Below are 115343 nucleotides of genomic sequence, written 5' to 3'. Positions count from 1 at the left end.
CCGCGTCTCGCGCCCGCCGCCGTCGTGGGGCTTCCGGTCGCCGTCGAGAACCCCGTGCGGTTCCCCGCGCCGCCCGCCGCCCCGCCCGTCGCGCAGGCCGACCTCTCCGTACCCGCGCGGGGGCTCCTCGTGGGCGATCCGCGCCGCGAGCGGGCGCCGCCCGGCGGCGTCCACCGGCCGCGCGCGTCGCGCGGTCCGCCCTCCACCCGGCACAGCTGACGTCCTCCCGCGTCGCCGTCCGGGCCCTCGGCATGCCCACGGGCCGGTCCTCGACGCGCTTCCGACCGTACGTCCCGCACGGACGCCGGGCGCCCCTCCCGACAGGCGGCGCCCGGCCGCGCCGTGCGCCCGCCCGTGGAGACCCCATGTCCTCTCGTGCCTCGTTCCGGCGCGCGCTCCTCGCGCTCGCCGTCGTCGCGCTCTCCCTCTGGATCACCCTGACCACCCCGCCCCGCCTCGGGCTCGACCTCCGCGGCGGGACCCGCATCGTCCTGCAGACCGAGGACGGACCCACCACCCGCGCCGACGCCGCCGCCACCGACCGCGCCCTGGAGGTGCTCCGCAAGCGCGTGGACGGCCTCGGCGTCGCGGAACCCTCCCTCGCCCGCTCCGGCGAGCGCCGCATCGTCGTCGAACTGCCCGGCCTGCGCGACCCGCGCCAGGCGGCCGAGACCATCGGCCGTACGGCGCAGCTCACCTTCCACGCCGTCACCGGCTCGGCCCGGGGACCGGCCGGACCGGCCGCGGCCGACGGCACGCGCGTCCTGGCCGACCCCGACGCCCCCGGCGGCTTCCTCGCCCTCGCCGCACCCGCCCTCACCGGCGACGGCGTCAAGGGCGCCGAGGCCGTCCTCGACACCGCGACCGGCCGGGGCTGGACCGTCGACCTCTCCTTCCGCGACCGCGCCGCGGACGGCTGGGCCCGGCTGACCGGCGCCGCCGCCTGCGCCGCCCCGGCGGACCCGGCCCGCCGCGTCGCGATCGTCCTCGACGACCGGATCGTCTCCGCCCCCGGCATGCAGGCGGGCGTGCCCTGCGGGCCGGGCATCGGCGGCGGCTCCGCGCAGATCACCGGCGGCTTCTCCGCGCAGGAGGCCCGCGACCTCGCGGCGCTCGTCGAGGGCGGCGCGCTCCCCGTGCCGGTGACGACGGTCGAGCAGAGCACCGTGGGCCCGACGCTCGGCGCGGAGGCGATCCGGGCCGGCGCCCTGGCCGCCGTCATCGGCCTCGCCTGCACGGGACTCTTCGTGATCGTCGTCTACCGACTCCTCGGCGTCCTCGCCACGATCGCCCTCCTGCTGTACGGACTCGTCTCGTACGCCGCCGTCGTCGCCCTGGGAGCCACCCTCACCCTGCCCGGTCTCGCCGGCTTCGTCCTCGCCATCGGCATCGCCGTCGACGCGAACGTCCTGGTCTTCGAACGGGCCAGGGAGGAGTACGCGTCGCTCGGCCGGGCCGCGGGGCGGGATCTGCGACGGCCGGTCGCGACGGCGTTCGGCAAGGTGTGGAGTGCGGTCGCGGACTCGCACATCACCACCCTGCTCGCGGCCGGCCTGCTGTTCGTCTTCGCCACGGGACCCGTCAAGGGCTTCGGCGTGACGCTCGCCGTCGGCGTCCTCACCTCGCTGATCACCGCGATGGTGATCACCCGGCTGTTCGCCGACCTGGCCCTCGGCCTGCCCGCCGTCCGCCGGCGGCCGACCGTGACCGGCATGGCCGGGCTCGGCAGGCTGCGGACCCGGCTGACCCGCCGCGTGCCCCGCCTGATGGCGCACCGGCGCCGCTGGCTGACCGGCTGCGCCGGACTGCTGCTCGTGGCCCTCGCCGGAATCGGTGTGCGGGGTCTGGAGTTCGGCGTCGAGTTCACGGGCGGCCGGGTCGTCCAGTACACCGCCGAACGCCCGGTGGACGCCGACACGGCCCGTACCGCCGTCGCACGCGCCGGCTTCCCCGACGCCGTCGTGCAGACCACCGGCGACACCGACGTCTCGGTACGCGTCCGGGAGACCGGGGACGACGAGCAGCGGGAGATCAGGGAGGCGCTCACCCGGGTCGCCGGCCCGGTGGAGGTGGAGCGCGACGACCTGATCGGCCCGAGCCTGGGCGGAGAGCTCCGCACCCACGCCCTCCTCGCGCTCGGCCTCGCCGTGGCGGCACAACTCCTGTACCTGACGGTGAGGTTCCGCTGGACGTACGCGACGGCGGCCGTGGCGGCGATGGCGCAGGACGTGCTGCTCGTGGTCGGACTCTTCGCGTGGCTGGGCAAGCCGGTGGACAGCGTCTTCCTGGCCGCACTGCTGACCGTCGTCGGCTACTCGGTCAACGACTCGGTCGTCGTCCTCGACCGGCTGCGGGAGCTCCGGCGCCGGGGCGGGGGAGTCCCGCTCGCCGACCTGGCCGACCGGGCCGTCGCCCAGACCCTGCCCCGTACGGTCAACACGGGGATGGGGGCGCTCTTCGTCCTGGTGGCGCTCGCGGCGCTCGGCGGGGACTCGCTCACGGACTTCTCCGTCGCGCTGCTCGCGGGCGTCGTCCTGGGCATGGCGTCCACGGTGTTCACGGCGATGCCGCTGGCCGTGGCCCTTGAGGCCCGCCACCCGCGCCCGGCACCGGTCGCCCCCGCGCCGCGCCGGCGCTCGGGAGCCGTGGTCTGACGGAGACGGCCCCGCCACCCCTTCGTGCAAGGAGGGGGTGGCGGGGCCGTCGCCCCAGGTCAGGGCGTGTCGTACCAGGAGAGGGCCGCGATCCGCCAGCCGTCCGGCGTCCGGACGAACTGCATCGTCTTGGTGCCCCCGCCCTCGTAGGGCTCGCCTTCGAGGACCCCGGACTTGCGGTAGCCGCCGATCCGGGAGGCGATGTCGCCCACGATCCACGTCTCCTCGGTGGTCTCCCACTCGGAGAACTCGACGAGCCGCCCGTCGGACAGCAGCCGCTCGCGCGGCTCGATGAACTCCTCGACGGTGTACGCGGTGAACGTGGGCGCGGTGCAGACGATGACGCCCTGGGGCAGCACGAGCCGCCGGATCCGGTCCACGTCGGCGGTCTTGCCGTCCCGGTTGTCGAACGCGCCGTAGAACTCGGCGGTCACCTGGTCAATCTCGGTCTTGGACATGACACGGACCCTACGCCTCGGCCCGGGGCCCCGCGCCGGCCCGGACGAGCTCCTCCTCGATCAGGCCGGCGGCGCGGAGCGTGCCGCCCTCGCGGGCCATCGACTCCCGGATCTCCCGTGCACGGCACGCCACTTCGGGGTCGTCGACGAGCGCGAGCACGGCCTCCCGGAGCCGCTCGGGGGTGACCTCCTCCATGGGCACATGGCGTGCCACACCGAGGGACTGGAGCATGTCGGCGTTCCCGAACTGGTCCACCGCCTGCGGCACGGCCACCATGGGCGTGCCGGTGGCGAGCCCCTCCTGGCTGCCGCCCGCGCCCGCGTGGGTGATGAAGACGTCGGCCTGACGGAGGATCGCCAACTGGGGGACCCAGGAGTGCACTTCCACGTTCAGCGGCAGCTCGCCGAGCTCGGTGGGGTCGACGAACCTGCCGATCTGCAGGACGACGTGCCAGCCCGGGAGACCGGCGAGCGCCTCGGCGCAGTCCCGGTAGAAGCCGGGCTGCTTGGTGAACGAGGAGCCGAGCGACACCAGGGCCACCTTCTCCGCCCCGTCCGGCCGCCGCCACTCGCCCTGTTCGGCGCGGGTGCCCTGACAGGCGCCGACGAAGGTGTAGACGGACTCGTCGACCCGGTCGGCGTGCGGCTGGAGGGCCCGGGGGATGAGGACGAGCGCGCGCCGGGGGCGGGCGACGAACCGGTCGGGGTGGGTGTCGACCCCGTGCCCCCGGAGCCACTCCTCGAAGCGCGCGTAGTACGCCTTGCCGCGCGCCGAGGCCTTGAGCTCGGCGAACATCGGCTCGGCGACCTCCTCCTCGTACCCCTCCCACGGCACCAGGTTCGGCCACAGCGAGACGGCGGGCACGCCCCACGTGTGGGCGAGGACGGGGGCCGGGTAGGCGGTGATGTCGTGGAGCACGAGGTCCGGCCGGTCCTCGTCGAAGGCCTCGGCGAGCTGTGGCAGCACCTGCATCGCGTCGGCGAGGAACGGTTCGAGGTTGTCGATCAGCTCGGTGCCCCAGGCGTCCGGGTCTTCGTCCGTCGGCAGCGTGGAGGCGTAGACGACGGGCGTCGCGCCGGTCTCCGCGACCTTCTCGGCGAAGGACGCGGGGACGGCGTAGCTGACGCGGTGGCCCCGGGCGACGAGCTCGCGGATGACCTCCAGGCTCGGGTTCACGTGGCCGTGGGCGGCGATGGAGAACATGGCGATGTGCGCGGGAGAGCTGGTCATGACGAACACCGTAGGCGAGACGATACGTATCGTCTAATCATTTTCGGGGTTCAGGTCCGGCGGCGTCCAGTCGGCGTGCCGCAGGACGGCGCGCAGCGTCGCGCGGTCCGGCGCCACCCGCAGGGCCGCGTTGCGCACGGCGACGGCGAGGGGGTGGGAGAGCTGCTGGCCCATCCGGCCGGCCTGGCGGGCGGCGCGGGCGACGGACTGGCTGCGCGGGCGCCGCTCGGCGTCGTACCGGGCCAGTGCCGTGTCGAGGCCGGGTGCGGTGGCGAGCGCGGCGGCCAGTGACACCGCGTCCTCCAGCGCCTGGCAGGCGCCCTGGCCGAGGTTCGGGGTCATGGCGTGGGCCGCGTCGCCGAGCAGGGCGACCCGGCCCGCGACGAACGTCGGCAGGGGAGTGGCCAGTTCGTGGATGTCGTGGTGCAGCACGGCCTCGGGTCGGGTCGCCGCGAGGAGGGCCGGGATCGGGTCGTGCCAGTCCCGGAAGCGGCGGCGCAGGACGCCCAGCGGGTCCGGATGGCGCACGCCTGCCGGGGAGTTGAGTACGGCGTGCCACTCGGCCCGGCCGTCGGCGAAGGCGATGTGCCCGAACTCGGCACCCCGTCCCCACGTCAGCTCGAAGTCGGTCGCGAGCGGTACGGGATGCTCGGTGATCGCGCGCAGGACGGTGGAGCCGCTGTACGCCGGCCCCGGGTGGCCGGGGAAGAGCAGGGTGCGGAGGGCGCTGTTCACGCCGTCGGCGGCCACCACCAGATCCGCCTCCCGTACCCCCGCGCCGGTGACCACGCCCACGCGGTCCGGGGCGGCCGGATCCAGGGAGGTCACCTCCGCCCCGACGACCAGGCACCCGGCGGGCAGTGCCGCGCGCAGCAGCCGGTGCAGGGTGGCGCGAGGGATCCCGACGATCGGGGTGCCGAGCGCCCGCTCCAGGGCGGCCCCGTCCATCCGGGCCAGCCGGCCGCCGCCAGGGACGCGGGTGCCGCCCGTGTACTGGGGCCGGGCGGCCTCGCGTACCGCCGCGCCGACGCCCAGCGCGTCCAGGGCGCGGATGCCGTTGGCGTGGAGGGAGATGCCCGCGCCGGCGTCACCGAGGGCCGCGGCGCGTTCGAGGACGGTCACCTCCCAGCCGGCCCGCCGAAGTCCGATCGCCGCCGCGAGGCCCCCGACCCCGCCCCCGACCACCACCGCGTTCCCGCCGTCCATGCCGGACACCCCTCCGTACTGTTCTTCTACAGCTGTAGAAGAACAGTACTCCTTCCCTCTACAGGTGTAGAAAGGAGGGATGTCCGCCCACGCCTCCGCCGCCGCCCGGCGCGCCCTCCTCGCCGACACCGCCATCGAGGTCCTCGCCGACCACGGCATGCGCGGGCTCACCCATCGCGCGGTCGACCGGGCCGCCGGCCTGCCGCCCGGCACGACGTCCGCGTACCACCGCACCCGGCAGTCACTCCTGACCGCGCTCGTGCGCCGCCTCGTCGAGCGCGACCAGGCCGAGATCCAAGAGGCGGGGCGGCGGGCGGGCGCGCCGCGCGACGCCGGGGAACTCGTCGCCGGGCTCACGGCGTTCGCCGGGCTGCGGCTCACGGGGGAGGGGCGTCGGCGTTCCCTCGCGCGCTACGCCTGCGCGCTGGAGAGCGTGCACCAGCCCGAGCTGCGGGAGATCCTCGTGCCGCGCGACAACGCGGCCCGGCAGTCCGTCGAGGACTTCCTCGCCGCCCAGGGCCTCGCGGACGCCCGCGCGCGCACGGTCACCCTGCTCACCTGCGTGGACGGCCTGGTGTTCGACCGCCTGGTCAACGGCGGCGCGGTCGCCGCCGAGGAGGTCCGCCGGCTGGTCGCGGCCGCGCTGCGGTAGGCGTGGGGCTGGGGGTGGCCGTGCGCGGTAAGTACCGGCCGGGGGTGGCTGTGCTGTGGTGAGCGCCGGCCCGGGTGCGGCTGTGCCGCGGTGGGTGGCCAACCGGAGATGGCCGGCGGATGAAGCCTTGTCCGGTGGGCCGGGCACCCTCGCGTACGTGGAGTGTGCATGCCAAGATGCGCTCGGCCCATGCCCACCGACCCAGGGGGACGCAGTGAAGACACCCGCGTACGCCGCCAGGGGCACCCTCGCCCTCGCCGGCGCCCTCGCGCTGATCATCGCCCTGCCGAGCAGCGCGCTCGCCGCACCGCCCACCGCCCTGCCCGCCAACGCCGACGGCCTGGAACAGACCTTCCAGCCCGCCTACGACTACGACACGGACGGCTGCTACCCCACCCCCGCCATCGGCCCCGACGGGACGCTCAACGGCGGCCTCAACCCGTCCGGCGCCCTCAACGGCCAGTGCCATGACGCCTCGGACCTCACCAACACCAACGGATACGCGCGCGAGAAGTGCAACAACGGCTGGTGCGCGATCATCTACGGCCTCTACTTCGAGAAGGACCAGGCGGTGATCGGCAGCAGCCTCGGCGGACACCGCCACGACTGGGAGCACGTGGTCGTCTGGGTGCAGAACGACCAGGCCCAGTACGTCTCCACCTCCGCGCACGGCAACTTCAACGTCTACGGCCGCGACAAGATCCGCTGGGACGGCACCCACCCGAAGGTCGTCTACCACAAGGACGGCATCGGCACCCACTGCTTCCGCCCGGCGAACTCCAACGACGAACCGCCCGAGAACCACCAGCACACCTGGCAGTTCCCCAGCCTGGTCGGCTGGAACGGCTACCCCGCGGGCATCCGCGACAAGCTCGCCCAGGCCGACTTCGGCAGCGCGGTCTTCGGCCTCAAGGACGGGAACTTCGCCGCGCACCTCGCCAAGGCCAAGCCGGCCGGGATCCCCTTCGATCCGTACGCCTGATCACGAAGGGATGAATATGCCCCGATGCCGCCCCGCCGTCGCCGGCGGGGCGGCACCCTTCTGACGTGCGAAAAGAAGACAAAAAGGTCGTACCCGGGCAGCGGGTCGCCGCACAGGGATCCGGCCCCGGCCGGACCGAGGACACCCCGGCCGGGACTGACGGGCCCCCGTACCGGAACCGGCCCGCCGACAGGACCCGGTCCTCCGACCGGACCTGGTCCCCCGTCAGAACCCGGTCCTCCGACGCGAATCCGTCCGCCCGCCGGGCCCACTCCGCCGAAGACCGTTTCCGCTACTGGTTCGACACCACCCTCACCCGGGGCATCGCCGCACTCTGCGGCTGGCTGGCGCTCGCCTGTCTGGCGCTCGTCGTCCCCGTCAGCACCGTCCTCGCCTGGACCGACCAGCGCACCCCCGCCTCCCTCGGTGCCAGGATCGCCGCGGTGTGGCGCAACACCGGACAGACCATGCGCCTGGGCGGCGAGGTCGGCCCCCCGCTGCGCGTCGCCCTGTCCGTACTCCTCGCCCTCATCGCGCTCTTCTACGTCTCCACCCTCGTCAGTCTCATCACCACCGGCCTCACCGACCGCATCATCGCCCTCAACCGAGGTCACGCCCGCATCCTGGAGAGCGGTCACACCGTCGTCCTCGGCTGGTCCGAGCAGCTCCCCACCGTCGTCTCCGAACTCGTCGCCGCCCGCACCGACCGGAGCCGCCGGGTCATCGCGGTCCTCGCCGACCGCGACAAACCCGCCATGGAGGAGGACCTCCGCGCCACCGCCGGCGCGACGGGCCGCACCAGGATCGTCTGCCGCACCGGCCGGCCCACCGAGCCCGCCGCACTCGCGCGCGTGAGTCCGGCGACCGCGGACAGCGTCCTCGTCCTGCCCGGCGACGACCCCCGCGACGACACCGAGGTCGTCAAGTCCCTGCTGTCCCTCTCCGCGGCCGTGGGGGAGGCGAATCCCGTGCGCGTCGTGGCCGCCGTACGGGACGACCGTTTCCTCCACGCCGCCCGCCTGGCCGGAGGGCCCCGGGCCACCGTCCTCGACATGGACGACATCGCGGCCAGGCTCCTCGTCGACTGCGCACGACAGCCCGGACTCTCCCTCGTCCACCAGGAACTCCTCGACTTCGCCGGACACGAGTTCCACACCCTCCGGGACCCGGGGTTACCGGGGCGCACCTTCGACGAGGCCGCCCGCGCCTGCCCGGTGTCCACCGCCGTCGGCATCGTCCACGCCGACGGCACCGTCGCGCTCAACCCGCCCCGCTCCACCCCCCTCCTCGACGACGACACCCTCCTCGTCATCGCCGAGGACGAGCGGTCGACCCACCTGTCGGTCACCCCCGCGCCCTACGACCCGACAGCGCTCGCCCAGGCACCGCCCGCGACCCCCGCACGACCCGAACGGATCCTCCTCCTCGGATGGAACCGCCGGGCACCCCGGATCGCCGCCCAGCTGGCGCGCCGTACACCGCCCGGCTCGGTCCTCGACGTCGTGGCCGAGCCGCGCACCGCCACCCTCACCGGCATCCGCTCCGTCACCGCGACCGTCGGCGGGCGTCTCTCGGTGCTCCACCGGTCCGGCGATCCCACGCTGCGCGAGACCACGGACGCGCTCGACCTCGCCCGGTACGACACCGTGATCGTCCTCGGTCCCGACCACCGGCCCGGCGGCACCGACCCGGACGACCGCACGCTCGTCACCCTCCTCCATCTGCGGGCCGGGCAGCAGGCGAGCGGCCTGCGCGTCCCCGTCGTCACCGAGTTCACCGACGACCGCAACCGGCTCCTCGCCCCACCGGCCCCGGGCTCCGACTTCGTCGTCGGCGGCAGGCTCATCGGGCTCCTGATGACCCAGATCTCCCAGAACCCCCACCTCACCGCCGTGTTCGAGGAGCTCCTCGCCCCCGACGGCAACACCCTGCGCCTCCGCCCGGCGGCCCACTACGTCACGACCGGACGCACCACGTCCTTCGCCACCGTCGCCGAATCGGCCGCCCGCCAGGGCGCCGTCGCCATCGGCTACCGCGCCACGGTCTCCGACGGAGACGGCCTGTGCGTCAACCCGCCCAAGACGCACGTCCGGCGCTGGCATCCCGAGGACCAGGTCGTGGTCATCGTCCGGGCGACACCTCCGACGCCGTGAGCGAGCCCCCGGACCCGTCGGCCCGGGCGCCCTCGCCGTGCGTGCCACGGTGCCTTCGGTACCGGCCGGGCGCGGTGCCGAAGGCACGCTTGAAGGCGTTGGCGAAGGCGAACGGCGAGGTGTAGCCGACCCGGGCGGCCACCTGGCTCAGCGGAGCGTCGGACGCGCGCAGCAGCCGTGCCGCGGTCGTCAGCCGCCACCAGGTCAGGTACGCCGACGGGGGCCGGCCGACGGTGTCGGAGAAACGCTTGGAGAAGGCCGCGCGGGACAGCCCCGCCCGCGCGGCCAGGGCCGCGACGGTCCAGGGGTGGGCGACCTCGCCGCCGTCGCCGTACGCGCGCTCACCGACGACGGTCATGCCGGGGCGAGCCACCGGCTCACCGGTCCCGAGGCCCTGACCCAGGCGGAGCAGGTGCGCATCATCGGCGAGGTGATCGACCGGCCGGTGGTGTGGACCGAGACGCCGGAGGAGACCGCACGCCAGGAGACGCTCGCGCAGGGCTGGCCGCCCGCCGTCGTGGACGGGGTCCTGCGCGCCCAGGCCGAACTGGTCACCACGCCCGGACCGCTCACCTCCACAGTGGGGAGCGTCACCGGTGCGCCCGCCCGCACCTTCCGCGCATGGGCCAGGGACCACGAACGGAACTTCCTCACGAGCGGGCCGAACTGACGGGGCGCACGACGCCAGGGCCGCGCGTCCGGGGCGTGCGATCGCCCCGGCAGCCCTACACGGCCGGTACGGAGGGCTTCCGCGCCTCGATCAGGGTCCGTGCGGAGTACGCCACGAACGGCCCCTCCGCGCGGATCAGCGCGTCGAGCTCGCGCAACCGGGGCAGCCGGTCCTCGACCGTGAACCCCGGCACGATCCAGATGACCTTCCGCAGGAACCAGACCACGGCGCCGATGTCGTGGAACTCCATGCGCAGCCGCTCGGCGCGCACGTCCACGACGTCGAGCCCGGCGGCCCGCGCCGCGGCGGCCTCGTCGTCGGGATGACGGCCCCGGGCCGCCTCGGGCTGCGGCCCGAGGAACCACTCGACCAGCTCCCAGACGCTGGCAGGGCCCACGTGCTGCGCGAAGTAGGCGCCGCCCGGCCGCAGGACACGGGCGATCTCGGCCCACCACACGGTGGCCGGGTGCCGGCTGGTGACGAGGTCGAAGGCGGCGTCGCCGAAGGGCAGCGGCGGCTCGTCCGGGTCGGCGACGACGACCACCCCCCGGGGGTGGAGCCGCGCGGTGGCCCGCGCGACGTTCGGCGGCCACGACTCGGTGGCCGCCATCGTCGGCGGGAGCACCGGGACCCCGCCCAGGACCTCCCCGCCACCCGTCTGGACGTCGAGTCCGGCCGCGGCGGTCGCCAGCCGCTCGCCGAGGAGCCGCTGGTAGCCCCAGGAGGGCCGTTCCTCGCTCGCCCGCCCGTCCAGCCAGGAGAAGTCCCAGCCGTCGACCGAGGCCGCGGAAGCTTCCGCGACGAGCTCTTCGAAGGTGCGCGTCATCCCCCGATGATCGCGGAAGCAGACCGGGTACCGCACCCGGGTTCCTCGCCGCCCTCCCCGGCCGGCGACACAACCCGGCGCCGCATTCCCGGCGACCGCTCCATGGTCACGCGCGCGCGTGACGGGCAGGGTGGTGGGGACCACCGCGGGTGCCCCGAGCGTCCCGACGAACGACCGGAAGGAACGACGCCCCCATGCCCCAGCAGTACGGCGACTACCAGAACGAGATCTACCTCAACGGGCTGTTCGGCGTCGCACCCGCGCTGCCCATGACCTTCGCCGAACTGGAGACCAAGGCGCGCGCCGCCCTGCCGCCCTCGCTCTGGTCGTACGTGGCCGGCGGCGCGGGCGACGAGTACACCCAGGAGGCCAACGTCACGGCCTTCCGGCAGTGGGGGCTCGTCCCGCGGATGATGGTCGGCGCCTCCGACCGCGACCTGTCCGTCGACCTCTTCGGCCTGAAGCTGCCGTCCCCGCTGTTCATGGCGCCCGTCGGGGTGATCGGGCTCTGCGCCCAGGACGGGCACGGCGACCTCGCGACGGCCCGCGCCGCCGCCCGCACCGGCGTACCCATGATCGCCTCCACGCTCACCGTCGACCCGATGGAGGAGGTCGCCGCCGCCTACGGGGACACCCCCGGCTTCTTCCAGCTCTACACGCCCACCGACCGCGCCCTCGCGGAGAGCCTGGTGCACCGGGCCGAGGCGGCCGGCTTCCGGGGCATCGTCGTCACCCTCGACACCTGGATCACCAGCTGGCGCCCCCGCGACCTCGCCACCGGCAACTTCCCCCAGCTGCGCGGCCACTGCCTGGCCAACTACACCTCGGACCCGGCCTTCCGGGCGCGCCTCGCCAAGACCCCCGAGGAGGACCCGCGCGCCGCCGTCCTGGAATGGGCGGGGATCTTCGGCAAACCGCTCCGCTGGGAGCACCTCGCCTGGCTGCGCTCCCTGACCGACCTGCCGATCATCCTCAAGGGCATCTGCCACCCGGAGGACGTCCGCCGCGCCAGGGACGGCGGCGTCGACGGCATCTACTGCTCCAACCACGGCGGACGCCAGGCCAACGGCGGCCTGCCCGCCCTGGACGCCCTGCCCGGCGTGGTCGCCGCCGCCGAAGGCCTGCCCGTGCTCTTCGACTCCGGCGTCCGCACCGGCTCCGACGTCGTGAAGGCCCTCGCCCTCGGCGCCACGGCCGTCGGCATCGGCCGCCCGTACGCGTACGGCCTCGCCCTCGGCGGCGAGGACGGCATCGTCCACGTCCTGCGCTCCCTCCTCGCCGAGACCGACCTGATCCTGGCCGTCGACGGCTACCCGACCCTGGACGCCCTCCGGGAGGAGGGCGCCCTGCGGCCCGTCACGGCGTACGGCGTGCCCGGCCCGCGAGGGAGGTGACGCGCCGCCGCCGCTCCGCACGCGCGCGCGTGTGCCGGTCCAGCTCCTCCATCAGCCGGCGGCCGCGGTGGTCCGGATCGAGTTCGTCGAGCACCCGGTCGATCTCGGCGAGCAGCGCACCGTACAGCTGCCAGCGCTCCGGATCGTGCGCCGCCTCCGCCCTGAGGAGCCCGGCGGCGCCGTCCCGGGCGGCGCGGGCAGCTCCGAGCTGCTCGCCCAGACGGTCCTCCGCCGTCTCCGCACCGTCGCTCGAATGCGAGGTGACGAGATCGGCGAAGCTCACGAGGGTGTCTCCGAGGTACCGCAGCGTCTCCCGGAGGGCGAGACCCGCCTCCCGGCGCACCAGACGCGCCCCCTGCCGCTCCTTCGCGAGGTCCGTCAGGGAACGCGCGAGGACGCGCAGCACGACCGCGCTGATCTCCAGGGTGTCGAGGCCCGTGCGCAGCACGATGCGGTGGAGCAGACCCTCCTTCACGCGCGGGTTCAGCCGGAGGCTGTCCTCCGCCTGACGCAGCGCCGCGTCGACGTCCGCGACGTCGTTGTCGAGGCGGCGCGCCTCGTGGAGCCGCGCCTCGGCCCGCTCCACGGGAGCGGACTCCACGGGGGAGGCCGCACCCGGGACGAGGCCCGGGTCCGCCAGCTCCTCGCCGATGTCCAGGAGCAGCCGGCGCATCCGCCGCGCCAGGTCCACGATCGAGTCCCCGGCGGTGTCGACCCAGACCGGCGGGACGAGCACGACGTTGAAGAGCAGGCCCACGACGGCGCCGATCAGGGTCTCCAGGACCCGGTCCCACGCCGTGTTCGCGACCTGCGTCACGCCGAGGACCAGCATCGCGCTGATGGCCACCTCGGGCACGAACTCCCCCACCCGGACGAACCGGCCCACGACCAGTGACGCCAGGATGACCAGGGCGAGACTCCACCAGGTGAGCCCGACGAGCGCGCTGAACGCGATGGCGATGAGGACGCCGACGACGACGGAGTTCACCCGCCGAAGGCTCGTCGTGAGCGTCGAGTACAGCGTCACCTGGACGACGAGCAGCGCGGTGAGCGGGGCGGTCAGCGGCGCCGGCTCCGAACTCAGCCGGAGCGCGACGACGTACGAGATCGTCGCGGCGGCCGTGGAGCGCAGCGTCTGCACCACCACCGGGTCCCGCCCCCAGCGCTGCCACCACTTCCACCGGCGCCACGGGTGCGGCATGGCGTACTCCTCCTCGCGGGTCGGCGACCTGCTGGACGCCTGCCCGCCCGAGGCCCTCGCATGGCGATGCTCCGTGCCCGCCCCCCGACAGCGCGCGTCGGCACGCCGCAGGACCCGGGTGAATCCCGGGTCGTTCCCCGAACAACCCCAGGTCCGTACCCCGGGGTTACACTCCTGCGCCCATGTTCGATCTTGTACTGGAGACCGGGAGCTTTCCGAGATGGCACCAACCCTGCGCGTCCTGATCCACGGCGGAGGCATCGGCGGCCTCACGCTCGCCACCGCCCTGGCCCGGCGCGGCCACACCGTGGAGGTGGCCGAGATCCGCGAGGAACTCGACGCCCTCGGCGTGGGCATCATCCAGCCGTCCAACGCCCTGCACGTCATGCGCGAGCTCGGCGTGCTCGACGAGTGCCTCGCGGCGGGCTTCGCATGGGAGGTTCTGACGATCGCCGACCCCGCGGGGAACACGCTCGCGCGGATACCCCAGCCCCGCATGGACGACCTGCCGGCCGCCAACGGCATCCCGCGGCCCGCCCTCGCCCGGGTCCTCGGCGACGCCGCCCTCGCCGCGGGCGCGAAGATCCGCTTCGGCGTCACCGTCACCGAACTCGACGACGACGGCACGGGAGTCACCGTCGCCCTCTCCGACGGATCCACCGGCCGCTGGGACCTGGTCGTCGGCTTCGACGGCATCGGCTCCCCGCTGCGGACCCGCCTCTACGGCGACCGGTACGCGCCCGCGTACACCGGATTCGCCAACTGGCGCGTCACCGTGCCCCGCCACCCCGACGTGCGGGGCGTCCTCATGGCCACGGCGGGCAAGGAGGCGAAGGCCCTGCTCACCCCGATCACCGACGAACTGATGTACCTCGGCGCCGTGTTCGCCGAGGCCGAGGACCACCGGCCGGACCCGGCACGCGCGCACGAACAGCTCGCCGAGCGGCTCGCGGTGTTCTCCGGGCCCGTCGCCGAGGCGCTCCGAGCGGTCACCGACCCGGCGGCCGTCGTGTACTCCCGCATCTCCCAGGTGACGGTCGAGGAACCGTGGCACGTGGGCCGCGTGGTGCTCGCCGGTGACGCCGCGCACGCCTCCACCCCGCACCTCGCGCAAGGAGCCGCGATGGCCGGCGAGGACGCCCTCGTCCTCGCCGAATCCCTGGACGCCGCCGACTCGGTCCCCGAGGCCCTGGAGGCCTGGGAGGCGCGCCGCCGGCCCCGCGCCCTCTGGGTGCAGGCCCTGTCCGGGGCGGTCCTCAAGCAGGAGATGGGCGCGCCGACGACGCCCGAGGAGGACGCGCTGCTCGAGGTCGGCGTCCCGGGCGCCGCCCACGTCCTGGTGAAGCCCTACTAGGACCCCGGGGGCCGGGCTTCTCCCAGGGCCCGGCCCCGCGCACCAGCTCTCCCGTCCCTGCCGCCGACCGCGTCCTGAGGCGTTGTCAGTGGGCGGGGATACGTTGGGGATGTTCCGCCGCTCCGGCGTGAACATCCCCTTTGACGTGCATGGGAGAAGTGCGTTGTCGGTCTGGGAGAGGTCGAGCGCGGCGCGGGTGGTACCGCCCGCGCGACCGCGGAAACTCGCCAAGGTGCCGTTCGTCGAGCTGGCCGACGGACGCTTGCAGGGAGTGGTGTCCAGCGGGTCCGACATAGGGCGCGTGTACGTGTCCTCGATCGCCGCCGGGACGTACGCGTTCGCGTGCAGCACCAACAACAACCGCCCCTGCGGCGGAGCGCGCGGCTCGTTCTGCAACCACCTCCGCGCCCTCGTCACCGAGGCCGTCCTGCAGTACGGCGCGCGGCGCGTCGCCCGCTATCTGAAGGCCGAGACGACCGAGGGCGAGCCCGACGCGCAGGCGCTCCTCTCGGCGATGACCGCCACGCGGCCCGCTCAGGGAGACACCTCGGCCGCCGCCCCCGTGTTCAGCCGGTTCCTGAGGCACCTCGCCTACCTCGAACTGGAGTCCGCCACCGCGCCGCTGCCCGAGATGCAGTGGTTCCCGCCGACGAGGGCGGTCGCCTGATGCGTACGGACCTGCTCGCCGACCCCGTCGACGGACTCGACGAGGCGCTGGCCGCCGTGGACGCCTTCGACGACGCGCTCGTCGCCGGCCTGCTCCGTCCGCAGCCCGCGCAGACCGACGGCCTCGCCGCACTCGCGGACGCCCTCGGCGGCACACCGCTCGCCTCCCTCGTCGCCGAGGCCGCGGACAAGACCGCGGCCGGCGCCGCCGGCGAGGACCACTTCGTCGCGCTCGCCGCCGCCCGCACCGCGCTCATGGGCTCCGTCCACGACGCCCTGACGGCCCGCGTCGCGGACGTCACCGGCCGTCCGGCCGCAGAGGCGCCCGAGCAGCCCGCCGACGGGGACGAGCCCGCCGCGAACGTGCTCGCCGCCGCCCGCGCCTGGCTGTGCGACCTCGCCCGCGCGGGCTGGCAGGGCCTCGACCACGAACTCGTCGGCGGAGCCGCGCCCGTGGTGTCCGCGATGCTGCCGGACCCCGCGCTCCGCCGGCAGGCGACCCTGCTCGACGGCTTCGCGGCCGAACTGGCCGCCTCCTGCCCCGGGGCCACCCTGGACAGGATCCCGGTGCGCCGCTGGGCCGACCTCTGGTCGCGCGCCCTGCTGCTGACCCTCCCGGGAGCCGCCCGCACCCCCGCCGGTTCCACCGCGACCGGACGCCTGCTGCCGCTCGGTGTCGACGTGCAGGAGCACGCCACCGCCGTACAGGCCCAGGTCCACGCCGTGTTCGAACCGGCCGACGGGGCGCCACCCCGCCTCGTCCGGGCGGCGGCCTCCGCGCCCAAGCCGGACACCGTCGTCGGCGCCGGGCTCTGGCAGCTGCTCCGGCCGCGCATGTCGCTCCTCACCGCGGTGAGCGAGGGCCGCGCGATGGACCTCGACGGCATGCCCGTCACCGCCGAGGGCGACCTCGTCTGGGACGACGAACGCGCCCGCGTGGGGGAGCCCGCCGACCCCTTCGCCACGGCCCGGGTCGCCCTCGCCACCGCGACAGACCCGGTCACCGCCCCGCTCGACCGCCACCCGGTCCGCATCGCCGTCCCCGTCCTCCTGGAGGGGTACGCGGCGGAGCGCGCGGACGACGGGACGGTGACGTTCACGGTCGCGGGCCACCGGCTCGCCGTCGACACCGACCGCGTACCGGACGCCGGTCCGCTCACCCCGGAGGCGATCGCCGCGTCCGGCGCGTGCCTCGGGCTCCTCCGCTGGGACGCCGGAGCCTTCCTCCTCCAGCCGCTCGCCGTCGAGACCACCGTCCGGAAGAAGACCGTCGCCGTCCACGCGGGCGCGTGGGCCGGCGGCACCACCGACAAGGCGGGAGTCCGCGCGGAGAAGGCGGCCACGGACGCGGTCGCCGTCCTGCGCGAGCGAGCGGGAAGGCTGCTGCGCTCATGACCGAAGCGACCCCGCCCGACGCCACCCCGGCGACCGGCCCCGAGCCGACGGCGTCCGTCCTCCCCGACCCGACCCCCGCGGCGGGTCCCGAGCCGTCGACGCCCGCCGGACCCGACCTCACCCCCGCGACGGGCCCCGAGCCGTCGACGCCCGCCGGACCCGACCTCACCCCCGCGACGGGTCCCGAGCCGTCGACGCCCGCCGGACCCGACCCCCACGACAACCGGCGCCAGGTCCTCTACTGGCGGCTGCTCGCCCGGCTCTTCGATCCCGAGGAGCAGGCCGCCCTGGAGGCGGCGAGTCTCGCCGTCGTCGAGGACATCGGTCTGCCGTCCGCGCTGCTCGACCCCGGCGCCTCCGTCGACTCCGTCGTCCAGCGCCACCCGGAGCTCGGCGACGAGCTCGACGGCCTGATGACCCCGGAGCCCGAGCCGGACGGGGCCCGCGACCGCGCCGCCGAGGTGCGGCGCGCCGCGCTCGCGTCCAAGCTGCTGCTCAACGTCTTCGCCACCGGCTCCGGCACCGTCTCCGCCGGACAGCTGGCCCGCTGGCAGTCGGACGCCGGCTGGCTGGAGCGAGCGCTCGGCTGTCCGCCCGGCGGGCTGCGCGGCGGAAAGGCGGCCGGAGCCGCCCTCACCGGCGGCGGCCTCGGACCCGAACTCGGCGCCATCGAGGCCGACCTCGTCCAGCGCATGCACCTGCGCGAAGTCCTGGCCGACCCCGCGCTGGCCGCCCGGCTGACCCCCAGCATGTCCCTGATCGAGCAGCTGCTGCGCGACAAGGGCAACCTCTCCGGAGTGGCGCTCGCCAACGCCAAGGCGCTGATCAGGCGGTACGTCGACGAGGTCGCCGAGGTGCTCCGCACCCAGGTCGAGAAGGCCACCGTCGGCGAGCTCGACCGCTCGGTCCCGCCCAAGCGGGTCTTCCGGAACCTGGACCTCGACCGCACGATCTGGAAGAACCTCACCAACTGGAGCCCGGAGGAGGAGCGGCTCTACGTCGACCGCCTCTACTACCGGCACACCGTCCGCCGGACCGCACCCCAGCGGCTGATCGTCGTCGTCGACCAGTCCGGCTCCATGGTCGACTCGATGGTCAACTGCACCATCCTCGCCTCGATCTTCGCCGGGCTGCCCAAGGTGGACGTCCACCTCATCGCGTACGACACCCGCGCGATCGACCTCACGCCCTGGGTGCGCGACCCGTTCGACGTGCTCCTGCGCACCAACCTCGGCGGCGGCAACGACGGCCCGGTGGCGATGGCCATGGCCCGGCCGAAGATCGCCGAGCCGAAGAACACCGTCATGGTGTGGATCTCCGACTTCTACGAGTTCGACCGCTCGCAGCCGCTGTTCGAGGGCATCGAGGAGGTCCACCGCTCCGGGGTCCGCTTCATCCCCGTGGGCTCGGTGACCAGCTCCGGACGGCAGGAGGTCAACCCCTGGTTCCGGGAGCGGTTCAAGGCGCTCGGCACCCCGGTGATCTCCGGCCACATCGACAAGCTCGTGCACGAACTCAAGACCTTCCTGACCTGAGACCGAAAGGCTCCGCACATGTCCGACCTGCTCCGCGCCCCCGCCGAGATCAAGTACGCCGAGGAACTCGACTGGCTGGAATCGATCGACGACAACCCCAAGCCGTTCTCCTGGCGCCTGTCCCCGAAGATGGTCCGCCTGTTCATCCTCGGCTCCGAGCGCGCCGACGGCCTGGACCGGGAGGTGTCGCAGAAGTGGTTCGGCGACCGCAGCTTCGTCGAGCGTTCCATCGTCACCCTCGCCTCCGACCGGGGCCTGCTCCTCATCGGCGACCCCGGCACCGGAAAGAGCTGGCTCGCCGAACTCCTCTCGGCCGCGATCAGCCGCAACTCCACCCAGGTGGTCCAGGGCACCGCCGGCACCACCGAGGACCACATCAAGTACTCCTGGAACGTGTCGATGGTCATCGCCAAGGGCCAGTCCCGCGAGTCGATGATCCCCTCGCCGATCATGACCGCGATGGAGACCGGAACCATCGGCCGCTTCGAGGAGCTGACCCGCTCCACCAGCGACGTCCAGGACGCGCTGATCTCGATCCTCTCCGAGAAGTACGTCTCCGTCCCCGAGCTCGACGGCGCCGACGGCGAGAACATCGTCTTCGCCAAGCCCGGCTTCTCCGTCATCGCCACCGCCAACAGCCGCGACCGCGGCGTCAACGACCTCTCCTCCGCGCTCAAGCGCCGCTTCAACTTCGTCCGCATCCCCGTCGTGACGAACAAGAAGAGCGAGGCCGAGATCGTCCGCTTCCGCACCGAGGAGCTCCTGCGCCGCCACGCCATCGAACTGGACGTGCCGCCCACCCTCCTCGACGTCCTCCTCCAGAGCTTCGCCGACCTGCGGGCCTCCGCCGCCGCGGCCGGCAGCGACGACGAGAAGCTGGAGTCGGCCCTCTCGACCGCCGAGCAGATCGGCGTCCTGGAGGACTCGATCCTGCACAGCAACTTCTTCGGCGAGCGCACCCTGACCGCCCGTACGCTCGCCGCCTCCCTGGTCGGCACGCTCGCCCGGCGCGAGCCGGAGGACCTGGCCATCCTCAACAAGTACCTGCACGGCGTCGTCGAGCCGCGCGGCAAGGAGGAGGGCGGCTCCTGGCCCGAGTTCCTCGAGGGCGGCCGCGAAGCGATCGCGAAGCTGTCGTGACCGGGACCCCGTTCACCGCGCTGCGTGGTCAACTGCACGAGGCGGCAGCCGAGTTCGCCGGAGGGGCCGACGCCCTGGAGGGCATCCTGCTCGGTCTGGTCGACGACGTCGACCGAGCCGTGGCGGAACCGCTGGAGATCTTCCCCGTCTGCCACCACTCGCCCGCCTCCGCCCTCGCCATGGCCCGCCGGCTGCGCGAGAAGCAGCCCAAGGTCGTGTACCTGGAGCTGTGCGAGGACATGACGCCGCTCCTGACCGAGCTGCGCAACTGCCGGCTGCCCGTGGCGGTGCAGGCGTTCGCGAGCGACATCGACGGCTTCCCGGAGGACTGGGCACCGCTGTCGGTCGTCGCCCCGATCACGGAGGCCTCCGCCGAGTACCAGGCCATCGCGTACGCCCTCGACACCCCCGGCGTGGAACTGGTCCTCGTCGACCGCTCCTCCGACCACGTCTTCCAGTGGGACCGGCGGCACGACCGCGCCGACGACCCGGCCGCCCGCGAGGAGGACGGCACCGAGGCCGCGCTCCACGGCGAGGCCGTCGGCGTCGAGATCGGCGACCTGCGGCCGCGCTTCGCGGAACTGGAGGAGCACCTGCTGCGCCACGGCAAGGTGCGGCACTGGTCGGAGTGGTGGCACCAGTACGTCGAGGTGCCGCTCGGCGACAGCGACCACGACACCTACCGTCAGGTCATGTTCCTCATCGGGAGCCTGTTCCGGCGGCTCGCGCCGGGGGACGGCGACCGCGTCCGCGTCGACGAGGACCGCGAGCGGTACATGTGGACCAGGATGCGCGAGCACCTGGCCGCGACCGGCACCGACCCGGCGGACTGCCTGTACGTGTGCGGAGCCTTCCACGCGGCCAGCCGCGTCGACGAGTTCGGCATCGGCGGCGGCGACACCTTCGCGATCTCGCCGCGTACGGCCACGACCTGGCAGTACGGACTGATCCCCTCCAGCAACGCGACGATCGAGGCCCAGTTCGGCCTCGCCTCCGGCTCCGTGTCGATCGCCGCGACGCAGTGGACGAAGAACCTCAAGCGGACCCGGGTGAAGCCGTACCGCCTGGAGGGACAGGCCGGCACGAAGAAGACGGCGACGAAGGCCGCTTCGCCCGCCGCGCCCCCCGCGGCGGCACCGGCCGAGGACCGTCTCTCCGGCTTCCTCCAGCGGCCGCCCGTCCTCGACACCCTGGACGAGAGCGAACTGCTCGGCTGGTCCGTGGACATCGTCCGCGCCGCCCGCCGCAACGGCTACCCGGCCTCCACCGCCGACGCGATCGCCGTCTTCGAGACGTCGATCCTGCTCGCCGGGATGCGCGACCGGGCCAAGCCCACGCCGTACGACTTCCAGGACGCCGCGGTCACCTGCATCGAGAAGGACAGCGTGCCCGGGCGCCGGGACGTCCGCCGCCTCGTCGAGATCATGATGGGCGGCGACCGGATCGGCCAGGTCGGCTACGAAGCCCTGCCGCCGCTCGCCCGCGACGTCCACGACCGCCTGGCACCCCTGGAGCTGAACCTCCAGCAGCGCGGGGTGCGCCGCGCCCTGCTCGACATGACCTCCCGGCCGGAGCTGCGGGCCTGCTCGGACGTCCTGTGGATGCTGCGCCGCCTGCTGCCGAGCGGCGCCGCACGGCCCGTCATGGGGGAGCGGCGGCTCGGCGAGCGGTCGATCCAGGAGTCCTGGGACCTCGCCCTCGGCACCCACCAACGGGCCCTCATCGAGCTCGGCTACGAGGGCGTGAGCCTCGAACAGGTCCTGGAACAGCGCCTGCGCCGTACCGCCTACGGACCACGGGCCACGACCGCCGAGGTCCTCGCGGCCGTCGAGGACGCCACGCTGTACCTGGGCGGCCGGCGGCTCGCCGACGAGCTCGGCAACCGCGCCCTCGACGTCCTGGCGGGCGAGCGCACGGTCGACGGGGCGCCGGAGGTACTGCGCCGGGTGCGCGGCCTCCTCGCGTACTACCGGACCGGTGAGCCGGTGCTGCCGCCGTGGATCGAGTCCTTCGTCCGCACCGGGTACGCCCACTACTGCACGCTGCTGCCGACGGCCTTCCGCGACGAGGACGCGACGGTGGGGCAGGTGGCGGCGATGCTGGGCTTCCTGTTCAGCATGGAGGGCCTGGCGCTCTCCCTCGGCTGCGACAGGACGCAGCTGGAACTGGCGGTCGCCCAGGCGCACCCGCGGGACCCGGCGAAGACCGCCCTGCTGTGGGCGGCCCAGGTGCAGCTGGGCACGCTCTCGCGGGGCGAGCTGCGGGCCCGCTGCGACGAGCTCCTCGCCAACCCCCTGGTCGTGCCGACCTATCCGCGCTACCTGAGCGGTTTCGTGCACGCCCTGGAGCCGGTGCCGGGCCTCGCGGACGTCGTGGTGGAGGCCGTGTCGAACGCCTTCGGGCGCCTGCCGGACGCCGTCCTGCTGCCATGGCTCCCGGTCCTCATCACGACGCTCCGCTCGAACGCCGCGGAACTGGCCCCGCTGCTCATCCGCGAGGCGGGACGGATCTTCCCGGCCCGGCTCGCGGCCCTGGACGCCTGGGTCCCGCCCTGGCACCGCCGACCGGCCGCCCCACGCCCCCTCCCTGCCGCCACCGGCCCCCGGGGCGCGGCGCTCCTCCCCGCCCATCCGGCGACCGTCGACGCCCTCGCGAAACTCCTGGGCAGCGCGGAGGGCTGGACGGCGACGGACGCATCGGCCCGGGGCGGGCGCGGCGTGGCGCTCCTCACCACCCACCCGGGCACCGTCGACGCACTGGCGCGCGTCCTGACGGACCGATGACCGCGCCGGTCCGGGCGGAGCAGGGAAGGTCACGGCCCACCCACCCGCGTGAGCCGTGACCCGTCCCGGTCAGTTCGTCGCGCAGAACGGCATGGTCCGCACGTACCCGCCGAGGTTCTCGTCGTCGGTGCCGAGGAGGGCGTCGGCGGAGCCGGGCAGGCACTCCACGGCCTCGACCTTGTACCCCGGGAAGGTGCCGAGCACCGTCGGCGAGGCCGCCAGGGTGATCCGTACCCGGCCCGCCGCCGACAGGGTCACCCGGCCCGCGTCGCTCACCGCGGAGTCGAACGGCCCGTCGTCACCCGCGTCCCCCGCCGAACCGACCAGGATCCGGCCGGAGTCGGTCACCGCGATGTCGGAGATGTGCCGCGTGCTGTCGCCCGTCGGGTACGCGGACCGGTAGCTCCGCTGCGAGATGGCGCCGAACAAGGGCTGACCCCACGGCGCGAACGTCAGCGATGCCGCGTACAGGGTGGCGGGCCGTCCCGCGCCGGCACCCCGGTCCGCCCAGAGCGCGGCGAGCCTGCCCTCCCGGGCGACGAGCGCGAAGCTCTCGAAGTCGTCGCCCTCGCCGATCGACGGCAGCGGCGTGTAGTCGACGACCGTCACCGTCGAACCGGCGACCTTCAGGCGGAAGAGGATGCCGCGGCCGGTGAGCGCCAGGTACTCCCCGGGCAACCCCGGGATGGGCTCGACGGCCTCCAGGTCGACGGGCTCCGTGCCCTCCCAGGTGAGCGGGGTGACCACGGCGGAGCCCTCGGTGGAGGTGATCCGGGAGATCCGCGGCTGCCCGGACTTCTTGTTGTCGTGCACGATCAGGGCGTTCACCCCGTCCCCGCCCTCGGTGCCTCCCTCGTACGCGAGGCCGCTGACACCGGTGCGGGAGTCGCCGCCGACCTTCTGCCAGCTGTCGGCCGCTCCGGCCGGGGCGGCGCCGAGTACGGCCAGGAGTGCGGTAGCCGCTGTGAACCGGGTCATGCGCTTCGACATCGGAATCGGAATCCTCACGGGAAGTCGCTGCCTTCTCTGTCCGACAGACGCGAGGTCACGCGCCGGGCGCCACGTTATTGATCATGGCGATCACGGCCCAGTGGCGCTTACGCCGTCTGCCGGAGCGTGAAGTCGTACGGAGGGCGCGCGACCCGGTCGCACACGGCGCAACCGATCCACCTCCGGCGGAAACTCCCTTGTACCGGCCTGACCGGCCCGGATATAAGACGATCATGTTCGCCCCGCGACCGTTCCTCGACTCCGACATGCCCCGCCTCCAGGAGACCGTGGCGGAGTGGATCGCCAGCGCCGGCCGTGACGCCTACGACCACGTGGGCGAGCTGCCGCACCGCGTGTACGACAACCTGCGCGGCCACCCGTCCGTCGGCGACCTCGTGCACGTCTGGGAGCACGAGGGCGACGGCCGGCTCGGGGGCGTCACCATCTGCCTGCGGTTCGGCGCGGCCTTCGACGTCTTCTGCGCGCCGGAACTGCGCGGCACCGACACCGAGCGCTCGATGCTGACCTTCGCCGCCGACACCACCACCCGGCACATGGCGCAGGACGAGGCGTACGTCCTCACCGACCTCTTCGAGACCGACACGACCCGCGCACGGCTGCTGAACGAACTGGGCTTCACCCGCTTCCGGGTCTGGGACGACGTGAACACCCGCGACCTGACCGATCTGCCTCCCGTCGCGGTGCCCGACGGGTTCACCGTCCGCCCGGCCGCCCTCGACGACGCCGAGGCCCTGGCCGAGGCGCGCAACGCCTCCTTCGGCTCCGACTGGACGGGCGCGGCCTACCGGGACGGCATGATGACCAGGCCCGGGTACGACCCGGCGCGCGAGATCGTGGCCGAGGCCCCGGACGGACGCATCGGCGCCTACACCGTCTTCTGGACCGACCGGCTCAACGGTCTGGGGCACTTCGAGCCCGTCGGCACCCATGAGGCCTTCCGCCGCCTGGGCCTGGCCCGGGCCGTCATGACCGAGTCCATGCGGCGGATGGCCGAGCTCGGTCTCCGGCGCGTGACGGTCAACCACGACGCCGAGAACCTCCCGGCCGCGAAGCTGTACGGCTCCCTCGGCTTCGCCGTCGAGTGCCGCACCCTCGGCTACCGCCGGGCGAAGGACCAGGACTCGATGTCGCGATAGCGGATCGGGCCGGGACCGCGGCCGTAGTTGCTGCCGACGAGATGGAGGCGCTCGGTGGCCCACCGGCGGCCGGTGAAGCCGGCCAGCCCGTCGGCCACCTCCAGGACGGAGGCCTGATCGTCGCGGCGGGCCCGGGCGAGCGTCAGATGGGGACGCAGCGGCCGGTCCTCGAAGGGGATCCCGCACTCCTTCACGACCGTCCGCACCTCCGTGGCGAGCCGGTGCAGACCGTCGAGGTCGCCGTCGATGCCGCTCCACAGCACCCGGTCGTCGAAGTGCCCGCCACCGCGCAGCGCCAGTTCCAGCGGGCGGCGCGCCGCCGCGATCTCCGCCAGCGGAGGCCGCAGGAGGGGAACGGTCTCCACCGGGAGCTCCCCGAGGAACGCCAGGGTGATGTGCCAGTCCTCGATCCGGTTCCACCGCAGACGGGGGTACGCCTCGTACGCGGGTCCCAGCTCGCGCGCCAGCTCGTCCTTCGCGTCGTCGGGCGGCGCCAGCGCGACGAACACCCGCACGGTCGCGGCCCGCGCCCTGTCCAGGTCACCGGCATCCGCGGGGGCCGTCGTCGACTCCGTACCCTGCCCGGGCGCCTCAGCCATCGTCCGTTCCCCGCCCACCGTCTGTCCGCCACCAACGTCGCAGGCGAGGGTACGCGGTGGGCCGTCCTCGACGGCCTCCGGGGATCACCCCGGCCCGAGCCCGAACCCCTGCACACCGCATCAGAGGCGCCCCCGGCCGGTGCGCCCCCGCGCGCTCCCCCACGGGGGTGGTTCACCGGGGGCCAGTGGGGCGCAGTGCGGCACGGTCGGCGCGGGCGCGCGGGGGCGCGGCCCGAAGCTGGCGGCTGTTCCCTGTTCACCTGCGAAGACGGAGGTTCGTCCACCCATGACCCACGCACTTCTCAGACCCGCGGCACGGCGCCGCAGACCGGGCGGGAGGGCCGCGGCGCCGGTCGCTCTCGGGCTCGCGCTCGTCCTGGCCCTGCCCGGCACGGCCTTCGCGGCACCCGGCGACCTCGATCCGGCCTTCGGGGACGCGGGCCGGGTCACGACGCCCATCACCGACTCCGCGGAGGGCCACGACGTCGCACGGCAGGCCGACGGCAAGCTGGTCGTGGTGGGCACGAGCCAGGCCGGCTTCGCGCTCGCCCGCTACAACACGAACGGCAGCCTCGACACCACCTTCAGCGGCGGCACGGTGACCAGCGACTTCGGCGGCGGTTCCCACTCGGCCAACGCCGTGGCGATCCAGCCCTCCGACGGCAAGATCGTCGTGGCGGGCACCACCGAGGTGGTCGCGGAGGAGGGCGGAGGCTGCTGCTTCTTCTCCCTGGCCCGCTACAACACCGACGGCAGCCTGGACACGGGCTTCGGCACCGGCGGCCTGGTACGGGTCGACGAGTTCGGCGGCTCGGCGGACGGCTCCGACGTCGCCGTACAGCCCGATGGCAAGATCATCGCCGCGGGCAAGGGCGCCGGCGGCGGCTTCGCCCTCGTACGCGTCGACACCAACGGGAACCTCGACCCCGGCCTCGGCGGCGACGGGGCCGTGGTCGCGGGCTTCACGCCCACCTCCCCGCAGGACGCCGGCGGCATCGCCCGGAGCATGGCGCTCCAGCCGGACGGCAAGATCGTCTCCGTCGGCTACGTGGGCAACACCGCCTTCGACATCGGGGTGGCCCGCTACAACAGCAACGGCACCCTCGACACCACCTTCAGCGGCGACGGCATGGTCACCGCCGACTTCGGAGGCACCGAGTTCGGCAACGCCGCCGCGGTGCAGCCCGACGGCAAGATCCTCGCCGCGGGCTCCGGCGGCGCCGGTTACGCCCTGCTCCGCTACAACGCCAACGGCACCCCCGACACCGGATTCGGCACGGGCGGACGCACCTCGGTCGCCTCCCCGGGCGACGGCGGCCTCGCCTACGCGATGGCGCTCCAGCAGGACGGCAGGATCGTGCTCGCCGGCCGGGCCGACGATCCCAACAGCGCCGAGGCGAACGACTTCGGCCTGGCCCGCTTCCAGACGAACGGCACCGTCGACACGAGCTTCGGCGGCGACGGCTTCGTGGTCACCGGCTTCAACGACTTCGACGAGGCCCGCGGGGTACTCGTCCAGCCCGACGGCAAGATCGTCGCGGCCGGATACGGAGCGGGCTTCCAGTTCGCCCTCGCCCGGTACGAGGGCGGTGGCACGCCCCCGCCCCCGCCGTACGCCGACCTGTCGGTGACCAAGTCCGGTACGACCACCGTGAGCATCGGCGACCGCGCCACGTACACGGTGACCGTCACCAACGCCGCGTCCTCCACCGCCACCGCGACCGGCGTCACGCTGACCGACACGCTCTCCGGCGCCGGCGGGACGCTCATCTCGGCGGTCCCCTCGCAGGGCACCTGCACGACCACCGCCACGACCGCCAACTGCGCCCTCGGCTCCCTCGCCCCCGGCGCGAGCGCGACGGTCACGGTGACGGCCGAACCCCGCGCCACCGGCACCCTCACGGACACGGTCGGCGTCAGCGCCACCCAGCCGGACCCGGTGACCACCGGCAACACGGCCACCGCCACCACCGCGGTCAACAACGCCCGCGGCTGCACCATCATCGGCACCAGCGGAGCCGACACCCTGAACGGCGGCTACGCCAACGACGTCATCTGCGGCCTCGGCGGCAACGACACCATCCGTGCCAGTTACGGCAACGACACCGTCTACGGCGACTTCGGCAACGACAACCTCGACGGCGGCTTCGGCGACGACACCATGAACGGCGGCCCGGGCAACGACACCCTGACCGGGTACTACGGCAACGACCGCCTCACCACCACCGACGGGATCTCCGGCAACGACACCGCCAACGGCGGTCCCGGCACCGACACCTGCACCACCGACCCGGGCGACACCCGCATCAGCTGCCCCTGACCCCTTCCTCCTCCCGACGAGTGCCGTCGGCGCCGTGCGCGCCGGCGGCACTCCCGCGTCCGTACGGCTGCGCTCAGGAGACGGACCTGCCGAAGAACTCCAGCTCGGCGATGGCCACCTGCTTGCGCGGGTCGGCGCGCCAGGCCGTGCGGAGGACCAGCTGGACCGACAGGGCGTCCCGGACGCGCACGTCGACGCGCTGGGTCCCGCCGTCGTCGATGCGGTGGTGCGAGACGTGGAGTTCGCCCGCGGCGTCCTTCACCACGAGATCGAAGGTCTGCGGTGTCGCCTGCCCGTCCGCCTGGGTCGTGTTCTTCGCACTGCCGGGGGTGATGAGCACGCTGAGGAGATCGGTCGGCTCGGCGAAACGCGCCTCCAGGTACTGGCCCGCCGAGTCGCCCGCGTACCCCGTGCCCCACCAGGTGTTCGAGTAGCCGTCGCCCGCCAGCTTCGGGTCCTGCTTCGGCGCGGAGTGCGAGGCCAGCCAGGCGACCGGGTGCACCGGGACGCGGGTGGCGAAGTGGTCCTGCACCGCGCGGGCGGCCGGCGGGCCGCCGAAGACGCCGCCGACCACCACGGCCACGACCGCCGCGGCGATCAGGGCCCGGACGAGCACGCGGCTCCGGTCGTGGGCGAGACCGGGCCGCCGACCGGCGTACGGGCCCTCGGCCGTGGAGAGCCGCTCCGGGACCATGGGGGTCGCGCAGAAACGGCAGAAGTGACGGCCCGGCGTGTTGGCCAGCGAGCAGGCCGGGCACGGGGTGCCGCCCTCGACGGGGGCGGGCGCCGCGGCGGCCCGCACCGCCGGACGCGCCGCCTCCGGACGCGCGGGGAGCACGGGAGCGGCGACGGCCGGCTCCGCGGGCCGGGATTCGGGGACCGGGACGAGGAGGGAGCGTGCGACGGTGTCCGAGGGCCGGCCGGTGGTAGGGGAGGCCGGGGTGGTCGGGGCAGGCGTGGCGGCTGAGGCCGTCCGGGCGTCCGGAGCCGCCACGGCCGCCGGTGCGGTCGGTTCGCCCGGTGCCGTCGGCGCTGCGGGTGCCGTCGGGCGTCCGGGTGCCGGCTCTCGGGGCGTCGGCCTCTCGGTGTCAGGTTCCTCGGACGCGGTCCCCCCTGGCCCCGTGCCCGCCTCCGGTGCGGGAACGGTCGCGGGCGCCACGCCAGCCGAGGTCACGGCGGGCAGCGGGGCGGTGACCTCCTCGGACCCGACGGGGGAGCGGTCCCGGGAGCCGGCGGGCCCCCGGTCTCCGACGCCGGCGGCCGATCGGTCCTCCGGCGCGGCGGTGCCCCCGGCGGCCGTGGCACGCGCCTCCCCGGACGCGTCGGCCGGTCCCGGCACGTGGGCCGGCTCCGAGGTGGACGCGTCGGCCGGTCCGGAGGCCTGCCCCGCCTCCGGGACGGACCGGCCGGCGACCGGCGCAGCTGCCGCCGGGGTGTCCCAGCGCAGGAACGCTCCGCAACTGTCGCAGAACGACTGGTCCGCCGTCCGCACCGGGCTCGCGCAGTCCGGGCAGGGACGGGACTGGGGCGCGTCACTCATGGGGGTCATGCTCCTTCTGCTGTACGGGAAGTGGTCACCGCGACGGTGAACGGCAGGTGCGCCGGGCGGGCCGCGGCCACGACCGCCCGCAGCCGGTGCGGATCGACCGAGGCGGGGTCGGCGACCCGCAGGACGACGTGCAGCCCGGCCACGGGCGCCCCGGGGAACGGGCCGAGCGGGCGGGCGGACCAGCTCGCACCGCCGCTCTCGGTGATCTCCGGGGCGACCCCGAAGGCGAGCCGCACCGCCGCCGCGAGCCCCTGCCGGGTGCCGCGGACCCGGTGCAGCGCCACGGCCGAGGCGACCGCGTGGCGGCGCAGCGGAAGCGGCTCGCTGCCGTCCAGCTCCGCACCGACCCAGGTCGCCAGGTAGTCCACGAAGTCGGCGGGGGCCAGAGAAGGCGTGAAGTACGCCTCCAGCGAGTCGAGGACGTTGAACAGGGGAGCGAGGACGACGTCCAGGCCGGAGACGAACCGCTGCCCGAAGTCGTCCTCCGCGTAGACGGCGGGCAGCGCCGCCCCCAGCGGGTACGGGGTCGCGAGGCCCGGGACCGTACCCCGTGAGGAGCCGGTCACCGCGCCTCGATCACACGGACGCGGTGGTCGAACGGGAACAGCAGCGCGGACGGCGCCAGTTCGATCCGGTCCGTCGCCTCACCCCGCCGGCCGGTCAGCGGATCCGCCGGGTGCAGCAGCACCTCGTCCACCAGCTCCACGCCCGGCACCCGCTGGAGCGCCGCGAAGACCTCCCCGGCGCGCAGCGGGCGCCCGAACGGCCAGCCCTCGCCGTGCGCGCCGCCGGTCAGCGGGTCCAGGTACGCGTACAGCGTGTCCAGCGCCTCGGCGCGCACCCGCTCCGCCTCGGCCGCCCGGAACGAGTGCAGCGTCGCGACCACCGTCACGCCCTGGTAGAACGGCGGGCCGACGGCGAGCCGTGTGCCCAGGGGACGCCGCTCGTCGAGGAAACCCGTGACCCGGGACAGGAGTTCGTCGCCCGGGACGAGCTGCTCGAAGCGCAGCCGCCCGCCCCGGTCCGGCACCGCCTGCGGCACCACGAGGACCCGGACCGCGTTGTCGCCCGCCTCGGCCGCGTCCGCCGCCAGGCAGGAGATCCGCGCGGCCTCGGGTGCGGCCCGTCGGGCCAGCTCCTCGTAGTCGCGGGCGGTGACGGCCCGTTCCTGCGCGCGCAGGGTCACGGGCGCGCGGGACTTGGCCTCCTCGACGGTCTCCCCGTCCACCCCGCCCCGCGCCGCCTCGCGGTTCTCGACGCGCGCGATGTACGGGATGGAGCTGCGCAGCACGGTGATCGTGGAGCGGGCCACGTTCCCCGCCCGGCCGCCGCCGGTGCCGTACCGCACCGCGCGGATCGCCGCGCCCTTCGGCGGTACGGCACCGAACTGCCGCAGCGTGCCGTCCGGTTGGCGTACGGACGGGCCGAAGGCGATCTCGCCGGTCGTCGCGTCCAGGGTGTAGTGCCGGTCGCCGGGGCGCGAGGAGGCGAAGTCGCGGACGGCGGTCCACTCCTGCCAGCCGGCCTCCGGGTCCTCCTCGTCCCCGCCGGCGTCCGCCCGCTCGGCGACCTGGAGGAGCAGCGGCGGCCGGTCCACGACCGGGGCGTGCGCGAGCCGTACCCGCTGGCCCGGGACGCCCTCGGACTCGCCCAGACGCTCGTCCCGCACGGCCTCGGCGTGCGCCGCCCGCACCGTACCGCCGATGGTGAACGCCGCCGCCGCCCGTACGGTCGGCGACTCGCTGTACGACGGCAGGCCCTCGACCGGGTCCACGACCCGGCAGCGCACCCAGCCCGCCTCGTGCCCGCCGAGCCGCGAGACCGCGTGCCCCGACGGCATGTGCAGCACCACCTCGCCCGGCCGGTTGAGCCCGCCCGTGGAGTCCTCGTCGACCTCGCACGCGACCCAGCCCTCCGCCGCCGACCAGGCCTCCCACAGCAGCGGAGGGCGGCGCGGGTCCACGCCGACGCCGTCCACCCGGCTGTCCAGGTCGAGGACGAGCACACAGTCCGGCACGGCCGCCGAGAGCCCGAGCAGCAGCGCGTCGCCGACGCGCGGCAGCGGGGAGAAGGCCGGGACGTCGTCCCCGCCCACGATGTCCTGCGACCGGTCCTCGGGCGTGCCCCCGGCCTCCTGCCGCAGCAGCCGGGTCAACTCGCAGGGGACGACGGTCAGATCGGCCGTCGTCGCGAAGACGACCGCCTCCTCCGTCTCCGTGCGCCCCGTGGACACCTCCGTGCCGGCGGGCAGCAGCACCGGCTCGGGCTGCGGTGCGGAGAGCCGGAAGGTGATGTCGGCGTGGGCGGCGGCGGGCGGGAAGAGCGTCACGCCGAGCAGGTCGAGGAAGGCCAGGTGGTTCTTCTCCGGGACCCGGTTGAGCCGGTAGACGAGCTGGTCCGCCATGTGCGCGACGGCCTCGACCAGGGTGACGCCCGGATCGGACACGTTGTGGTCGGTCCACTCGGGGCACGCCTGCTGGATGTAGCGCTTGGCGTCGTCGACGAACTGCTGGAATCGGCGGTCGTCGAGATGGGGTGCGGGCAGGGCCATGGCGGCTCTTTCAGTCCTCGGAGGGGATGACGTAGAAGGGGAAGACGAGGTTGCGCGGGTTGTTCGCGCCGCGCACCCGGTAGCGGACGTCGATGTACAGGGTGGTCGGCTCCCCGGGCGCGGGGGCGACCGCGACGTCCTCCACCTCGATCCGCGGCTCCCAGCGGTCGAGCGAGGACATCACCTCGTACCGGACCCGGCCCATCGTCGCGTCGTTGACCGGGGCGAACACCAACTCATGGACGGCACAGCCGAATTCGGGCCGCATCGGCCGCTCGCCCGGCGCCGTCGCAAGCACGAGACGCATCGACTCCTCGATCTCGCGGTCGCGCCGGACCAGGGCGATGGAGCCGCTCGGCCCGGTGCGCAGGGGAAAGCCCCAGCCCGCACCGACGAAGTGCTCACTCATGACCGCCTCCTCCTTCTGCTCAGAACGGCAGGTTCGCCGCGACGGGGTTGGGCATCGGGACGGTCGACGTCACGAACGCCGGCGCGTTGACGACGGCCTGGGTCAGCGCCGAGACCTTGAACTTCGCCCCGGCCTTGATGTCCACGCCGAGCCCCGCGTCCAGCCGGATCTTCCCGGCGGCGGAGAGCGTCAGATCCATCCCCGACTCGACCGTGACCCCCCGGGCCCCGCTGATCGTGACCGTGCCGTCGCTGTCGATGGTCAGCGTCGTGCGGGCCTCGTTCAGCTCGACGCTCAGCCCGCCCTTCGACGTCCGCAGCCGGATGCCGTGCGAGGCACGCGTCCGGCCGCCCTCCTCGCGCAGCTCCACGGTGTGCCCGGTGCGCGAGGTCAGCGCACGCCACTGCACCCGGCCGCTCGTCGGATCGACGGGCGCGACCCGGTCCGTGGCCGGAGTGTGCCGGTCGACGCCGTTGTACAACCCCGCCAGGACGTAAGGGTGTTCAAGAGAGCCCCGGTCGAAGGCGCACAGCACCTCGTCGTCCACCTCGGGCAGCACGAGACCCCCGCCGCCGCGCCCACCGAGCTGGGCGACCCGGCACCAGCCGCTCTCGTACGTCGCCGACAGCCACGGGAAGCGCAGCCTGACCCGGCCGAGCGACAGCGGATCCTTGGTGTTGGTGACCAGTGCGACCGCGACGCCCGGCATGGGCGGCGCCGGCTCCCCGCCGCCCGAGGCCGTCCCGTACAGCGACCGGAACTGCCGTCCCGAAACGGTCAGCCACGTGGTGAACTGCCGCCCCGACGCGAAGACGTGACGCACCCCGGTCGCGGTGTAACGCCCCTCGAACGGGAACCCCGCACCCTTCACGGCCACCGGCTGCCCCGGCTTCAACGACGGATTGCCGGTGACGGCGACCTCCACCTCCGCGAACGAACCGGTGACGTCGTCGGCGAGCGCGGCCGCCGCCTGCGCGACCTCCGCCTGCGTCGTGAACGGCGTCCCGGTGGCGGCGAGCTCGGCCGCGCCGAACGGCGCCGACAGCTGCGCCGGAGTGATGTCCGAGACGATGTCCCGGCTCGCCGCGGCGGGCGTCGGCGAGGACAGCGCCTGCTTCGTACGGGGATCCCAGCCCCGCACGTCCACCCTCCCCACCTGCCCGGCGGCCGTCACCGACACCCGGCTGTGCAGCGTGTTCGCGCCGAAGTCCAGGACGTACGGGCTGGCCGCGGCCGGCGTGGTGTCGGCGGGCGCGGAGGAGGCCGGCGGCAGCGCCGCGAAGCCGAGCCGGCCCGCCGCGTCGACGGAGAGCCGGACGTCGTTCTCCCGGGCCAGCCGGGACAGGAAGTCCCAGTCCGTGATGTTGGGCTGGGTGGCCAACTCGTAGACCGTGGGCGTCGCTTCGACCTTCCCGAGCGGGATGCGGTTGAGCGCGGCGAGCTTCCGGACGATGTCGGACGCCGTCATGTTCGGGTAGCCCTCGACCCGCCGGTTGCGCAGCAGCCGGTGCCCCGGGTCGTAGCCCCGCAGGATCAGATAGCGCCCGTGCCCCGGCGCCGCGTCCACCTCCACGGCGGTGACCTCACCGGTCAGCATGGGCTCGCCGAGACGCCCGTCGGTGAACGGGGACAGCACCGCCATCGCCCCCACCTTCAGATAGGGGAACTTCTCGGTGAGCGTCCCGTCCTTGTCGCTGAAGGTCAGCTGGAACGCGGACGGGACGTTGACACTGGCGTCCACCCAGCCCTCCGTCAGCCGGACCGCCAGCGGGTCCGGGAGCGGCGTGCCGTCGAGCTGCACGTGGAGGACGGTGGTGAAGGTCTTCTCGCTCATGAGGCGCCCTCGGTCTCCGGCATGTCGGTGGTGGACGGGAGCAGCAGTTCCGTGCCCGGGCGCAACCGCATCGGATCGTCGATGCCGTTCGCCTCGGCGATGACCCGCCAGCGCGTCGCGTCGCCGTACTCCCGCCAGGCCAGCGAGGCGAGCGAGTCCCCGGCGACCGTGCGGTGCGCCTTGCGGGCCGACAGCGCGCCGGACGTCGGGTTCTGCTTCTTGGTCGCGGTGGCGACCTCGGTGAGCGAGAGGGAACAGGTGGCACGGATCGGGATGCCGCTCGGACTGAAGAGGGTGTACGTCGCGGACACGGACGTCACGTACGCGACGAACCGCACCGTCGAGAACGACCCCCACGAGAACTCCACCCACGGCGGCGACGGCGCCTTCGCACCGATGCTCTGCTGGGTCACCTCGCAGCAGGACAGCAGGAGCTCCACCTGCTGCAGCACGTCGTTCGACGACGGATCGTCCGACCGGTCCAGGAACACCTCCAGCTGGAGCCGGGCGGGCTCGCTGCCGGTGAACTTCGGCGGCGCGCCACGGGTGTACGCGACGGCCGGCTCGGTGTGCCAGTTCGCCGACCGGCTCAGCTCCAACTGGTCCGGGTTGAACTGGAACTTCACCTCGCCGATCCGCCCGCCCATCGAGCCGCCGAGATCCGTCGGCGGCTGATGGACGGCGAGCGAGGCACGCGACAGCCCCCGGGCCGCCAGGGCGCCCATGATCCCGGCCATCTCAGGCGCCCCCCGCGTCGGTGAAACCGTGGTGCGCGATCTCGAGCGTCTCGGTGGCGACGGCCGGACTGGACGGGTCCAGCGTCGGCCCCGTCCACCGCACCGGCAGCACCTCGACGAGCCCCCACTGCGCGACCGTCGAGCCGTCCGCGCGCAGCGCCGCGATCTGCGCCGTCGGTCGCGTGATGCCCGTCGCGAGCGACGATATCCAGGCGGCGACCTTCGCCGTGTCCGGGGTGAGGGGACGGGTGAGGCGGATCGTGGAGAAGGTCACCCGGGTGGGGAGCTGCCACACGAAGCCGTTGTTTCCGCCCTCCCGGCGCTGCTCCACCTCCACCTCGGAGGACAGGCCGTCGCAGCCGTTGAACAGGCCGAGGTCCTGGCCGTCGATCGTGAGCTTGAAGAAGACGGTGGATGCGGGGTCCAGCTGCGTGGGCATGGGCGGGTCTCTCGGTAGGCGGATCGGGGGTGCTTGCTAGTGGCCGTGGTCGCGGAGCCGGCCCACCCGCTCGCGGTCGGCACGGAGCTCGGCGCGCAGGAGACGCGAGAGGGGCGTGACGAGACGCCGGGCCAACTCGTCGAGGTGCGTGGGCGATTCGGGTGCGGGAGCGGCAGTCGTCTCGGTGGTGGGCTGCCGCGCGGGCGGTGAGGCGGTCGCGGTACGGGCGACCGTGGTGGTGCGGGGGGCTGCGTGCGGTGGGGCGGCGGCGGTCGGCTGGATCGGGACGGGGAGTGCCGGAGGAGGAGCGGGCGGCGTGGGAGCGGGCGTGCTCTGGCGCTGCACGACCACCGGCCGGGCGGTCGGCCGCGCCACGGCCGGCGAGGCGAGGGGGACGACAGAACGCTGGACGGCGGTGCCGGCGGGCGGTGAGGCCGGGCGGGAGAGGGGGACGGTCGCCAGGGGAGAGGCCGGGCGGGAGAGCGGGACGGTCGCCGGGGGAGGCGTGCCGGCGGGCGTGCTCGCGGTCCCCGGGATGCTCGGGGCGAGCGGCCGGGTGGTGGCGAGCGGCCGGGCGGAACGCCGCTGGACGGTGGGCGCGGTGGCGCGGGGGAGGTCGGCGAGGGTGACGACGGGGAGGGGCGCGGCCCGTACCGGAGCGGGCGGGGCTACGGGCGGTTCGACCGGGTGGGCTGTTGAGGTGGGGGCCGGGGGCTGGGAGGGCGCCGGGGTGGGGAGAAGGGGTGCCGGCGCCGGAGGGGCGGAGGGAGGAGTGACCGGTGCCCCGATCGGGGACCGGCGTGGTGCGGGCTTGGTCTGAGGCGTGGGCGAGTCGGTGAGGGAGCGCTGGACGGGCGCGCCGAGGCCCGGCCGGACCGGGGGTGTTGCGGGGGCGCGGTGCGGCTCGGTCGCCCGGGGGGTCGGGGCGGCCGGGTTCCCGGGGTGCGCCGGGGGGAGGGACGCGGTGGTGGGTGCGGGGTTCGTTCGGGGTGAGGGGGCGGCAGGAGTGCCCGGGGTGGCCAGGGCGGCGGGAGCGGTCGGAGCGACCTTGGCGGGCGGGGCTGTGGGAGCGCCCGGGTGCGCGGGAGCCGCCTGCAGCGCCGGAGCGACTGGAGCCGCAGGGGTTGCCGGAGCGACTGGGCTTGCAGGTGCTGCCGGGGATGCCGAAGGGGCTGGGGTTACCGCCTTGGCCGGCGCGGCCGGGGTCGACTGGGTCGGCGACGGTGTGGTCGTCACCGTGCTCCAGTCGGCCCCCGGCGCGCGACGCGAACGCCGTACGGGGGGACGGCGCTGCACCGGGGTGTCGGGCGTGCCGACGGGAGTCCCGGGCCCGGTGGGGGAACCAGGGCCCGGGACGTTCTGGGGCCGCCCGGGGCGCGGGGCCTCCGGCGCGGCGTCGTCGGGTGCGACCGTGGGCGTCGCACCGGCAGGGGCGGTGGGACCGGGTGCTCCGGTCGGCTTCGCGGCACCGGCCGGAGCCAGGCGGCGCGGAGGCTGTACGGGCCGGGCGGAGACCAGCGGCGAGCGTCGCGCGGGTGCGGGCCGGACGGGCCCGGAGGGCGCCGCGCCCGCGGCAGGCGTCGCCCCGCGCGGGGTGCCGACGGCCTCGCGCCGGGAGGGCGCGGCGGACCGGACCGGGGCGGTCGCGGCGGCACGCTGAACCGCCTGGGGACGGGACGCGGGCGGGGTGCTGCCGCTCTGCGGCGGGGCGGCCGAGTGGCCGCGAACCGGGGCGGCCGCTTCACCCCGCACCGAAGAGGCAGCCGCGTCGCTCCGTACGGGGGCGGTTGCGTCGGCCCGTGCGGGGGCGGACGCCGCGCGCTGTACCGGGGCCGCAGCCTCACCCCGTGCGGGAGCCGTGCTGCCCTCAGCCGGACCGGCGGCCCTACTGCGTGCCGGGTCGGAGGCACGACCCTGTACCGGGGTCGCAGCCTCATCCCGTGCGGGAGTCGTGCTGCCCTCGGCCGGACCGGCGGCCCTACTGCGTGCCGGGGTGGACGCGCGACCCTGTACCGGGGCCGCAGCCTCACCCCGTGCGGGAGTCGTGTTGCCCTCAGCCGGATCAGCGGCCCTACCCCGTGCCGGGGTGGACGCGCGACCCTGTACCGGGGCCGCTGCCCCGTCCGGTGCCGGAGTCGTACGGCCCTCAGCCGGACCGGCGGCCCCGCCCCGTGCCTGGACGGGCGCCTGGTTCCGTACCGGGGCCGTGCTGCCCTCGGTCTGGTCGGCCGCCCTGCTCCGGGCCGGAGCCGACGGGTTGCCTCGCGCTGGCGTGGAGGCCTTCCGCTGGGCGGGCGCGGTCTCCTGACCCCGTACGGGAATCGCCGTTTCGCCCCGAGCCGGAGAAGCGGTCCCACCGGTCGCGGCGCCGCGTTCCGGAGCCGCCGCCCGACCCCGTACAGGAGCCGGCCCCTCACCCCGTACCCGCGCGGGCCCGGGGGAGGCCGAGACCGCGGCAGCTCCATCAGGCCGGACCCCGGCCGCAGCCGTTTCGTTCCGGCCCCGTCGGGGCGTCTGCCCGCTCCGTCCGGCGTGGGCCTCGGGTGCGCGCTGGATCGGCGACGAGGCGGCCGCGGCCTGTCCCGCCACCGGCAGTCGCAGGCCCGGGAGTTCCGGGGCCGGGGTGCCCGACGGCGGGCGGACGGGGCGTACCGCGTCGAGGAGTACGCCTCCGGGCGCGTCCGGGACCGCGCCGTGGCCGAGGTCGGTCTGGAAGGAGGGGTTCCAGTGGGTGGCGAGCGACGCGGCGAAGCCGTGCGACGCGATGGTGCGGGGAGTCCCGTCGAGGACGCGCTGCACGGGCGGCAGCCCGAGCCACGCGTCCCCCGGCGCCGTCGCGGGCGCGGCGGACTCCGTGACCGGCTCCGTCGCGGACTCCGCTCCGGACGACCTCCGCGCCCGCCACTTCTCGAACATGCCCATCCTCTCCAACCTCCTTTCCCCGTACCGCTCTTATGCCTGCGACCGCTCCACCAGCGAGGCCACCTGTGCCACGTACCTGCGCCGGTCGGCGTGTTCCAGGTCGAGGATGTCGTCCATGCCCCAGTGGAAGTGGAAGGCGAGGTACGCGGTCTCCTCCTCGATCCGGTCGGCCGCGTACGTCACGATTCCCCCAGGCGGCTCCCGGCCAGCTCGACCTCGAAGGACTCCTCGCAGTGCGGGCAGGCGACGGCGGCCCTGGTGTGGCCCTCCGCGTTGATCTGCCGGTAGAAGTCCTGGAGGAACGCCAGGTCGGAGGCGAACATGTTCTCCACCGTCCCGTCGTGGACCGACGGGAGCGTGCCGAGCCGGGTGATGACCCGGCCGAGCAGCACCACGGACAGGTACGCCGGGTTCTCGCGGACCCGGATGTCCCGCAGCGGCAGCAGCTCGTCCCGGGCCGTGGCCAGCCGCATCGCCCCGTGCCGGTGCACGGTGCCCGCCTCGTCGACGAAGCCGCGCGGCAGCTCGAACTCGAACTCGGTGCGCAGCGGCTCCTGTTGGCGGTCCGACTGCGCCGCCCCCGCCGATCCTTCGCGTCGCATCAGCCGAGCGTCAGCTCTTCGAAGGTGATGGTGACCTGCTCGGTCAGGGCGGCCGCGTCACCGGCCTTGGTGGAGCTCAGCTCGACCTTGGTGCACCAGGCGTTGCGGAGGTTGTACCGCTTCACCTCGGTCAGCTGGTAGTCGAGGAAGATGATGGACGCGTCCTTGCGGGCCGAGCCCATGTCGCCGGCGATGGAGGCGGAGATCCACTCGGTGAAGGCGGCGGACTGCGTGGCGCCGCGGGTCACGGTGCACTCGCCGGCCTTCTTCACGCCGGGAAGCTTCTTGATGATCGGCTTGCCGTCCGCCGAGACCTGCTGGAACTCGATGACGTCCTGCTCCATCGTGAGGCCGCTGATCTCCTGCAGGGTCTCGACCATGACGCCGTCGATCTGCAGGCCGAAATTGTGGGTGGTGAGGGCGTCACCGGTGTCGAGGGACATGCGGGTCACTCCTGTTCATGAGGGGTGGGAAGGGGTACGGGCGGGGCCGGGGCCGGGCGGAACGGGGACTACTCCTCCAGCTCGCCGCCGCCGCCCTGGAACTGCGAGAGCCGGAAGACCACGAACTCCGCCGGCTTCACGGGCGCGATGCCGATCTCGCAGACCACCCGGCCGAGGTCCACCGACTCCGGCGGGTTGGTCTCCGCGTCGCACTTCACGTAGAAGGCGTCCTCGGCGCGCTGGCCGAACAGGGCGCCCTGGCGCCACTCGTTGACGAGGAACGCGGAGATGTTGCGGCGGATACGGGCCCACAGCGACTGGTCGTTGGGCTCGAAGACGACCCACTGCGTCCCGACGAGGATCGACTCCTCGAGGTAGTTGAAGTAGCGGCGGACGTTCAGGTACCGCCAGGCCGGGTCGGAGGCCAGCGTCCGGGCGCCCCACACCCGGATGCCGCGGCCCGGGAAGGCGCGGATGCAGTTGACGCCGATCGGGTTGAGCAGGTCCTGCTCGCCGCGGGTGATCTGGAGCTCCAGGTCGACCGCGCCGCGCACGATCTCGTTGGCGGGCGCCTTGTGGACACCGCGCTCGGCGTCGTTGCGGGCCCAGACGCCGGCCATGTGACCCGACGGCGGCACCGTACGGGTCTGGCCGCCGGCCGGGTCGAACGACTTGATCCACGGGTAGTAGAGCGCCGCGTACCGGGAGTCGTAACCGGCCGTCTCCTGACGCCACTTGCGGATGTCCCGGGCGTTCATCCCCGGCGGCGGGTCCAGGATCGCCATCCGGTCGCCCATCAGCTCGCAGTGCGCGATCAGGCCGAGCTGGACGGCCTTGACCTGCTCCAGGTCGATGAGCCCCTGCTGGTAGGCCGCCATCAGGTCCGGCACGGCGACCATGTTGATCTCGTCGAAGGCCTCGAGACCGCCGAAACCGGTGCGGTCGGCGGAGTCGCCGATGAACTGCCCGGACTCCATGGCGGCGGGCGCGTCGGCGCGTACCGCGACCGGGGCGGGGGCCTGCGCCGGCGGGGCGAGGGTGACGGTCTGGGCGTCGGGCCTGGCGAGCTGCCCGCCGGCCACGGCCTCCTCCAGGACGATGGTCTTGGAGCGCTGCTTGACCTGCGCGACGACGTAGTTGCGGGCGCTCTTCTTCGCGGAGGCGTCGAAGCTCTCGACGACCTTCTCGCCGTCCTTGACGACCAGCTTGAACCGCTCGGCCTCACCCTCGACGTCCTGCACCTCGACGGTGAGCGCCCCGCCCGCCTCGGACCCGGCGGCGATGGCCGCGACCCGGAAGGTGCCGAGCGCGACGGCCTCACCGGCGACGAGCTCGCGCGGCGCGGCGGCGGCCGCCCCGACGGGCTCCGTGGCGCCCTGGGCGTCCCCGCCGCCCACCCGCACCACGTACGCGGCGGTGCCGCCGTTGTTGAAGAAGCCGTACACGGAGTGGGCGAGGTAGTACCCGTCCGTGAAGTCACCGAACGACGCGACGTACTGCGACCAGTTGGTGACGAGCACCGGCTCGTTCAGCGGTCCGGTCGGCGACAGTCCGACGAAGGCGGCGACGGAGGTCCCGACGCCCTCGATGGGCCGGGAGCCGCTGGCGACTTCCTCGACGTAGACGCCGGGGGACAGGTAGGTGGGCATGCGGAGACTGCTCCTTCGGAGAGGGTGGGGCGTGCGGGAGGGGTCAGGTGTTCCTGACCGGGTGGACGGTGTCGCCGGACTTGTGCAGCGCGATCAGCGCGCGCACGTGGTCCGTGGGCATCCACGGGGGGAACATCGTGCTGTTCTTCGTCTGCGCGGCCCCCGTGTGCCTCCGGTCGAGTGCGTGCACCTCGCCCGGCCGGCCCTCACGACCGACCTGCTCGACAGCCCGCCCTCCCCGGGAGCGTGGCCGCAGCCCGCGCCGTGGACGGGTGCGTCGCGCTGCGCCGCAGCCGCGAACGCCGCGTTCCCCACGGCCCGTTGCGGCGCGGCCGCCGCTCCCGGGGCCGGGTGTGCCGTCCCGCCGGTCGCGGCGCGCCGCGCGGGGTCCGTCGGCAGGGACTCCCGGGCAGGGCGCGTGACCGGGCGGTCGCTCCGGACCGCTCCGGGCTTGTCGCGGTGCGTCGACTCCATCGTGCTCGCCCTCCCCTTCCCTCGTGGACCTCGGCCGAACGATGACGACTCTCGCCGAACCCCGGCCGACCCGACCAGGGAAGAAGGGGCGCTCACGAGGGCAGCGGGGGATGCCCCAACGGTCACGCTCCCCGGGCCGGACCTTCCCCCGCCGGTGCGGTCGCGGCTCTCGGAGCCGTACCGGCGGCCGGGACACCCAGGCCCCTTGACACCGGGCCCCGGCGTGCGAGGGTAGGGCCGGAGGCGCACCCCGCCCGTGTGCCCGGCCCCCCGTGCCGGACCGCCCCCCCAAGGGCGTCGGGGCAGCTCGCGTTGCCCTCGCACCGGGACTTTCGGGCAGCCTTGGCCCACCCCCACCGCCCTACCCTGCGTCCATGACCATCTGGACCTCTCTGGACCCGGCCGATGTCACCATCGAGCCGGGGGCCCGGACCTCCGCCCGGTTGCGGGTGCGCAACACCGGGGACACCGTCGAGGAGTACCGGCTCTCCCTCGTCGGCAAACCCTCGGGCTGGTCCCGGGTGGAGCCGGACGTCCTCCGCCTGTACCCGGGCAGCGAGGGGACCGCCGAGATCACCTTCGCCCCGCCCCGCTCCTCGGACGTGGAGGCCGGACCCCTCGCGTACGGCGTCCGCGTCGACCCCAGGGAGAACGTCGGCGCCCGTGACGTGCTGGAGGGCCGGCTGACCGTCACGCCCTTCACCGAGACCCGCGCCGAGCTGCTGCCGCCCGCGCTCATCGGCCGATTCCGCGGCCGGGCCCGGATCGCCGTCGACAACCTCGGCAACACCCCCCTGACCGCGTCCCTGATCGCCCGCGACGAGGCCAACCGGCTCACCTTCGACCTGCGGCCGAACGCCGTGCAGATCGCCCCCGGCCGCGCCGCCTTCGGGGAACTCACCGTGCGGCCGCAGGCCGTGCGCTGGACCGGCTCCGAGGAGTCGCACCGCTTCACCGTGGCCGTCCGCCGGGCGGGCGACGACACCGCGCTCGACCTGGAGGCCACCTACGACCAGCGGCCCGTCTTCGGGAACTGGCTCGTCGTGGCCGGCGGACTCCTCGTGACCGCCGCCATCGCCTTCGCCGTGCTCTGGTTCGGCTTCTCCCCGAAGATCGTCAGCGCGGCCAAGGAGATCCAGGCGACCGGCGCGCCCCGGCCCGCGCAGCAGGGCGGCGGGAACGAGCTGCCCGCAGCGCCCCCGCCCGGCGCGAACGGCGGTCCCACGCCCGGTGGGAAGCCGCCCGGCGACCAGCCCCCGCCGCTCGACGGGACCCGCCCGCCGGCCGACGGAGACGGCGGTACGGACGACGGTGCCGGCGGCGGCCCGAGTGGCGGGACGACCGGCGGCGGATCCGGCGGAGGTGCGCCCACCGACCCGGGACCGGGCTCCGGCGACGGCGGGAACCAGCAGCCCCCGCCCCCGCCCGCCCAGACGAAGACCCTTCCCCCCTGGGTCCAGGGCGACCCGAAGGACCTCGTCGTCGAGTACGCGCAGGAGCGCCTCGCCGCCATGAACAACGCCTGCAAGCTCTCCGGGAGTTGGTCGCGAGGTGTGATCGACAGGGCGACCCGCGACTCGATCGCCTGCTACCAGCGCGCCGTCGTCAACGACGCCGTCGAGAACGGCAAGAACTCCGGAGAGATCCTGGACCACGACACGGAGGGCACCCTCGGGCGCTCCACCCTCGTCTCCCTCTGGGCCCAGGGCATCACGCCCGACGAGGTGAAGCCGGGGAGCAGCACCATGGAGAACACCCAGCTGATGGCCGCCTTCTGGAACGCGTACAACCGGAACTTCAGCGACCACGACCTCGACGTGGCGCGCACCAACGCCCGGGCCGGCATCGACAACCTCCGGACGGGCAAGGTGACGGCCACCCGGAACGGCAGCAGCGTCCAGGACCACATCCGCGAGTACCAGGCGGCCGTCGGCCTGACCGCGACGGGCACCGTCGACTGGAACACCCTGCACAAGATGGTCGGCGGCAGCGTGATGTGAGCCGGTGACGCGAACGGGCCGAGGGGGCCACCCGTACGGGTGGCCCCCTCGTTCACGTGATCACGGCGCCCAGGGCGCTCCCGCGTCCGGGACGAGCCGCCCCGCCTTCCGGTACTCGCGCCGCGCCCCGGCCCGTACGTCCTCGCTGGTCACGGCCGCCCCGCGGGCCGCCGCCAGATAGCCGGCCGTCACCGCGGCCGAACGGATCGCACCGCCCGCCAGCTCGAACTCCTGGGAGCACCGGGCGAGTTCCTCGTCCAGTCCCTCCGCCTTCGGCGTGCCCGCCAGGCAGGAACGCCACAGCGACAGGCGCTGCCCGGGGTCCGGGAACGGGAAGTCCACGACCAGGTCGAGACGGCGGGTGAACGCCTCGTCGATGTTGGCCCTGAGGTTCGTCGTGAGCACGGCGATCCCGTCGAACGCCTCCAGGCGCTGGAGCAGATAGGCGCTCTCCAGGTTCGCGTACCGGTCGTGCGAGCTCTTCACCTCCGACCGCTTGCCGAAGACCGCGTCGGCCTCGTCGAAGAGGAGCACGCAGTCCGTGCGGTCCACCTCGGCGAAGATCCGCTCCAGGTTCTTCTCCGTCTCGCCGACGTACTTGTCGACCACCGACGAGAGGTCCACCACGTAGAGATCCAGGCCCAGTTCGCCCGCGACGACCTCCGCGCCCAGCGTCTTGCCGGTGCCCGACTCCCCGGCGAACAGCGCGACGACACCGCGTCCGCGCCCGCCTCCCGTCCGCAGCCCCCACTCGCCGAGCACCCTGTCCCGGTCGCGGGCCCGGCCCGTCAGTTCGCGCAGCAGTCCCAGCGGCTCCTCGGGGAGCACCAGATCGGCGAACCCCACGGCCGGCCGGATCCGCCGCGCATGGCTGTCGAGCAGCGGCGCCGAGACCAGCCGGGCACCGCGCTGGAGCTGCGCCAAGGTCAGCGCCGTGCCCTCGAACGCGGCGAGCGCCCGTGCGGAACGCGCCGCCCGGCGCACCTGGTCTCCGCTGAGACGGTACGGGGCGGTCGCCGCGTCCAGGTCGAAGTCGACTTCCAGTGAGCCGAGTTCACGGTGCCAGAGGTCGCCCGGGCCCTCCGTGCCGCCCGGCGCGTCGAGCGCGATCAGCTCCGCGTGCGGCGCCCACCGGGGATCGGGTGCCTCGGTGCCGGCGAGGACGACCGTCGTCCCGGACGAGGCCAGCACGCGTACCAGCGCCCCGGGCCGCTCGGGCAGCGGCTCGACGACCACGGCGGCGCCACGCAGCCGGGCCTCACGCAGCAGCGCCCGCGCCACCGCCTCGTCCACGCCCTCCGGCCGGTAGCGCAGCACGGGCCGCCCGGCGGCGCGCAGCGCGGCCACCACTCCGTCGGTCGCGGCCCCGGGGACGCGCTCCCGCAGATGGACGGTGACGGGACCGGCGGCGACGACCCGCGCGCCGAGCGGGGAGGGGGCTGTGATTCCGTCGCCGGAGGGATCCAGCAACTCGACCTCGGAGGAGGACAGTTGCGGGTCGAGTCGTCCGTCGTCGCCCAGAAGGTACGCCACCACCCGCTCCGGCACGCGCAGGGCCCGGCCGGGCAGCGGGCGGTCCTCGTCCTCGACCTCCAGGAGACCGCCGGAGCGCAGCGGCGCGGCCGGATGGAAGCGGTCACGGGCGGCCGCGTCGAAGGGACCGGTGCCCGCGAGGTCCAGGGCCAGCGCCACGGTGGCGCGGCGCCGGCCCACGTCGTCGTTGAGGTACCCGTACAACGCCTCGAAACCCCGGTCCACATCGGGCGCGAGCGCCGCGACGAGGATGTGCGCGTCGAGCGCGGTGAGCCCGAAGACCCGGGAGAGGGCGGTGAGGCGGCCGGTGCCGTCCGTGTGGGGAAGCGGGCTCCCGCCGTCCCCCGCCGGGGCGCCCACGCCCGGCAGCGGCACGCCGCCGCCCCCTGCCGGGACACCCGGGTCCGGAACCGGGACGTCGTCCCCCTCCCGGGCGCCTCCGTCCGGAAACGGCACCCCGCCGTCCCGAGACGCCCCCGCCCCCGGCCCCGGCGCCGCCGCGATGCGGCGGGCCGTGTCCTCCGTGACGTACAGGCCGCGCATCGGATCGCCCGCCGTGGGGTCCCCGGCGCTGCGGGCGTCCACCAGGGCCGCGACCCGGCCGCGCAGGGCGGCGAGCAGGCCGAGCACGCCCGCCGGGCCCGTGAGGTCGTTCCCGGTCACGCGCCACCTCCGACACGTCGCCGCATCCGGGGCCTGGAGTCCGCCGGTACGCCGTCGATGCCGCGCACCACGACCTCCGCGCCCTCGGTGACCGGTGGAGCCGCCTCGTACACCGGGGTGACCGGGAACGGAGTGGTGACCACGACGTCCAGCGAGGGCTTGAGCTCGCCGCCGAGCGCGGACCAGATGTCCGCGAGCGAGCGCGACTCCGCGGGCGGCACCGCGACGGAGAGCGGCAGGGACGTGGCGATCGGCCGTACGGACTCCGGCACCGCGTCCCCGGCCAGCACCTCGTGCGGCAGGAGCAGCGCCAGCGCGCCCGACAGGAGACGGTGCTCGTCCTCGGGCCGGGAGGTCCAGGCGGTCACCAGGTACGAGAGCCGGAACCAGCGCGGCGGCTGGCGCCTGCGCGTCACGATCCCGTCGGCGTCCCGCTCGGCCACCGCACCGCGCTCGCGCCGGGCCACGTCCTCGCGGATGTCGTACAGGTAGGCGTTGAGCGTGGGGGTGTTGCGGCGGGCCGCCCAGTCGCGGGTCGGGGCGTCGAAGGCGATCTCGCCCGTGACGGCGGGAGCGAGCAGCCGGCGCAGCGCCTCGTCTATCTCGTGGATCATCAGATGTAGCCTTCGCGGAGCGCGTACGCGACGGCATGCGCCCGGTTGGTGAGCTGGAGACGGGTCATGAGCGAGTGCAGGATGTTCTTGACGGTGCGCTCGGAGTAGGCGAGCTTCTCGCTGATCTGCCGGGTGTCGAGCCCCTCGGCGAGCAGCCGCAGCACGTCCACCTCGCGCGGAGCCATCCCGAACAGCGGCACCGCCCCGCCGGTGCCCGTGCCCGCGGCCGTCGCCCGCTGGAGGCGCCCCACCTGGTTGAGCAGGCGGCTGACCAGGTCGGGCGGCAGTTCGCCCTCGCCGCGGGCCGCACTGTGCACGGCGTTCAACAGCCGCTGCTCGGTGGCCTGGTGGCGCCAGATGATCGCCCGTACGCCGTACTCGACGACCGACAGGAGGTCGGGTTCGCGCAGCTCGCGGGCGACGAGGACGACGCGCTGGTCGCGGCCGCGAAGGAGGCGCCGGAGCTCCGCGGTGGTGGGTTCGTCGATCCGGTCGGCGAGCATCACGGCGACCGCGGGGTCGCCCCGGACCCCGTCGTCGTGCTCGGGCACGAAGTCGATCGTCGGCTGGTGCCGTAGATGGCTGATGAGTCCGGCCCGGCTCAGCGGATCGGACGCGTGGACGGTCACCGTCACCCGTGTGGTGAGCACTCCCGCTACCTGCTCCTTCTCACGCGCCTCTCCCGTCCGGGCGTGGTCGGGCGCCCGGAGGCGGCCGGCGCGGCGGCGGCGGCCTCCCGGCCGGTGACCGCCACGCACGGTGAGGCTCCCCGTGGTCTGCTGGTCCGTGGCCGGTGCACCGGCCACGATGGTCTCGACCAGCTTCCCGCGCGGTGCTCACGTCTCGCTAACGCTCCGCTGCCGCGTTCACGAACCGCACACCGGGGCCGTCCACAACGCTCTTCCCGTGTGGCGCCCGCCACTTGGGAGTCCCGCAGGGCGCCGACGGGCTCAGGTCATGTTGAAGTACGGGAGGGGGCCGGCCGGCTGGTCGGCGGTGATGCGGCGGATCACCGCGATCGCCAGGATCGAGTCCAGGATGCCGATGCCGTGGTCGACCGGGTTGTGGTACTCGGTCTGGTGGAGCACCAGGAGGTGGACGGCGACCGAGAGCGGGCCGTCGCAGAGCCAGACGAACCACCAGGCGTTGATCAGCCAGGTGTCGCGGGGCGGGCCGCCGGCGCGCCGGACGTCCAGGGCGATGCGCCGGGGCAGCCACCACATGGCGAGCGGGATGATCCAGGCGCCGAGCGCGAAGCCCGGAGCGTACTTGTGGGTGCCGGGCGCGAGCACCTCGGCGTTGCAGCGGGCGCGGTGGAACCAGACCAGGAACGAGGCCCAGCAGGCGAGCTGGAGCACGCCGAGAAGGACGCTCCCGTCCTTGAGCCAGGGGGCGTCGGGGCCGGTCGCGATGATGTACGCCTCGGCGAGCGCCGAGGTCGCGATCAGGCACTGGACGACGAGGGCCGGTCCGGCGGGGTTGCGGAAGCGGTAGCGGGGTCCGTTCACGGCCGCCGGCCCCACGGGCACGTTGTACTGGTCCACTGGTCCGCCCCCCCGGAAGTGCCTCCGCGCCTGTGGGTGGCGGCGGTGATCACCGGCATCGTAGGTGCGCGCCCCCGGGGTGTCCACAGAGTTGCGGCCGCGGGAGAGGAGGCCCTCCGCGCGGTGCCGTCACGGCTCGGTGCGGACGCGCGCCTGCTCCCGTACCGCACGCGGCGACAGACCGAACTCCGCCCGGAACACCCGGCTGAAGTGACTCGCCTCGCCGAGGCCCCGGCGCGCCGCGAGGACGTACGCGGGCAGGTGCGCCAGACCGGGATCGACGAGGTCCGTGCGGATCCGCTCCAGACGGCGGCGCCGCACGTGATCGCTCACCGTCACGCCCGACTCCCGGAAGAGCGCGTGCAGATGGCGTACGGAGATGTGGTGCGCCGCCGCGATCGTCCCCGGTGACAGGTCCTCCGCCAGGTGCTCGTCGACGTACGTGAGGATCCGGTCCATGACGCCCGCCGAGCCCGACCCAAGCGCCGGCCCGGCGCCGCCCGTCTCGCGCAGCAGGGTGCGCAGGATCGCCGACACGTGCTCGCCCATGTCCCGGCGGGCCAGCGGGCCGAACCCCTGCGCCCGCTCGGCCAGCTCGCCGACGACCGCCGAGAGCACCCGGCCGCTCGGCGAGCGTGGCAGCTCCGCGTTCGCGGTCACCGCACCCTCCGCCCTCGCCAGCTGCCCGGCCGTACCGGCGTCCAGGGCCAGGACGAAGTACCGGTGGGAGTCGCCGAGTTCGAGCCGGAACGGCCGCGCGCCCGTGTAGAGCACGAAGTCGCCCGGCAGCAGCGCCGCCCGCCGCCCGTCCTGTTCCAGCTCGCCGCGCCCCGCCACGAGGAGGCCGAGGAGATGGCCAGGCCGCGGCGCCGCGGGGGAGGGCCGGGGCATCACCCGTATCTCCTGGTCCCCGCTGATGTCGCAGCCGCTGAGCGCGCCGAACCGACTCGGCCGCATGTCGGCGGCGTACCCCTCGTCGCCCGCCCGGGCCCGGACCAGCACCGTGTCGGAGGCACCCGACGGGTCCGCCGACGCCGTGTCGAGATAGCCGAAGACCAGATTGCCGTCGTCCCGGCGCTCCACCGGCATGTCGTTCCCCCTCACGCACCCGCCCGCACCGGGGACACCCGATCAGGCCCCGCACCGGAGAAAACCGGCCCGGCCCGCACCGGGGACACCCGGTCCGGCCCCCGCACCGCACGCACCCGGTGCGGCCCCGCACCGCACGCCCCGTTCGCGCCGTCCGGTCCGCGCACTGCCGGCACAGAACTCTGCGCTGACGGACCAGTGCCCGGCGCGGGATTGCCAGATGCTCGCAGAGTCCCCGCTGCACCCGGAAGCACAGAGGCGGTAACAGATGGATGTACTTCTGGCCATCCTTGGCCAGTTCGGCCTCTACGGCCTGCTCACGGTCGGCATCGCGGTGATCTTCGCCGCGACCCGGGTGGTCAACCTCGCCCAGGGCGACCTCGCCATGACCGGCGCCTACGTCGCCGCCACCGCGACCGCCGCCCCCTTCGGGCTCCGCACCCTGCTCGCCCTCGCCGCCGGCGCGCCCCTGCTCCTGGTCGTCGAGCGGCTGCTGCTTCGCCGCCCCGGCTCCGACGGCCTCGCCGCCATGCTGGTCACCTGGGGTCTCGGCATGGCGCTGCGGCAGGGCGCCGAGCTCCTCTTCACCGGGACCTCGCGGACCGTCGCCGTGCCCGTGGAGGGCACGCTCGACGTCCTCGGCACCCCCTACCCCACGTACCGGCTGGTCTGCGCGCTGACCGCGACCGCCGTCATCGCCCTGGTCCTGCTCGCGGCCCACCGCACCGACTGGGGCCTGAGGCTGCGGGCCGTCGCCGACAACCCGGCCATGGCGGCACTGCTCGGCACCGATCCACGCCGCATGCGCGCCACGGCCTTCACCCTCGGCGGCCTGCTCGCGGTGCTCGCCGGAGCCCTCTACAGCCCGGTCCTCGCCGTCAACCCCAGCATGGGGTTCGGCCTGCTCGTCCCCGTCTTCTTCGGGCTGCTCCTCAGCCGTCCCGGAGCCCTGGCCACCGCCGCGGGCGCCGCCCTGCTGATCTCCACCCTGTCGGTACTGCTCCGCACCTGGCTCTCCGACACCCTCGCCGAAGCCCTCTTCTACGCCGTCGTCGTCGCGATCGCCGCACTGCGCTCACGCCCCTGGATCGGAAGGTTCTCCGCATGGTTCCGTCGTACCCCCGCGCCCGCGAGCGCCGCATGACGCCCGCGCTCCGCACCACCGCGCCGGCTCTGGCGGCCGCCCTCGCCCTCGTCCTCACCGGCTGCCAGGGCGCGGCGCTCTCCGACGACGACGCCCCCGCCACCGGCGGGCCGGTGAAGATCGGCGTGGTCGTCCCGCTCACCGGCCCCGTCTCCCAGGTCGGAACGGCCCTGCGCAACGGCCTCGAACTGGCGGTCAGGAAGGTGAACGCCGACGGAGGCGTGCACGGCCGCCCCGTGGAGTACGTCGTGGTGGACGACGCCGGAGACCCCGCCAACTCCACCCAACTCGCCCGCCGGCTCGTCCGCCAGGACAAGGTGACGATGCTCTTCGGCACCATCACCGGCGACACCGCCGAGGCGGTCGGCAGGGTCGCCGACGAGGCGCACGTGCCGTTCGGCACCGCCATCCTCGGCGACACCGAACACTGCTTCGCCTACCAGTGGGGCTTCGGCGAGTCCACCCGGCAGATGCTGACCCCGACCGTGCCCGGCCTGGTCCGGAAGCACGGCACCAAGGTCGCGCTCGTCGGTTCCGACTACAACTACCCCCACTTCTACGCCGGTGTCGCCGGGGAACTCGTGAAGAAGGCGGGTGGCACCGTCGTCGCCGAGGAGTACAGCCCCCTCGGCCAGACCGACTGGCAGCCGGTCATCGGCCGCCTGAAGTCGGCCGCCCCCGACACCGTGCTCTCCATGGTCGTCGGCGCGGACGCGGTGACCTTCGCCAAGCAGGCGCAGCAGTTCGGCCTCCTCACCCCGAAGATCGGCTTCGAGGGCGCGTCCCTCGACGCGGACTTCCAGCCCGCGCTCGGACCGCTCGTCACCGGCCGCACGCACACGGTGCGCTGGAGCGACCGCCTCGACGACGCCGAGAGCCTCGCCTTCGTGAAGGACTACCGGGCCGCCCACCAGTGGAAGGCCCCCGTCCCCGAGGTCGCCGGCAACGCCTACTTCGGCGTCAAGTTCCTGCTCGCAGCCGCCGAGAAGGCCGGTTCGAACGACCCCGAGGCCGTGAACAAGTCGATCGGCGGACTGTCCTACGACAGCCCGCTGGGCAAGGGCACGCACTTCGACGCCGCCAACCACGTGCTCCAGGCCGACATGAGGGAGGTCACCATCGGCGGCGACGGCGCGTACACCGTCACCCGGACCCACCCGATGGTCACCGACACGACCCCGAAGAAGGGCTGCTCGTGACCGTCCCCGCAGCATCGAACGCCCCCGTCGCTCCCGCCGTGTCCACCCGCGGCATCCGGCGCACGCTGCGGCTCGCGCTCCCCGGCCTCGCCGGGGCGGCCCTCCTCGCCGCCCCCTTCGGCCTCGACGCCTTCGCCGTCGCCACCCTCACCCTCGGCCTGTGCCACGGCCTGTTCGCCTACGGCCTCGACCTGAGCTGGGGCCGGGCGGGACTCCTGAGCGTCGGACACGCCGCGTTCTTCGGGCTCGGCGCGTACGCCGTCGCCCTCGCCCAGGAGCACCACCTCCCGTGGACGGCGACGGTCGCCGCGGCCGTCGCCGCCGCCGTGCTGATCGCCGTGCCCGTCGTCCGCATCGGCCTGGCCGCCCCGGTCCCCGACGCGCCGCTGATCCTCCTGACCATCGGCGTCGGACTCCTGCTCCAGCGCGCCGCCACCACCCTCGCCCCGGTCACCGGCGGGACCAACGGACTCTCCGTCTCCGGGCCGGACGTCGTGACCTCCTATTACGTCACGCTCGGCGCCGTCGCGGCCGTCGTCGGCGCCTGCGGAGTCCTTCTCGTACGAGGACGGTTCGGCGCCCGCCTCGTCGCGGCCTCCCGGAACCCCGAGCGGGCCGCCCAGAGCGGCATCGACACCACCAGGGTGCGCACCGCCGCCTTCGCCGTGAGCGCGGCCGTCGCCGCCCTCGCCGGAGCGCTGTACGCACCCGTCGCCGGGCTCGTCTCGCCGCAGGTGTTCGGCCTCGGCCTGTCGACGTCCGTCCTCATCTGGCTGGCGCTCGGCGGACGCGAGTCCACGGTGGGGCCGTTCGCCGGAGCCGTCGCCGTCACCGTCGGCCAGCAGTACCTCGGCTCCACCTGGCAGGGCTGGTACCTCCTCGCCCTCGCCGCCCTGTTCCTGCTCGTCGTCCAGGTCGCACCCGCCGGCCTCACCGCCGCCCCGCGCCGTTGGCTGGCAGGCCCCGGACCCGACGTCCGGCTTCCGTCGGCGTCCCGCCGAGCCCCCTACCGTACGGCTTCGGAGAGCGCGGGCGACCGTCTCCCCCTCGCCGTCACCGGCATCCGGAAGTCCTTCGGCCCCGTCGAGGTGCTCGCCGGGGTCGACCTGACCGTCGAGGCCGGCCGGTGCGTCTGCCTCATCGGACCCAACGGCGCCGGCAAGAGCACCTTCCTCAACGTCGTCGCCGGACAGCTCGCCCCCGACGCGGGCACCCTGCGCCTCTTCGGCGCCGACGCGGCCGGACTGCCCGTCCACCGCCGGGTGGGGCTCGGCGTCGGCCGGATGTTCCAGATCCCCAGCGTGGTCGCCGAACTCTCCCCGGCCGACAACCTCCGCCTCGCCCGCATCGAGGCGCCCGAACCCGCCGAACCGCCCGCCGAGTTCCGCGACCTCGCCGAGGACGAGCTCCGGCCCGCCGGCGCCCTCCCGCTCGCCGACCGGCGCCGCCTCGAACTCGCCGTGGTCCTCGCCTCCGGACCCCGACTGCTACTCCTCGACGAACCCGCGGCCGGCCTCGGACCCGACGACGCGCGCCGCCTCACCCGCGAACTCCGGGAGGTCAACCGGCGCACCGGCTGCGCCCTGCTCGTGGTCGAGCACGACATGGACATCGTGCGGGAACTGGCCGACGAGGTCGTCGTCCTCGCCGAGGGACGGGTCCTCGCCCGCGGCCCGCTCGACACCGTCGCCGCCGACCCCGCCGTCCGCACCGCCTACCTGGGAGCGCGCTGATGCTCGAACTGACGGGCCTCGCCGGCGGATACGGACAGGCCGCCGTCGTACGGCCGACCGACCTGACCGTGCGCGCCGGCGAGATCACCGCCCTGATCGGCCGCAACGGCGCCGGGAAGACGACCCTGCTGCGGACCGTCTTCGGTCTCGCCGACCGGCACGGCGGGACCGTGACCCTCGACGGACGCGCCCTGTCCCCGGGCCGGCCCGAACTCCTCGCCCGGGCCGGCGCCACGCTCATGCCCGAGGACCGGGGCGTGTTCCCCGCGCTCACCGTCGCCGAGAACCTCCGCCTCGCCCGCCGCCGCGACACCGTCCCCGCCGTCGACCCCCACACCGTCTTCCCGCTGCTCACCGACCGCGCCGGGCAGCAGGCCGGCACGCTCTCCGGCGGGCAGAAACAGCAGCTGGGCATCGCCCGGGCGATGCTCGCCGGCCGGACCCTGATCGCGGTCGACGAACTCACCCAGGGCCTCCAGCCCTCCGTGGTCGCCGACGTCCTGGAGGCGCTCGGCACGATCGCCGCCGCCGGGACGGCCGTCCTCCTCGTCGACCAGCACGCCGGAGCGCTCCTCGACCACAGCCGGCACGTCGTGGTGATGGAGGCCGGCCGGGTCGTCCTCGACGCACCGAACGGCCCCGGCCTGCGCGACCGCCTCGACGACCTCCTCGCGGTCCGCTGACCGCCCCACCCCACTGGAGCCCCTGCCATGGACCCCTTCGCCTCCGCCACCGACCTCGCGGCCGCCGTCCGCCGTCGTGACCTCAGCCCCGTCGAGATCGCCGAGACCTACCTCCGCAGGATCGCCGAGCACGACCCGGAACTCGCCGCGTTCACCTGGCTCGACGAGGAGGCCGTCCTCGCCGCCGCGCGCCGTGCCGAGCGGGCCGTCACCGACGGCGGCCCCCTCCCGCCGTTCCACGGCGTGCCCGTCCCGGTCAAGGAGCTGACCCAGGTCGAGGGGCAGCCCGCCACGTACGGCTCGTACGGTGTCGACGACCGGCCCCGCACCCTCACCGAACCCGTCGTCCGGCGCCTCCTCGACGCCGGGTTCCTCCTCATGGGCCGCACCAACTCGCCCGAGATGGGCCTCCTCTCGACCACCGACAACAGCCGCTTCGGCAGCACCCGCAACCCCTGGAGCCCCGAGCACTCGGCGGGCGGCTCCAGCGGCGGCGCCGCCGCGGCCGTCGCCGCCGGGCTCGCGCCCGTCGCCCACGCCAACGACGGAGGCGGCTCGATCCGCATGCCGTCCTCCTCCTGCGGACTGCTCGGCCTCAAGCCCAGCCGGGGCCGCGTCCCGCAGCAGACACCCGGCTGGGAGCACGCCACCGTCGAGGGCGCCATCACCCGCACCACCCGCGACGCCGCCGCGCTGCTCGACGCGATGTCCGTCCCCGACCGGCTGGCCATGTACCAGGCCCCCGCACCCGTCCGGCCGTACCTCGACGAGGTCGGCCTCGACGGCGGGCGCCTGCGCATCGGGCTGCTCACCGCGGCACCCACCGGCCTCCCCGTGGACCCGCAGTGCGTCGAGGCCGCCGAGCACACCGCCCGGCTGCTCGAATGCCTGGGTCACCACGTCGCCCCCGCCTCCCCCCGCTTCTTCAGCGAGGAGGCGATCACCGGGTACGCGCAGACCGTCCTCGACGCGGCGCTCTGGGCCGCCCCGTACCAGCAGCCGGAACTCGCCGAGCCGCACCTCCGGTTCCGGATGGAGCGGGCCACCGGGAAGCACTCGGGCGAGTACACCCGGGCCGCGGCCCTGCTCGCGGAGGAGGCCCGCGCGGTCCGCGCGCAGTGGGGCGAGGAGTTCGACCTGCTCCTCACCCCCACCATGGCCTGCCTGCCGCCGCCGGTCGACGCGCTGCTCAAGGAGGCCAACGCGGACCCCGGCGGCCCGCGCACCACGGAGACCCGGATGATCTCCTTCACCTCGATCTGCAACATCACGGGCCAGCCCGCCGTCAGCCTGCCCACCTTCGCCTCGGCCGAGGGCCTCCCCGTCGGCAGCCAGCTCATCGCCGGCCCCTGGGACGAGGCCGCCCTGATCCGGGTCGCCGCCGAACTGGAGGCCCTGGACGGCTGGCCGCAGCGCCGCCCCGCGCGCTACTCCGGCTGAGCCCCGGACCGCGCACGCAAGAGCGCCACCCCGCCGCCTCCGGTTCCCCCACCCAGGGAACCGGCCCCCCATCGAAGGAGCCGTACATGGCACGCACCGCCCCGGCCCGCATGCTGCGCCGGATCGTCGCCGAACACTCCCCCGGGACCGCCGGCGCGACGGCCGGAGGACCCTCCCGCCGCACCGTCCTCGGCGGCATCGCCGCCGGCGTGGGCCTGGCCGCCGCCACCTCCGTCGGCGCGGCCCGGCCCGCCCGCGCCGACACCGCCCCCCAGCCCGTCATCGCGATCGTCGGCGCCGGCATCGCCGGACTCGACGCGGCCCTGCGCCTCGCCGACCACGGCATCGCCTCCGCCGTCTACGAGGCCGACACCCGGGTCGGCGGCCGCATGTACTCCAACCCGGCCGGCGCCTACTGGGCCGACGGCCAGGTCACCGAGTGGGGCGGCGAGCTGATCGACACCGGCCACACCCTCATGCAGGACCTCGCCTCCCGCTTCGGCCTGCCCCTCGACGACCTGCACGCCGCCGAGCCCGCCGGCTCCACCGAGGTCTACCGCTTCGACGGCGCCTACTACAGCTACGCCGACGCGAGCGCCGACTTCAAGAAGCTGAAGCCGGTCCTCAACCAGGACCTCGCCACCTTCGACTGGCCCGTCGCCTGGGACGCCGCCAACAGCCCCGGCGCGATCACCCTGTCGAACACGTCCATCCACGACTGGATCGCCACCCGCGTCCCGGGCGGGCACGCCTCGCCGTTCGGGCAGCTCCTCGACGTCGCCTACACCACCGAGTTCGGCATGGACACCCGTACCTCCTCGGCGCTCGGCATCATCGGCATGCTGGCCTACCAGGCGACCCCCAACAGCTTCGCGCTGTACGGGGAGAGCGACACCCGCTACCACGTCCGCGGCGGCAACCAGCGCCTCCCGCAGGCCATCGCCGCGGCCCTGCCCCCGGGGACGGTACGCCACGGCTGGCGCCTCCAGTCCGTGGCGGCCGCCGCCGGAGGCCGCCAGCTGCTCACCTTCACCGCCTCCGGCTGTACGCGCACGGTGCTCGCCGACCACACGATCCTGGCCCTGCCCGCCGGTGTGCTCCAACGGCTCGACCTGTCCGCCTCCGGCTTCGACGGCCGCAAGCGCGCCGGCATCGCCGCGATGACGATGGGTCAGAACTGCAAGCTCTCCCTGCAGTTCGACACTCGACCCTGGAACTCCTCGGGGCCCTGGGGGATCGCCAGCGGCAGCACGATGAGCGACACCGGCTACCAGACCTCCTGGGACTCCAGCAGAGCCCAGCCCGGCGGCAAGGGCATCCTCACCGTGTACGCGGGCGGCGGCCACGCCGCGGACTTCACCCCGTCCACGCCGTTCCGCACGGCGGCCGACCCGCAGATCGCCCGGTACGCGCAGACCGCGCTCGCCCAGCTCGAACCGGTCTTCCCGGGCATCACCGCCCACTGGACCGGCAAGGCCACGCTCGCCGCATGGCCGCTCAACCCGAACGCGTACGGCTCGTACGCCGGCATGCCCACCGGGTACGCCCACCAGTACGGCGGCTACGAGGGCGTCCGCCAGGGCAACACCCACTTCGCGGGCGAGCACACCTCCTCGGTGGCCCAGGGCTACATGGAGGGCGGCGCCGAATCGGGGCAGCGGGCCGCCGACGAGGTCCTCACCGACCTCGGCGTCACGCCGTAGTCAGCGTCGGGCCCGCCGGAGGAGATCCGGCGGGCCCTTCCTCAGCCCCGGCCTGGGAGCAGGCCCCGCTCCATGGCCACGACCACCGCGCGGGTGCGGTCGCTGACGTCCAGCTTCGCGAAGACCCGCAGGAGATGGGTCTTGACCGTCGCCTCCGCGATGACGAGACGCCGCCCGATCTCGGCGTTGGAGAGCCCGTCGGCGACCGCGCCCAGCACGTCCTGCTCCCGCGAGGTCAGCACGACGGGGGCGGGGCGGCGCATGAGCGCGACCAGGCGTTCGGCGACGCGGGGAGCGAGGACGGTCTCGCCGCGGGCGGCGGAGCGGACGGCCTCCGCGAGCTGCTCGGCGGTCGTGTCCTTCAGCAGATAGCCGATCGCGCCTGCCTCGACCGCCCGCTCGATCTCCACGTCGGTGTCGTACGTGGTGAGGATGAGCACCCGCGTCGGCGCGGGCCCCGCGGTGATCGCGGCGGTGGCCTCGACCCCGTCCATGACCGGCATGCGCAGGTCGACGAGCGCGACGTCGGGCGCGAGCCGCTCGACGACCCCGACGGCGGCCCGCCCGTCGGCCGCCTCCCCGACGACGGCGATGTCCGGGACCGGCGCCAGGAGGGCCACCACTCCGGCGCGCATCACGGTGTGGTCGTCGACGACCACGACCCGGATGGGCTCGTGCGCTGCGGGCATGTCAGGGCCGTCCGTTCGTGTGGAAGGTCGCGAGGACGCGGGTGCCGTCCCCGACCGAGCTGGTCACCGTCAGTTCGCCGTCGAGCTCGGCGAGCCGCTTGCGCATGCCGTCCAGACCGAAGCCCCGGGACTCCTCGACGACGAAGCCGCGTCCGTCGTCGGTGATCTCCAGCTCGATGGCGTACGGCCCCTGGGTGAGGACCACGCCGACGGTGCTCGCGTCGGCGTGCTTGCGCACGTTGGCCAGCGACTCCTGGGTGCAGCGGAGGAGCGCGATCCGGGTCTGCTGGTCGCAGTCGACGTCCACGGCGAGCTCCGCGTCGACCGTGATCCCCGTGTCCTGGGCGAACCGCTCCAGGGTGCGGCGCAGGGTCGGCACCACTGAACCGGGGGTGAGACCGCTGTGCGGGGCCGAGCCCACCAGGACCCGGGCCTCGGCGAAGTTCTCGCGGGCGGTCCGCTCGATGGAGCGCAGTTGCCGGGCGGTCCGGTCAGGGTCTCCGCCGAGGCCGGTCCGGGCCGCCTCGGCCAGGACGATGATGGACGCGAAGCCCTGGGCCAGGGTGTCGTGGATCTCGCGGGCCATGCGTTCCCTCTCGTCGGCCGCGCCCTCGCGGCGATGGGCCTCGGCCAATTCCTCCTGGGTCTTGGAGAGTTCGGTGGCCAGGACGACGGCGCGGGCCTCGCCGTCCGCGACCAGGCGGTGGACCAGGAGACCGGCCAGGACCGACACGCCGTATCCGGTCAGTGCCACGGCCGCCTTCCACGGCGAGTCGGACACGATGCTTCCGGCCGCGGTGGCCGCGGCGGCGCAGCCGCTGAGCAGGACGGCGAATCCTCGGCCGCGGGAGTGGAACCAGAACTGCGGAAGAGCCGCGATGAGCAGGGCCGCGCCGCCGCCGGGCAGAACGGCCATCGCTCCGAGGCCCGCGGCCAGGGCGGCCAGGTAGGCCGGCCCGTGGTCGCGGGTGCGGTGGACCGCGGTGTAGGCGAGGGCGGCCCCGAGCAGGGCGAAGACGGCCCATCTCGGGGGTCCCGTGTCGTCTCCGACGGCGATGAGGGGTGGGGCGAGACCCAACAGCAGCCAGGCGGCGGTGTACCAGCGTCGGAGGGTCGTGTCGGTCATGCGGTCAGCCTACGGACGCCGGCTGACGCTCCGTCGGCTCGGGCCGGTCGGCCGGGCGCGCTCGGCGCGAGGGCCACCAGTTCGCCTCGCCGAGCAGCAGCATCAGGGAGGGCAGGACCAGGACGCGGATCACGAAGGCGTCGAGGAGGACCGCGACCGCCAGGCTGAAGCCGATCTGCTTCATCTCGATCAGGTGCAGGGCGGCGAAGCCGGCGAAGACCGTCACCATCACCACGGCCGCGCTGGTGACGACCCCGGCGGACGAGGACAGGCCCTGGACGACCGCCTGCCGGGTGGGGACGCCGTCGAGGCGGGCCTCGCGGATCCGGCTGATCACGAACACCTGGTAGTCCATGGAGAGCCCGAAGAGGATCACGAACAGGAACAGGGGGACGCGGGATCCGATCGAGCCGGTGGAGGTGAAGCCGAGGATCCCCTCGGCCCATTCGTGCTGGAAGACCACGACGAGGAGGCCGAGCGAGGCGAACGCGGAGAGGAGGTTGAGGAGGATGCCGACGAGGCCGAGGACCACCGACCGGAACGCCCAGACCGTCATCACGAAGGTGACGAGGAGCAGCGCCCCGACGATCAGCGGCAGCTTCCGCTTCTGGTGGGCGGGGTAGTCGGCGTAGCGGGCGACCTCGCCGGTGACGGCGGCCTCGGTGCCGGTGAGCGCGCCGACGGTTCCGGGCACGAGGTCGGTGCGGAGCCGGTCGAGGGAGGCCCGGGCCTCTCGGCTGTTCACGGAGTGGGGGACGGCCAGCTCCAGGAGGGTGGTGCGCCGGTCGGCCGAGGTCCGCAGGACGGGGGCGCCGCCGATGGCGGGGTCCTCGGCGTTCGCGCGGTCCGCGAGGGTCCGCAGGGCGCCGGCGACCTCCTCGGCCCGCTCCGCTTCCGCTCGTACGACCACCTGGTGCATGGCCTTCAGCTCGGGATAGGCGGTCATGAGCCGGTCGTAGGTCCGCATGGCGGGGATGGCGCGGGAGTGCGTCTCGCGGCTCATCTCGGTGATGTCGATGTCCAGGACCGGCAGGGCGAGCGCGAGGAGCGCGAGGGTGGAGGAGGCGAGCGTCACCGCGGGGTGCCGGGCGACGGGGCGGAGGACCGCGGCGGTGATCCGTCCGCCGGTACGGGAAGTGCCCTTCCGCATCGGCTTCTTGCGGGTCCTGCGGCGTTCGGAGCGGGCGCCGAGGAGGGCGAGGAGCGCGGGCAGCACGGTCAGCGAGCTCAGGACGGCGACCAGGGTGACGACGACCGCTCCGGTGGCGATGGAGGAGAAGATGACGTCGTCCGCGAGGTAGAGGGTGGCGCTGGACACGGCCACGGCGAGCCCGGAGACCACCACGGCCCTGCCCGAGGTCGCGGCGGCGAGCTCCACGACGGCCTGCGGGGTGAGGCGGCCGGCGGCCCCGGCCCGTTCCTCGCGCTCCCGCTTCAGGTAGAAGAGGGTGTAGTCGACGCCGACGGCGAGCCCGATGAGCAGGATGACGTTGGTGCCGACGCCGGCGTCGGGGAAGACGTGCGAGGCGATCATCGACAGGCCGACGGCGGCCACGATCGAGGAGAGTGCGAGCAGCAGCGGTACGACCGCCATGACGACGGATCCGAAGACGATCAGCAGCGTGATCAGGGTGACGGGCAGGGCGATGACCTCCGTACGGGAGAGGTCGTCGCCGCGGAGCTTGTCGACGCCCTTGCCGATGGAAGGTCCGCCGACCTCCTCGACGAGCAGCCGCGGGTGCGCGGCCCGGACCTCGGCGGTCTGCGCGAGCAGTGCGTCGACGTGCTTCTTCCCGTCGAACTCGGCGCCCTTCATGGTGACGTCGACGCGCAGGGCGGTGTGCCGCGCGTCGGCGACGGGGCCGGTCACGGACAGGACATCGGGCAGTTGCCGCATCCGGGCGGCGATCTCGCGTGCCGCCGCCCCGGCCTCGGAACGGTCGAGGGGGCCGGTGCCGGGCGCGGCCTGGATGAGGACGCGCTCCAGGGGCTTCTGCTGCAGACCGCCCTCGGCGGCGAGCGCCTCGGCCCGGCCGGCCTCGCCGATGCGGAAGTCCTCCGTCGTCGCGGGGTGGGAGCCGACGGCGATGCCCGCGCCCAGGGAGAGCGCCACGAAGAGGAGCCAGCCGATCAGCGCGCGCCAGGGGTGCCGGGCGCTGTGACGGGCCATGCGTACGGTCGGGTTCGTCATGCGTCCCAGGCTCGTCGGCGGAGCCGTCCCGCCGACAGGATCGGCCGGTTGAACCTGGTGTCCACCGGTCGGTGGACACGGGGCCTAAGCCGCGGGTCAGCCCAGGTCGCTCGGCTGGTCGGGGTCGAGCTTGAGGCCGAGGCGCAGGGTGGCACTCGCGAGGACGCCCCAGAGGGCGTCGCTGAGGAAGTGCGTCAGGTCGTCGAGGGAGCTCCTCGACTCGGGGTGGGCGGCCCACTGGTTCACCACGCCGTCCACCAGGCCGACCATGCCGAAGGCCAGGTTGAGGTTGAAGCCGGTGGGCGCCGGCCCGCCGTCGAGGAACCGCTCGGCGTACGCGTCCAGGAGCCGTGCGAGGTGGAGGGCGACGGCGGTGCGGGTGCCCGTGACGGCGGGCGAGCCGCTGCCGAGGAAGCGGTAGAGCTCGGGGTGCAGCGCCACCCAGCCCGCGTAGGTGCCGGCGGCGTGTTCGATCGCCTCCCGGATCGTGCCCCGGGGTGCGAGCGCGGGGGTGAGCGCGGCCATCAGGTCGTCGGTGATGCGTGCGCGGATCTGTTCGTCGAGGTCCTCGCGGCTGCGGAAGATCCGGTAGACGACGGAGCGGGGCATCCCGGCCTCGGCGCCGATCGCGGCCACGCTGACCGCCGCTCCCTCGCGCCCGATGACGGTGAGGGCCGCGGTGAGGACCTGGTCGCGGCGCTCGGCGCGGTGGCCGGTCCAGCGGGTGTCGCGGCCGTCGGGGCGCCCGCCGTTGCGTGTCTCTCTGTCCTCGGCCACAGCGTGGATCGTACCCGGCGATCAAGAAAGGACGGCGTGACCGGGGTGGCGCAGGTCACGTTACCGCCAGTATCCTGGACGCCGTGACGCAGGTAAATTCCGGTGCCCGGGGGAGAAGAGTCCGGGGGAGAATGCACCGGCACCACCGGTCGCGGAGGGGATGGACATGGAGAACCGGCACGTCGACGTGCTGATCATCGGCGCGGGTCTTTCCGGCATCAGTGCCGCCTGCCACCTGCTCGCCGGGAACCCCGGAACCACGTACGCGATCATCGAGCGGCGCACCGCGATCGGCGGCACCTGGGACCTGTTCCGCTACCCCGGCATCCGCTCGGACTCCGACATGTACACCTTCGGCTACGGCTTCCGCGCCTGGCACGGCACCAAGGTCCTCGCCGGAGGCACGGACATCCGCCGCTACATCCGGGCCACCGCCGAGGAGCACGGCGTCGCCGACCACATCCGCTTCGGCCGCAGGGCCGTCCGTGCCGACTGGTCGAGCGGCGAAGGGCGTTGGACCGTCGAGACCCTCGACGAGGCCACCGGCGAGACCCACCTCCTCACCGCCCGCTTCCTCGTCGGCGCCACCGGCTACTACGACTACGACGCGGGCCACCGCCCGGAGTTCCCCGGCGAGGAGCGCTTCCGCGGCACCCTCGTCCACCCGCAGCACTGGCCCGAGGACCTCGACCACACCGGCAAGCGCGTCGTCGTCATCGGCAGCGGCGCCACCGCCATCACCCTCGTCCCCGCCATGGCCCCCACGGCCGCCCACGTCACCATGGTCCAGCGCTCGCCCACGTACATCCTGGCGCTCCCCGCGGACGACCCCCTCTCCGTCCTCCTGCGCAGACTGCGCGTCCCGGCCGGACTCGTCCACCGCGTCGGGCGCACCCGGAACATCGCGATGCAGCGCGCCCTGTACGCCCTGTGCCGCAAGGCCCCCCGCCTCATGCGCAAGGTGCTCCTCGGCGCCGTACGGGCCCGGCTCGGCAAGGGCGTCGACATGCGCCACTTCACCCCCGCGTACAAGCCCTGGGACCAGCGGCTGTGCGTCGTGCCCGGCGGCGACCTCTTCACCACGCTGAAGAGCGGTCGGGCGTCCGTGGTCACCGACCACATCGAGACCTTCACCGAGACCGGCGTCAAGGTCCGGTCCGGCGAGGAGATCCCCGCCGACATCGTCGTCACCGCCACCGGCCTGCGCATGCAGCTCGCCGGCGGCATGGAACTCGCGGTCGACGGGAAGCCCGTCGTCACCTGCGACCACCTCCTCTACAAGGGCGTGATGCTGGACGGCGTCCCCAACCTGGCGATGATCATCGGCTACACCAACGCCTCCTGGACGCTCAAGGCCGACCTCGCCGCCGCCTACGTCAGCCGGCTCCTCGCCCACATGGACCGGCACGGCCTCACCGCCGTCACCCCCGTCGCCACCGAGGCCGACCGCTCCTCCGTCTCCGTCATGGGCGAGTCGCTGACCTCCGGATACATCGCACGCGGCGACGCGATCATGCCCCGCCAGGGCACCCGCGACCCGTGGCGGATCTGGAACGACTACTACCGCGACCGCCGCGCACTGCGGCGCTCCCCGATCGAGGACCCCGCACTCCGCTTCGACCGCGTGCCCACCGAAGGAGGACGAAGATGACCAGCGTGCAGAGCTATCACGAGAGGCTCCGGACCCTGTCCGAGGCATCGGTGCACATCCACTTCGACGCGTTCACCGACATCGACTGGGACCACCCCGACTTCGCCGTCGACCCCGCCGACCCCCGCTGGGTGCTCCCCGCCGCCGACCCGCTCGGCGGCCACCCCTGGTACCAGGCACAGCCGTTGGAGGTCCGGACGCGCATCGGGCTCTGGCGGTACGCCAACATCGTCAAGGTGGGCATGCAGTTCGAGAACGTCCTCATCCGCGGGGTGATGGACTACCTCTTCGCCCTCCGCAACCAGAACCCGGAGTTCCGCTACCTCACCCACGAGGTCACGGAAGAGTGCCACCACACCCAGATGTTCCAGGAGTTCGTGAACCGGGCGGGCGCCGACGTGCCCGGCGGACGACGCTCCTTCCGGGTTCTCAGCCGCTTCCTGCCGCTGGCCGGCTCGCTCGTCCCCGAGTCCTTCTTCACCGGCGTCCTCGCCGGCGAGGAGCCCATCGACCACCTCCAGAAGGCGATCCTGCGCGGCGGCGACGACATCCACCCGCTGATGCGCCGGCTCATGCAGATCCACGTCGCCGAGGAGGCCCGGCACATCTCCTTCGCCCACGAGTTCCTGCGCGTCAAGGTCCCCGGCTACGGCAAGGCGCGCAGGGGCGCGCTCTCGGTGGCCTTCCCCGTGATCATGCGGGTGCTCGGCGACGTCATCATGGTCCCCGACAAGAAGGCCGCCGAGACGATCGGCGTGCCCCACTGGGTCGTCAAGGACATCTTCTGGAAGTCGCCCGACGGCGAGAAGATGCTCCGCGACCTCTTCTCCGACGTACGGATGCTCGCCGAGGACATCGGCCTGATGAACCGGACCTCACGGCGCGTGTGGAAGGCGCTCCGCATCGACGGCCGGCCGTCCCGCCACCGCGGCGAACCCGCCCCGCACGCCGCCTGACGAAGCCGACCGAGCCGGAGCCGGCCGTCCCGGCGGTCCCCTGAACGGAGAACCCCTCCCCATGCCGTACGTCGTCACCCGGTCGTGCTGCGCCGACGCCTCCTGCGTGCTCGCCTGCCCGGTCAACTGCATCCACCCCGCCCCCGGCGAACCGGGCTTCGGGCAGACCGAGATGCTGTACGTCGACCCCCGCACCTGCGTGGACTGCGGCGCCTGCACGACGGCCTGCCCCGTGGACGCGCTCAAGCCGCACACCGGGCTCACCGAGGCGGAGCTGCCGTTCCTCGAACTCAACCGCGCCTACTACGACGCCCATCCGCACGAGGACCGGGCGCCGATGGCGATCGTCCCCCCGCAACGCCGCACCTCCGCACGCGAGGTGCGGGTCGCCGTCGTCGGCGCCGGTCCCGCCGGTCTCTTCGCCGCCGACGAGCTGCTGCGGTACCCCGGCGTGACCGTCACCGTCCACGACCGGCTGCCCACCCCGTACGGGCTCGCCCGCGCGGGCGTCGCGCCCGACCACCAGGACACCAAGCAGGTCGCCCGGCTGTTCCGCGCCGTCGAGAGCCAGCCCGGCTTCTCGTACCGGCTCAACACGGAGATCGGCCGCGACCTGCACCACGAGGACCTCCTCCGCGACCACCACGCCGTGATCTACGCCGTGGGCGCGGCCGGCGACCGGCGGCTCGGCATCGACGGCGAGGACCTGCCCGGCAGCGCCTCCGCCACCGACTTCGTCGCCTGGTACAACGGCCACCCCGACCACAGCGCCACGCCCTACGCCCTCGACGGCGAACGGGCCGTCGTCATCGGCAACGGCAACGTGGCCCTGGACGTGGCCCGCATCCTGACCGCCGACCCCGACACCCTCTCCCGTACCGACATCTCCGACCGGGCACTCGCCGCGCTGCGGACCAGCCGCGTCCGCGAGGTCGTCGTGCTCGGGCGCCGCGGACCGGCCGAGGCCGCCTTCACCCTGCCCGAACTGATCGCCCTCGCCGCCCTCGACGGCGTCGACGTCCTCGTCGAGGGCTGGCCGGCCGACGTACCCCCCGACGCCACGCCCAAGACCCGGGTCCTCGCCGAGCTGGCCGCCCGGACGCCCGTACCGGGGCGGCGCCGCATCGTCCTGCGCTTCCGGACGCGCCCGGTGCGGATCCTCGGCGAGGACCGGGTGACCGGCCTGACCGTCGAGAGCACGGACAAGGTCGAGAGCACGGACGAGGTCGAGAGCATCGAGACCATCGAGGCGTCGCTCGTCCTGCGCGCGATCGGCTACCGCGCCCGTCCCGTCCCCGGCCTCCCGTTCGACGAGGCCACCGGAACCGTGCCGCACGAGAGGGGCAGGGTCCGGCCCGGTGCGTACGTCGCCGGCTGGATCAAGCGCGGACCCAGCGGCTTCATCGGCACCAACAAGTCCTGCGCCCAGGAGACCGTCTCCGCGCTCCTCGACGACCTCGAAGCCGGGCTGCTCACCGCCCCCGCCTCCGGTGGTCCGGTGTCCGGGCACCCGGAGGCCGTCGGCCTCGACGGCTGGCGGGCGATCGACGACGCCGAGCGTGCGGCGGGGCGGGGACAGGAACGTCCCCGGGTGAAGATCGTCGACAGGGAGGAGCTGCTCGCCGCCGCGGCGAGGCGCCGGCCTCAGCGCGTCGGCCGGCGCTCGTCGTCCTGACCCCCGCCTCCCGTCCTACCGCCGGGTCGACGCCCTCGGGCGGAAGCGGGCCTGCGTGAGGCGGGGGGCGTCGGCGGGGCGGCCCGCGATGAGGGACTGGAGGATGTCGAGGAGGGCCGCCGAGCTGTCGACCGGGTTCAGTTCGAGCGCGGAGACGGCGGGGCGGCTGTTGCGGGCGTGCTCGGAGTCGGAGCCGGTGACCACCATGGTCTCCTCGGGCACCCGCACGCCGCGCGCCAGGAGGCCCCGCTGCACGCCCGCCGCGTGCCGCCCGGTGAGGCAGAACACGGCGTCCGGCAGCCCGTCGTCGACGAGCCGGCCGGCGAGGGCCGCACCGCCCTCGACGCCCGCGCGCTCGGGGAGCTCGTACAGCCGTGGCGCACGGCGGTGCTCCGTGCACCAGCCGAGGTACGTCTCCTGGTGTTCGAGGTTCCAGGAGTTCGGGTCGGTGCCCCGCACCAGGGCGACCGAGCGGGCCCCCGCGCCCTCCAGGTGGCTCAGGACCAGGCGGGCGGAGGCCCGGTCGTCCTCCGAGGCCCAGTGCGTGAAGTCCGGGCGTCCGGGCGGGCGCCCGTAGGTCACGTAGGGGATGCCGCGCTCCTCCAGGCGCGCGACGACGGGGTCGTCCACGTGCGGGTTGGTGACGATGTAGCCGTCCAGGGAGAAGGCGAGCGGCGGGACCGGCGCCCGCGTCAGGTCCGGCACCAGCATCAGGCTCAGGCCACGGGCCAGGGCCTGCGAGGCGCACGCGCCCACGAACCGCTCGAAGACGTCCACGCCCGCCGGCGCGTAGTCGCCGAGGGCGTCGAGCGAGCGCAGGACCAGACCGACGGCCCCCATCGTGGACCGGCGAAGGCCGCGCGCCAGGGCGTCGGCCTCGTACCCCATCTCGTCGGCGACGGTACGGATGTGCGCGCGCGTGGCCGCGCTGAGGGTGCCCTTGTCGTTGAGGGCGTGCGAGACGGCGGTGATGGAGACCCCCGCCCTGCGCGCCACGTCCTTGATCGTGACGCCCCGCGTCCGTGCCATCGCGCCGCCCGCCCCGGAAGAAGTGACTGGAAGGAATGCCGTGGCCCAGCATTGCATAAAACGTTTTACGTTCGTACGTTGAAGCGCGCCGCCCCCGTTGGCCCGCGGCCTCACCTGCCTCGAAGGAACGCGCGTGGAACTCCACACCCTCATCACCGGGACCACCGACCCCCGCGAGCGCGGGACCCTGCTCGGCACCCGGTTCGGCGCCCAGGTCCGGCGCGTCGCGGAGCTCTACCGGGAGCACTTCGCCGTCCTCGGCCTGCCGGCGGACCGGGTCCGCGACCTCGCCGGCCGCAGCCACGAGGCGCTCCGGGCCTGGGCGCCGCACCTCGCCGAGGAGTCGGACGCCTGCGCCGACGCCGCCGGCGTCGAGCGCTGGACGGTGGCCGCCGTCGGAGCCCGGACCGAGATCCTCGCCGCGTGCCCGGAGCCCGGCAAGGGCGAGTGCTCGACGGCGGTGTTCGCGCCCGCCGGGGCCGCGCCGCAGACCGTACAGACCTGGGACTGGCACGACCTGCTCGTCCCGGACGCGCTGCTGCACGCGCTGACGCCGAGCGAGGGGCGCACGGTGAAGCTCTTCACCGAGTTCGGCGCCCCCGGCAAGATCGGCGTGAACAGCGCCGGTCTCGGCGTCCACTTCAACATCCTGTTCCACGCGTCCGACTCCGCGGGCGGCGGCGTGCCCGTGCACGCCGTCGCCCGCCGCATCCTCGACGAGGCGGACACCCTGGACCGGGCCGTCGAGATCGCCTCGACGGCCCGCGTCAGCGCCTCCACCTCGCTGACCGTGGTCACCGCCGACTGCTCGGCGGCGAGCCTGGAGCTCTCGCCCGCCGGCCTCGCCGTGGTCCCGGCGGGGGAGGACGGCTGGCTGCTGCACACCAACCACTTCCTCGACGCCGGACTCGCGGCGGGGGACACCGGACCGGCCGACTCGATGACGGCGGAGAGGCTCGCCCACCTGCGCGCGGTACGCGCCGCGATGCCGGGCCTCTCACCCGCCGAGCGGGCGCGGGCCTTCTGCGGCGAGGGCGGGGCCGACGCCGTCGTCTGCATGCGGCCCGACGCGCACAAGCCCCCGCACGAGCAGTGGGGCACCCTGCTCACCGTCGGCCTGGACACCGCCGACTGCGCGATCGACTACCTGGCCGGCGCGCCGCACGAGGCCCCGGCGTCCGGCCTCGCGCGCTTCTGACGCCTCAGGTGCGCAGGAACGCGCGGACCCCCTGGGAGACGGCGTCGTCGCCGAGGAGCTCGTTGTGCTTGAGGCAGCCGGCGCCGTTGTCGACGGCGCCGGCCAGCGGCACGCTGCTGTCGGGGTTGATGACCTCGTCGCAGTTCGACCACCAGGTGGCGTAGCGCACGGCCCCGGGCGTCTCGTCGCCCTCCGCGAGCTTCTTCTGGACGTACGACCCCGGGCTCATGTCCCGGCAGGCCTGGTCCCACAGCGCGCACGCCCATGCCGTGGAGGTGCCGTGGTTCGGGCCGGCGAGGGAGACCCAGTGGGCGACGGAGGACTGGCCCGCCGCGTCGAACTTCACGTACCAGCGGGTGACGAGGCTGCCGAAGGAGTGGGCGACGAGATCGACCCGGGAGGCCCCGGTCTGCCGCTTGACGCCCTCGACGTACGCGGCGAGCCGGCCCGACAGGACCTCGTTGACGGACTGGTGCGTGTCGTAGCCGAAGGAGAACAGCTCGGCGTCGGTGTACCCGTCGGCCTTGAAGTCCGCGCGCAGTCCGCCCCACACGCCCGGGTCGGCGTTGTAGCCGTGGACGAACACGACGGGGACGCGGGAGGACGCCTCGGCATGGACGGGTGCCGCCGGCAGGAACAGGGACGCGACGAGCGCGAGCAGTGCAACGACGATCCGACCACGGAGTCCCAACACGCTTTCCCCTAAAATGAGTTACGCACGAGTAGTCAGCAGCATGGTGGGGGCTGCGGGGGCGGATGGCCAGCCCCCTGCGCGGCTTCGCCGGCCCCCCGGTGACCGTCAGGCGATCGTGAAGGGGGCGCACGTGCGGGGGAGATGGGGCCGCCGGGGGAGTGGCGGCGACAGCGGGAACCACGGCGGCGACGGGCGCGGGGACGACACGGACGGCCTCCGGCGGGCCGCCGAGGCCGGGGACGTCACGGCGATGTTCCGGTACGGCCTGCACCTCGGTGCGCGCGACGACCGGGAGGGCGGCGAGCGGTGGCTGCGCCGGGCGGCCGAGGCGGGGCATCCCGAGGCCGGTGTGACCCTCGGCGTGCTGCTCCACGGCTGGCAACGGCACGCCGAGGCGGAGCCGTTGCTGAGGGAGGCCGCCGGGGCCGGGCACGTACGGGCGATGGAGATCGTCGCGTACCTCCTGCGGAAGCGGGGGGAGCACGAGGAGTCGGTCCTCTGGTACCGGCGTTCGGCCGAGGGCGGCAACCCGTACGCGATGGGCGTCCTCGGGGAGCTGAGCCGGGACCGGGGAGCGGTGTCCGAGGCCGAGGACTGGTTCCGGCGGGCCGCCGACGCGGGCCTCGCCGACGCCGCGTACCTCCTCGGGAAGATGCTCTACGAGCGGGGCGAGACCGTGGAGGCCGAGCGCTGGTCCCGCCGGGCGGCGGACGGCGGCAGCACCGCCGCGATGAACGCCCTCGGGACGCTCGCACTGCAGCGGGGGGACCGGGAGGCGGCGAAGGCCTGGTACCGCAAGGCCGGCGCGGCCGGTGACGGGGAGGGCGACCGCCTGCTCGGGAGGATGCTCACCAAGGCCGAGGCGGTCGTCGAGTACGAGATGCGGCTGGCCGAGCGCGCCCGTAGGCGTGACGTCGACGCGTACGTCGCGCTCGGCCGGTCGAAGGAGCTGGGCGGCGATCTGTACGCGGCGCAGGGCTGGTACGAGAAGGCCGCCAAGGCGGGGCACGTCGGGGCGATGCTCCATCTCGCCCGCATCTCGGAGGCGCAGGGCCACCTCCGTCAGGCGAGGGCGTGGCGCCGGAAGGCCGCCGAATCCTGAGGCGTCTGTGACGGATTGACCGTCTTTCGAAGGGGTCCGTCGGCGCTGCCGGCGAACTCGTTCCGTCACAGGGCTTGTCAGTGCAATTTCACATTACTATGTTACACCGCACATGGCCCGGTGATCGACCGTCACCCGCCGTGCCGTACAGGCCAGTTCGCGAACCGACCATTCGCGGACCATCCCCGCATCCCCCCCATCAGCAGGAGTTCCGTTGTCCCTCCACCGACGTGTGCGCTCGTCCCTGCTCGCCTCCGCCGTCGCGGTCACCCTCCTGGCCTCCGCCGGCCAGGCCGGTGCCTCCGCGGCGGGCGCGGACGACAAGCCCGCCGCCCCGGCCCCCGCCCTCGGCGCGCCGGCGCCGCAGGCGCAGCCGGGAGCCAACCCCTTCGACGAGGTCGAGCACCGCGCCTCCGCCCCGCGCACCACCTTCGGCCCGGCCCCCGCCCCCGGCGGCCACACCGCCGGCCGCGTTCCCGGCCCGGCCAAGTCCGCCGCCACCGCACGCTCGTTCGCGGCGGTCGCCACCGACACGCAGGCCGGCGTCCCCTGCACGCTCGACGGGATCACCGGCCTCGCCCCGGAGCAGTTCGCCGACTTCCTCGCCGACCCGGCGGTCACCGCCGACGGCTGTCTGCGCGGCCTCATCTGGACCTGGGACGCCCGGCTCGCCCCCGTGATGTCCGACGCCCACGTCCAGGCCGTGTCCCGCCGCATATCGAGCCTCGCCGCCTCCCACGACGGACGGAACGCCTCCCACCTGGAGGAGATGTTCACGTACCTGCACGCCGTCGCGTACCACGACTACTCGCGCGGCGAGATCGACATCACCGACGCGCCCACCGTGAACGCGATGCGGCAGGCGGTCGCCGACTTCGGCGCCGCCGCCCGCACCTTCGACGTCACGAAGAGCAACGCCAACACCCTCCGCGAGGCGCTCTACGCCGCGAGCGCGCCCGGCCTGCGCCAGTACCAGCTCGCCCTGATCAAGCGGGTCCTGGCCACCATGGACCCCGCGCACACCGCCACGAACCTGGACCCGGCCTGGGCCGGCGCCGCGCTCGCCGCGCTGTCCGTCAACTACCTGGGCGTCTACCCGGGCAACCAGGACGCCGCCTTCCACGCGGCGGCCGCCGCCGACCCGGCGTACCGCGCGCTCTTCAAGGCCTTCGCGGGCTACTCGCACCTGAAGGGGACCGCGAACGCCTGGGTCGCCCGCGACGCCCTCAGCGAGTACGGCCGCTTCGGCCAGATCGACGGGCTCAAGGACGGCGTCGTCGCCGACCTCGGCGCCACTCTCACCACCGTCGTCGACACGTTCGGCCGCGGCAGCGAGCAGTGGGCGAAGGTCGTCTCCTGGCTCAACTTCTACGAGGCCTGCAAGCCGTACGGCGTGTGCAAGGAGGACATCGAGAAGCAGCTCTTCCCGTACACGTACAGCTACGACAACGGCGCCATCAAGGTCCGCACCGCCCTCGACCGGGCCACCGTCGACCAGCTCTACTACGCGAGCAAGCAGGTCAAGGCGCAGTACCACCGCGTCCTCGGCACCGACCAGCCGCTCGCCGGCGACCAGAACACCACCCTGAACATCGTCCTCTACGCGTCCCGCGCGGACTACGAGAACTACCACCCGATCCTCACCGGCATGGGCACCAACAACGGCGGCATCTACATCGAGCGCGGCGCCACCTTCTACACGTACCAGCGGCGCGTCCCGCAGGACTCCTCGCTCACCCTCGAAGAGCTCTTCCGCCACGAGTACACCCACTACCTGAACGGCCGCTGGGCCGTCCCCGGCTTCTTCGGCGAGGGTCCCTGGTACCAGGGCGACCGCACCACCGCCATGGACGAGGGCACCGCCGAGTTCTTCGACGGGGCCACCCGCGACAACGGCATCGCCGTCCGCAAGTCCCTCGTCCGCGGCGTCATCAACGACACCGCCGGCGGCGGCCCCCGGATGAGCGTCCAGCAGCTCCTCCACGCCACCTACGACGGCGACGGCTTCCGCTTCTACAACTACGCGGGCACGTTCTTCGAGTTCCTCTGGACCGAGCACCCCTCCCTGCTCCGGGAGATGTACACCCACCTGCGGGCCGACGACGTCGCGGCGTACGACGCGTGGCGCAACCGGATGGGCTCCGACGCCAACCTCCAGAGCGCCTACGACCGCTTCCTCGACACGCAGATCGCCAAGCTCGACCAGCTGTACGTCCCCAACACCGCCTACACGCCCAACGCCCAGCTCCGCGACGCCGACCTCGCGTCCGTGAGGTCCTCCTTCGCCACCGCCACCTACAACACCCCCGACTGTGTGGAGAACGGCGAGCCCGGCAAGCGCCGCTTCCTCTGCACCGGGCGGATCACCGCCAACCTGTCCAACTGGGCCAGCGAGGACCAGAACTTCAAGGACATGTCCGAGACCGTCGACTACTTCATCCTCGACCGGGCCGGCGCCGCGTCGAACAACCTTGCCGACATGAACTGCAGCTTCGGGCCGATCGACATCTGGTCCACCAAGGTCGCGGGCACGTCGAGCTTCAGCTGCGAGGGCCCCCTCCGCAGCTGACCGCACCCACCCGTCCGGGCCGGTCCTTCCACGGGGGGAAGGGCCGGCCCGGCACCCGATTCCCCTTCAGGAGGCCGTACTCCGTGAGCACCACCCCGCACTCGGTCCGCACCACCGACTACCACACCGCAGGCGAGCCGTTCAGGATCGTCGACGAGGACCTGCCGCCGATCCCCGGCGACACCGTCGCCGAGCGCCGCGCCCTCGCCCTCCGGCTGGGACCGCTCGACGAGCTGCGCCGCCTGCTTGTCCGGGAGCCCCGGGGACACTCCGGCATGTACGGCGGGTTCATCGTCCCGCCCGACGACGACGGCGCCCACTTCGGCGTGCTGTTCTGGCACAAGGACGGCTACTCCACCGCCTGCGGCCACGGCACGATGGCCCTCGGCGCCTGGGCCGTCGACACCGGCCGGGTCCCGGCACCCCACGACGGCCACGTCCCCGTCCGCATCGACGTGCCCTCGGGGCGCGTCACCGCGACGGTGCACCGCGAGGGCGGCCGCACCACCGGCGTCACCTTCCGCAACGTCCCCACGCGCGTCCTGGCGCGCAAGGTCCCGGTGACCACCCCGTACGGCACCGTCGAGGCCGACCTCGCCGACTCCGGCGCCGTCTACGTCTCCGTCCCCGCGCGCGCCCTCGGCCTCGACACGACCAGGGCCTCGCTGCCCGCGCTGGTCCGGGCCGGGCGGGAGATCCGCGCCGCGTTCCCCGAGCACGACGTGTACGGCGTCATCCTGTACGACGAGCTGCCCGACACCCCCACCGGGCCGCACCAGCGGAACGTCACCGTCTTCGCCGACGGGCAGATCGACCGCTCGCCCTGCGGATCCGGCACCTCCGCCCGCCTCGCGCTGCTCGGCGAGGACGGACGCCTCGGTCCCGGTGAGGTCCTCACCCACGAGTCCGTGGCCGACACCGTGTTCACCGGCCGGCTGCTGCCCGGCGGGATCACCGAGGTCACGGGAGCCACCCACCGCACGGGCACCCACACCTTCGTCCTCGACCCGCACGACGACCTGGGCACGGGATTCCTGCTGTGACCGACCTGCTCCTCATCGACGCCCCGACCATGACCCGCCTCCTCACCCCGGCCGCGACGGCCGACGTCCTCGCCGACGTCCTGCGCGCCGGACTCGACCCGGAGGCCGGGCCGCCCCGTACCGCCGTCCCCGTCCCGGCCGGGGAACTCCTCCTCATGCCCGCCGCCTCCGGCCCGTACGCCGGCGTGAAGATCGCGGGCGTCGCCCCGGGCAACCCGGCCCTCGGCCTGCCCCGCATCACCGGCTCCTACCTGCTCCTCGACGGTACGAGCCTTCGGCCCCTCGCCCTGCTCGACGGCGCGGCCCTCACCGAGCTGCGCACCCCGGCCGTCTCCGCCCTCGCCGTACGCCGTCTGACACCGGACGACCGGCCGCTGCGCCTGGTCCTCTTCGGCTCCGGGCCCCAGGCGTACGGTCACCTCGACGCCGTCCTCGCGGTGCGAGAGCTCGCCGAGGTGGTCGTCGTCGGGCGCAGCCCGATCGGTGCGCGCGCCCTCGCGGGCTACGCGCGCTCGCTCGACGTCCCCGCCCGCACCGGGACGCCCGAGGACGTGGAGGGGGCCGACCTCGTCGTCTGCTGCACCACGGCCCGGGAACCCCTCTTCGACGGCAAGCTGGTGGCTCCCGGCGCCACCGTCGTCGCGGTCGGCTCGCACGAGCCGGCGGCCCGGGAGACCGACACCGCCCTCGTGACCCGCGCCGAGGTGTACGTCGAGGCGCGGTCGGCGGCGCTCCGCGAGGCCGGTGACCTCCTCGTCCCGCTGGCCGAGGGGGCGATCGGCGAGGACCACATCGCGGGCACCCTCGCCGACCTGGTGAACGGTTGTGTCCCCTCGGGGCGTCCACGGCTCTTCAAGAGCGTGGGCATGGCCTGGGAGGACCTGGCGGTCGCCGGTGCCCTGTACGCGGCCCGCACGGCCTGAACGCGGCGGGGCGGCTCAGGGGGTGCCGGCCGCCCCTCGGTGCCGCAGGTTGACGACCGCGGCCTTCGCCACGACCACGGGGTTCAGGAAGCGCAGCGGACCGATCAGGCGGGAGGCGAACAGGTGCATGTGCCGGGCGAGGGCCCCGTTCCGCGCCGCCGCCGAGAACATCAGCCGCTCCATGGGGTTGAAGGGGCGGCCCGTGGCGAAGTCCGCGGCCAGGAACTGGTGACCGCCCAGCCGGCGCCGGTGCCGGCGCGCGTACTCCGCGAGGGACCGGTCGAGATCGCCCCGGCCGGCCGCCGCCGGGCCGACCGCCTCCGCCAGCCAGTGCGCGGACTGCAGGGCCCACCCGCAGCCCACTCCCCACAGGGGGTCACCGGTCAGGGCGGCGTCGCCGACGAGGGCGAGGCCCGGTGCGGTCGCGTTGCGGGTGCGCAGCGGGTAGTCGACCGCGCCGGTGATCTTCGTGACGCGCTCGGCGGAGTCGATGTCCGGTGCGTCGGGCAGGGAGCGGACGAAGTCGAGGAAGCTGCCTTCCAGGTCCTTCCGGAAGTCGGGAAGGCGCTTCTTCTCGGGGAGCACAGCGACGACCGTCACGCCGTCGTCGTTCGGGAACGCGTAGGCCATGTCGGGGACCAGGAACCAGGCGTGGCTGATCCCGTCGCGCAGCGGCAGGTTCCGGAAGTGCGCGAGATAGCCGAAGCGCGCGTTCTCGTGCTGCCGGGTGGGCACCCCGGCGAACTTGGCGACGGCCGAGTCCTTGCCGTCGGCGCCGACCACGAGACGGGCCCGGATCTCGCGCTCGCCCTCGGGCGTCGACGCACGCACGCCCACGGTCCGTCCGGCCTCCTGGACCAACCCGGTCACCTGGTGGCCGAGGAGCAGGTCGACGCCGGGGGTCTCGGCCGCGCGGGACCTGATGAGCGGGTCGAGGGTGCTGCGGCGGACGTTGTAGCCGTACGGCAGCTCGGGACCGGGAGCGGCGCTCGGCTCGATCCAGCCCCAGCGGGTGTACCAGCGGGCCTCGTTCCGGACGGCCCCCGCCTTCTCCAGGGCGGGGAGCAGGCCGAGTTCGGCGAGGACCGGGGTGGCGTTGGCCGTGAGGGAGTGGGTGCACAGCGTCTTGTACGCCGCGGGGTCCGAGCGGCGCTCCAGGAGGGCGACGCGGGCGCCGCGCCGGGCGAGCAGGATCGCCGCCGCGCTGCCGGCGAGACTCGCCCCGCTGATGACGACGTCGTAGTCGTGTCCCGTGTTCTCGGGCTTGGTCATGCGCTGATCGTCCCCCCCGTGATGTGGTCCTGCTTCTGTCAGGAACATGAGGACGAGGAAGGTGAGCGGTTGTCAAGGGATCAAGCCCGCCACGGGTCTTGGCAACCTGAGTGCCATGTGAAATATTACTGCCGTGCCCACGAGAAACACCTCGGATGTCATCGTCGTCGGCGCCGGCGTCGTCGGCGCGGCCTGCGCCCACTACGCCGCCCGAGCCGGCCTCTCCGTCACCGTCGTCGACCGCGGTCCCGTGGCCGGCGGCACCACGGGAGCCGGCGAGGGAAACCTCCTGGTCTCCGACAAGGAACCAGGGCCCGAGCTCGAACTCGCCCTGATCGCCACCGCGTTGTGGCGCGAGCTGTCCGATCGGCTCCCGCCCCAGGTCGAGTACGAGGCGAAGGGCGGCCTCGTCGTCGCCTCGGACGAGCCCGGGATGCGCGCCCTGCGCGCGTTCGCGGCCCGCCAGGAGAAGGCGGGCGTCACCACCCAGGAGGTCCCCGAGGACCGGCTCCACGACCTGGAGCCCCACCTCGCACCCACTCTGGCCGGCGGCTTCCTCTATCCCCAGGACGCCCAGGTGATGCCCGCCCACGCGGCCGCCCAGCTGCTGCGCGCCGGAGCCGAACGGATCCGGCTGCGCCTCGGTGAGGAGGTCACCGGCCTCCTCACCGGCGCCGCCGGAGAGATCCGCGGCGTGCGGACCGCGGCGGGCGAGATCCACGCCCCGTACGTCGTCAACGCCGCCGGAACCTGGGGCGGGGCCCTCGCCGACCTCGCGGGCGTCCACCTGCCCGTACTGCCCCGCAGGGGCTTCGTCCTCGTCACCGAACCCCTCCCGCGCGTCGTGCGCCACAAGGTGTATGCCGCCGACTACGTGGCCGACGTCGCCAGCGGCTCCGCCGCCCTCCAGACCTCGGCGGTCGTCGAGGGCACCCCGGCGGGCCCGGTCCTGATCGGCGCCAGCCGCGAACGCGTCGGCTTCGACCGGACGCCCTCCACCGAGGTCCTGCGCCGCCTCGCCGCCGGAGCCACCGCCCTGTTCCCCGTCCTCGGCACCGTACGGGCCATCCGCAGCTACCTCGGCTTCCGCCCGTACCTGCCGGACCACCTGCCCGCCATCGGACCCGACCCGCGCGTCCCCGGCCTGCTCCACGCCTGCGGCCACGAAGGCGCGGGCATCGGACTCGCCCCCGTGACGGGACGGATCGTCGCCGCCTGCCTGACCGGGGACGAACCGCCCCTGGACATCCACCCGTTCCGTCCGGAACGGTTCGCCGACACCGGGAACTGAGTTCCGCGCACCCACCGTCACGAGAGGAGGGCCCGTGGCCCGCACCCCCGCCGACCTCGTCGGCGCACAGCCCGATCCGCCGTTCGAGATCACCTTCGACGGCCGTCGCGTCACCGCCCTGCCGGGCCAGACCGTCGCCGCCGCCCTCTGGGGCGCCGGCATCCTTGCCTGGCGCACCACCCGGGACGGCGGCCGGCCGCGCGGCGCCTTCTGCGGCATCGGCCAGTGCTACGACTGCCTCGCCACCGTCAACGGCGAACCCAACCGGCGCGCCTGCCTGGTCCCGGCCCGCCCCGGCGACGCGATCACCACCCAGGAGGGACACGGTCATGACCGCCTCACCGTCTGAGCCGCGGGCGCGGCGCGAACCGTACGACCTCGCGGTCGTCGGAGCGGGCTCCGCGGGGCTCGCCGGCGCCGTCACGGCCGCCGAACTCGGCCTCGCCGTCGCCCTCCTGGACACCTCCGCCCAGACCGGCGGCCAGTTCTACCGGCACCCGGCGCCCGCCCTGGGCGCCGTACGGCCCGAGGCCCTGCACCACGACTGGTCGGCCTACTCCGACCTCCGCGGGCGCCTCGCCGCGAGCGACGTCACGCACCTCGCCGGACACCACGTGTGGTCCACGGTCCGGGAGGACGACGGCACCTGGACCGTCCACGCGGTCACCGGAGCCGACGGGACCTCGGAGCGGCCCGCCCTGATCAGGGCCAGGGCACTGCTGCTCGCCACCGGCGCGTACGAACGCCAACTGCCCTTCCCCGGCTGGACCCTGCCCGGCGTCGTGGGCGCCGGGGGAGCGCAGGCCATGCTCAAGTCCGGCCTCGTGCTGCCGGGCCGGCGCATCGTCGTGGCCGGCAGCGGCCCCCTGCTGCTCGCCGTCGCCTCCTCCCTCGCCGCCGCCGGCGCCCAGGTGCCGGCCGTGGTCGAGGCCGCCGGGTACCTCCGGTACGCCCGCAGCCCCCGGGCACTCCTGGCCAACCCGGCGAAGGCGGCCGAAGCCCTGCTGCACGGAACCGCCCTGCTCCGCCATCGCGTACCCGTCCGGCTGCGCAGCGCGGTCACCGAGGTGCACGGCACCGACCGCGTGGAGGCCGTCACGGTCAGCCGCCTCGATGCCGACTGGCGGCCGGTGCCGGGGACCGCTCGCCGGATCGCCTGCGACGCCCTGGCCGTCGGCCACGGCCTCGTCCCGCAGATCGAGCTGGCCACGACCCTCGGCTGCGCCACCCGACGGCTCCCCGACGGAACGCTGGGCCTCGCCCTGGACGACCTCCAGGAGACCTCGGAGCCCGGCCTGTGGGCGGCGGGTGAGACCGGGGGAGTCGGCGGTGCCGGACTCGCCCGTACGGAAGGCGAGTTGGCCGCCCGGGCGGTCGCCGCGCGACTCCTCGGCCGCCGTGCGGGCGACGGGCGGATCGCCGAACTGCGGCGGCGCCGGGACCGGATGCGCGCCTTCGCCGACGTGATGTCCGCGGCCCACGCCCCGGGGCCCGGCTGGCAGGACTGGCTCTCCGACGACACGGACGTGTGCCGCTGCGAGGAGGTCGGTGCCGGGCGCATCCGCGAGGCGGTCGCCGAGCTCGGCGCGCGGGACGCACGCACCGTCAAGCTCCTGACCCGGGCCGGCATGGGGTGGTGCCAGGGCCGGATGTGCGGGACGGCCGTCGCCTGCCTCGCCGCCCGCGGCGGCACGGCCGAACCGCCCGCCGAACGCCGCCCGTTCGCCGTACCGGTCCGGCTCTCCACGCTCGCGTCGCTCGACGAGGGCGCGGCGGATCCGAGCCCCGGAGCTCCATAGCGCACGGAGGGGCCCGCTCGGGCCTCTCCTCTCCGAACCTTCTTCACCCCTCTATAAAATGTCACACACCACAGAAAGGTCATCGACATGACCGCCACCACCTGGAACACCGACCGGCCCTGGCGGGGCATCATGGTCGCCACCACCCTCCCCTTCCGCGAGGACCTCTCCGTCGACCACGACGCCTACGCCGAGCACGTCGCCTGGCTGATCGCCAACGGCTGCGACGGCGTCGTCCCCAACGGCTCCCTCGGCGAGTACCAGACCCTCACCGACCAGGAACGCGCCCAGGTCGTCCGTACCGCCGTCGAAGCCGCCGGGGACGGCGCGCGCGTCATGCCCGGCGTCGCCGCGTACGGCAGCGCCCAGTCCCGCCGCTGGGCCGAACAGGCCGCCGAGGCCGGCTGCGGCTCGGTCCTCCTCCTGCCGCCCAACACCTACCGCGCCGACGCGGCGGCCGTCCGCGCCCACTACACCGAGGTGGCCCGGGTCGGGATCCCCGTCGTCGCCTACAACAACCCCTTCGACACCAAGGTCGACCTCACCCCCGACCTGCTCGCACGGCTGCACGGCGACGGCAGCATCGTCGCGGTCAAGGAGTTCAGCGGCGACGTCCGCCGGGCGTACGAGATCGCCGAACTCGCCCCGGAACTCGACCTGCTGATCGGCGCCGACGACGTCCTCCTGGAGCTCGCCGTCGCGGGCGCCGTCGGCTGGATCGCCGGCTACCCCAACGCCTTCCCCGCGAGCTGCGCCACGCTGTACCGCGCCGCCGTCGCGGGCGACCTGGACACCGCTCTCCCGCTCTACAAGTCCCTTCACTCGCTGCTGCGCTGGGACTCGAAGACGGAGTTCGTCCAGTCCATCAAGCTCTCCATGGACATCGCCGGCCGTCCCGGCGGCCCCACCCGTCCGCCGCGCCACCCGCTCACCGGCGCCGTCGAGGCCGCGGTCCGGACCGCCACGGAGAAGGCCGTGGCCGACGGCCACCGCTGACCCGCGCCACGGCGGACGCCCCACCGCTGACGCCCCGCCGCCGACGGCTGCCGTCGGCGGCCGCGCGCCCCCGACCCGATCCCCACTCCAGGCGACCCCTTCCCCGGAGGCCCCCTCCCATGACCGACGTCCTTCCCACCCTCATCTCCCGCAACCCGGCCGATCCCACCGACGTGCTCCTGCGGATCCCCGCGCCCGGTGCCTTCGCGGTCGTCGACACCGTCGAACGCGCCCGCGCCGCGCAGCCCGGCTGGCTGCGGGCCGGAGCCGCCGCGCGCTCGGCCGCCCTGGGCGCGGTCGCCACCGCCGTCGAGGCCGCGGCCGGCGAACTCGCCGAGCTCGCCGTCCGCGAGGTCGGCAAGCCGCTCTCCGAGGCCAGGGCCGAGGTGGCCCGCGCCGCCGCGATCTGGCGCTACTACGCGCAGGCACCCTTCCAGCCCACCGGCGAGGTCCACGAGACCTCGGTGGGTGGCGGACTGCTCCTGACCCGGCGCCGCCCGCACGGCGTCGCCGGACTCATCACGCCCTGGAACTTCCCCTTCGCCATCCCGACCTGGAAGGCCGCACCCGCCCTCGCGGCCGGCAACACGGTCGTCCTCAAGCCCGCCCCCGAGGCCACGGCCTGTGCCCAGCGCCTGGCCGAGATCGTGCAAGGGGCCGTGCCGGAAGCGGTGTTCACCGTCCTTTCCGGCGGCGCCACCGAAGGCCACGCGCTCGTCTCGTCCGCCGACGTCGTCTCCTTCACCGGCTCCACCCCCGTCGGCCAGGCCGTGGCCAGGGCCGCGACCGCCCGGGGCATCCCGGCGCAGGCCGAGATGGGCGGCCTCAACGCGGCCCTCGTGCTGCCCGACGCGGACATGGAGCAGGCCGCGGGCCACATCGCCGCCGCCATCGCGGGGTTCGCGGGCCAGAAGTGCACCGCCACCAGCCGCGTCATCGCCGTCGGCGCCGCCCTCGACCCGCTGCGCGAAGCGCTCTCCGAAGCCCTGCGGGCCCTCCCGGTCGGCGACCCCGCCGACCCGGCCACCGTGTGCGGACCGCTCATCCACGAGGCCGCCCGCGACAAGGTGGTCGAGGCCTGCCGGGGGCTCACCACGCTCGCCGGCGGCACCGCGCTCGACAGGCCCGGCTGGTACGGCGCCCCCACGCTCGTCGAGAAGGTCGCCCCCGGACACCGGCTCCTTCGCGAGGAGGTCTTCGGCCCGGTCGCCTCCCTGCTCGCCGCCGACGACGTCGCCCATGCGATCCGGATCGCCAACTCCGTCCCGTACGGCCTGGTGACCTCGGTCCACACGGCCGACCTGAACACCGCCCTGACCGGCCTCGACCAGCTCGACACCGGGATGATCCGGATCAACGCCCCCTCCACCGGCGTCGACTTCCACCTGCCGTTCGGCGGCTCCAAGGCCTCCAGCCACGGACCGCGCGAACAGGGCAGGGCCGGCCTCGAGTTCTACACCTCGGGCCGGACGTACACCGTGGCCCCGGCCGGCCAGGAGGCATGACCCCGTCTCACGACGCCGTGGCGGCCCCGCCGCACAACGCCTCCTGGTACAGCGCCTTGACGGCGCCGTCGATGGGGTGGGGCTGCGGCCGCCCGGAGGCGTCCGGCCTGTTCCACCGGATGAGGTTGATCGCCACGGACATCTGACGCCTGCCGTCGGCGCTGGTCAGGGAGATGGCACCCGCTCCCCAGACGGTGCCGTCGTGCCCCCAGAAGGTGCCGCGGGGGGTCTCGACCTTGTGCAGCCCGAGACCGTACTGGATCGGCGACCCGTCCAGGGCGGTGGCCGGGATCGTGCGCCGCATCTCCGCGAGCGACTCCGGGCCGACGATCCGGCCCGCGAACAGCTCGGCGTAGAAACGGTTGAGGTCCTCCGTCGTCGACACGAGACCGGCCGCCACCCCCACCCAGGACATGTCGTAGACGCTGTAGTCACGCGGCGGGTCGATCAGGCCGTAGAACGCCTCGTAGAGCAGCGAGTGCGGTCCCTCGACGCGCGTCCCCTCAGGGAACCCGGTGTGCCGGAGCCCCGCGCGTTCGATGACGTTCCGGGTGATGCACTCCTCGGCCGGCATCCCCGTCAGATGCTCCAGGAGCTCGCCGAGAATCAGCCAGTTGACGTTCGAGTACACGCCCACGGGTCCGCCGGGCTCGCCGGTGGGAGGTGCCGAGAGCCCCAGCTCGATCAGCTCGGCGGGACGCCACGTACGGAACCGGTTGTCGTCGATGGACTGCGTCGAGACGTCCAGACGGGTGGGGAACCCGCGGAGCGACGGGAAGGCGTAGGCGAGGTAGTCGGGGATGCCGCTCGTGTTGTTGAGCAGCATCCGCACCGTGATCCGCTCGCCGCGCTCGCCGGGCACGAGCTCCGGCAGACGGTCCCCGATCGGCGTGTCGAGTCCGATCCGCCCCTGCTCGACCTGCTGCATCACGGCGGCGGCGGTGAAGGTCTTGGTGACGCTGCCGACGCGGTGTCACATGTCGGCGGTCACAGGACGGCCGGTGTCGACGTCGGCGACCCCCGAGGCGCCGCGCCAGGTCCGGCCGTCGTCCCGTACCTCGGCGAACACGCCGGGAACTCCCGCGTGGTGGACGGCGTCCAGAGCGGACTGCAGGGCGGCGGGGTCGAGGCCGGTGGACGTGTTCACGGTTCGGACGGTCATGACATCGGTCCTTTTCTTCGGAGGGCGTGGGTTCAGTCGGCGAGGGCGCGGCGCAGGACCGCGCCGAGTTCGGCGTTCTGCCGCTGCGAGACCTCGGCGGAGAGGATCGCCTGCGACCCGTGGAACGTCCCGGGCCACTGGTGGAGCTCGACGGACACGCCCGCCTGGAGCAGCCGGACGGCGTAGGCGATGTCCTCGTCGCGGTTCGGGCAGAACTCGGCGGAGGCGACGTACGCCGGCGGCAGGCCGGACAGATCGGCGGCCCGCGCGGGAGCGGCGTACGGCGTGGCGGGCCGGGAGCCCAGGTAGTGGCCCCACGCGGCGGTCGCCTTGCCCCGGTGGTACCAGGGCGTGTCGGTGAAGTTCCGCGCCGACCACGTCTCGAGCCGGTCGTCGAGCCCCGCCTGGTTGAGCAGCTGGAAACGGATCGGCGGACCCTGCTCGTCACGCGCCCGCAGCGCCACCCCGGCCGCCAGACCACCGCCGGCGCTGTGGCCCCCGACCGCGATGCGCGCCGGGTCGATGCCGAGCTCGGCCGCGTGCCCGGCCGTCCACTCCAGCACGGCGTATGCGTCGTCCAGGGCGGCGGGAAACGGGTGTTCGGGGGCCAGCCGGTAACCGACCGAGACCACCACCGCGCCGGAGCTCTCCGCGATGCGGGTGGCCCACGGGTGCTCGGTGTCCACGTTCCCCATGACGTATCCGCCGCCGTGCAGCCAGACCACGGCACCCTGCGCCCCGCGCGGCCGGTAGATCCGTACCGGCACGTCCGGATCGGCGGGCACCAGCACGTCCTCGACCTCCAACTCCGCGGTGTCGGGCGCCGGCACGGCGGCCGCGAGGTCGGCGAAGTACGCGCGGGCGGCCACCGGGTCGGACAGGTCGGTCTGCGGGAAGAAGGGGATGAAGGCTTCGAGTTCGGGATCCATGCCGAACATCCTGCGCGCGGGCCCCCGACGGGTCATCCGCCGTCCGTCGCGCATCCCGCCCCGAACACGCGCCGAACGGCGCGCCCCGCACGTAGGGCCCGTCTGCGATCCTTCTGCCATGGAGGCACTGGCCGTACGGCTGTCGGGACTCGATCCGTACGTCGACGGCGCGATGCGCATCGTCGCGTTCTACGACACCCTGATGCGCCGCAGGGTCGACCTCCCGGCGCTCGCCCGCGCCTCGGCGGGCCTGGCCGAGTGCGTCGCCGGGACGCGGCTCCACGGCACCGGCCGCGCGACCCGCGTCTCGCCCCACGGCACGGAGGCGACCACGCCGCCGGCGCCCGCGTCCACGGAGGCGCCGATCATCCTCGACGAGGAGGAGATCGGCACGGTCTGGCTGGAGCGCCCGGGACCGCCCAACCCGCTCGACGAGGTCCTCCTCGACCGCTTCGCCCTCGCCGCCGCGGCCGCCGCCGAGCGCTACGGGCCGGCCCGCACCACCATGGCCGACCCCGCCCTCGTCGAACTGGCCGTCAGCTCCGACAGCGACGACGCCGCCCGGGCCCGGGCGCTGCGCCTCCTGGGCTTCGCCCCGGACCTCCCCGTCCACGTCGCAGCCGTCCGTACGAGCCTCCCGCTCGACCGGGTCGGCGCGCTGGTGTGCCCGGCCCGGCCGGTGAAGGCGGCCCCGCTCGCCGACGTGGGCGTCATCCTGGCCACGACCCTGGACCGTACGGCCTTCCCGCCAGGCGTACGGGCGGGCGTCGGCGCCGGCGACAGCCCCGACCGCTCCTGGCGCCAGGCCCGCACGGCCCTCCGCTTCACCACCCCGCGCGAACCCGTCGTCCACCACACCGACCTGGGCGCGCTCGCCCTCCTGGCGGACATCCCCGAGGACGCCGCACGGGACAACCCCGACGTGACCGCGATCGACCGCCTCTCCCCGGAGGACCTGGAGACCCTGGACACCTACTGCGCCACCGCCTCCGTCCGCCGCGCGGCCGAGGCCCTCCACCTCCACCACAGCAGCATCGCCCGCCGCCTCGACCACATCGGCAAGACCCTCACCCTGGACCTCACCGCCCCCACGGGCCTCACCCGCGCCCGGCTCGCCCTCACCACCTGGCGCCTGCTCCACGGCTGAGCAGGCCCGACGGGAACGGGCTCGTTGACGCCACCGGACGGGGCTGAGAGGCTGCCCGCGATCAAGGACCGGACGCTCTCGGGGGAGACATGCCCTACTTCAAAGCCGTGCTGTTCGACTGGGTCGGGACGCTCGTGGTCCCCAAGTGGGGCCCGATCGCCGGGAGGCCGAAGGGCGCCCACTGGATCGAACGCACCCTGCTCGGCCTCGGCCGCGACGCCCCGGACGCGGAGACACGGCGGATCAGCGAGGCCCTGAGCGAGGCGGCCCGGCTGCCGGAGGTGGCGAGCGGCTGGTCCGACGTCTCGGCCGACGCGCACCGCGACGGCTACGACGGGTGGGTCCGGGCCGCGGGGATCGAACCGGCCCTCGCCGACGCGCTCTACGCGACCCTCTCCGACCCCGTCGGCAACCCGTTCGCGACGGATGTCGCACCCACCCTGGCGGCGCTCAAGGCCGCCGGCCTGAAGGTGGCCGTCATCAGCGACATCCACGTCGACATCCGGCCCGCCTTCGTGAACGCCGGCCTGGACACCCACGTCGACGCCTACGCCCTGTCGTTCGAGCACGGCCGGTGCAAGCCCGACCCCGCCTTCTTCGGCGTGGCCCTGGACCGGCTCGGGGTGAGCCCCGACGAGGCCCTGATGGTCGGCGACCGCTCCGGCCGCGACGGCGGAGGCGTCGAAGCCGGCCTGGCGACCCTCCTCCTGCCGCCCCTGACCGACACCACCGAGGAACGGCTGCACCTGGTGCTCGGAGCCTGCGGGCTCGCCGCCGGCACGGGAGCCACCCGATGAACCTCACCTACGAGTCGTTCGTCGAGACCGCCTCCGCCGACGCGGCCGTCGTCGGCCTGGTCCTCAAGGGGTCCCGGGCACACGAGGGCATGACCACCCGGCACTCCGACCACGACCTGTACGTCGTCCTCGCCGACGGCGTACCGACGGAGCTCACCCGGTTCGCGGGGCACCGCACCCACGAGCTCGACCTCGTGATGCTCACCCTCGACGCGTTCCGGTCCGTCGGAATGCCGGGCTTCGAGCGCTACGCCCTCGCCCGCGCCCGGGTCGTGCTCGACCGGCTCGACGGCGACATCGCCCGGATCCTGGCGGCCAAGGCCCGGCTCACCGCCGACGAAGCCTCCCGCGCCGCCGCCGAGTGGCTCGACGCGTACGCCAACTCGCTCTACCGCTCCCTCAAGAACGACCGGGACGGGCTCGGGCTCGCGGCCCGCCTCGACGCCACCGACAGCCTCGGCCACCTGCTCGAACTGCTCTTCGCGCTCGACCGCCGCCCCCGCCCCTACAACAAGTACCTGGAGTGGGAGCTCGCCCGGTACCCACTGCCCGGCTGGGACAGCGGCACCCTGCTCGGCGCCCTGGGGCGCATCGCGGAATCCGGCGACGCCTCCGCCCAGCGCGGGCTCTTCGCCCGGGTCGAGGCCGTCGCCCGGCACCACGGACACGGCGCGGTGCTCGACGCGTGGGGCGACGACCTGGAGCTGATGCGCGGGCGGTAGCCCTTCCCGCGTCAGAGGCGCTTCGCGCTGCGGAGCGTCTTGGCGTAGTAGCCGTTGCCGTCGAGGCGGGAGACACCGCCGATGTCACCGATGGTGGGCCCGTTGACCTCCTCGCGGCTGGACACGAAGATCAGGTGCCCCTCGGTGTCGTACCCGAGGACCATGCCGACGTGGTCGAGCCGCTGCCCGGTGCGCGTGTCGAGCTTGAAGAAGACGAGGTCGCCCGGCTGCAGCTGGTCGATCGTCGAGGGGCGGTTCGCGGCGCCGATGCCGGTCAGCGGCAGGATGTCCACACCCCGGTCGGAGCGGGCCATGCCGTTCGCCGTGCGGGGCAGGCCGTCACCGGACTTGTCCGAGGACATCAGCGGGTAGCGGGCACGGTAGCCGAGGACCATGCGCATGAAGCCGGAGCAGTCCAGGGACCGGGCCTTGAGTGCCTCCGGCGTGCCGACGGTGCCGTCCCGGAAGGGGTAGCGGACGCCGAGGAAGTCGTAGAAGTCGGACTGCTCCAGGCGGAGGTCGCCGCCCTCGGCCCCGGTGGTGTTCAGCGGCCCGAAGTTCGCGTCGCCCGCGATGATCCGGCCCTGCTCGTCCTTGCGCTGCGGCGCCCCCGCCACGTACTGGAAGGCGAACGCGAAGACGTCGTCCTCCTTGCTGTCCGCGTTCTCCGCGTACCAGTCCTTGAACCACTTCTCGTTCTCCGCGCCCTTGGCCCAGGGCTTCGGCATGAGACGGATCCAGTCGGTCGTGGAGACCTTTGACGCGGTGGAGGTCGGCTCGGCGAAGGTACGGGCCGGGCCGGTGAGCTTCGCGGTGCGCGCGCCGTCCGTCATGACCGCCGCCACCTGGCCGTCGGCGCCGCGGAGCACGCTGCGCGCGGGGTTCTCCAGGCGGGACCAGCGCTCCTCGCCCGTGGCCTCGGTCTTGGGCTTGGTCCCGTTGAGCACGCCGACGTTCCGCACCTCGGTGACGCCCTGGTCGTCCTGCTTGCGCAGCTCCACGGTGAGGTAGCCCGAGGTCGCGACGAGCCCGAGTACCGCGAGGCCCGAGAGGAGCGTGCGTGACTTCTTCTTCCCTGCCATGGTTCTTCCTTGATTCTCAGGCGGCGGTTCGCGGACGGCGGTTCGCGGACGACGGTTCTCAGGCGGCGGCGGGCATGACGCCGAGCAGCAGGCCGGCGGCGACGACGATGTAGGCCAGCATCGAGACGGAGGCCGTCGCGAGGAGCGTGGGCCCCTTGGGCTGGCGGACGAGCTGGTAGGCGATGAGGCCGGGGACGATGAACCCGAGGGTCTGGTTGCCGTACATCAGCGGGAACTCGATCGACAGGACGATCATCACCGTGGCCTGGAGCAGCACCCCGAGGAGGACCACCGCGGCGAACAGCCGCTTGCCGTACAGGATCACGAGCCGCTGCATCAGCTTGGTGCCCGCGTACGTCAGGGCGGTGACGCCCACGACCATGGCCGCGCGCTGGAGGTCCTCGATGAGGGTGAGGGCGATCCAGCCCGGGGTGATCATCCCGCCGGGGGAGAGGTTGGTGGTGAGGTAGCACAGCAGGGAGAACAACAGACCGATGGCGATGCCCAGGGCGGCCATCTCGGGGGTCAGGGCGGCGGTGGTCAACGGGGGCTCCGGGCGCGGTTACGGGGGGTGAGGCGGGTGGGCGGCGTCGGGTCAGGGGTGCGGATGGGGCCGCTCCCCGTCGTCCTGCTGCGGCGGCTGGTGGAACCAGCCGAAGGACTCCTCGGGCTCGGGGACGGACCAGCCGTCGTCGGGACCGCGACGGGCCGTCAGCACCACGGGACCGGGGTGCTCGTCGACCGGCTGGAGGGGGATCCGCACCATGGGGATCTCCTGGGTCTGGGAGGCCTGGTACCGCTCCTCGTAGGCCGCCGGGTACGTCGCGTACGGGTCCAGGCGCTGCGGCCGGCCGTATCCGTACCCCGCCGGAGCCGCGTACGGACCGGTCTCGTCGGCGACGGCGTAGGCGTCGTCGTAAGCGCCGTCGTAGGCGTCGTGGTCGGCCTCGTGGACGGTGCCGTGGTCCGCGCGGGGGTCGGCGCTCTCGTCGGCCGGGAGCTCGGCGAGGTACTCGAGCAGCTCCTCGCCCTGGCCGTGGATGTTGCCGATGGCGACGAGCGAGGACCCGTCGGGCATCCGGCCGAGCAGCGCGGGCATGAAGTCCTCGGCCGGCCGCCGGTCGCCGCCGAGGTCGATCGCCCGGTCCCGCCACTCGGCGGGGATGGCGTCGATGGCGCTCTTCGAGGGGTGGCCGATGACGAAGACGTTGTCCGGCTGCAGGTCGGGGATGATCTCGCCCATCTGCCCGTTGCGTTCGACGCGGTCGGGACGGCAGTTGATCACGACGTTCAGGGGACGGCTGATGGCGCCGAGGTCGAGCAGCTGGTTGACGTTCATCAGGGTCGACTCGGGGTCGTTCGCCGCGAACACGTTCGCGAAGGCGAGCCGCCGGTCGTCGGGCGTGACGTAGCGCTCCACGGACAGGACACCCGGGTCCGGCGGCGCGTCGTACATGCCCTGCAGCGCGACCTGCCGGTCGATGCCGAGGAGCTCCGCGACGGCCAGGGCGATCGCGACGTTCTCCTTGAAGGTGAACCAGCTGAAGCCGCGCAGCTCGGCGTCGCTGACCGTCTCGGGGTCGGCGTAGACGAGCCGGCAGTTCCGCGCGTCCGCCTCCTCCTGGAGGATGTGGAAGCGTTCCTTCTCCGCGGTCACGCAGATGCCGTCCTCCGGCATCGAGCGGCACAGCGAGCGGGCCACGTCGTCCAGGGTCGGGCCCATCTCGGCGAGGTGGTCCTCGCGCACGTTGCACAGGACGCCGATCGTGGAGCGGATCAGCTTGCTCTGGTTGACCTCCTGCAGGGCGGGCATGACCGCCATGCACTCGATGACCAGGGCGTGCGGCCGGTAGGTGGCGGCCCGGCGGACGATGCCGATCTGCTCCACCACGTTGGCGATGCCGAACTTCCGGTAGACCGGCTCCTCGGTCGCGTCGGGGTGGATGAAGCGCGCCGCCGTGCCCGTCGTCTTCGCGACGGTCACGAGACCGCCGCCGCGCAGGGCTCCGGCGCACAGCCGGGTGATGGAGGACTTGCCCCGGATGCCGTTGACGAGCACCCGGGTCGGGATCGTGTGGAGGGCGGCGTAGTGCCTGCGCTGTTCCACGATGCCCGCGATCAGCAGGAACACCCCGCTGATCAGCAGGACGAAGTAGAGGTAGAGCACGGCCTTGTCACCTTCCGCCGACGCCGGGCCCGGTCTCCGCGGACCGGCGCGCCTGGTTGTGTCTGAGGGCCTGCGCCTGCTGGCGCAGCAGTTCGAGGCTGCGGACGACGGCGCCCACCTCGTCCTGGTACACGGGGTACAGCACGGTCTTGAGGTCGCCGTCCACGAGCTTCTCGGCACTGCCGGCGAGGGCGCGCAGCGGCCGCACGACCACCAGGTAGACCCAGCCGAGGCAGAAGATGATCGCGGCGAGGCCCAGCATTCCGGCGAGCACGCTGCGGTCCTCGCGCTCGTACGGGGCGATCTGGAAGCGGGAGGCGTCCTGCTTGCTGACGACGGTCCAGCCGATGTCGGCCGTGACGCCGCCACCGGAGAACGGGGCGGCCGCGGCGACGGTGACGCCGTTGCCCTCCCGGATGAGCAGGCCGTTCTCGACGGGGCCCGCGCCGACCGGCAGGCCGGCGGCCCGGACGAGGTCGGTCAGGGCGCCGTCGGGGAGCTTCTCGAACGCCAGGAAGCCGTTGCCGGCGGCGATGGTCCGCGCTTCGGAGTCCACCACGCGGACGTCCCCGAGACCGGGCCGGGCGAGCAGCGAGTCGAGGAACTCCACCCGGATCTCGCCGACCAGGGTGCCGTCCTTGTGGTCGGGCAGGGGCGCGCCGGCCTGGACGATCGGCTCCTTGCCGCCCTCACCGGAGACGCGGACCAGCGGCAGGTCCTCGCCCCGGGTCCAGTCGTGGGGCTCGGTGCCCGCCCGGGCGGTGATGCCGCCCTCGGCGTCGACGACGTACAGGGCCTGGTAACGGGGGTGCTTGAGGAGGGCCTCCTCGAGGATCCGGCCGGTGTCCCCGTGGTTCTCCTCGCCGATCAGGCGGGAGGTGGACACGACGTCGGCCTGGGCCTCGTTGAGCGCCCTGCGCAGGCGGTCGGCGATCAGGTCGGTGCGGTCGCGCTGGTCGTTGACCATGGTGGCGGGCACGCTGACCGAGTCGTCCGTACGGTTCAGGAGCAGGCCGACGGGCACGCACCAGACGAGCAGCAGCACGGCCGTGACCACGAGCGGGCCGCGTCCGCCGACCCGGACCCGCCGGCGCGGGGCGCCGTCCGAGTCCGTGCCGTCACCGGCGAGCTGCCGGCGCAGCCGTTCGAGGGCGGCGCCGATGCGGGCGGCCTCTCCCCAGCGGGGCACGGAGACCGGCCGGGTCAGATCGCCGCGGGCGAGCCGGCGCGACTCCAGGAACAGGCGCAGCAGCGGCCGCTGCACGGTCGCCCAGAGGACGGTGACCGCGAGCAGCCCGAGCAGGACGAGCACGCCCGCGGCCGCGAGGCCGTACAGCTGGCGGCCTTGGTCGCCGGTCTTCTGCTCGACCACGGGAAGCAGGGCCACGACCGTGAGACCGAGGCCGGCGGCCTGGCTCGGCTTCTCGTCGGGGTTGGCGGAGGCGAGCGAGGCGTAGCCCGCCGTGGCGATGCGGCCGTTGTACTGGCCGCCCAGGAGGGTGCCGCTGACGCCGGGGTAGCCCCGCGAGCCGGGTTCCTTCGCGCGGACGGGGTGCTCTTCGGCGCGCACCGCGGCCTGGTCGGCCAGCCGGGTCATCTGCTTGTGGAGGAAGGACAGCTCCTGGCGCTCCTGGTCGGAGTTGAGCGCCTCGGCCTGCTCGAAGCCGGCCGTGCCGAGGACCTCCCCGCCCTTGGCGACCACGGCCATGGTGCGGAACGGGCCGAGGTTGATGGCCGGCACGGAGAGGCTGCTCGACGCGAGCAGCAGCTGCTGCGGCCGGTCGGACCAGTCCAGTACGGCCATGGTCATCAGGCGGACGTCGCCGGTCTCGAGCCGCACCATCCGGGGCGTCAGGGCCTTCTTGCCGGTGAGGACCTCCTTGTCCAGCCAGGACAGCGGAACCGCCTCGCCCCGCTCGGCGAGCACCTCCCCGCTCTCCAGGTCGACGACGGAGGTGCCGGTCCACTTCTGGTAGGTCCGGCCCAGGTCCGAGAGGATCCGCTCGGGCTTCACGGGACGCCCCGCGCTGATCGCGGTCGCGGTCCGCTGGAGGTCGGTGACCCGCTCGTCGATCGAGGCCCGCAGCGCGATGGCCCCGTCCTCCGCGAAGTACTTCTGGGACGACAGCACCGCCTCCGGCACGACCGCGTCGTCGCCGGGGCCCAGCACCTTCGCCGTCAGACCGGCCAGGGCGAGGATCAGCACGCACAGAACCGCGATCGGCGGACGGATGCCGCCCAGGAGCGGCATGTCCGCGCGCCTGCGGCTGCGTCGCCGTCCCCCTCGCACGCGGTACGCGGCATTACTCGATGTCACTGCTGCTCTTTCCTGGTTCTACGGCCACCGCAGTTCCCACGGCCCCCGCACGCGAGGGGCCGTCACTGGCGCGGGCCCGGCGACGCGGTCACGAACGCACGAAACGGACGGGGTAACGGCTCAGTACGTCAGGGAGAGCTCGGCCAGGCCGTCGCCCCCCGGAGCACCCCGGTTGAAGAGGAAGCCACGCGTCCGCTCGGCCGCGAGGCGGTAGCGGGCGAGCCGGTCCGGGGGCAGGTCGCCCGGTGCGTCCAGTGCGTGCCGGACGTCGACCACCCGGTGGTCGGTGACGGCGCCGTCGGGGAGCTTCTCGCCGGGCTCGGCGTCGGGCGGGATGTCCACCAGGGTGGTGCGGTAGCGGGCCTGCACGTCCCACCCGGTCTCCGTCTCGTGGAACTCGAACCAGCCGATCGCCCCCTCCTCGGTCAGTCCCGTGGGGGAGCCGTGCCGGGCGACCTCGTTGCCGAGGCTGAAGGCGACCCACTTGCCGTTCAGCTTCTGGATCGGCTGCACCACGTGCGCGTGGTGGCCGATGATCAGGTTGATCCCCGTCTCCTTGGTGAGACGCTCGGCGAGCTGCAGCTGCGGGACGCTCGGCTCGTTGTAGTGCTCGAGGCCCCAGTGGAGCGAGAGGATCACGACCTCGGCGCCCTGCGCCCGGGCCCGCTTCTCGGCCTTCTTGATCTCGTCCGTGTTGATCCGGTTGAACGACCAGCGTTCCTTCTCGGGCGTGGGGTTGAGGAAGGACTCCCACGAGAAGGCCAGGTGCGCCACCTTGACGCCCTTGACCTCACGGATGTTGATCTTCTGCGATTCCTCGGGCGTACGGGCCGAGCCGGTGTGACCGAGGCCCGCCTTGTCCATCGCGTTCAGGGTGCTGCGGATGGCCTTCAGGCCGTGGTCGTTGGTGTGGTTCGAGGCCGTCGAGCAGGTGTCGTAGCCCACGTCCTTCAAGGTCGTGAGGATCTGCGGCGGCACGAGGAACTCCGGATACCCCGCCCAGGGCCCCCGGGGGGATCCCACGGGCGTCTCCATGTGACAGATGGCCAGGTCGGCCTTGCTGATCACCGGCTTCACGCCGGCCATCAGCGGGCCGAAGTCCAGTCCGTCCTTCCCCTTGCCCGTCCTCTTCGCGTCACGGGCCGCCTGTTCCACCAGTTCCGGGTGGATGAGAACATCTCCGGCGGCGGCGACGGTGAACGAGCGGCCGCCGGGCTTGGTCTGCGACTCCGTGGGCGTGGACGCACAGCCGGCGGTGAACACGGCGAGGGCCGCCGTCACTGCCAGCACACGACCAATGGGGAGAGAATCGCGGAATGTCACCAGCCGATCTTCACACGAGTCCCAAGATCGACTATCCCCAGGGCGTCACGAGATCATCACTTTTTCTTTATATCCTCACTTTCGTCGCCATGGCACTCACGCTCGTCGGCTGCCACGACGCGGCGCGCGACAGCGAGCAGGCAGGGCATGGCGGCGCCCGTGAGCTGGTGAACCTGGACGACCGCATCGTCGAGTACGCGAAGCAGGCCGGAGACCGCGCGCCGTACACGCCCCCCAGCAGGGTTCAGCGGGAACGCCTCGCCCTGGGCGTCGGGCAGCTCCTCGACCGCGAGGACGCCAAGGCCGAGGAGACCTTCGCCTCCGTCGGCTTCCACGTGACCCGGCTCACCGACTCCGCCTCCGGCCGCCGCTACGACGAGGTCGCCGCCCGGAACCCGGGGGCCGAGGCGGGCTGGGGGCGGCTGTACGTCACCGCCGACTCCGCCGTCCGCTGGAGCGTCCAGGTGCCGCACCCGGTGGCCGACCGCGGCACCGAGTCCCTCGGCGCCCGGCTCCTGGAGAAGACGACGGGCGGCGCCCTCGTCGTCGCCGGAGCCCACCGCACCTCCGGCCGGGGAGACGCGGCGGACGTCGCCCACCGCACCGACAGCGCCTTCCACGCGATCATCACGGAACTGCAGAAGCGCGGCGTTCCGGGCCTTCAGCTGCACGGCTTCGCGAAGGGCCCGGACCGTCCGTACGACGCCATCCTCTCCACCGGCGCCGTACAGGCCGCGCCCGAAGAGGCCGCGGCCCTCGCCGCCCACATGAAGACGCGCGGCCTCCGCGTCTGCCGGGGCTGGGCCGACCGCTGCCCCCTGGAAGGCACGACGAACGTCCAGGGGAAGTCGGCGGAGGGCCACCACGCCACCTTCATCCACGCCGAACTCGCCCCGGCGGCCCGCGCCGAGGACGGCAAGAAGGCCGCGCAGGCCCGGGCCGCTCTCACCGAACTCCTCGACGTCTGGTCGGACACGCCCGCGGGACGCTAGGGCCTGTCCGGGCGCCCGGTCTGGCCGGGAACGGCCGGCGCCAGGAACTGACGGGCCTGCAGCTCGTACGCCTCACGGAACGCCCCCGTGCCCCGGGCCGGGTCCATGAGCTGGTCGAACGTGCCGTGTTCGACGACCCGGCCCCGCTCCATCACGTAGATGAGGTCCGCGTGGCGGACGCTGTGCAGCCGGTGGGTGATCAGGACGGTGGTCTGGCCCGTGCCCGCGAGCCGGTGGATCTGGTCGAAGACCCGCTGCTCGGCCACCGGGTCCAGGGCGCTGGTCGGCTCGTCGACGACCAGGACCTGCCCGTTCCGGTACCGCGCCCGCGCAAGCCCGATCTTCTGCCACTGCCCGCCGGAGATCTCCTGACCGCCCCGATAGCCGCGGGCCAGCAGCGTGTCCAGACCGCGCGGCAGCTTCGCCACCACGTCGTCGGCCCCGGCGTACGCGGCCGCGGCGCCGACCTCGCCGTCGTCGATCGCCCCGCCGGGCCGGCCGATCCCGATGTTCACCCGGGCGGTGAACGGCCACCGCTGGAAGTTCTGGGCGACCATCGCCACCCGCGAGAAGAGCCGGGCCCGGCAGACCTCCGCGGCGTCCACCCCGCCCCACGTCACCCGGCCGGCCGCGGGCATGTGGAGGCCGCACAGCAGCTTGGACACCGTGGTCTTGCCCGACCCGTTCGCCCCCACCAGGGCCACCGTCGAGCCACGGGGGATGACGAGGTCCACCTCCCGCAGCGACGGCTCCTCGGCACCCCGGTAGGAGAAGGTGACCTTCTCGAAGCGGATCGCGTCGAAGTCCTCCGGCAGGTCGAGGCCGACCTCCGGGATCGCCCGCCGCTCGGCCTCGGCGCACAGCCGCTCCAGGTCGGCGACGAAGAGGGACTCCTCCTGGATGTCGGTGACCCTCAGCACCAGGTCGGTGATGCTCGTCGACCCGGCCCGGATCGCGAGCACCGCCGTACCGCCGACCGCGAGCTCCATCTGCCCCTTCCACAGGAGCAGCCCGAGGACGGCGTACGCGGCCACCGTCGCCACACCACGGGCACCGTCGGCGAACAGGCCCGTGCGCGCCCCCACCCACGCGAGCCGGGTCTGTTCACGCTCGCTGGTCTCCGCCATGCCCCGGAAGTGCTCCAGCAGGAACGGCCCCACGTCGTGGACCCGGACCTCGCCCGCCGCCTGCTGGTCGATCAGGAGCCGGCTGATCAGCTGCGCCGCCCGCGCGTGCTGGACGAACCGGTGCCAGCTCTCGTACCGCGCCCTGGCCATCGTCAGGGATCCCCACGCACTCGGCAGCGCCATCGCCACGAGGAGCGGCAGCAGCGCCACGTGCAGGACCGTCAGCACGCCCGCGGCGGCGATCAGGGAGATCGCCGAGGCGACCACGGCCGTGCAGTACCCCACCATCCTCATGGCCCCGTTGGCGCCCCACTGCGCCGAGTCCATCAGCTTGTGGAAGGCGTCGTCCTCGATCGCGTCCATCTCCACCCGGGCGACGAGCTCCAGGTACCGCTCGGTGGCGACCCGTTGGACCTTGGGCTCCAGGATCCCCGTCGAGGCGGTCGACGCCGACTTGAGCAGCGAGGACACGACCGCGAGCACCGACACGAGCACCAGGGACGGCAGGGCCGCCCGCAGCCGGTCGACCAGGATTCCCGACGACAGCAGTTCGGTCAGCAGGGCGTTCACCGCCACCAGCGAGTAGGCCTGTGCCACACCGCGGCCGAGCTCGCTGACCGCCACGGTGTACAGGGCGCGGGGGTCGGCCTGCCGGGCCAGCCGCACGGCGATCCCGACCTGCCGGGGAAAGCTCGCGGCCATCCGCCACATGCCGAGCTTCACCCAGGTCCCGCTGTGCTGGCTGAAGCCCATGTCGTAGGCGAGTTCACCGCCGAACAGCAGCCGCTCGGAGGCCGAGACGGTCTTCGTCGGGGCTGGGGTGGCCGTGTCGTCCGGGGTGGAAGTCATGCCGCCCCCCTCGAGTCCGGACGTGGCCGGCGGGGGACCACGGGAAGAGGGGCGTCGACGCGGTGGGGAAGGGGGTGCATGGCGTTCTCCGGGAGCCGGTGGCCGGGCTGTCGGAGAGCTCAACGAGCAGGGCGGGCGGGTCGAACACATGTGTTTCGGACGCCGCGCGGACCCCGTGGCAGCACGAATGCACGTTCGTGCCGGGTGCATCGACCCTTGCGGCGCGCGGGTCGCGCCCCCATGGGTGAGTGGCCGAAACGCCGACGGAGGGTCTCCCGGGTCGGACGTCGACGACCCGGGCGGCCGTGACCCCGGCTCCGCCGGACCTCAGGCCCCCGCCAGTTCGGCGTTCGCGCGATCCGTGATGAGGGTCAGCACGCGGCCGGCGGCCGCGAGGTCCTCGGCGGGAATGCCCTCGTACAGCCGGGCGGCGATCTCGGCACTCTCGGCGGTGGTCGTCTCGTACACCTTCCGTCCGGCGTCCGTGAGCCGCAGCCGGGAGGCCTGCGCGGGGACCTGCTCCAGGAGTCGCGCGGCCGTCAGCTCGTCGATCACGCCGTGCACGACGGGCGCGTCGGTCTTGAGCGAGCCGATGACGTCGGTGACGAGCGCGTCCCGGTCGACGGAGTCGCCCGCGACCGCGACGACCCGGAGCGTGACGCTCTGCTCGAACGTGATTCCGTGGTGCGTCAGTATCCGCTCCAGGAGGGCGCGCGGGGCGTAGTGGGCCAGGGCGATGACGCGGCCGTTGACGGTGGGTGCGGTGGTGGTCATGACTGCTCCTCGTGATTCTCGGCGTTCTCGGCGTTCTCGGCGTGCGGATCGAGAGGTGCTTCGAGCAGGGTCGCGAGGTCGCGGGTGAACTGCCGTGCGCGCGGGCCCTTCCGTCCCCCGAGCGGCTCCAGCATCTGGTCCAGGAGGCCCTGGACCACCGTGATGGCGCGGCCCGTGACGTCGTGCCCCTGCTCGGTGAGCGTCAGTCGCATGGCGCGCGGGTCGTCGGGGTCCCGGGTGCGGGCGACGAGCCCGGCCGCCTCCAGCGCTCGGGCGAGCTTGGAGACGTACAGCGGTTCGAGCCCCGTGTGGTCGGCGAGCTGACGCTGGCTCGGCTGTCGGCCGGAGCGCGCCATGCCGTACAGGGACCCCATCAGTGCGTACTGGGCATGGGTCAGGCCCAGCGGTGCGACCGCCCGGTCGACGGCCACGCGCCACTTCATCGACAGGCGCCAGACCAGGAAACCGGCCGTGGCGTTCTCGTTCTCTGAACTCACGAGAAATACAGTACATGGCTACTATGTACATGGCTACTGTTTCTGGGCCGTGCCCGGCGAGCACCGCCGCCCCTCCCGGAAGGGGCGGCGGGCTACCGTCCCTTCGCGCTCAGCGCCACCAGGCCGTCCATCCCCATCACGTACACCTGGCCCCCGCCCGCCCAGAACGCGCGCGGCGGTCCGGTCTGCAGGGTCGTGCTGAACCGGTACCGCCAGCGGGCCTTGCCGTCCGCCGCGTCCAACGCCCACATCTGGCCCCCGGCGGCGAGGTAGAGGGTGTCGTCCGCGCTCTGGAGGACGGGCAGGCCGCCCTTCATGTCGGGGATCGTGCCCGCCCAGCGCACGGCGCCGGTCCGGGAGTCGAAGGCGTAGACGAGGATCGACAGCGCCGTGCGGGCGCGGGCGGCGGCGAAGACGGTCCGGCCGTCGGTACTCGCGACCACGGCCCTCAGGGCGACCTCGGGGGAGGTCCAGACGACGTGACCGTTCGCCGGGTCGACCGCGCGAAGGCGGTCGGTCACGTGGAGGAAGAGGCCGCCGGCCGAGGAGTGCGGGCCGTCGCTCCAGTGGTCGTAGCGGCCGCCGGACAGCCGCTCCATCGGATCGGTCGCGGCGCCCGGAGAGGGCTGTTCCCACGCGAACTTCCGCGTGCGGACGTCGATGGCCGCGATCTTCTGCGCGCTGCCGTCGGTGTTCTCGGTCGCCCAGAGCAGACGGGTGCCCGAGGACGGCACGAAGAGACGGCCCTGGGGGTACTTGACCTCCGGATCCGTGAGGATGCTCTTCCATCCCGTCCGCTTCGCCACGTCCACGGCCCAGATCATCGGGCCGGCGATGATCTGGAGGCCCTTCTTCGGGTCGATCACGCTCGCCCCGGCCGTGCCCGTGACGTACACCGTGCCGTCCAGCACACCCGTCACCCCCACACCCGTGGGGGACTTGTACGGGGCGGGGAGGGTCCAGGCCTCGGCGCCGGTGTCGAGGCGGATCGCCCGCAGCGCCTTGTCCAGCTCGCCGGCGCCCCTGCGGAGCACGGCGTACGCCATGCCGCCGCTCACGGCCGCGATGCTTCCCTCGATGGCCCCCGTCGCGCTGTCCGGCAGGTGGGCCACCGGGCCCCAGCGGCGTCGGCCCGCGGGATCGAAGGCCCAGACGTGCTTCGCGCTGAACGCGACGACCGTGCCGCCCTCGCCCGCGAGCTGGACCAGGGGCTCGGAGACGGGCGCGGTCCACAGCGGCTCGGCCTCGAACCCGTCGCCCAGCACCCGGTCCGGGTCCGTGCGGGCGGGGGCGGGAGCCTTCGCACCGGACGCAGGCTTCGGCTCCGGTGGATCGTCCTGCCCCAGCCACAGACCGAACCCGGTGCCGCCGCCCGCGAGCGCCACGGCCCCGCCCGCGAGCCCGAGCCGGAGGAACCGGCGCCGACCGGGGCCCGCCGGGCCGTCCCCTGCGGCCGGGGGCCCGTAAGGCGGCCCGTAAGGGGGCACATGCGCGGACCCGTACGGAGAGCCGTACGGGGACCCGTAGGGAGGTACGGAAGGCGGCGGTCCCGGCGGCAGCGGAGGCAGCGGCACGGTCGACGATCCGGCCGACGGCGGCGCCGGCGCGGGTACCGAGGGCGCCATGACCGCCGCCGCCCGTTCGATCGCGGCGATCAGCGCGGGCGGCAGCCACGCCTCGGAGGTACGCGGGGTCCCCGCCGTACGGACGATGTCGACGACCTGCCGAGGAGTGGGACGGTCGCCCGGGGCCTTCGCCAGACAGGCGGCGACCAGGAGCCGCAGCCCCTCGGGGACCGCCGACAGGTCCGGTTCCTCGTGCGCCACCCGCCGCAGCACCTCCTGCGGCTGCCCGGCGCCGCCCTCGCCGTCGAAGGGGCCCGCGCCGCCCGCGGCGAACACCAGGGTCGCGCCGAGCGAGAACACGTCGCTCGCCGGGGTGAGCGGCTGCCCGAAGGCCTGCTCGGGCGACATGTACGCGGGCGTGCCGAGGATCATCCCGGTGGCCGTGAGCGCCGTGCCGTCCGTGGCGCGCGCGATGCCGAAGTCGATGACGTGCGGCCCGTCCAGGGCGAGCAGCACATTGCCCGGCTTGAGGTCACGGTGGACCAGGCCCGCCCGGTGGACCGACTCCAGGGACTCGGCGACCCCGGCCGCGAGCGCCCGCAGCGCGGGCTCCGGGAGCGGTCCTTCGAGGGCCACGGCCCGGCCGAGCGAGACGCCGGGGACGTACGCGGTCGCCATCCACGGCACCGGGCCGTCGGGGTCCGCGTCGACCAGGGGCGCGGTGAACGCCCCGGAGGCGGCCCGGGCCGCCGTCACCTCGGCGCGGAACCGCGCCCGGAACCCCGGGTCGGCGGCGAGCTCCGGGCGGATCAGTTTCACCGCGACGGTCCGGCCGCCGGGCGATCTCCCCAGGTACACCGCGCCCATGCCGCCCTCGCCCAGGCGCCCCCGCAGGGAGTACGGGCCGATCGCGGGCGGATCGGTCGGCCGCAAGGGCTCCAGAGGGGACATGATCAGGCTCCGTTCGCGTCCAGTGCGGCGACGGTCGTCGCCCCGGTGTCGGAGATGCACAGCCGCCGGTCGCCGGCGGCCCAGGCGAGGTTCGCGGGCGCGATCCCCTTGAAGCCGCCGTACTTCCAGCGGGGCTTTCCGTTCGCCGCGTCGAAGGCCCACAGCATCCCGTCGGCCCCGATCCGGTACACGTTCCCGTCGGCGCACAGCAGCCGGGCGCCCGGGGCGGGCGAACCGGGGGCGTCGGCCGGGATCGGCCGGCGCCACCGGGCCTTGCCCGTGGCCGCGTCGAGGGCGACCAGGGAGAGACCGTCGTCCGCGTCCCGTACCAGGACGTACGCGACGGTGCCCCGCTCGTCGGTGGCGACGCCGTCGCCGAGCCGGGAGGCCCCGAGGACGTCCGGCACCGTCCACGCCCGCTCGCCGGTCGCCGCATCGAACGCGGTCAGGGTGCCGTGGTCGTCGACGACGAGGTAGTACGGTCCCGCGGCACCGGCCAGGGCCGCCCTGAACTCCTTCGACCAGGCCACCGTGCCCTTCGCGCCCACCGCGACGATCCGTTCGGTGTCGGCGTACAGCAGCCCGCCGCCGGACCGGGGAAGGCTCCAGAACACGGGCATGGCCCGCGCCTCGTGCAGCCAGGCGGTGCGGCGGCCGGCGAGGTCGAGCGCCCACACGTTCAGCTCGCCGACGGTGCTCTCGTCCCTGGTGAGGGGCAGGACGTAGGCGCGGCCGTCGCGGACGCCGGGGAAGCCGAGGGCACCGGCGGAGTCGTGCCCCGCCAGGGTCGCCGTCCAGGGATCCTTGCCGTCGGCCATGCGGACCGAGAGCACCGCCGCCTTCACTCCGGCGCGCGCCGCCGTCGGCGTCATTCCGGCGGAACCCGACACGTACAGCCGGTCGCCGTCCACGGCGGCGACCCGCAGGGCGTTGGCGCCCATCACGGAGAAGTACATGTCGTGGTCGGCGCTCTTCACCGTCCACGCCGTGCCGCCCCGGCGGTCGAGGCCGACCAGCTGCTCCAGGGTCACGCAGGCGACGATCCCGTTCCCGGGGAGCACCTGGACGGCGGCGGACGGAAGCTTCGTCTGCCAGGTGAGCTTCGCGTCGGGCACGCTGTCGGGCTCGGGGCGGGAGGGGCCCGGTGTGCTGCCGGAGGCCCCGCCGCCCCGGCCGTCGGCCGCCTCGGAGCCGCCGTGGTTCAGCGCCCATAACGTGCCGCCGCCGGCGAGGGCGAGCGCGCCGCCGGTCAGACCGAGGAGCAGCGTCCGCCGGCCCGGCGCCCGTCCGGGCGTCCGTCCCGGCGTCCGTCCGGGTTCCGCCGGGGGAGGGAGGAGGTCCTCGACCGGGCCGGTGAGCGGGAGCGTCGGGTCCGGCACGGGCTCCGGAGTGGGCTCCGGCTCGGGCGGTGCCGTGAGGACCGCCCGCAGCGCGAGGACGTCCGCCGCGACCTGACCGGGGAGCCAGCCGGCCAGGTCCGCGGGCCGGTCCGCACGGAGGCCGGGGCCGTAGCCGAGGCGCGGGTCGGGGGGACGGGTGAGTCCCTCGACGTACGCGATCACCTCGCGCGGGGACGGCCGTCGCTCCGGTTCCTTGGCCAGGCACCGTTCGATCAGGGGCCGTACGCTCGCGGGGACCGCCGACAGATCGGGTTCGGTGTGCACGACCCGGAAGAGGACCGCCGCGCTCGCGCCCTCCCCGAACGGGCTCTCCCCGCACGCGGCGAACGCGACCGTGGTCCCCAGCGAGAACACGTCGCTCGCCGGGGTGAGGTGCCGGCCCAGGGCCTGCTCGGGCGACATGTACGGCGCCGAGCCGATCACGGAACCGGTGGAGGTCAGGGCCGTGCCGTCGGTGGCGCGGGCGATGCCGAAGTCGATCACGTGCGGCCCGTCCAGGGCGAGCAGCACGTTCGCCGGCTTCAGGTCCCGGTGGATGACCTCCGCCGCGTGGATGCCCACGAGGGCCTCGGCGAGGCCGGCCGTGAGCATCCGCAGCGCGTCCTCGGGCAGCGGTCCGTGCGTTCCGACCGCGCGGTGCAGCGAGACCCCCACGACGAACGCCGTGGCCATCCAAGGCGCGCGGGCGTCCGGGTCGGCGTCCACGACCGGCGCGGTGAAGGCCCCCGACACCAGCCGGGCCGCCGCGACCTCGCGGCGGAACCGGTCCCGGAAGGCGTCGTCGACGGCGAGGTCGGGCCGCACCATCTTCACGGCGACCGTCCGTCCCCCGGACGACCGCCCCAGGTAGACCGCCCCCATGCCGCCCGTGCCGAGCCGCGCGACGAGCGCGTACGGTCCTGCCTCCCGCGGATCGTCCGCGCGGAGTCGCTCCATCGTGGCCCCTCTTCCTCGACGGCCCCACAGGTTACCGGCGCGGGAGGGGTCCGCGTCCCGGTCGTCGAACTGTTCGGACGCGGCCGACTCCGCGCTCGGGCAGGGGACTTGGGGCCCGAGGGCCGGGTCAGGAGGGGAGGGCGCCGAGCTGGCGCAGCTGGGTGAGGACGTCCACGACGCCCCGGACCTCGGCGATCTTGCCGTCCACGAAGCGGAGGACGAAGATCTCGCCGTAGGTGACGGGCCTCCCGGTGGGCGGCAGGCCCCGGTACTCGCCCAGGTGGGTGCCGGTCACCGTGTTCCGGGAGACGACCTTGTCCCCTTCCGCGACCGTCTCCTCGACGGTGACGCGGATGTCGGGGAACGCGCGCAGGAGCGCCGCCCACACCCGCTTCAGGGCCTCCGCACCCGTCCCGCCCATCGGTACGGGAGCGTGGAAGACCAGGTCCGGGGCGGTGAGCTCGTCGATGGCCCGCGCGACCCGGTCGGGGTCGCCGCTGTTCGTGGCGGAGTGGAACCGTTCGAGCACCGCGATGTTGCCCGCTGCCTCGGCTGCCGACATGGGTCTCTCCTTCTGCTCTGTGGACAGGACGTCTCGGCGGTACGACGGCACGGCGGCCGGGAACGTGACATCGCGCGGACCGGCGCCGGCCACATGGGACGGTTCTGTCCGGTTCGCCCGGTATTCCAGCATGTGGATCGGCGGTAAAGCGCGGGAAAAGTTGTCCCGGCCGGGCTGCGGTTCCCGCACGGAGCGTTTCGGCGGTCTTGACGCGTTCTTGGCGCCCCGGCGCCCCGATCCGGCGTGTCGGAACAACGGATTCCGCAGCTGGTGGGGCATTGACCTGCGGTTCTGCTCACGCTTCCATTCAGCCCGGGAGCCCACGGAACCACCTGATCATCAGCCGCCCCGGAGGCGATACCGCTCCCGCTCAGAATCACCGCACGCATCGATCGGAACCGCCTGATGACCGACACCCTCAGCGCACCGCACGCGTTGGCCCCTCAGACCGGCCCTGTGCCGCAGAAGCTCAAGCGTTCCATCGGTGTCGTGGGCGGCACATTGCTCACGCTGTCGTGCGTGACGCCCGCCTCCACCCTCTTCGTGGTCGTACCCGACCTGTTCGACGGAGTCGGCACGTACGCGGCCCTGACCATCGCGATCGGCTCGCTGCTCTGTATCGGCGTGGCGTTCTGCTACTCCGAGCTGGGCACCCTCATCCCGAGCGCGGGCGGCGAGTACGCCATCGTCTCCACCCTCTCGGGCCGCCTGGCGGGCTGGCTGGTGTTCGTCCTGTCCCTGCTGGTGGTGATGATCGTGCCACCGGTGATCGCCATGGGGACCGCCGACTACCTCGCGCCCCTGGTCCACATCCCCGCCCCGATCGCCGGCGCCGGCGTCATGCTCCTCGCGACCCTCGCGGGCCTCCTCGACCTGCGCGCCAACGCCTGGATCACCGGCATCTTCCTGGTCCTCGAAGTGGTCGCGGCGGGCATCGTCGCGATCCTCGGCTTCGCCCACTCCCAGCGGGGCGTCGGCTCCCTGCTCCACGGCGAGGTCGCGCACGCCGGCGGTTCGCACTCGCTCGTCACCGGCGCCATGGTGGTCTCCGGCCTTGCCATCGCCCTCTTCATCACCCAGGGCTTCTCGACGGCCGTCTACCTCTCCGAGGAGCTGGAGAACCCGCGCAAGTCCGTGGCCCGCACCGTGCTCGCCACCCTCGCCATCTCGACCGCCGTCATCCTGGTGCCCGTCGTCGCCATCACGCTCGGCGCCGGCGACCTGGAGACCCTCACCGGCGGCGACATCAGCGGCATGATCAACGCCTGGTCCAACTCCGCCGTCGGCACCTTCATCAGCCTCTGCGTCGCGCTCGCCATCATCAACGCCGGCATCGTCATGGTGATCCAGAACTCCCGCGTGCTGTTCGCCTCGGCCCGCGACAAGGCCTGGCCCGAGCCCGTCAACAACGCCCTCTCCCGCCTGGGCCGCTTCGGCTCCCCGTGGGTGGCCACCCTGGTCGTGGGCGTGCCGGGCGCGGCCCTCTGCTTCGTCAACCTCGACACCCTCTACGGCGTCACCGGCGTCTCCGTCACCGGCATGTACCTGCTGGTGGCCGTGGCGGCGCTGTTCAGCCGCCGGGGCGCGCACCGCGAGGTCGCGGCGTGGCGCATGCCGCTCTGGCCGGCCGTCCCGGTGGTCCTGATCGGCGTGCTCGCGTACGTCCTGTACATGCAGGACGCCGAGTACCTGCTGTGGACCGGCGGCATCACGGCGGTGGCCACCCTCTACTGGGTCCTGTACCTGAGGCCGCGCAAGGACACCCGCTGGCTGGTCAGCATCCCGGAGGACGAGCAGGTCTGACCCTGCCGGAACCATCCCCCCCCCGAGGGCCGGAGCGCTTCGTGCGCCCCGGCCCTCGGGCGTTCCGTCGTGTGGGCCGTTCGTGTCGCGCGCCGTACGGCACCGGGGGGACGATCACTCCGTACGGGGGGCGGACGGGAGCTCCCGCGTGTCGTGACGGGCGACGTGGGCTGCGGAAACGTATCTGTGCATGCATGACCGCTGACATGGAACACCTGTTGAACGTACGCCTGTGCGAGCGCTTCGGTGACGCGGCCGAGTGGGCCGAGGTCACCGCCTTGACCGCCTCCCACCTCCGGGTCGTCGTCTCGGCGCTCGGCCCCGAGGACGCCATGACCTTCCTGACGGCCGCGCGTCGCGCCCTGGACGAGGAGGAATCCCGGGCAGGAACGATTCATCTGGGCTTCGGCGCCCACCTCTGGACCCACCTCGAAGACGTCCCGATGGGCGCCTCGCCCCTGGCCAGGGCCTCGGCCTGGGACGCGATGCTGACCATGCACCGCCTCTCCGTCCTGGACCCGGAACCGGGCCTCGGCACACACCTCGACAGCGCCCTGGACGCTTGCCGCCTCCGCCTCGTACCGGCCGCTGCGGGGTTCTGAACGGGGGTACGCACGGGTGCGCGGGACCCGGACCCGCGCACCCGCGCCCCCAGGATCGACCAATCGCCCATCCTCTGATCGAAACTCGATCAATCGACGAGAACGCATTGACTCGATCACCGGCCGCACCTACTTTCTGGCCGCATCCGACCGCCAGAAAGGTTGTTGCGTCATGACCATCAGAGCTTTTCCCGGACGCCGTTCGGCAGGCCGCGGGCTTCTCGTCGCCGTCCTCGCGTTCGGCGGAACCGCCGCACTCCCGGGCCCGACCGCCGAGGCCGCGGGAAGCGTCACGTACGTGGACTGCTCACAGGCGACCGCCGGGGACGGCAGCCTCGCGGCGCCGTTCAACAGCATCGGACAGGCCAACGCCAGGACGTACGGCCCCGGTGACACCCTCGCCTTCGCCTCCGGGACCACCTGCACCGGCGCCCTCGCCCCCCAGGGCAGCGGCACCGCCACCGCACCCGTCCAGCTCACCGGTTACGGCTCCGGCGCCCTGCCCGTGATCGACGGCGGCGGCGCCCCGAACGCGGTCTCCCTCACCAACCAGGACCACTGGCGGATCAGCAACCTCAAGATCACCAACCCCGCCGCCTCCCTCGCCCGCCGCACGGGCCTGCGGATCTCCGCCACCGACGGCACGGCGCACCGGGGCTTCGACATCGGCGGCCTCGTCATCGACCGGGTGGCCGGCCAGACGAACAAGAACAGCCCGACCACCGAGGACTACGTCCAGTCCGCGGGCGTCGTCACGGGCGCGACCGGCACGAACTCCACCCTCAACGACGTCCACGTCCACGACAACCAGATCAGCGACACGGGCGGCGGCGGCCTCAAGATCCGCGTCGGCGCCATGGCCGTCAAGGGCACCGGAGTCCTGATAGAGAACAACACCCTGAAGGACGTCGGCGGCGACGGCATCATCGCCAGCTACGCCGAAGCACCCATGATCCAGTACAACAACGCCTCCGGCGTCGGCAACGGCGTCTACCCCTTCTCCGGCGGCAACTTCGCCGGCATCTGGGTGCTGGGCGACCACGACCCGACCATCCAGAAGAACGCCGTGTACGGCATCACGCGGATGTCCGTCGCCGACAGCCAGGCCTTCGACTGCGACTGGGGCAACACCGGCACCTGCACGATCCAGTACAACTTCAGCCGCGACAACATCGGCGGCTTCTTCCTCGACTGCGACGGCTGCGGCACCATCGGCGGCGCCCAGCAGGTCATCCGCTACAACATCTCCGAGAACGACTGCCGCATGAGCAGCGTCAGCGCCGGACGCTCGGCCCTGCACCTCTACAACAACGTCCTCTACTGCACGGACAGGAAGTTCAGCATCACGCTCCCCGACGAGAGCGTCGTCGAGAACAACATCTGGGTGGGTACCGCCGACTCCCGGCTGCCCACGGCGGCGGGGATCTCCTGGCTGTGGAACGTCTTCCAGGGCGTGCCCCGGCCGACCGCCAACGGCATCGTCGGCGACCCGCAGTTCGTGAACCCCGGCACCGGCGGCGACACCATCCACTCCGCCGACGGCTACAAGCTGCGCTCCACGTCCCCCGCCCTGAACAACGGCTCCGTCATCAGCGGCAACGGAGGCCGCGACTACTGGGCCAACCCGGTGAGCGCCACCACGAAGCCGCACCGCGGTGCGTACAACGGACCGGGTCTGTAGCCGTCCCGACGCCTCCCGAGGACGGGTGGGGTCCGTCCTCGGGCACGACTCACGGTGCCACGTGGTAGTACCGGGTGCAGGCCAGGACCATGCCGTCGTCGGCGATCGTGAACAGGTCGACGAAACGCAGGTCCTGCCCGTCCGTGCCCGGCACCACGCGGCGCCCCGTGGCGACCACACTGCGGTCCTGGCCGACGACCCGGTCGATCGCGTAGCGGGCCGTCGGCAGGGTGTGCCCGAAGTGGGTGTGCAGGACAGCCGCCCGGCCGTGGAACGGAGGCAGGCCCGGCAGTTCGAGGACCACCTCCTCGTGCAGCAGGGAGGCGCACGAGTCCAGGTCACCGGCGTCGAGGTAGTCGTAGACCAGGCGGACGTGGTCGATTCCCGCGGCGGTGACCAGGTCGGCCGGTCCCGGCAGCCCGGTGCTCGTGTCTTCTTGGCGGTTCAACGGCTGAGCCCCTTTCGCTCTCGGCCAGGATTCTGGGGGGAGCCGCCAACTCCACGTTATCCCCCCTCTATCTCCGACCGGGATCTTCACGGCATGGACAAGGCGGGGGTGGTTGTGGAGACTGTCCACACTTGGTCCTGAAGTGTCAACTCGTTTCTTTGGTGGGGGAATCGGTGACGGACGACATCGGGGACAGATCCCAGGAGCTCCCGGACCCGTCTCCCCTCGTCTTCCGGGTCCTGGGGCCGCTCCAGGTCCACGGCCCCGTCGGGCCGCTGCGGCTCCCTCCGGGCCGCCAGGAGGTGATCCTCGCGGCGCTGCTCCTCGAGGTGAACCGGGTGGTCAGCACCAACCATCTGGTGGACCTCATCTGGGAGGACAACCCGCCGGAGACCGCCCGCACCCAGGTCCAGATCTGCGTGTCGCGGCTGCGGAAGCTCCTCGCGGGCGCGGACGGAGAGGTCTCGATCACGACCCGCCCCCCGGGGTACGTCCTGCACACCGACGCCGGCAACGTGGACGCGGCGCTCTTCACCACCCTGGTCTTACGGGCCCGACGGCTGCGCGAACGCGGAGAACTCCACGAGGCCGTGCGGCTGTTGAGGGACGCCGTGACGCTCTGGCAGGGCGACTGCCTGTCCGGCCTCGACAGCGGCCCACTGGCCAACAAGGCACGCCAGCTCAACGAGGAACGCCTCACCGCCGTCGAACTCCGCATCCGACTGGAACTCGAACTCGGACGCTACGACGGTCTCGTGGGCGAACTGCAGAGGCTCGTCCACGAACACCCCCTCCGGGAGAAGCTGCGCGGTCAGCTCATCCAGGCGCTCTACTGGTCGGGACGACAGGCCGAGGCCCTGGAGGCCTTCCGCACCACGCGACGGTTCCTCGCCGAGGAACTCGGCCTGGAACCCAGCCGCGAGCTCAGGGAACTGGAGTCGGCGATCCTCGCCGGCCGACTGCCCGCGCCCGCCGCGCCCGCACCCGTACCCGCATCCGTACGCGTCCCGGCGGACAAGGCCGAGGAGCGGACGGCGGCACCGGAGGCGGAGGAGGAGCCCGAGCCGACGGCCCCGCCCGCCCCGGAGTCCGTACGCCAGGACGCCGTACCGCACCAGCTGCCCGCCGCCGTCGCCGACTTCGTCTCCGACGCCGGCCAGCTCGCCGCGCTCGAAGAGGCGCTCACCGGACGGCCCGGCCGCACCACCGTCGGGCTCGCCGCCATCACCGGCAAGCCCGGCACCGGCAAGTCGACCCTCGCCGTGCACGTCGCCCACATGCTCTCCGAGACCGGCTTCCCCGACGGTCAGCTCTACTGCGACCTGCGCGGCACGACCGGCACCCCGGCCACCCCCGAGGAGGTCCTCGGGCGGTTCCTGCGCGCCCTCGGCATCCCCGGCCAGCTCATCCCGGAATCCCTGGACGAGCGGGCAGAGATGTATCGCACCCGACTCGCCTCCCGCCGCGTCCTGGTCGTCCTCGACGACGCCTGCGGCGAAGGCCAGGTGCTGCCGCTGCTCCCCGGCAGCCGGGGCTGCGCCGTCCTCGTCACCGGCCGGGCACGCCTCACCGCCCTGCCCGGCGCGCACCGCGTGGAACTCGACGTGCTCGCCGAGGACCGCGCCCTCGAACTGCTCTCGCGGATCATCGGACGCGAGCGGGTCGCGGGCGAGGCCGCGGCAGCGGAGGCCCTGGTCCGCACGGTCGGACGCCTCCCGCTGGCCCTGCGGATCGTCGCCGCCCGCCTCGCGGCGCGCCCGCACTGGACCCTGGCGTCCATGGTGCAGCGGCTCGCCAACGAGCGGCACCGCCTCGACGAACTGACCCACGGCGAGATGACCATGCGCGCCAGCCTGTCCCTGACGTACGAGGGCCTGGCCCCGGACGACCGCCGGCTCCTTCGCCTCCTGAGCATGGCGCAGGCACCGACCCTGCCGAGCTGGCTGGCCGGTGCCCTGCTCGACGACCGCCGCCCCTTCCCCTCGGACCTGATGGAACCGCTGGTCGACGTGCAGATGCTGGACGTCGCCGGAGTGGATCGGACCGGCGGCTTCCGCTACCGCTTCCACGAGATCATCCGCGTGTACGCCCGGGAGCAGCTGGCGGCGCACCACACGCCCGAGGCACGGCAGGAGGCGCTCGCCCGGATGGCGGGCGGCTGGATGCACCTGGCCCAGCAGGCCCACCGCAAGGTGTACGGCGGCGACTTCACCGTCCTGCACGGCGACGCGCCCCGCTGGGAACCCCCGGACTCCTACACGGACGAGGTGCTCGCCGACCCGCTGGCCTGGCTCGACGCCGAACAGGCCTCCCTGTGCGGGATGGTCGAGCACACCGCCGACGCGGGCCTCCACGACCTCAGCTGGGACCTCGCGACCTCGCTCGTCACGCTGTTCGAGGTGCGCGGACACTACGACCTGTGGGAGCAGACCCATCTGAGCGCGCTGGCCGCCGTCCGCAAGGCGGGCAACCTGCGGGGCACCGCCGCGATACGGGCCTCGCTCGGCTCGCTCTACATGAGCCGCAACCAGTTCGACACGGCCCGGCAGTCCCTGACCTCGGCGCTCGACGTCTTCCAGGCACTCGACGAGCCCATGGGCGAGGCGCTCTGCCGCCGCGACATGGCGCTCATCGCGCGCACCAGCGGTGACGACTCCTCGGCCCTGGAGCTGTACCGGAGGTCCCTGGCCGACTTCGACCGGGCCGGCGACGTCGTCGGCCGCGCGATCGTCCTCACCCAGAGCGCCCACATCCGGATGCGGCAGGGCGAGACGGCGGAGGCACAGAGCCAGCTGGACGAGGCGCTCGACATCTACGAAGGGGTCGGTTACACGGGCGGCCGGGCGCGCACACTGCGGCGCGTCGGGCAACTGCTGCTCGAACAGGGCCGGAGCGACCTGGCGGTCCTGACCTTCACGGAAGTACTGGAGCTCTGCCGGGACTCCGGCGACGTCATCGGAGAAGGCCATCTGCTCCGCGACCTGGGACACGCCTTCGTCATCATGGGCCGTCCCGACCGGGCCCGGGACTTCTTCGACCGCGCGGTGACCGCGCGGGAGGGCGTCATGGATTTTAGCGGGGGCGCGCTGGCGCGCCTGGACCTCGCCCGTCTGCTCGACGCGGAGCCGGGGCGGTCGAGGGAGCTGCTCGTCCCGGCGGTCGAGGTGTTCCGCGAGCGGCGGATGGGGCGCGAACTCGCCGAGGCGGAAAGGCTGCTCGCGACCGGCTACTGAAGAGGGGGACCGGCCCGACGAGGGGGTCGGTCTGAGGAGAGGGCCGGCCTGAGGTGGGGGTCGGCCTGACGAGAGGGTCGGCCTGATGCGGCGGCCGGGCCCGACGGGGGTCAGTCCCAGGGGTTGTTGTCGCTGCTGCACGTGGTGATGGTGGCGCCGGTGGCGTCGACCACGGTCGTGCAGACCGGGGTGGTGCTCGTCGTGCTGCCCGTCGTCTCGTCGGCCCAGCTCGCCTGGACGCCCGCCCCGGTCAGGACCACGATCAGCGCGGCGGTCACGGCGGCGCGGACGGAGGTGCGGGCGGCGGTGGTGGAGAAGTACGACATCGGATCCTGCCTCTCGTTGGTGTGCGGCGTTTCCTTCTGACCACCAACTTAGGAACACGCGGATTCACGGCACCGCTCGCTGCCTTATCACCCCGCTATCACGGAACCGATCCCCGCCCGCACCGCTATCACGAGTGACCATGCCGCTATCGCCGGGCACCGGGGCCCGGGCATCTCCACGTCCGGAGGGACGGCGGCCGGTTAGTGCCGGGATGCCCCCTGAATAGTCGCGTCCGGACGATGGGTTCCAGCAGACGGCGAGGCGCAGCCCCCGGTCGGCGGCCCGATCGGGCCGCCGACCGGAGGACCGCCCCAACTCGACCAGCGGGAGCTTCTCATGACGACCAGTCTCTCCCCGGAGGACACCGTGACGGCCACCGCCGCACTCGGCACCCTCATACGCGGCCACCGGCTCCGCATCGGCCTCACCCAGCAGGAGCTCGCGGACCTCTCCACCATCAGCGTCCGCGCCATCCGCGACCTGGAGAAGGGCAAGGCGCAGCGTCCGAGAGCCGACACGATCCGGCTGATCGCCGACGGCCTCCGGCTCGGCCCCCGGGCCCGTGCGGCCCTGGAGGACGCGGTCCGACGGGGACACGGACACCGGGGCGGCGTCGGGACCGGCCACTTCGCCACCGAGCGGCCGGCCCCGCCCGTACCGCTGCACCCGCTGATCGAACGGGACGCCGAGTCCACCGTCCTCACGGAGGAACTGCGCTCCGGGGCCGAACGGCTGATCACCGTCGTCGGGCTGAGCGGCGTCGGCAAGACGAGAGTGGCCCTGGAAGCGGCGGCCCGACTGCACGACGCGGGTCTCCCGGTGCTGTGGCACACCGCCCCCGGCGCGGTCGCCGACTGCCTCCCGTCCTGCGACGGCCGGCCCGCCGCCCTCACCGCCGACTGCGCCGCCTTCCTGCACGGCGACGGCCACGCGGACGACCTCCTCCCCGAACTGGCCGGCGCGCTCGGCGACCGCGCGGCCCTCCTCGTCCTCGACGGCGTCGACACCGCGCTGCTCGACTTCCAGCGCCTCAGCCGGCTGCTGCGCGAGCTGCCCGGACTCCGCCTCCTCGTCACCGCCGACGAACCCTGGAACGTCCCCGGCGAACGCCTCTTCCTCCTCTCCCCGCTGGAGGCCCCGGACCCTTCCGAGGGCGTCCGCCCCGACGCGCCCGCCGCCCGGTTCTTCCTCAGCCGGCTCCGCCACGTCCGCCCCGACATCGTTCCCGACGAGCGGGTCCTCGCGGATGTCGCCTGGGTCAGCCACCGGCTCGACGGCCACCCCCTCGCGCTGGCCGCCGCGGCCTCCTGGCTCACCGTCTGCGACCTGACCACGCTGCGCGGCATCGTCGAGTCCGACCCGGCACCGCTGCTCGACCACCTGGCCGACGGCCGGTCCGGCTCCCGCCTCCGCGAGCGCGTCGCCCGCACGCTCGCCGCGCTCCCCGACGGCCACCGGGACCTGATCGGCGCGCTGTGCGCCGCGAGCGAGGACGTGTTCGTCCTGGAGGACGTCGTCCGGCTGACCGGCATGCCCCTGCCGCACTGCGGCCGCATGGTCCGCGACCTGCTGGTCAGTGGCGCGATCCGAGCCGGCTCGGACGGAGGCCGCTCGGCGTTCCGGGTACTGAGCGTGGTGCGGGCCCTCGCGGGGGACGTGAGCGCGGTGACGACGCCGTCCTCGTGACGGGCGGCACCGCGACCGCTGCCGCTCGACTGCCGATCCACCGCCGCACCGCTGGACCAACTGCCGATCCACCGCCGAACCGCTGGCGTACCGCCGGATCAACTGCCGCTCCCGGCCCCGGCCCACGGGTTGTATGGCGACTGCCCCGCCGCGCTCTCCCCTCGAAGAAGACCCCCTCCTCCGCCGTGACCTCCACAGGAGCCCCTCATGCCGTTCGACACGCCCGTCGCACCCGCTCCGGCTGCCGTCCGGTTGCCGCTCTCGGTGGCCCAGCGTGACATCTGGACGGCACACGCCCTCGACCCCACCGGCGTGAAGTACAACGTCGCCGAGTGCCGCGAGATCAACGGCCCCGTGGACCCGCAGCTGATGGCCGCCGCCTGGCGCCGGCTCGTCGAGGAGGCGGACTTCCTCCGCATCCGCCGCTTCGAGGACGACGGCGAGCAGGTGTGGCAGCTCGTCGACACCGACGCCGGCACGCGCAGCCTGCCCTTCACCGACGTGAGCGGCACCGACGACCCGGAGGGCGAGGCCTGGCGGATCGTCGACGCCCTGATCCGCGCCCCCTTCGACCTCACCGACCAGCCGCCGGTCCGCTGCGCGCTGATCAAGCTCGGCGAGGAGAGGTACTTCTACTTCTACGGGTTCCACCACCTGGTCGTCGACGGCGTGGGCGTCTCGATGGCGCTGGCGCGGCTGGTCGAGCTGTACGAGCAGGCCGTCGCGGGCGAGCCCTGGGGGCCCTCCCCGTTCGGGAGCCTGGCGGAGCTGCTCGCCGAGGACGCCGAGTACCGGCTTTCCGAGGAGGCCGCCGCCGGGCGCGCCGCCTGGCGCGAGCACCTCGCCGGTGCCCCGGACGCACCCGCCGGCCTCGTCCGGGGCACCGGCCGGGCGACGGCCGCGCACGGCGGACTGCCCTTCGCCCGCCGGAGCGTACGGGTGTCCCCGGCGGACGCCGACCGGCTCCGCTCGGTCGCACGCGGCGAGCGCGCCACCTGGTCCGTCCTCCTCGTGGCCCTCTTCTCGGTCTACCTGCACCGCGTCACCGGACGCACGGAGCTGATGATCGCCCTGCCGGTGACCGGCAGGACCTCCAAGCTCGCCCGCAGCACCCCGGGCATGTCGTCGAACGTGGTCCCGCTGAGGATCCGGGTCCGGCCCGAGGACTCCCTCGGCGCACTCGTCCGCTCGGTGGGAGCCGAGGTCAAGCACGGTCTGCGCCACCAGCTGACCCGGTACGAGGACCTGTGCCGCGACGCCGGCGTCATCGACGACGCCCGCAGGCTGGCCACCCCCGTCCTCAACATCATGGGCTTCCACGGGGAGCTCACCGTGTGCGGCCACCCGACGGTCAACCACAACGTGAGCAACGGCCCCGTCGACGACCTCAGCGTCGCCGTGCTCGACCTGGGCGCCGCGAACGGCCTGCGCATCGACTTCGACACCCCCGTCGACGGCGTCGACGTGACGGCCGTGGCCGCCCACCAGGACCGGTTCGCCGCCTTCCTCTCCTCCGTCCTCGCCACGGAGCGACCGGGCGATCACAGGGTCGCCGACCTCGACGTCCTGTCGGCGACGGAGCGCGAGCTCCTCACGGGCGAGTGGGCCGGGCCCGTGGCCGACGCCGTCCACACGACCCTCGTGGAGCGGTTCGAGGAGCAGGCGGAACGCTTCCCCGACGGGGTCGCCCTCATCGACGAGACGGGAGAGGTCACGTACGCGGAACTCAACGCCGCCGCCAACCGCTGGGCCCGCCACCTCCGCTCCCGCGGCCTCGGACGCGGCGACATGGCCGGCATCCTCTTCGAACGCGGCACCCGCTTCGCCACCGCCCTGCTCGCCGTCCTCAAGACCGGCGCCGCCCACGTCCTCCTGGACCCGGACTTCCCCGACGACCGACTGCGCTCGGCGGCCACCGACGCCGGAATCAGCCACCTCGTCACCCGCCCGATGCTCGCCGAGCGCGTCGACGGACCCTGGCAGACCCACACCGAGGCCCCGGGCGAACTCCTGGCCCACAACCCCGGCAACCTCGGCCTGCCGCTCGGCCCCGACGACCCCGCCTGCCTCATGTTCACCTCGGGCTCGACCGGCCGGCCGAAGGCCATCCTGTCCTCCCACCGCAACCTGGTGGCGACCCTCATCGGCCAGCCCTACCTGCCGGTGGGACCGGAGCAGGTGTACCTCCAGTGCTCGCCGGTGTCCTGGGACGCGTTCAGCCTGGAGTTCTGGGGCGCTCTCCTCCACGGCGGCACGGCGGTCCTCCAGCCGGGACAGAAACCCGAACCCGCCCTCGTGACCGACCTCGCACGCCGCCACCGCGTCACGACGCTCCTGCTCTCGGCGACCCTCTTCAACTACCTCACCGACGAGCACCCCGAGGCCTTCGAGACCGTCACCACCGCCTTCACGGTCGGCGAGGCGGCCTCCCCGGCGCACGTCCACAAGCTCCAGCAGCTCAGGCCCGGCATCACCGTCCTCAACGGCTACGGACCGGCCGAGGTCATGATCTACGCCACCACCCACACCGTCGAGCCCGGGGACGAGCCCCACGCGGTGATCCCGATCGGCACCCCGCTCGTCAACAAGCCGGCGTACGTCCTGGACGCACAGCTCGACCTGTGCCCGCCGGGCGTGACGGGCGAGCTGTACGTGGCGGGCGAAGGCCTCGCCCACGGCTACCTGGGCCGACCGGACCTGACCGCCACCCGCTTCGTGCCCGACCCCTTCGGCCCCGCGGGCGGCCGGCTCTACCGGACGGGCGACCTGGCCCGCTTCGACCGGGACGGACGCCTCCTGTACGAGGGCCGGGCGGACGACCAGATCAAGATCCTCGGCTTCCGCATCGAACCCGGCGAGACCGAGGCCGCGCTCCTGACGCATCCCCGGGTCACCCAGGCCGTCGTCACCGTCCACGAGAAGCGCCTGGCCGCCTACATCGTCGTCACGGACGGAGACGCCGATCCCGAGGACATCCGCCGGCACGTCGCCGACCGGCTCCCCGAGCACCTCGTCCCCACGTACCTGACCACGCTCGACCGCCTGCCCGTCACACCCAACGGAAAGATCGACAAGCGGGCCCTTCCCACGCCGACGAAGGCGCTGACCACGGCCCGCGCCCCGCGCGACGAGACCGAGGAGATCCTCGCCGCGCTGTTCGCCGGAACCCTGGACACGACCGCCCACGTGGGCATCGACGACAGCTTCTTCGCCCTCGGCGGCCACTCGCTGCTCGCAGCTCGGCTGACGAACCACATCGCCGAGGCCTTCGGCGTACGGCTGACGATCAAGGACGTGTTCGGGCACCCGACCGTGGCGGGACTCGCGGAGCTGCTCGCCGAGCAGAGCGGGGTACGGGCCGTCCCGCCGCTCGTCGCGGGGGAGGGGGACGGTGAACTGGCTCCGGCCTCGTTCGCCCAGCGGCGACTGTGGCTGCTCGCGGAGCTGGAGGGGGACAG

89 protein-coding genes and 3 pseudogenes (1 of these 92 running past the window's edge) are annotated in these 115343 nt (G+C 73.7%); 45 read left to right on the top strand and 47 right to left on the bottom strand.

Features of this window, described 5'->3' with window-relative positions; genetic code table 11:
• Window positions 1-219, top strand: partial view of a hypothetical protein gene (locus GGE06_RS10730; RefSeq protein ID WP_184930690.1) — the end only. Its footprint begins 276 nt before the window's first position; 219 of the gene's 495 nt are visible here — the last part of the coding sequence; its start codon lies off the left edge, out of view; it ends in the stop codon at window positions 217-219.
• A gap of 146 nt (window positions 220-365) precedes the next feature.
• Complete coding sequence (secD, locus tag GGE06_RS10725) at window positions 366-2654, top strand: protein translocase subunit SecD (RefSeq protein ID WP_184930689.1); 2289 nt, start codon at window positions 366-368, stop codon at window positions 2652-2654.
• A 59-nt stretch (window positions 2655-2713) separates the two neighbouring features.
• Here the strand turns inward: secD and GGE06_RS10720 are convergent, their stop codons facing one another.
• The 3 genes and pseudogenes from GGE06_RS10720 to GGE06_RS10710 all read right to left on the bottom strand — a co-directional run bounded on the left by GGE06_RS10720 (window position 2714) and on the right by GGE06_RS10710 (window position 5549).
• Window positions 2714-3112 carry a nuclear transport factor 2 family protein gene (locus GGE06_RS10720; RefSeq protein ID WP_116163115.1) on the bottom strand — a complete coding sequence of 133 codons (399 nt, stop codon included), beginning with the start codon at window positions 3110-3112 and terminating at the stop codon, window positions 2714-2716.
• A gap of 10 nt (window positions 3113-3122) precedes the next feature.
• Window positions 3123-4380: pseudogene (gene mgt / locus GGE06_RS10715) on the bottom strand (macrolide-inactivating glycosyltransferase); the annotation flags it as partial.
• Window positions 4377-5549, bottom strand: a complete 1173-nt coding sequence (locus GGE06_RS10710) for an FAD-dependent monooxygenase (protein WP_116163117.1) — start codon at window positions 5547-5549, stop codon at window positions 4377-4379. The gene GGE06_RS10710 and the pseudogene mgt, both read right to left, overlap by 4 nt.
• A 79-nt stretch (window positions 5550-5628) precedes the next feature.
• Between GGE06_RS10710 and GGE06_RS10705 the strand changes: the two genes are divergently transcribed.
• From GGE06_RS10705 to GGE06_RS43690, 3 genes are all read left to right on the top strand, one after another.
• Complete coding sequence (locus tag GGE06_RS10705) at window positions 5629-6201, top strand: TetR/AcrR family transcriptional regulator (protein ID WP_116163119.1); 573 nt, start codon at window positions 5629-5631, stop codon at window positions 6199-6201.
• A 271-nt stretch (window positions 6202-6472) separates the two neighbouring features.
• The gene (locus GGE06_RS10700; protein ID WP_221518020.1) at window positions 6473-7183 is read left to right on the top strand and encodes an NPP1 family protein; all 711 of its coding nucleotides are present in this window, start codon (window positions 6473-6475) and stop codon (window positions 7181-7183) included.
• A 65-nt stretch (window positions 7184-7248) separates the two neighbouring features.
• Window positions 7249-9336, top strand: coding sequence for a CASTOR/POLLUX-related putative ion channel (locus tag GGE06_RS43690; protein WP_312883093.1), 2088 nt, complete (start codon window positions 7249-7251; stop codon window positions 9334-9336).
• Here GGE06_RS43690 and GGE06_RS10690 read toward each other — a convergent pair.
• Window positions 9305-9649, bottom strand: a pseudogene (locus tag GGE06_RS10690) (helix-turn-helix transcriptional regulator); the annotation flags it as partial. The gene GGE06_RS43690 and the pseudogene GGE06_RS10690 sit on opposite strands and share 32 nt — an antisense overlap.
• Between GGE06_RS10690 and GGE06_RS10685 the strand changes: the two are divergent.
• Window positions 9644-10006, top strand: a complete 363-nt coding sequence (locus GGE06_RS10685) for a Rossmann-fold NAD(P)-binding domain-containing protein (protein WP_184930687.1) — start codon at window positions 9644-9646, stop codon at window positions 10004-10006. The pseudogene GGE06_RS10690 and the gene GGE06_RS10685 sit on opposite strands and share 6 nt — an antisense overlap.
• A gap of 55 nt (window positions 10007-10061) precedes the next feature.
• On the opposite strand, the gene GGE06_RS10680 is transcribed toward GGE06_RS10685, so the two are convergent.
• Window positions 10062-10832 (bottom strand): class I SAM-dependent methyltransferase, encoded by a 771-nt coding sequence (locus GGE06_RS10680; protein WP_184930686.1) that lies wholly within the window; start codon window positions 10830-10832, stop codon window positions 10062-10064.
• Between the two features lie 194 nt (window positions 10833-11026).
• Here GGE06_RS10680 and GGE06_RS10675 point away from each other — a divergent pair, with 194 nt between their 5' ends.
• Window positions 11027-12226, top strand: coding sequence for an alpha-hydroxy-acid oxidizing protein (locus GGE06_RS10675; RefSeq protein WP_184930685.1), 1200 nt, complete (start codon window positions 11027-11029; stop codon window positions 12224-12226).
• On the opposite strand, the gene GGE06_RS10670 is transcribed toward GGE06_RS10675, so the two are convergent.
• Entirely contained in the window at window positions 12189-13427 is a 1239-nt protein-coding gene (locus GGE06_RS10670) for an FUSC family protein (protein ID WP_116163129.1), read from the bottom strand. The two genes, GGE06_RS10675 and GGE06_RS10670, sit on opposite strands and share 38 nt — an antisense overlap.
• A 220-nt stretch (window positions 13428-13647) precedes the next feature.
• Between GGE06_RS10670 and GGE06_RS10665 the strand changes: the two genes are divergently transcribed.
• The 6 genes from GGE06_RS10665 to GGE06_RS10640 all read left to right on the top strand — a co-directional run bounded on the left by GGE06_RS10665 (window position 13648) and on the right by GGE06_RS10640 (window position 22300).
• Window positions 13648-14781, top strand: coding sequence for an FAD-dependent monooxygenase (locus GGE06_RS10665; protein ID WP_116163130.1), 1134 nt, complete (start codon window positions 13648-13650; stop codon window positions 14779-14781).
• Window positions 14782-14944: 163 nt separating this feature from the next.
• On the top strand, window positions 14945-15448 hold the full coding sequence (locus GGE06_RS10660) for a hypothetical protein (RefSeq protein ID WP_312883092.1): 504 nt from the start codon (window positions 14945-14947) through the stop codon (window positions 15446-15448).
• Window positions 15418-16842: a hypothetical protein gene (locus GGE06_RS10655; protein ID WP_184930684.1), complete on the top strand. Its 1425-nt coding sequence runs from the start codon at window positions 15418-15420 to the stop codon at window positions 16840-16842. The genes GGE06_RS10660 and GGE06_RS10655 overlap by 31 nt, the downstream gene beginning before the upstream one ends.
• Window positions 16839-18377, top strand: coding sequence for a VWA domain-containing protein (locus GGE06_RS10650; RefSeq protein WP_246532476.1), 1539 nt, complete (start codon window positions 16839-16841; stop codon window positions 18375-18377). Before GGE06_RS10655 ends, GGE06_RS10650 begins: the two co-directional genes overlap by 4 nt.
• 18 nt (window positions 18378-18395) lie before the next feature.
• Window positions 18396-19517, top strand: coding sequence for an ATP-binding protein (locus GGE06_RS10645; RefSeq protein WP_116163135.1), 1122 nt, complete (start codon window positions 18396-18398; stop codon window positions 19515-19517).
• Window positions 19514-22300 (top strand): DUF5682 family protein, encoded by a 2787-nt coding sequence (locus tag GGE06_RS10640; RefSeq protein WP_184930683.1) that lies wholly within the window; start codon window positions 19514-19516, stop codon window positions 22298-22300. Before GGE06_RS10645 ends, GGE06_RS10640 begins: the two co-directional genes overlap by 4 nt.
• 69 nt (window positions 22301-22369) lie before the next feature.
• Here the strand turns inward: GGE06_RS10640 and GGE06_RS10635 are convergent, their stop codons facing one another.
• The gene (locus GGE06_RS10635; RefSeq protein ID WP_184930682.1) at window positions 22370-23290 is read right to left on the bottom strand and encodes a hypothetical protein; all 921 of its coding nucleotides are present in this window, start codon (window positions 23288-23290) and stop codon (window positions 22370-22372) included.
• 233 nt (window positions 23291-23523) lie between these two features.
• On the opposite strand from GGE06_RS10635, the gene GGE06_RS10630 reads away from it, so the two are divergent.
• Window positions 23524-24447: a GNAT family N-acetyltransferase gene (locus GGE06_RS10630; RefSeq protein WP_184930681.1), complete on the top strand. Its 924-nt coding sequence runs from the start codon at window positions 23524-23526 to the stop codon at window positions 24445-24447.
• Here the strand turns inward: GGE06_RS10630 and thpR are convergent.
• Complete coding sequence (thpR, locus tag GGE06_RS10625; RefSeq protein ID WP_184930680.1) at window positions 24408-25046, bottom strand: RNA 2',3'-cyclic phosphodiesterase; 639 nt, start codon at window positions 25044-25046, stop codon at window positions 24408-24410. The two genes, GGE06_RS10630 and thpR, sit on opposite strands and share 40 nt — an antisense overlap.
• A 286-nt stretch (window positions 25047-25332) precedes the next feature.
• Here thpR and GGE06_RS10620 point away from each other — a divergent pair, with 286 nt between their 5' ends.
• Window positions 25333-27366 carry a DUF11 domain-containing protein gene (locus GGE06_RS10620; protein ID WP_184930679.1) on the top strand — a complete coding sequence of 678 codons (2034 nt, stop codon included), beginning with the start codon at window positions 25333-25335 and terminating at the stop codon, window positions 27364-27366.
• 73 nt (window positions 27367-27439) lie between these two features.
• Here GGE06_RS10620 and GGE06_RS10615 read toward each other — a convergent pair whose 3' ends face one another.
• From GGE06_RS10615 to GGE06_RS10560, 12 genes are all read right to left on the bottom strand, one after another.
• Window positions 27440-28906: an NADase-type glycan-binding domain-containing protein gene (locus GGE06_RS10615; RefSeq protein ID WP_184930678.1), complete on the bottom strand. Its 1467-nt coding sequence runs from the start codon at window positions 28904-28906 to the stop codon at window positions 27440-27442.
• A gap of 5 nt (window positions 28907-28911) precedes the next feature.
• Window positions 28912-29481 (bottom strand): phage tail protein, encoded by a 570-nt coding sequence (locus GGE06_RS10610; protein ID WP_116163152.1) that lies wholly within the window; start codon window positions 29479-29481, stop codon window positions 28912-28914.
• A complete protein-coding gene (locus tag GGE06_RS10605; protein WP_116163154.1) occupies window positions 29478-31466 on the bottom strand; it encodes a putative baseplate assembly protein in 1989 nt (662 codons plus the stop codon). The genes GGE06_RS10610 and GGE06_RS10605 overlap by 4 nt, the downstream gene beginning before the upstream one ends.
• 10 nt (window positions 31467-31476) lie before the next feature.
• Window positions 31477-31875, bottom strand: a complete 399-nt coding sequence (locus tag GGE06_RS10600) for a gp25 family contractile injection system sheath assembly initiator (RefSeq protein ID WP_116163157.1) — start codon at window positions 31873-31875, stop codon at window positions 31477-31479.
• A gap of 19 nt (window positions 31876-31894) precedes the next feature.
• Window positions 31895-33709, bottom strand: coding sequence for a VgrG-related protein (locus GGE06_RS10595; protein ID WP_116163159.1), 1815 nt, complete (start codon window positions 33707-33709; stop codon window positions 31895-31897).
• Window positions 33706-34446: a CIS tube protein gene (locus GGE06_RS10590; protein WP_116163161.1), complete on the bottom strand. Its 741-nt coding sequence runs from the start codon at window positions 34444-34446 to the stop codon at window positions 33706-33708. The genes GGE06_RS10595 and GGE06_RS10590 overlap by 4 nt, the downstream gene beginning before the upstream one ends.
• A 1-nt stretch (window position 34447) precedes the next feature.
• A complete protein-coding gene (locus GGE06_RS10585) occupies window positions 34448-34885 on the bottom strand; it encodes a phage tail protein (protein ID WP_116163163.1) in 438 nt (145 codons plus the stop codon).
• A 36-nt stretch (window positions 34886-34921) separates the two neighbouring features.
• Window positions 34922-35260, bottom strand: a complete 339-nt coding sequence (locus tag GGE06_RS10580) for a hypothetical protein (RefSeq protein WP_184931001.1) — start codon at window positions 35258-35260, stop codon at window positions 34922-34924.
• 2577 nt (window positions 35261-37837) lie between these two features.
• A complete protein-coding gene (locus GGE06_RS10575) occupies window positions 37838-37990 on the bottom strand; it encodes a DUF6760 family protein (protein ID WP_167346856.1) in 153 nt (50 codons plus the stop codon).
• Window positions 37987-38409 carry a hypothetical protein gene (locus GGE06_RS10570; protein WP_116163167.1) on the bottom strand — a complete coding sequence of 141 codons (423 nt, stop codon included), beginning with the start codon at window positions 38407-38409 and terminating at the stop codon, window positions 37987-37989. The genes GGE06_RS10575 and GGE06_RS10570 overlap by 4 nt, the downstream gene beginning before the upstream one ends.
• Window positions 38409-38852, bottom strand: a complete 444-nt coding sequence (locus GGE06_RS10565) for a contractile injection system inner tube protein (RefSeq protein ID WP_030693830.1) — start codon at window positions 38850-38852, stop codon at window positions 38409-38411. The genes GGE06_RS10570 and GGE06_RS10565 overlap by 1 nt, the downstream gene beginning before the upstream one ends.
• A 68-nt stretch (window positions 38853-38920) precedes the next feature.
• Window positions 38921-40501: a phage tail sheath family protein gene (locus GGE06_RS10560; RefSeq protein ID WP_116163169.1), complete on the bottom strand. Its 1581-nt coding sequence runs from the start codon at window positions 40499-40501 to the stop codon at window positions 38921-38923.
• Between the two features lie 848 nt (window positions 40502-41349).
• Between GGE06_RS10560 and GGE06_RS10555 the strand changes: the two genes are divergently transcribed.
• A complete protein-coding gene (locus GGE06_RS10555) occupies window positions 41350-42975 on the top strand; it encodes a COG1470 family protein (protein WP_184930677.1) in 1626 nt (541 codons plus the stop codon).
• Between the two features lie 60 nt (window positions 42976-43035).
• Here the strand turns inward: GGE06_RS10555 and GGE06_RS10550 are convergent, their stop codons facing one another.
• The 5 genes from GGE06_RS10550 to GGE06_RS10530 all read right to left on the bottom strand — a co-directional run bounded on the left by GGE06_RS10550 (window position 43036) and on the right by GGE06_RS10530 (window position 48418).
• The gene (locus GGE06_RS10550) at window positions 43036-45171 is read right to left on the bottom strand and encodes an ATP-binding protein (protein WP_184930676.1); all 2136 of its coding nucleotides are present in this window, start codon (window positions 45169-45171) and stop codon (window positions 43036-43038) included.
• Window positions 45168-45785, bottom strand: a complete 618-nt coding sequence (locus GGE06_RS10545) for a Pvc16 family protein (RefSeq protein ID WP_116163176.1) — start codon at window positions 45783-45785, stop codon at window positions 45168-45170. Before GGE06_RS10545 ends, GGE06_RS10550 begins: the two co-directional genes overlap by 4 nt.
• Window positions 45785-46435: a helix-turn-helix transcriptional regulator gene (locus GGE06_RS10540; RefSeq protein WP_116163178.1), complete on the bottom strand. Its 651-nt coding sequence runs from the start codon at window positions 46433-46435 to the stop codon at window positions 45785-45787. Before GGE06_RS10540 ends, GGE06_RS10545 begins: the two co-directional genes overlap by 1 nt.
• 300 nt (window positions 46436-46735) lie before the next feature.
• Window positions 46736-47329, bottom strand: a complete 594-nt coding sequence (locus tag GGE06_RS42440; protein ID WP_116163181.1) for a DUF4328 domain-containing protein — start codon at window positions 47327-47329, stop codon at window positions 46736-46738.
• A 129-nt stretch (window positions 47330-47458) separates the two neighbouring features.
• Complete coding sequence (locus GGE06_RS10530; RefSeq protein ID WP_116163183.1) at window positions 47459-48418, bottom strand: helix-turn-helix domain-containing protein; 960 nt, start codon at window positions 48416-48418, stop codon at window positions 47459-47461.
• Between the two features lie 268 nt (window positions 48419-48686).
• Between GGE06_RS10530 and GGE06_RS10525 the strand changes: the two genes are divergently transcribed.
• The 6 genes from GGE06_RS10525 to GGE06_RS10500 all read left to right on the top strand — a co-directional run bounded on the left by GGE06_RS10525 (window position 48687) and on the right by GGE06_RS10500 (window position 56320).
• Complete coding sequence (locus tag GGE06_RS10525) at window positions 48687-49562, top strand: branched-chain amino acid ABC transporter permease (RefSeq protein ID WP_184930675.1); 876 nt, start codon at window positions 48687-48689, stop codon at window positions 49560-49562.
• Complete coding sequence (locus tag GGE06_RS10520) at window positions 49523-50761, top strand: ABC transporter substrate-binding protein (protein WP_116163187.1); 1239 nt, start codon at window positions 49523-49525, stop codon at window positions 50759-50761. Before GGE06_RS10525 ends, GGE06_RS10520 begins: the two co-directional genes overlap by 40 nt.
• A complete protein-coding gene (locus GGE06_RS10515) occupies window positions 50758-52494 on the top strand; it encodes a branched-chain amino acid ABC transporter ATP-binding protein/permease (protein ID WP_184930674.1) in 1737 nt (578 codons plus the stop codon). The genes GGE06_RS10520 and GGE06_RS10515 overlap by 4 nt, the downstream gene beginning before the upstream one ends.
• Window positions 52494-53177, top strand: a complete 684-nt coding sequence (locus tag GGE06_RS10510; RefSeq protein ID WP_116163191.1) for an ABC transporter ATP-binding protein — start codon at window positions 52494-52496, stop codon at window positions 53175-53177. The genes GGE06_RS10515 and GGE06_RS10510 overlap by 1 nt, the downstream gene beginning before the upstream one ends.
• Window positions 53178-53204: 27 nt before the next feature.
• On the top strand, window positions 53205-54617 hold the full coding sequence (locus tag GGE06_RS10505; protein WP_184930673.1) for an amidase: 1413 nt from the start codon (window positions 53205-53207) through the stop codon (window positions 54615-54617).
• 86 nt (window positions 54618-54703) lie between these two features.
• Window positions 54704-56320, top strand: a complete 1617-nt coding sequence (locus tag GGE06_RS10500; protein WP_184930672.1) for a flavin monoamine oxidase family protein — start codon at window positions 54704-54706, stop codon at window positions 56318-56320.
• A 41-nt stretch (window positions 56321-56361) separates the two neighbouring features.
• Here GGE06_RS10500 and GGE06_RS10495 read toward each other — a convergent pair whose 3' ends face one another.
• The 4 genes from GGE06_RS10495 to GGE06_RS10480 all read right to left on the bottom strand — a co-directional run bounded on the left by GGE06_RS10495 (window position 56362) and on the right by GGE06_RS10480 (window position 61103).
• The gene (locus GGE06_RS10495; RefSeq protein WP_184930671.1) at window positions 56362-57009 is read right to left on the bottom strand and encodes a response regulator; all 648 of its coding nucleotides are present in this window, start codon (window positions 57007-57009) and stop codon (window positions 56362-56364) included.
• A 1-nt stretch (window position 57010) separates the two neighbouring features.
• The gene (locus tag GGE06_RS10490) at window positions 57011-58135 is read right to left on the bottom strand and encodes a sensor histidine kinase (RefSeq protein ID WP_184930670.1); all 1125 of its coding nucleotides are present in this window, start codon (window positions 58133-58135) and stop codon (window positions 57011-57013) included.
• A 4-nt stretch (window positions 58136-58139) separates the two neighbouring features.
• Window positions 58140-60326 carry an MMPL family transporter gene (locus GGE06_RS10485; RefSeq protein WP_184930669.1) on the bottom strand — a complete coding sequence of 729 codons (2187 nt, stop codon included), beginning with the start codon at window positions 60324-60326 and terminating at the stop codon, window positions 58140-58142.
• Between the two features lie 96 nt (window positions 60327-60422).
• Window positions 60423-61103 carry a TetR/AcrR family transcriptional regulator gene (locus GGE06_RS10480; protein WP_184930668.1) on the bottom strand — a complete coding sequence of 227 codons (681 nt, stop codon included), beginning with the start codon at window positions 61101-61103 and terminating at the stop codon, window positions 60423-60425.
• Window positions 61104-61269: 166 nt separating this feature from the next.
• On the opposite strand from GGE06_RS10480, the gene GGE06_RS10475 reads away from it, so the two are divergent.
• The 3 genes from GGE06_RS10475 to GGE06_RS10465 all read left to right on the top strand — a co-directional run bounded on the left by GGE06_RS10475 (window position 61270) and on the right by GGE06_RS10465 (window position 65385).
• The gene (locus GGE06_RS10475) at window positions 61270-62754 is read left to right on the top strand and encodes a flavin-containing monooxygenase (RefSeq protein ID WP_184930667.1); all 1485 of its coding nucleotides are present in this window, start codon (window positions 61270-61272) and stop codon (window positions 62752-62754) included.
• Window positions 62751-63710, top strand: a complete 960-nt coding sequence (locus tag GGE06_RS10470; RefSeq protein ID WP_116163205.1) for an AurF N-oxygenase family protein — start codon at window positions 62751-62753, stop codon at window positions 63708-63710. Before GGE06_RS10475 ends, GGE06_RS10470 begins: the two co-directional genes overlap by 4 nt.
• 61 nt (window positions 63711-63771) lie before the next feature.
• Window positions 63772-65385 (top strand): FAD-dependent oxidoreductase, encoded by a 1614-nt coding sequence (locus tag GGE06_RS10465; RefSeq protein WP_184930666.1) that lies wholly within the window; start codon window positions 63772-63774, stop codon window positions 65383-65385.
• A gap of 15 nt (window positions 65386-65400) precedes the next feature.
• Here the strand turns inward: GGE06_RS10465 and GGE06_RS10460 are convergent, their stop codons facing one another.
• Entirely contained in the window at window positions 65401-66414 is a 1014-nt protein-coding gene (locus tag GGE06_RS10460; RefSeq protein ID WP_116163209.1) for a LacI family DNA-binding transcriptional regulator, read from the bottom strand.
• 133 nt (window positions 66415-66547) lie between these two features.
• On the opposite strand from GGE06_RS10460, the gene GGE06_RS10455 reads away from it, so the two are divergent.
• Entirely contained in the window at window positions 66548-67612 is a 1065-nt protein-coding gene (locus tag GGE06_RS10455) for a C45 family autoproteolytic acyltransferase/hydrolase (protein ID WP_116163211.1), read from the top strand.
• Between the two features lie 4 nt (window positions 67613-67616).
• Here the strand turns inward: GGE06_RS10455 and GGE06_RS10450 are convergent, their stop codons facing one another.
• Complete coding sequence (locus GGE06_RS10450) at window positions 67617-68303, bottom strand: esterase/lipase family protein (protein ID WP_246532475.1); 687 nt, start codon at window positions 68301-68303, stop codon at window positions 67617-67619.
• Window positions 68304-68436: 133 nt separating this feature from the next.
• On the opposite strand from GGE06_RS10450, the gene GGE06_RS10445 reads away from it, so the two are divergent.
• The 4 genes from GGE06_RS10445 (at window position 68437) to GGE06_RS10430 (ending at window position 73943) form a co-directional block, all read left to right on the top strand.
• A complete protein-coding gene (locus GGE06_RS10445) occupies window positions 68437-69408 on the top strand; it encodes a tetratricopeptide repeat protein (protein ID WP_181924735.1) in 972 nt (323 codons plus the stop codon).
• A gap of 214 nt (window positions 69409-69622) precedes the next feature.
• A complete protein-coding gene (locus tag GGE06_RS10440; protein WP_184930665.1) occupies window positions 69623-71977 on the top strand; it encodes a collagenase in 2355 nt (784 codons plus the stop codon).
• 83 nt (window positions 71978-72060) lie between these two features.
• Window positions 72061-73020 carry a proline racemase family protein gene (locus GGE06_RS10435; RefSeq protein ID WP_184930664.1) on the top strand — a complete coding sequence of 320 codons (960 nt, stop codon included), beginning with the start codon at window positions 72061-72063 and terminating at the stop codon, window positions 73018-73020.
• A 29-nt stretch (window positions 73021-73049) separates the two neighbouring features.
• Entirely contained in the window at window positions 73050-73943 is an 894-nt protein-coding gene (locus GGE06_RS10430; RefSeq protein WP_116165703.1) for an ornithine cyclodeaminase family protein, read from the top strand.
• A 15-nt stretch (window positions 73944-73958) separates the two neighbouring features.
• Here GGE06_RS10430 and GGE06_RS10425 read toward each other — a convergent pair whose 3' ends face one another.
• A complete protein-coding gene (locus tag GGE06_RS10425; RefSeq protein WP_184930663.1) occupies window positions 73959-75215 on the bottom strand; it encodes an NAD(P)/FAD-dependent oxidoreductase in 1257 nt (418 codons plus the stop codon).
• 133 nt (window positions 75216-75348) lie between these two features.
• Between GGE06_RS10425 and GGE06_RS10420 the strand changes: the two genes are divergently transcribed.
• The 5 genes from GGE06_RS10420 (at window position 75349) to GGE06_RS10400 (ending at window position 80806) form a co-directional block, all read left to right on the top strand.
• Window positions 75349-76506, top strand: coding sequence for an NAD(P)/FAD-dependent oxidoreductase (locus GGE06_RS10420; protein WP_116163224.1), 1158 nt, complete (start codon window positions 75349-75351; stop codon window positions 76504-76506).
• A gap of 34 nt (window positions 76507-76540) precedes the next feature.
• A complete protein-coding gene (locus GGE06_RS10415; protein ID WP_184930662.1) occupies window positions 76541-76855 on the top strand; it encodes a (2Fe-2S)-binding protein in 315 nt (104 codons plus the stop codon).
• Window positions 76836-78305 carry an NAD(P)/FAD-dependent oxidoreductase gene (locus tag GGE06_RS10410; protein WP_116163228.1) on the top strand — a complete coding sequence of 490 codons (1470 nt, stop codon included), beginning with the start codon at window positions 76836-76838 and terminating at the stop codon, window positions 78303-78305. Before GGE06_RS10415 ends, GGE06_RS10410 begins: the two co-directional genes overlap by 20 nt.
• 87 nt (window positions 78306-78392) lie before the next feature.
• Window positions 78393-79301, top strand: coding sequence for a dihydrodipicolinate synthase family protein (locus GGE06_RS10405; RefSeq protein ID WP_116163230.1), 909 nt, complete (start codon window positions 78393-78395; stop codon window positions 79299-79301).
• Between the two features lie 119 nt (window positions 79302-79420).
• Window positions 79421-80806: an aldehyde dehydrogenase family protein gene (locus tag GGE06_RS10400; RefSeq protein ID WP_184930661.1), complete on the top strand. Its 1386-nt coding sequence runs from the start codon at window positions 79421-79423 to the stop codon at window positions 80804-80806.
• 7 nt (window positions 80807-80813) lie between these two features.
• On the opposite strand, the pseudogene GGE06_RS10395 reads toward GGE06_RS10400, so the two are convergent.
• Together GGE06_RS10395 and GGE06_RS10390 are read right to left on the bottom strand one after the other, a co-directional pair.
• Window positions 80814-81968 (bottom strand): annotated as a pseudogene (locus GGE06_RS10395) (serine hydrolase domain-containing protein).
• 32 nt (window positions 81969-82000) lie between these two features.
• Window positions 82001-82897, bottom strand: a complete 897-nt coding sequence (locus tag GGE06_RS10390) for an alpha/beta hydrolase (RefSeq protein WP_184930660.1) — start codon at window positions 82895-82897, stop codon at window positions 82001-82003.
• Between the two features lie 118 nt (window positions 82898-83015).
• On the opposite strand from GGE06_RS10390, the gene GGE06_RS10385 reads away from it, so the two are divergent.
• From GGE06_RS10385 to GGE06_RS10375, 3 genes are all read left to right on the top strand, one after another.
• Window positions 83016-84044, top strand: coding sequence for a PucR family transcriptional regulator (locus GGE06_RS10385; protein ID WP_184930659.1), 1029 nt, complete (start codon window positions 83016-83018; stop codon window positions 84042-84044).
• Window positions 84045-84133: 89 nt separating this feature from the next.
• Window positions 84134-84841 carry an HAD family hydrolase gene (locus tag GGE06_RS10380; protein ID WP_184930658.1) on the top strand — a complete coding sequence of 236 codons (708 nt, stop codon included), beginning with the start codon at window positions 84134-84136 and terminating at the stop codon, window positions 84839-84841.
• On the top strand, window positions 84838-85563 hold the full coding sequence (locus GGE06_RS10375) for a hypothetical protein (RefSeq protein ID WP_116163243.1): 726 nt from the start codon (window positions 84838-84840) through the stop codon (window positions 85561-85563). The genes GGE06_RS10380 and GGE06_RS10375 overlap by 4 nt, the downstream gene beginning before the upstream one ends.
• 11 nt (window positions 85564-85574) lie before the next feature.
• On the opposite strand, the gene GGE06_RS10370 is transcribed toward GGE06_RS10375, so the two are convergent.
• The 5 genes from GGE06_RS10370 to GGE06_RS10350 all read right to left on the bottom strand — a co-directional run bounded on the left by GGE06_RS10370 (window position 85575) and on the right by GGE06_RS10350 (window position 92416).
• The gene (locus GGE06_RS10370; protein ID WP_116163245.1) at window positions 85575-86645 is read right to left on the bottom strand and encodes a C40 family peptidase; all 1071 of its coding nucleotides are present in this window, start codon (window positions 86643-86645) and stop codon (window positions 85575-85577) included.
• A 58-nt stretch (window positions 86646-86703) separates the two neighbouring features.
• Window positions 86704-87189, bottom strand: a complete 486-nt coding sequence (locus tag GGE06_RS10365) for a poly-gamma-glutamate biosynthesis protein PgsC/CapC (RefSeq protein WP_184930657.1) — start codon at window positions 87187-87189, stop codon at window positions 86704-86706.
• Window positions 87190-87240: 51 nt separating this feature from the next.
• Window positions 87241-88812 carry a poly-gamma-glutamate synthase PgsB gene (gene pgsB / locus GGE06_RS10360; RefSeq protein WP_184930656.1) on the bottom strand — a complete coding sequence of 524 codons (1572 nt, stop codon included), beginning with the start codon at window positions 88810-88812 and terminating at the stop codon, window positions 87241-87243.
• Window positions 88813-88819: 7 nt separating this feature from the next.
• Entirely contained in the window at window positions 88820-91063 is a 2244-nt protein-coding gene (locus tag GGE06_RS10355) for a HAMP domain-containing protein (protein ID WP_184930655.1), read from the bottom strand.
• Window positions 91064-91249: 186 nt separating this feature from the next.
• Window positions 91250-92416: a CapA family protein gene (locus tag GGE06_RS10350; RefSeq protein ID WP_221518010.1), complete on the bottom strand. Its 1167-nt coding sequence runs from the start codon at window positions 92414-92416 to the stop codon at window positions 91250-91252.
• A gap of 125 nt (window positions 92417-92541) precedes the next feature.
• On the opposite strand from GGE06_RS10350, the gene GGE06_RS10345 reads away from it, so the two are divergent.
• Window positions 92542-93444 carry a hypothetical protein gene (locus tag GGE06_RS10345; protein ID WP_246532474.1) on the top strand — a complete coding sequence of 301 codons (903 nt, stop codon included), beginning with the start codon at window positions 92542-92544 and terminating at the stop codon, window positions 93442-93444.
• Here GGE06_RS10345 and GGE06_RS10340 read toward each other — a convergent pair.
• From GGE06_RS10340 to GGE06_RS10315, 6 genes are all read right to left on the bottom strand, one after another.
• Window positions 93441-95420 (bottom strand): ABC transporter ATP-binding protein, encoded by a 1980-nt coding sequence (locus GGE06_RS10340; protein WP_184930653.1) that lies wholly within the window; start codon window positions 95418-95420, stop codon window positions 93441-93443. The genes GGE06_RS10345 and GGE06_RS10340 overlap by 4 nt on opposite strands.
• A gap of 327 nt (window positions 95421-95747) precedes the next feature.
• Window positions 95748-96194, bottom strand: a complete 447-nt coding sequence (locus GGE06_RS10335) for a MarR family winged helix-turn-helix transcriptional regulator (RefSeq protein WP_184930652.1) — start codon at window positions 96192-96194, stop codon at window positions 95748-95750.
• Window positions 96191-96691 carry a MarR family winged helix-turn-helix transcriptional regulator gene (locus GGE06_RS10330; protein WP_312883089.1) on the bottom strand — a complete coding sequence of 167 codons (501 nt, stop codon included), beginning with the start codon at window positions 96689-96691 and terminating at the stop codon, window positions 96191-96193. The genes GGE06_RS10335 and GGE06_RS10330 overlap by 4 nt, the downstream gene beginning before the upstream one ends.
• 92 nt (window positions 96692-96783) lie before the next feature.
• Window positions 96784-99207 carry a protein kinase domain-containing protein gene (locus GGE06_RS10325; RefSeq protein WP_184930651.1) on the bottom strand — a complete coding sequence of 808 codons (2424 nt, stop codon included), beginning with the start codon at window positions 99205-99207 and terminating at the stop codon, window positions 96784-96786.
• A 2-nt stretch (window positions 99208-99209) separates the two neighbouring features.
• Window positions 99210-101543, bottom strand: coding sequence for a serine/threonine-protein kinase (locus tag GGE06_RS10320; RefSeq protein ID WP_184930650.1), 2334 nt, complete (start codon window positions 101541-101543; stop codon window positions 99210-99212).
• 127 nt (window positions 101544-101670) lie between these two features.
• Complete coding sequence (locus GGE06_RS10315; RefSeq protein ID WP_184930649.1) at window positions 101671-102105, bottom strand: ester cyclase; 435 nt, start codon at window positions 102103-102105, stop codon at window positions 101671-101673.
• A 405-nt stretch (window positions 102106-102510) separates the two neighbouring features.
• Here GGE06_RS10315 and GGE06_RS10310 point away from each other — a divergent pair, with 405 nt between their 5' ends.
• The 3 genes from GGE06_RS10310 (at window position 102511) to GGE06_RS10300 (ending at window position 106191) form a co-directional block, all read left to right on the top strand.
• Entirely contained in the window at window positions 102511-103908 is a 1398-nt protein-coding gene (locus tag GGE06_RS10310) for an APC family permease (protein WP_184930648.1), read from the top strand.
• Between the two features lie 194 nt (window positions 103909-104102).
• Window positions 104103-104510 carry a hypothetical protein gene (locus GGE06_RS10305; RefSeq protein ID WP_147321124.1) on the top strand — a complete coding sequence of 136 codons (408 nt, stop codon included), beginning with the start codon at window positions 104103-104105 and terminating at the stop codon, window positions 104508-104510.
• Window positions 104511-104682: 172 nt separating this feature from the next.
• Window positions 104683-106191 (top strand): right-handed parallel beta-helix repeat-containing protein, encoded by a 1509-nt coding sequence (locus GGE06_RS10300; protein ID WP_116163270.1) that lies wholly within the window; start codon window positions 104683-104685, stop codon window positions 106189-106191.
• Window positions 106192-106240: 49 nt separating this feature from the next.
• Here the strand turns inward: GGE06_RS10300 and GGE06_RS10295 are convergent, their stop codons facing one another.
• Window positions 106241-106639, bottom strand: coding sequence for a nuclear transport factor 2 family protein (locus GGE06_RS10295; RefSeq protein ID WP_116163272.1), 399 nt, complete (start codon window positions 106637-106639; stop codon window positions 106241-106243).
• Window positions 106640-106824: 185 nt separating this feature from the next.
• On the opposite strand from GGE06_RS10295, the gene GGE06_RS10290 reads away from it, so the two are divergent.
• Window positions 106825-109872 (top strand): AfsR/SARP family transcriptional regulator, encoded by a 3048-nt coding sequence (locus GGE06_RS10290; protein WP_184930961.1) that lies wholly within the window; start codon window positions 106825-106827, stop codon window positions 109870-109872.
• A 110-nt stretch (window positions 109873-109982) separates the two neighbouring features.
• Here GGE06_RS10290 and GGE06_RS10285 read toward each other — a convergent pair whose 3' ends face one another.
• A complete protein-coding gene (locus GGE06_RS10285) occupies window positions 109983-110198 on the bottom strand; it encodes a hypothetical protein (protein WP_116163274.1) in 216 nt (71 codons plus the stop codon).
• Window positions 110199-110535: 337 nt separating this feature from the next.
• On the opposite strand from GGE06_RS10285, the gene GGE06_RS10280 reads away from it, so the two are divergent.
• On the top strand, window positions 110536-111885 hold the full coding sequence (locus GGE06_RS10280; protein ID WP_184930647.1) for a helix-turn-helix domain-containing protein: 1350 nt from the start codon (window positions 110536-110538) through the stop codon (window positions 111883-111885).
• Window positions 111886-112092: 207 nt separating this feature from the next.
• On the top strand, window positions 112093-115343 hold a 3251-nt coding region (locus GGE06_RS10275; protein WP_184930646.1), incomplete at its 3' end, for a non-ribosomal peptide synthetase.

The organism is Streptomyces nymphaeiformis (assembly GCF_014203895.1).
GTDB lineage: Bacteria > Actinomycetota > Actinomycetes > Streptomycetales > Streptomycetaceae > Streptomyces > Streptomyces nymphaeiformis.
This window is presented reverse-complemented; position numbering and strand designations above follow the sequence as displayed.

Bases quoted from the DNA above. Each gene is read 5' to 3' on its own strand.
- secD (WP_184930689.1), top strand. From the start codon at position 366: ATGTCCTCTCGTGCCTCGTTCCGGCGCGCGCTCCTCGCGCTCGCCGTC.
- GGE06_RS10720 (WP_116163115.1), bottom strand. From the start codon at position 3,112: ATGTCCAAGACCGAGATTGACCAGGTGACCGCCGAGTTCTACGGCGCG.
- GGE06_RS10710 (WP_116163117.1), bottom strand. From the start codon at position 5,549: ATGGACGGCGGGAACGCGGTGGTGGTCGGGGGCGGGGTCGGGGGCCTC.
- GGE06_RS10705 (WP_116163119.1), top strand. From the start codon at position 5,629: ATGTCCGCCCACGCCTCCGCCGCCGCCCGGCGCGCCCTCCTCGCCGAC.
- GGE06_RS10680 (WP_184930686.1), bottom strand. From the start codon at position 10,832: ATGACGCGCACCTTCGAAGAGCTCGTCGCGGAAGCTTCCGCGGCCTCG.
- GGE06_RS10675 (WP_184930685.1), top strand. From the start codon at position 11,027: ATGCCCCAGCAGTACGGCGACTACCAGAACGAGATCTACCTCAACGGG.
- GGE06_RS10670 (WP_116163129.1), bottom strand. From the start codon at position 13,427: ATGCCGCACCCGTGGCGCCGGTGGAAGTGGTGGCAGCGCTGGGGGCGG.
- GGE06_RS10665 (WP_116163130.1), top strand. From the start codon at position 13,648: ATGGCACCAACCCTGCGCGTCCTGATCCACGGCGGAGGCATCGGCGGC.
- GGE06_RS10650 (WP_246532476.1), top strand. From the start codon at position 16,839: ATGACCGAAGCGACCCCGCCCGACGCCACCCCGGCGACCGGCCCCGAG.
- GGE06_RS10645 (WP_116163135.1), top strand. From the start codon at position 18,396: ATGTCCGACCTGCTCCGCGCCCCCGCCGAGATCAAGTACGCCGAGGAA.
- GGE06_RS10635 (WP_184930682.1), bottom strand. From the start codon at position 23,290: ATGTCGAAGCGCATGACCCGGTTCACAGCGGCTACCGCACTCCTGGCC.
- GGE06_RS10630 (WP_184930681.1), top strand. From the start codon at position 23,524: ATGTTCGCCCCGCGACCGTTCCTCGACTCCGACATGCCCCGCCTCCAG.
- thpR (WP_184930680.1), bottom strand. From the start codon at position 25,046: ATGGCTGAGGCGCCCGGGCAGGGTACGGAGTCGACGACGGCCCCCGCG.
- GGE06_RS10620 (WP_184930679.1), top strand. From the start codon at position 25,333: ATGACCCACGCACTTCTCAGACCCGCGGCACGGCGCCGCAGACCGGGC.
- GGE06_RS10615 (WP_184930678.1), bottom strand. From the start codon at position 28,906: ATGAGTGACGCGCCCCAGTCCCGTCCCTGCCCGGACTGCGCGAGCCCG.
- GGE06_RS10605 (WP_116163154.1), bottom strand. From the start codon at position 31,466: ATGGCCCTGCCCGCACCCCATCTCGACGACCGCCGATTCCAGCAGTTC.
- GGE06_RS10600 (WP_116163157.1), bottom strand. From the start codon at position 31,875: ATGAGTGAGCACTTCGTCGGTGCGGGCTGGGGCTTTCCCCTGCGCACC.
- GGE06_RS10595 (WP_116163159.1), bottom strand. From the start codon at position 33,709: ATGAGCGAGAAGACCTTCACCACCGTCCTCCACGTGCAGCTCGACGGC.
- GGE06_RS10590 (WP_116163161.1), bottom strand. From the start codon at position 34,446: ATGGCCGGGATCATGGGCGCCCTGGCGGCCCGGGGGCTGTCGCGTGCC.
- GGE06_RS10585 (WP_116163163.1), bottom strand. From the start codon at position 34,885: ATGCCCACGCAGCTGGACCCCGCATCCACCGTCTTCTTCAAGCTCACG.
- GGE06_RS10570 (WP_116163167.1), bottom strand. From the start codon at position 38,409: ATGCGACGCGAAGGATCGGCGGGGGCGGCGCAGTCGGACCGCCAACAG.
- GGE06_RS10565 (WP_030693830.1), bottom strand. From the start codon at position 38,852: ATGTCCCTCGACACCGGTGACGCCCTCACCACCCACAATTTCGGCCTG.
- GGE06_RS10560 (WP_116163169.1), bottom strand. From the start codon at position 40,501: ATGCCCACCTACCTGTCCCCCGGCGTCTACGTCGAGGAAGTCGCCAGC.
- GGE06_RS10555 (WP_184930677.1), top strand. From the start codon at position 41,350: ATGACCATCTGGACCTCTCTGGACCCGGCCGATGTCACCATCGAGCCG.
- GGE06_RS10545 (WP_116163176.1), bottom strand. From the start codon at position 45,785: ATGATCCACGAGATAGACGAGGCGCTGCGCCGGCTGCTCGCTCCCGCC.
- GGE06_RS10530 (WP_116163183.1), bottom strand. From the start codon at position 48,418: ATGCCGGTGGAGCGCCGGGACGACGGCAATCTGGTCTTCGGCTATCTC.
- GGE06_RS10525 (WP_184930675.1), top strand. From the start codon at position 48,687: ATGGATGTACTTCTGGCCATCCTTGGCCAGTTCGGCCTCTACGGCCTG.
- GGE06_RS10520 (WP_116163187.1), top strand. From the start codon at position 49,523: ATGGTTCCGTCGTACCCCCGCGCCCGCGAGCGCCGCATGACGCCCGCG.
- GGE06_RS10510 (WP_116163191.1), top strand. From the start codon at position 52,494: ATGCTCGAACTGACGGGCCTCGCCGGCGGATACGGACAGGCCGCCGTC.
- GGE06_RS10505 (WP_184930673.1), top strand. From the start codon at position 53,205: ATGGACCCCTTCGCCTCCGCCACCGACCTCGCGGCCGCCGTCCGCCGT.
- GGE06_RS10500 (WP_184930672.1), top strand. From the start codon at position 54,704: ATGGCACGCACCGCCCCGGCCCGCATGCTGCGCCGGATCGTCGCCGAA.
- GGE06_RS10495 (WP_184930671.1), bottom strand. From the start codon at position 57,009: ATGCCCGCAGCGCACGAGCCCATCCGGGTCGTGGTCGTCGACGACCAC.
- GGE06_RS10490 (WP_184930670.1), bottom strand. From the start codon at position 58,135: ATGACCGACACGACCCTCCGACGCTGGTACACCGCCGCCTGGCTGCTG.
- GGE06_RS10485 (WP_184930669.1), bottom strand. From the start codon at position 60,326: ATGACGAACCCGACCGTACGCATGGCCCGTCACAGCGCCCGGCACCCC.
- GGE06_RS10475 (WP_184930667.1), top strand. From the start codon at position 61,270: ATGGAGAACCGGCACGTCGACGTGCTGATCATCGGCGCGGGTCTTTCC.
- GGE06_RS10470 (WP_116163205.1), top strand. From the start codon at position 62,751: ATGACCAGCGTGCAGAGCTATCACGAGAGGCTCCGGACCCTGTCCGAG.
- GGE06_RS10465 (WP_184930666.1), top strand. From the start codon at position 63,772: ATGCCGTACGTCGTCACCCGGTCGTGCTGCGCCGACGCCTCCTGCGTG.
- GGE06_RS10460 (WP_116163209.1), bottom strand. From the start codon at position 66,414: ATGGCACGGACGCGGGGCGTCACGATCAAGGACGTGGCGCGCAGGGCG.
- GGE06_RS10430 (WP_116165703.1), top strand. From the start codon at position 73,050: ATGACCCGCCTCCTCACCCCGGCCGCGACGGCCGACGTCCTCGCCGAC.
- GGE06_RS10425 (WP_184930663.1), bottom strand. From the start codon at position 75,215: ATGACCAAGCCCGAGAACACGGGACACGACTACGACGTCGTCATCAGC.
- GGE06_RS10410 (WP_116163228.1), top strand. From the start codon at position 76,836: ATGACCGCCTCACCGTCTGAGCCGCGGGCGCGGCGCGAACCGTACGAC.
- GGE06_RS10405 (WP_116163230.1), top strand. From the start codon at position 78,393: ATGACCGCCACCACCTGGAACACCGACCGGCCCTGGCGGGGCATCATG.
- GGE06_RS10400 (WP_184930661.1), top strand. From the start codon at position 79,421: ATGACCGACGTCCTTCCCACCCTCATCTCCCGCAACCCGGCCGATCCC.
- GGE06_RS10390 (WP_184930660.1), bottom strand. From the start codon at position 82,897: ATGGATCCCGAACTCGAAGCCTTCATCCCCTTCTTCCCGCAGACCGAC.
- GGE06_RS10385 (WP_184930659.1), top strand. From the start codon at position 83,016: ATGGAGGCACTGGCCGTACGGCTGTCGGGACTCGATCCGTACGTCGAC.
- GGE06_RS10380 (WP_184930658.1), top strand. From the start codon at position 84,134: ATGCCCTACTTCAAAGCCGTGCTGTTCGACTGGGTCGGGACGCTCGTG.
- GGE06_RS10375 (WP_116163243.1), top strand. From the start codon at position 84,838: ATGAACCTCACCTACGAGTCGTTCGTCGAGACCGCCTCCGCCGACGCG.
- GGE06_RS10370 (WP_116163245.1), bottom strand. From the start codon at position 86,645: ATGGCAGGGAAGAAGAAGTCACGCACGCTCCTCTCGGGCCTCGCGGTA.
- GGE06_RS10355 (WP_184930655.1), bottom strand. From the start codon at position 91,063: ATGCCGCTCCTGGGCGGCATCCGTCCGCCGATCGCGGTTCTGTGCGTG.
- GGE06_RS10345 (WP_246532474.1), top strand. From the start codon at position 92,542: ATGGCACTCACGCTCGTCGGCTGCCACGACGCGGCGCGCGACAGCGAG.
- GGE06_RS10340 (WP_184930653.1), bottom strand. From the start codon at position 95,420: ATGACTTCCACCCCGGACGACACGGCCACCCCAGCCCCGACGAAGACC.
- GGE06_RS10335 (WP_184930652.1), bottom strand. From the start codon at position 96,194: ATGACCACCACCGCACCCACCGTCAACGGCCGCGTCATCGCCCTGGCC.
- GGE06_RS10325 (WP_184930651.1), bottom strand. From the start codon at position 99,207: ATGTCCCCTCTGGAGCCCTTGCGGCCGACCGATCCGCCCGCGATCGGC.
- GGE06_RS10320 (WP_184930650.1), bottom strand. From the start codon at position 101,543: ATGGAGCGACTCCGCGCGGACGATCCGCGGGAGGCAGGACCGTACGCG.
- GGE06_RS10315 (WP_184930649.1), bottom strand. From the start codon at position 102,105: ATGTCGGCAGCCGAGGCAGCGGGCAACATCGCGGTGCTCGAACGGTTC.
- GGE06_RS10310 (WP_184930648.1), top strand. From the start codon at position 102,511: ATGACCGACACCCTCAGCGCACCGCACGCGTTGGCCCCTCAGACCGGC.
- GGE06_RS10305 (WP_147321124.1), top strand. From the start codon at position 104,103: ATGACCGCTGACATGGAACACCTGTTGAACGTACGCCTGTGCGAGCGC.
- GGE06_RS10300 (WP_116163270.1), top strand. From the start codon at position 104,683: ATGACCATCAGAGCTTTTCCCGGACGCCGTTCGGCAGGCCGCGGGCTT.
- GGE06_RS10285 (WP_116163274.1), bottom strand. From the start codon at position 110,198: ATGTCGTACTTCTCCACCACCGCCGCCCGCACCTCCGTCCGCGCCGCC.
- GGE06_RS10280 (WP_184930647.1), top strand. From the start codon at position 110,536: ATGACGACCAGTCTCTCCCCGGAGGACACCGTGACGGCCACCGCCGCA.